97 protein-coding genes and 2 pseudogenes (2 of these 99 only partly in view) are annotated in these 112,172 nt (G+C 74.5%); 54 read left to right on the top strand and 45 right to left on the bottom strand.

All coding sequences use genetic code 11. The annotated features are described in order from the left end of the window. On the bottom strand, nucleotides 1-491 hold the 5' portion of the coding sequence (locus AC2RP6_RS04430) for a sigma-70 family RNA polymerase sigma factor (protein ID WP_486450223.1). 322 nt of this gene lie to the left of the window's left edge; the window shows 491 of its 813 coding nt (coding positions 1-491); it begins with the start codon at nucleotides 489-491; the stop codon falls past the left edge of the window. 224 nt (nucleotides 492-715) lie between these two features. On the opposite strand from AC2RP6_RS04430, the gene AC2RP6_RS04425 reads away from it, so the two are divergent. Beyond that, on the top strand, nucleotides 716-1,063 hold the full coding sequence (locus tag AC2RP6_RS04425) for a hypothetical protein (RefSeq protein ID WP_486444928.1): 348 nt from the start codon (nucleotides 716-718) through the stop codon (nucleotides 1,061-1,063). 177 nt (nucleotides 1,064-1,240) lie between these two features. On the opposite strand, the gene AC2RP6_RS04420 is transcribed toward AC2RP6_RS04425, so the two are convergent. Next, on the bottom strand, nucleotides 1,241-1,876 hold the full coding sequence (locus AC2RP6_RS04420) for a carbonic anhydrase (RefSeq protein ID WP_486444927.1): 636 nt from the start codon (nucleotides 1,874-1,876) through the stop codon (nucleotides 1,241-1,243). Between the two features lie 452 nt (nucleotides 1,877-2,328). On the opposite strand from AC2RP6_RS04420, the gene AC2RP6_RS04415 reads away from it, so the two are divergent. After that, nucleotides 2,329-2,805, top strand: coding sequence for a hemerythrin domain-containing protein (locus AC2RP6_RS04415; RefSeq protein ID WP_486444926.1), 477 nt, complete (start codon nucleotides 2,329-2,331; stop codon nucleotides 2,803-2,805). Nucleotides 2,806-3,015: 210 nt separating this feature from the next. Here the strand turns inward: AC2RP6_RS04415 and AC2RP6_RS04410 are convergent, their stop codons facing one another. Continuing rightward, complete coding sequence (locus AC2RP6_RS04410; RefSeq protein WP_486444925.1) at nucleotides 3,016-3,513, bottom strand: hypothetical protein; 498 nt, start codon at nucleotides 3,511-3,513, stop codon at nucleotides 3,016-3,018. Between the two features lie 229 nt (nucleotides 3,514-3,742). On the opposite strand from AC2RP6_RS04410, the gene AC2RP6_RS04405 reads away from it, so the two are divergent. From AC2RP6_RS04405 to AC2RP6_RS04390, 4 genes are all read left to right on the top strand, one after another. After that, nucleotides 3,743-4,735, top strand: coding sequence for a BtrH N-terminal domain-containing protein (locus tag AC2RP6_RS04405; protein WP_486444924.1), 993 nt, complete (start codon nucleotides 3,743-3,745; stop codon nucleotides 4,733-4,735). Between the two features lie 129 nt (nucleotides 4,736-4,864). Continuing rightward, nucleotides 4,865-5,701: a MerR family transcriptional regulator gene (locus tag AC2RP6_RS04400; RefSeq protein ID WP_486444923.1), complete on the top strand. Its 837-nt coding sequence runs from the start codon at nucleotides 4,865-4,867 to the stop codon at nucleotides 5,699-5,701. Nucleotides 5,702-5,824: 123 nt separating this feature from the next. Further along, nucleotides 5,825-6,625 (top strand): MEDS domain-containing protein, encoded by an 801-nt coding sequence (locus tag AC2RP6_RS04395; RefSeq protein ID WP_486444922.1) that lies wholly within the window; start codon nucleotides 5,825-5,827, stop codon nucleotides 6,623-6,625. After that, nucleotides 6,622-7,605 (top strand): anti-sigma factor RsbA family regulatory protein, encoded by a 984-nt coding sequence (locus AC2RP6_RS04390; protein ID WP_486444921.1) that lies wholly within the window; start codon nucleotides 6,622-6,624, stop codon nucleotides 7,603-7,605. The genes AC2RP6_RS04395 and AC2RP6_RS04390 overlap by 4 nt, the downstream gene beginning before the upstream one ends. Nucleotides 7,606-7,683: 78 nt before the next feature. Here AC2RP6_RS04390 and AC2RP6_RS04385 read toward each other — a convergent pair whose 3' ends face one another. Continuing rightward, nucleotides 7,684-8,178 carry a MarR family winged helix-turn-helix transcriptional regulator gene (locus AC2RP6_RS04385; protein WP_486444920.1) on the bottom strand — a complete coding sequence of 165 codons (495 nt, stop codon included), beginning with the start codon at nucleotides 8,176-8,178 and terminating at the stop codon, nucleotides 7,684-7,686. Between the two features lie 67 nt (nucleotides 8,179-8,245). On the opposite strand from AC2RP6_RS04385, the gene AC2RP6_RS04380 reads away from it, so the two are divergent. Continuing rightward, on the top strand, nucleotides 8,246-10,348 hold the full coding sequence (locus tag AC2RP6_RS04380; RefSeq protein WP_486444919.1) for an MMPL family transporter: 2,103 nt from the start codon (nucleotides 8,246-8,248) through the stop codon (nucleotides 10,346-10,348). 98 nt (nucleotides 10,349-10,446) lie between these two features. On the opposite strand, the gene AC2RP6_RS04375 is transcribed toward AC2RP6_RS04380, so the two are convergent. Both AC2RP6_RS04375 and AC2RP6_RS04370 read right to left on the bottom strand, forming a co-directional pair. Next, nucleotides 10,447-10,824, bottom strand: coding sequence for a VOC family protein (locus AC2RP6_RS04375; RefSeq protein WP_486444918.1), 378 nt, complete (start codon nucleotides 10,822-10,824; stop codon nucleotides 10,447-10,449). Between the two features lie 7 nt (nucleotides 10,825-10,831). Further along, nucleotides 10,832-12,745, bottom strand: coding sequence for an ABC transporter ATP-binding protein (locus AC2RP6_RS04370; protein WP_486444917.1), 1,914 nt, complete (start codon nucleotides 12,743-12,745; stop codon nucleotides 10,832-10,834). A gap of 203 nt (nucleotides 12,746-12,948) precedes the next feature. On the opposite strand from AC2RP6_RS04370, the gene AC2RP6_RS04365 reads away from it, so the two are divergent. Further along, complete coding sequence (locus AC2RP6_RS04365; RefSeq protein ID WP_486444916.1) at nucleotides 12,949-15,006, top strand: AMP-binding protein; 2,058 nt, start codon at nucleotides 12,949-12,951, stop codon at nucleotides 15,004-15,006. Nucleotides 15,007-15,097: 91 nt separating this feature from the next. On the opposite strand, the gene AC2RP6_RS04360 is transcribed toward AC2RP6_RS04365, so the two are convergent. Then, entirely contained in the window at nucleotides 15,098-16,879 is a 1,782-nt protein-coding gene (locus AC2RP6_RS04360) for a GNAT family N-acetyltransferase (RefSeq protein WP_486444915.1), read from the bottom strand. A gap of 93 nt (nucleotides 16,880-16,972) precedes the next feature. On the opposite strand from AC2RP6_RS04360, the gene AC2RP6_RS04355 reads away from it, so the two are divergent. Beyond that, a complete protein-coding gene (locus AC2RP6_RS04355; protein ID WP_030030303.1) occupies nucleotides 16,973-17,395 on the top strand; it encodes a DUF350 domain-containing protein in 423 nt (140 codons plus the stop codon). A 93-nt stretch (nucleotides 17,396-17,488) separates the two neighbouring features. Here AC2RP6_RS04355 and AC2RP6_RS04350 read toward each other — a convergent pair whose 3' ends face one another. The 4 genes from AC2RP6_RS04350 to AC2RP6_RS04335 all read right to left on the bottom strand — a co-directional run bounded on the left by AC2RP6_RS04350 (nucleotide 17,489) and on the right by AC2RP6_RS04335 (nucleotide 22,106). Beyond that, entirely contained in the window at nucleotides 17,489-18,745 is a 1,257-nt protein-coding gene (locus AC2RP6_RS04350; protein ID WP_486444914.1) for an acyltransferase family protein, read from the bottom strand. Continuing rightward, nucleotides 18,742-19,830, bottom strand: a complete 1,089-nt coding sequence (locus tag AC2RP6_RS04345) for an alpha/beta hydrolase (RefSeq protein ID WP_486444913.1) — start codon at nucleotides 19,828-19,830, stop codon at nucleotides 18,742-18,744. The genes AC2RP6_RS04350 and AC2RP6_RS04345 overlap by 4 nt, the downstream gene beginning before the upstream one ends. A 159-nt stretch (nucleotides 19,831-19,989) precedes the next feature. Further along, a complete protein-coding gene (locus AC2RP6_RS04340) occupies nucleotides 19,990-20,670 on the bottom strand; it encodes a response regulator (RefSeq protein WP_486444912.1) in 681 nt (226 codons plus the stop codon). Continuing rightward, the gene (locus AC2RP6_RS04335; protein ID WP_486444911.1) at nucleotides 20,667-22,106 is read right to left on the bottom strand and encodes a sensor histidine kinase; all 1,440 of its coding nucleotides are present in this window, start codon (nucleotides 22,104-22,106) and stop codon (nucleotides 20,667-20,669) included. The genes AC2RP6_RS04340 and AC2RP6_RS04335 overlap by 4 nt, the downstream gene beginning before the upstream one ends. 83 nt (nucleotides 22,107-22,189) lie before the next feature. Between AC2RP6_RS04335 and AC2RP6_RS04330 the strand changes: the two genes are divergently transcribed. Further along, nucleotides 22,190-23,137: an AEC family transporter gene (locus tag AC2RP6_RS04330; RefSeq protein WP_486444910.1), complete on the top strand. Its 948-nt coding sequence runs from the start codon at nucleotides 22,190-22,192 to the stop codon at nucleotides 23,135-23,137. Between the two features lie 79 nt (nucleotides 23,138-23,216). Beyond that, nucleotides 23,217-23,609, top strand: coding sequence for a hypothetical protein (locus tag AC2RP6_RS04325; protein ID WP_486444909.1), 393 nt, complete (start codon nucleotides 23,217-23,219; stop codon nucleotides 23,607-23,609). On the opposite strand, the gene AC2RP6_RS04320 is transcribed toward AC2RP6_RS04325, so the two are convergent. Together AC2RP6_RS04320 and AC2RP6_RS04315 are read right to left on the bottom strand one after the other, a co-directional pair. Next, the gene (locus AC2RP6_RS04320) at nucleotides 23,563-24,723 is read right to left on the bottom strand and encodes a S1 family serine peptidase (RefSeq protein ID WP_486444908.1); all 1,161 of its coding nucleotides are present in this window, start codon (nucleotides 24,721-24,723) and stop codon (nucleotides 23,563-23,565) included. The genes AC2RP6_RS04325 and AC2RP6_RS04320 overlap by 47 nt on opposite strands. A 12-nt stretch (nucleotides 24,724-24,735) precedes the next feature. After that, on the bottom strand, nucleotides 24,736-26,268 hold the full coding sequence (locus AC2RP6_RS04315; RefSeq protein ID WP_486444907.1) for an FAD-binding oxidoreductase: 1,533 nt from the start codon (nucleotides 26,266-26,268) through the stop codon (nucleotides 24,736-24,738). Nucleotides 26,269-26,450: 182 nt separating this feature from the next. Here AC2RP6_RS04315 and AC2RP6_RS04310 point away from each other — a divergent pair, with 182 nt between their 5' ends. Then, nucleotides 26,451-27,650 (top strand): cytochrome P450 family protein, encoded by a 1,200-nt coding sequence (locus tag AC2RP6_RS04310; RefSeq protein WP_486444906.1) that lies wholly within the window; start codon nucleotides 26,451-26,453, stop codon nucleotides 27,648-27,650. Nucleotides 27,651-27,873: 223 nt separating this feature from the next. After that, nucleotides 27,874-28,137 (top strand): hypothetical protein, encoded by a 264-nt coding sequence (locus AC2RP6_RS04305; RefSeq protein ID WP_486444905.1) that lies wholly within the window; start codon nucleotides 27,874-27,876, stop codon nucleotides 28,135-28,137. Between the two features lie 169 nt (nucleotides 28,138-28,306). Here the strand turns inward: AC2RP6_RS04305 and AC2RP6_RS04300 are convergent, their stop codons facing one another. The 3 genes from AC2RP6_RS04300 to AC2RP6_RS04290 form a co-directional block, all read right to left on the bottom strand. Continuing rightward, the gene (locus tag AC2RP6_RS04300) at nucleotides 28,307-28,696 is read right to left on the bottom strand and encodes a VOC family protein (protein WP_486444904.1); all 390 of its coding nucleotides are present in this window, start codon (nucleotides 28,694-28,696) and stop codon (nucleotides 28,307-28,309) included. A gap of 692 nt (nucleotides 28,697-29,388) precedes the next feature. Continuing rightward, on the bottom strand, nucleotides 29,389-30,042 hold the full coding sequence (locus AC2RP6_RS04295; protein WP_486444903.1) for a class I SAM-dependent methyltransferase: 654 nt from the start codon (nucleotides 30,040-30,042) through the stop codon (nucleotides 29,389-29,391). A gap of 33 nt (nucleotides 30,043-30,075) precedes the next feature. Further along, on the bottom strand, nucleotides 30,076-31,590 hold the full coding sequence (locus tag AC2RP6_RS04290; protein ID WP_486444902.1) for an IucA/IucC family protein: 1,515 nt from the start codon (nucleotides 31,588-31,590) through the stop codon (nucleotides 30,076-30,078). 107 nt (nucleotides 31,591-31,697) lie between these two features. Between AC2RP6_RS04290 and AC2RP6_RS04285 the strand changes: the two genes are divergently transcribed. The 4 genes from AC2RP6_RS04285 to AC2RP6_RS04270 all read left to right on the top strand — a co-directional run bounded on the left by AC2RP6_RS04285 (nucleotide 31,698) and on the right by AC2RP6_RS04270 (nucleotide 37,255). Beyond that, nucleotides 31,698-33,263 carry an IucA/IucC family protein gene (locus tag AC2RP6_RS04285; protein ID WP_486444901.1) on the top strand — a complete coding sequence of 522 codons (1,566 nt, stop codon included), beginning with the start codon at nucleotides 31,698-31,700 and terminating at the stop codon, nucleotides 33,261-33,263. A gap of 136 nt (nucleotides 33,264-33,399) precedes the next feature. Next, complete coding sequence (locus tag AC2RP6_RS04280; RefSeq protein WP_486444900.1) at nucleotides 33,400-34,182, top strand: GntR family transcriptional regulator; 783 nt, start codon at nucleotides 33,400-33,402, stop codon at nucleotides 34,180-34,182. Between the two features lie 218 nt (nucleotides 34,183-34,400). After that, nucleotides 34,401-35,462 carry a quaternary amine ABC transporter ATP-binding protein gene (locus tag AC2RP6_RS04275; protein WP_486450222.1) on the top strand — a complete coding sequence of 354 codons (1,062 nt, stop codon included), beginning with the start codon at nucleotides 34,401-34,403 and terminating at the stop codon, nucleotides 35,460-35,462. After that, on the top strand, nucleotides 35,462-37,255 hold the full coding sequence (locus AC2RP6_RS04270) for an ABC transporter permease/substrate binding protein (RefSeq protein WP_486444899.1): 1,794 nt from the start codon (nucleotides 35,462-35,464) through the stop codon (nucleotides 37,253-37,255). Before AC2RP6_RS04275 ends, AC2RP6_RS04270 begins: the two co-directional genes overlap by 1 nt. A gap of 107 nt (nucleotides 37,256-37,362) precedes the next feature. On the opposite strand, the gene AC2RP6_RS04265 is transcribed toward AC2RP6_RS04270, so the two are convergent. Further along, nucleotides 37,363-39,582, bottom strand: coding sequence for an MMPL family transporter (locus tag AC2RP6_RS04265; protein WP_486444898.1), 2,220 nt, complete (start codon nucleotides 39,580-39,582; stop codon nucleotides 37,363-37,365). Nucleotides 39,583-39,854: 272 nt separating this feature from the next. Here AC2RP6_RS04265 and AC2RP6_RS04260 point away from each other — a divergent pair, with 272 nt between their 5' ends. The 3 genes from AC2RP6_RS04260 to AC2RP6_RS04250 all read left to right on the top strand — a co-directional run bounded on the left by AC2RP6_RS04260 (nucleotide 39,855) and on the right by AC2RP6_RS04250 (nucleotide 42,081). After that, nucleotides 39,855-41,024 carry a sensor histidine kinase gene (locus tag AC2RP6_RS04260; RefSeq protein ID WP_486444897.1) on the top strand — a complete coding sequence of 390 codons (1,170 nt, stop codon included), beginning with the start codon at nucleotides 39,855-39,857 and terminating at the stop codon, nucleotides 41,022-41,024. Then, nucleotides 41,021-41,692: a response regulator gene (locus AC2RP6_RS04255; protein WP_486444896.1), complete on the top strand. Its 672-nt coding sequence runs from the start codon at nucleotides 41,021-41,023 to the stop codon at nucleotides 41,690-41,692. The genes AC2RP6_RS04260 and AC2RP6_RS04255 overlap by 4 nt, the downstream gene beginning before the upstream one ends. A 143-nt stretch (nucleotides 41,693-41,835) precedes the next feature. Further along, nucleotides 41,836-42,081, top strand: coding sequence for a hypothetical protein (locus tag AC2RP6_RS04250; protein WP_486444895.1), 246 nt, complete (start codon nucleotides 41,836-41,838; stop codon nucleotides 42,079-42,081). 29 nt (nucleotides 42,082-42,110) lie between these two features. On the opposite strand, the gene AC2RP6_RS04245 is transcribed toward AC2RP6_RS04250, so the two are convergent. Genes AC2RP6_RS04245 through helR form a run of 3 tightly spaced genes read right to left on the bottom strand, consistent with a single transcriptional unit; the run spans nucleotide 42,111 to nucleotide 46,199 of the window. Continuing rightward, entirely contained in the window at nucleotides 42,111-42,506 is a 396-nt protein-coding gene (locus AC2RP6_RS04245; RefSeq protein ID WP_486444894.1) for a CAP domain-containing protein, read from the bottom strand. After that, on the bottom strand, nucleotides 42,503-43,945 hold the full coding sequence (locus AC2RP6_RS04240; RefSeq protein WP_486444893.1) for an FAD-dependent oxidoreductase: 1,443 nt from the start codon (nucleotides 43,943-43,945) through the stop codon (nucleotides 42,503-42,505). The genes AC2RP6_RS04245 and AC2RP6_RS04240 overlap by 4 nt, the downstream gene beginning before the upstream one ends. Nucleotides 43,946-43,988: 43 nt before the next feature. Then, nucleotides 43,989-46,199 carry an RNA polymerase recycling motor ATPase HelR gene (helR, locus tag AC2RP6_RS04235; RefSeq protein WP_486444892.1) on the bottom strand — a complete coding sequence of 737 codons (2,211 nt, stop codon included), beginning with the start codon at nucleotides 46,197-46,199 and terminating at the stop codon, nucleotides 43,989-43,991. A 410-nt stretch (nucleotides 46,200-46,609) separates the two neighbouring features. Here helR and AC2RP6_RS04230 point away from each other — a divergent pair, with 410 nt between their 5' ends. Beyond that, complete coding sequence (locus AC2RP6_RS04230) at nucleotides 46,610-49,066, top strand: glycoside hydrolase family 31 protein (RefSeq protein ID WP_486444891.1); 2,457 nt, start codon at nucleotides 46,610-46,612, stop codon at nucleotides 49,064-49,066. Between the two features lie 280 nt (nucleotides 49,067-49,346). Continuing rightward, nucleotides 49,347-50,255 (top strand): LysR family transcriptional regulator, encoded by a 909-nt coding sequence (locus AC2RP6_RS04225; RefSeq protein WP_486444890.1) that lies wholly within the window; start codon nucleotides 49,347-49,349, stop codon nucleotides 50,253-50,255. On the opposite strand, the pseudogene AC2RP6_RS04220 reads toward AC2RP6_RS04225, so the two are convergent. Together AC2RP6_RS04220 and AC2RP6_RS04215 are read right to left on the bottom strand one after the other, a co-directional pair. Then, a pseudogene (locus AC2RP6_RS04220) lies at nucleotides 50,238-51,479 on the bottom strand (MFS transporter); the annotation flags it as partial. The gene AC2RP6_RS04225 and the pseudogene AC2RP6_RS04220 sit on opposite strands and share 18 nt — an antisense overlap. Before the next feature lie 38 nt (nucleotides 51,480-51,517). Then, a complete protein-coding gene (locus tag AC2RP6_RS04215) occupies nucleotides 51,518-52,120 on the bottom strand; it encodes a TetR/AcrR family transcriptional regulator (protein WP_486444889.1) in 603 nt (200 codons plus the stop codon). Nucleotides 52,121-52,253: 133 nt separating this feature from the next. Between AC2RP6_RS04215 and AC2RP6_RS04210 the strand changes: the two genes are divergently transcribed. From AC2RP6_RS04210 to AC2RP6_RS04200, 3 genes are all read left to right on the top strand, one after another. Next, nucleotides 52,254-52,499 (top strand): DUF6158 family protein, encoded by a 246-nt coding sequence (locus tag AC2RP6_RS04210; RefSeq protein ID WP_366679452.1) that lies wholly within the window; start codon nucleotides 52,254-52,256, stop codon nucleotides 52,497-52,499. Nucleotides 52,500-52,625: 126 nt separating this feature from the next. Further along, nucleotides 52,626-53,231, top strand: coding sequence for a TetR/AcrR family transcriptional regulator (locus AC2RP6_RS04205; protein WP_486444888.1), 606 nt, complete (start codon nucleotides 52,626-52,628; stop codon nucleotides 53,229-53,231). 37 nt (nucleotides 53,232-53,268) lie between these two features. After that, nucleotides 53,269-54,792: an MFS transporter gene (locus AC2RP6_RS04200; protein WP_486444887.1), complete on the top strand. Its 1,524-nt coding sequence runs from the start codon at nucleotides 53,269-53,271 to the stop codon at nucleotides 54,790-54,792. Here AC2RP6_RS04200 and AC2RP6_RS04195 read toward each other — a convergent pair. Then, the gene (locus AC2RP6_RS04195) at nucleotides 54,755-56,131 is read right to left on the bottom strand and encodes a helix-turn-helix domain-containing protein (RefSeq protein WP_486444886.1); all 1,377 of its coding nucleotides are present in this window, start codon (nucleotides 56,129-56,131) and stop codon (nucleotides 54,755-54,757) included. The genes AC2RP6_RS04200 and AC2RP6_RS04195 overlap by 38 nt on opposite strands. Nucleotides 56,132-56,373: 242 nt before the next feature. Between AC2RP6_RS04195 and AC2RP6_RS04190 the strand changes: the two genes are divergently transcribed. Next, on the top strand, nucleotides 56,374-57,714 hold the full coding sequence (locus AC2RP6_RS04190; protein WP_486450221.1) for a M64 family metallopeptidase: 1,341 nt from the start codon (nucleotides 56,374-56,376) through the stop codon (nucleotides 57,712-57,714). Here AC2RP6_RS04190 and AC2RP6_RS04185 read toward each other — a convergent pair. The 6 genes from AC2RP6_RS04185 to AC2RP6_RS04160 form a co-directional block, all read right to left on the bottom strand. Next, nucleotides 57,711-58,793 carry an IS630 family transposase gene (locus tag AC2RP6_RS04185; RefSeq protein ID WP_486444344.1) on the bottom strand — a complete coding sequence of 361 codons (1,083 nt, stop codon included), beginning with the start codon at nucleotides 58,791-58,793 and terminating at the stop codon, nucleotides 57,711-57,713. The genes AC2RP6_RS04190 and AC2RP6_RS04185 overlap by 4 nt on opposite strands. A 234-nt stretch (nucleotides 58,794-59,027) precedes the next feature. Continuing rightward, entirely contained in the window at nucleotides 59,028-59,606 is a 579-nt protein-coding gene (locus tag AC2RP6_RS04180) for a TIGR03086 family metal-binding protein (RefSeq protein WP_486444885.1), read from the bottom strand. A gap of 199 nt (nucleotides 59,607-59,805) precedes the next feature. Beyond that, complete coding sequence (locus AC2RP6_RS04175; RefSeq protein WP_486444884.1) at nucleotides 59,806-59,994, bottom strand: DUF6381 family protein; 189 nt, start codon at nucleotides 59,992-59,994, stop codon at nucleotides 59,806-59,808. 105 nt (nucleotides 59,995-60,099) lie between these two features. Next, complete coding sequence (locus AC2RP6_RS04170; RefSeq protein ID WP_486450220.1) at nucleotides 60,100-60,873, bottom strand: VOC family protein; 774 nt, start codon at nucleotides 60,871-60,873, stop codon at nucleotides 60,100-60,102. Between the two features lie 208 nt (nucleotides 60,874-61,081). Beyond that, on the bottom strand, nucleotides 61,082-61,459 hold the full coding sequence (locus tag AC2RP6_RS04165; RefSeq protein WP_486444883.1) for a hypothetical protein: 378 nt from the start codon (nucleotides 61,457-61,459) through the stop codon (nucleotides 61,082-61,084). A 57-nt stretch (nucleotides 61,460-61,516) separates the two neighbouring features. Further along, nucleotides 61,517-62,029, bottom strand: a complete 513-nt coding sequence (locus tag AC2RP6_RS04160; RefSeq protein ID WP_486444882.1) for a TspO/MBR family protein — start codon at nucleotides 62,027-62,029, stop codon at nucleotides 61,517-61,519. A gap of 310 nt (nucleotides 62,030-62,339) precedes the next feature. Here AC2RP6_RS04160 and AC2RP6_RS04155 point away from each other — a divergent pair, with 310 nt between their 5' ends. The 7 genes from AC2RP6_RS04155 to AC2RP6_RS04125 all read left to right on the top strand — a co-directional run bounded on the left by AC2RP6_RS04155 (nucleotide 62,340) and on the right by AC2RP6_RS04125 (nucleotide 70,967). Further along, on the top strand, nucleotides 62,340-63,680 hold the full coding sequence (locus AC2RP6_RS04155) for a hemolysin family protein (protein ID WP_486444881.1): 1,341 nt from the start codon (nucleotides 62,340-62,342) through the stop codon (nucleotides 63,678-63,680). Next, the gene (locus AC2RP6_RS04150) at nucleotides 63,677-64,690 is read left to right on the top strand and encodes a hemolysin family protein (protein WP_486444880.1); all 1,014 of its coding nucleotides are present in this window, start codon (nucleotides 63,677-63,679) and stop codon (nucleotides 64,688-64,690) included. The genes AC2RP6_RS04155 and AC2RP6_RS04150 overlap by 4 nt, the downstream gene beginning before the upstream one ends. A gap of 630 nt (nucleotides 64,691-65,320) precedes the next feature. Next, complete coding sequence (locus AC2RP6_RS04145) at nucleotides 65,321-66,481, top strand: alpha/beta hydrolase family protein (protein WP_486444879.1); 1,161 nt, start codon at nucleotides 65,321-65,323, stop codon at nucleotides 66,479-66,481. A gap of 102 nt (nucleotides 66,482-66,583) precedes the next feature. After that, on the top strand, nucleotides 66,584-67,117 hold the full coding sequence (locus AC2RP6_RS04140) for a GNAT family N-acetyltransferase (protein WP_486444878.1): 534 nt from the start codon (nucleotides 66,584-66,586) through the stop codon (nucleotides 67,115-67,117). Nucleotides 67,118-67,886: 769 nt separating this feature from the next. After that, nucleotides 67,887-68,522 carry a YncE family protein gene (locus AC2RP6_RS04135; protein WP_486444877.1) on the top strand — a complete coding sequence of 212 codons (636 nt, stop codon included), beginning with the start codon at nucleotides 67,887-67,889 and terminating at the stop codon, nucleotides 68,520-68,522. A gap of 246 nt (nucleotides 68,523-68,768) precedes the next feature. Beyond that, nucleotides 68,769-70,106, top strand: coding sequence for a fibronectin type III domain-containing protein (locus AC2RP6_RS04130; protein WP_486444876.1), 1,338 nt, complete (start codon nucleotides 68,769-68,771; stop codon nucleotides 70,104-70,106). A gap of 114 nt (nucleotides 70,107-70,220) precedes the next feature. Beyond that, nucleotides 70,221-70,967 (top strand): lytic polysaccharide monooxygenase auxiliary activity family 9 protein, encoded by a 747-nt coding sequence (locus AC2RP6_RS04125; protein ID WP_486444875.1) that lies wholly within the window; start codon nucleotides 70,221-70,223, stop codon nucleotides 70,965-70,967. 28 nt (nucleotides 70,968-70,995) lie between these two features. Here AC2RP6_RS04125 and AC2RP6_RS04120 read toward each other — a convergent pair whose 3' ends face one another. Then, nucleotides 70,996-71,274: a hypothetical protein gene (locus tag AC2RP6_RS04120; RefSeq protein ID WP_486444874.1), complete on the bottom strand. Its 279-nt coding sequence runs from the start codon at nucleotides 71,272-71,274 to the stop codon at nucleotides 70,996-70,998. Further along, nucleotides 71,271-72,005, bottom strand: a complete 735-nt coding sequence (locus AC2RP6_RS04115; RefSeq protein ID WP_486444873.1) for an HNH endonuclease family protein — start codon at nucleotides 72,003-72,005, stop codon at nucleotides 71,271-71,273. Before AC2RP6_RS04115 ends, AC2RP6_RS04120 begins: the two co-directional genes overlap by 4 nt. Nucleotides 72,006-72,207: 202 nt before the next feature. Here AC2RP6_RS04115 and AC2RP6_RS04110 point away from each other — a divergent pair, with 202 nt between their 5' ends. The 5 genes and pseudogenes from AC2RP6_RS04110 (at nucleotide 72,208) to AC2RP6_RS04090 (ending at nucleotide 85,338) form a co-directional block, all read left to right on the top strand. Continuing rightward, on the top strand, nucleotides 72,208-73,080 hold the full coding sequence (locus AC2RP6_RS04110) for a DUF4132 domain-containing protein (protein WP_486444872.1): 873 nt from the start codon (nucleotides 72,208-72,210) through the stop codon (nucleotides 73,078-73,080). Further along, entirely contained in the window at nucleotides 73,077-77,993 is a 4,917-nt protein-coding gene (locus AC2RP6_RS04105) for a DNA-binding protein (protein WP_486444871.1), read from the top strand. Before AC2RP6_RS04110 ends, AC2RP6_RS04105 begins: the two co-directional genes overlap by 4 nt. A gap of 106 nt (nucleotides 77,994-78,099) precedes the next feature. Continuing rightward, the gene (locus tag AC2RP6_RS04100; protein ID WP_486444870.1) at nucleotides 78,100-79,257 is read left to right on the top strand and encodes an ATP-binding protein; all 1,158 of its coding nucleotides are present in this window, start codon (nucleotides 78,100-78,102) and stop codon (nucleotides 79,255-79,257) included. A gap of 136 nt (nucleotides 79,258-79,393) precedes the next feature. After that, nucleotides 79,394-83,371: pseudogene (locus AC2RP6_RS04095) on the top strand (DUF5682 family protein); the annotation flags it as partial. Next, entirely contained in the window at nucleotides 83,368-85,338 is a 1,971-nt protein-coding gene (locus AC2RP6_RS04090; protein ID WP_486444869.1) for a hypothetical protein, read from the top strand. The pseudogene AC2RP6_RS04095 and the gene AC2RP6_RS04090, both read left to right, overlap by 4 nt. On the opposite strand, the gene AC2RP6_RS04085 is transcribed toward AC2RP6_RS04090, so the two are convergent. Further along, complete coding sequence (locus AC2RP6_RS04085; protein ID WP_486444868.1) at nucleotides 85,304-85,786, bottom strand: HAD domain-containing protein; 483 nt, start codon at nucleotides 85,784-85,786, stop codon at nucleotides 85,304-85,306. The genes AC2RP6_RS04090 and AC2RP6_RS04085 overlap by 35 nt on opposite strands. A gap of 548 nt (nucleotides 85,787-86,334) precedes the next feature. On the opposite strand from AC2RP6_RS04085, the gene AC2RP6_RS04080 reads away from it, so the two are divergent. Beyond that, a complete protein-coding gene (locus tag AC2RP6_RS04080) occupies nucleotides 86,335-86,592 on the top strand; it encodes a hypothetical protein (protein WP_486444867.1) in 258 nt (85 codons plus the stop codon). 372 nt (nucleotides 86,593-86,964) lie between these two features. Then, nucleotides 86,965-87,696 carry a hypothetical protein gene (locus AC2RP6_RS04075; RefSeq protein WP_486444866.1) on the top strand — a complete coding sequence of 244 codons (732 nt, stop codon included), beginning with the start codon at nucleotides 86,965-86,967 and terminating at the stop codon, nucleotides 87,694-87,696. Nucleotides 87,697-88,061: 365 nt separating this feature from the next. On the opposite strand, the gene AC2RP6_RS04070 is transcribed toward AC2RP6_RS04075, so the two are convergent. After that, entirely contained in the window at nucleotides 88,062-88,367 is a 306-nt protein-coding gene (locus AC2RP6_RS04070) for a carboxylesterase family protein (RefSeq protein WP_486444865.1), read from the bottom strand. Then, entirely contained in the window at nucleotides 88,292-88,873 is a 582-nt protein-coding gene (locus tag AC2RP6_RS04065; protein ID WP_486444864.1) for a carboxylesterase family protein, read from the bottom strand. The genes AC2RP6_RS04070 and AC2RP6_RS04065 overlap by 76 nt, the downstream gene beginning before the upstream one ends. Before the next feature lie 59 nt (nucleotides 88,874-88,932). On the opposite strand from AC2RP6_RS04065, the gene AC2RP6_RS04060 reads away from it, so the two are divergent. Next, entirely contained in the window at nucleotides 88,933-90,039 is a 1,107-nt protein-coding gene (locus tag AC2RP6_RS04060; protein WP_486444863.1) for a hypothetical protein, read from the top strand. Nucleotides 90,040-90,137: 98 nt separating this feature from the next. Here AC2RP6_RS04060 and AC2RP6_RS04055 read toward each other — a convergent pair whose 3' ends face one another. The 3 genes from AC2RP6_RS04055 to AC2RP6_RS04045 all read right to left on the bottom strand — a co-directional run bounded on the left by AC2RP6_RS04055 (nucleotide 90,138) and on the right by AC2RP6_RS04045 (nucleotide 92,868). Continuing rightward, on the bottom strand, nucleotides 90,138-91,163 hold the full coding sequence (locus tag AC2RP6_RS04055; RefSeq protein WP_486444862.1) for an NAD(P)/FAD-dependent oxidoreductase: 1,026 nt from the start codon (nucleotides 91,161-91,163) through the stop codon (nucleotides 90,138-90,140). Beyond that, entirely contained in the window at nucleotides 91,160-91,714 is a 555-nt protein-coding gene (locus tag AC2RP6_RS04050; protein WP_486450219.1) for an isoprenylcysteine carboxyl methyltransferase family protein, read from the bottom strand. The genes AC2RP6_RS04055 and AC2RP6_RS04050 overlap by 4 nt, the downstream gene beginning before the upstream one ends. Before the next feature lie 95 nt (nucleotides 91,715-91,809). Further along, nucleotides 91,810-92,868 (bottom strand): type III polyketide synthase, encoded by a 1,059-nt coding sequence (locus AC2RP6_RS04045; protein ID WP_486444861.1) that lies wholly within the window; start codon nucleotides 92,866-92,868, stop codon nucleotides 91,810-91,812. A 76-nt stretch (nucleotides 92,869-92,944) separates the two neighbouring features. Here AC2RP6_RS04045 and AC2RP6_RS04040 point away from each other — a divergent pair, with 76 nt between their 5' ends. Beyond that, nucleotides 92,945-93,817: a UbiA family prenyltransferase gene (locus tag AC2RP6_RS04040; RefSeq protein ID WP_486444860.1), complete on the top strand. Its 873-nt coding sequence runs from the start codon at nucleotides 92,945-92,947 to the stop codon at nucleotides 93,815-93,817. Nucleotides 93,818-93,891: 74 nt separating this feature from the next. On the opposite strand, the gene AC2RP6_RS04035 is transcribed toward AC2RP6_RS04040, so the two are convergent. Further along, complete coding sequence (locus tag AC2RP6_RS04035) at nucleotides 93,892-94,926, bottom strand: PHP domain-containing protein (protein WP_486444859.1); 1,035 nt, start codon at nucleotides 94,924-94,926, stop codon at nucleotides 93,892-93,894. A gap of 55 nt (nucleotides 94,927-94,981) precedes the next feature. Next, nucleotides 94,982-95,488, bottom strand: a complete 507-nt coding sequence (locus tag AC2RP6_RS04030) for a MarR family winged helix-turn-helix transcriptional regulator (protein ID WP_486444858.1) — start codon at nucleotides 95,486-95,488, stop codon at nucleotides 94,982-94,984. A 130-nt stretch (nucleotides 95,489-95,618) separates the two neighbouring features. Here AC2RP6_RS04030 and AC2RP6_RS04025 point away from each other — a divergent pair, with 130 nt between their 5' ends. Both AC2RP6_RS04025 and AC2RP6_RS04020 read left to right on the top strand, forming a co-directional pair. Further along, entirely contained in the window at nucleotides 95,619-96,029 is a 411-nt protein-coding gene (locus AC2RP6_RS04025; protein WP_486444857.1) for an organic hydroperoxide resistance protein, read from the top strand. Between the two features lie 102 nt (nucleotides 96,030-96,131). Then, nucleotides 96,132-97,766 carry an FAD-dependent monooxygenase gene (locus tag AC2RP6_RS04020; RefSeq protein WP_486444856.1) on the top strand — a complete coding sequence of 545 codons (1,635 nt, stop codon included), beginning with the start codon at nucleotides 96,132-96,134 and terminating at the stop codon, nucleotides 97,764-97,766. Between the two features lie 26 nt (nucleotides 97,767-97,792). Here AC2RP6_RS04020 and AC2RP6_RS04015 read toward each other — a convergent pair whose 3' ends face one another. Then, nucleotides 97,793-98,158: a DUF6204 family protein gene (locus tag AC2RP6_RS04015; protein WP_486444855.1), complete on the bottom strand. Its 366-nt coding sequence runs from the start codon at nucleotides 98,156-98,158 to the stop codon at nucleotides 97,793-97,795. Between the two features lie 103 nt (nucleotides 98,159-98,261). On the opposite strand from AC2RP6_RS04015, the gene AC2RP6_RS04010 reads away from it, so the two are divergent. From AC2RP6_RS04010 to AC2RP6_RS04000, 3 genes are all read left to right on the top strand, one after another. Beyond that, nucleotides 98,262-99,542, top strand: coding sequence for a VWA domain-containing protein (locus AC2RP6_RS04010; protein WP_486444854.1), 1,281 nt, complete (start codon nucleotides 98,262-98,264; stop codon nucleotides 99,540-99,542). Then, nucleotides 99,542-100,348, top strand: coding sequence for a hypothetical protein (locus tag AC2RP6_RS04005; protein ID WP_486444853.1), 807 nt, complete (start codon nucleotides 99,542-99,544; stop codon nucleotides 100,346-100,348). Before AC2RP6_RS04010 ends, AC2RP6_RS04005 begins: the two co-directional genes overlap by 1 nt. 383 nt (nucleotides 100,349-100,731) lie before the next feature. Then, entirely contained in the window at nucleotides 100,732-101,919 is a 1,188-nt protein-coding gene (locus tag AC2RP6_RS04000; RefSeq protein ID WP_486444852.1) for a S8 family peptidase, read from the top strand. Nucleotides 101,920-101,936: 17 nt separating this feature from the next. Here AC2RP6_RS04000 and AC2RP6_RS03995 read toward each other — a convergent pair whose 3' ends face one another. Next, nucleotides 101,937-104,459, bottom strand: coding sequence for a D-alanyl-D-alanine carboxypeptidase family protein (locus AC2RP6_RS03995; RefSeq protein WP_486444851.1), 2,523 nt, complete (start codon nucleotides 104,457-104,459; stop codon nucleotides 101,937-101,939). 233 nt (nucleotides 104,460-104,692) lie between these two features. On the opposite strand from AC2RP6_RS03995, the gene AC2RP6_RS03990 reads away from it, so the two are divergent. After that, nucleotides 104,693-105,352, top strand: a complete 660-nt coding sequence (locus tag AC2RP6_RS03990; protein ID WP_486444850.1) for a lysophospholipid acyltransferase family protein — start codon at nucleotides 104,693-104,695, stop codon at nucleotides 105,350-105,352. Nucleotides 105,353-105,359: 7 nt separating this feature from the next. Here the strand turns inward: AC2RP6_RS03990 and AC2RP6_RS03985 are convergent, their stop codons facing one another. Together AC2RP6_RS03985 and AC2RP6_RS03980 are read right to left on the bottom strand one after the other, a co-directional pair. After that, a complete protein-coding gene (locus AC2RP6_RS03985) occupies nucleotides 105,360-106,091 on the bottom strand; it encodes a hypothetical protein (RefSeq protein ID WP_486444849.1) in 732 nt (243 codons plus the stop codon). 112 nt (nucleotides 106,092-106,203) lie between these two features. Further along, nucleotides 106,204-106,635, bottom strand: coding sequence for a GNAT family N-acetyltransferase (locus tag AC2RP6_RS03980; RefSeq protein WP_486444848.1), 432 nt, complete (start codon nucleotides 106,633-106,635; stop codon nucleotides 106,204-106,206). A gap of 133 nt (nucleotides 106,636-106,768) precedes the next feature. Between AC2RP6_RS03980 and AC2RP6_RS03975 the strand changes: the two genes are divergently transcribed. Next, nucleotides 106,769-106,951: a hypothetical protein gene (locus AC2RP6_RS03975; protein WP_486444847.1), complete on the top strand. Its 183-nt coding sequence runs from the start codon at nucleotides 106,769-106,771 to the stop codon at nucleotides 106,949-106,951. On the opposite strand, the gene AC2RP6_RS03970 is transcribed toward AC2RP6_RS03975, so the two are convergent. Next, on the bottom strand, nucleotides 106,948-107,439 hold the full coding sequence (locus AC2RP6_RS03970; protein WP_486444846.1) for a DUF6924 domain-containing protein: 492 nt from the start codon (nucleotides 107,437-107,439) through the stop codon (nucleotides 106,948-106,950). The genes AC2RP6_RS03975 and AC2RP6_RS03970 overlap by 4 nt on opposite strands. Nucleotides 107,440-107,489: 50 nt before the next feature. Here AC2RP6_RS03970 and AC2RP6_RS03965 point away from each other — a divergent pair, with 50 nt between their 5' ends. Further along, nucleotides 107,490-108,038 carry an SMI1/KNR4 family protein gene (locus AC2RP6_RS03965; RefSeq protein WP_486444845.1) on the top strand — a complete coding sequence of 183 codons (549 nt, stop codon included), beginning with the start codon at nucleotides 107,490-107,492 and terminating at the stop codon, nucleotides 108,036-108,038. A 275-nt stretch (nucleotides 108,039-108,313) separates the two neighbouring features. Here the strand turns inward: AC2RP6_RS03965 and AC2RP6_RS03960 are convergent, their stop codons facing one another. After that, nucleotides 108,314-109,843: an AMP-binding protein gene (locus AC2RP6_RS03960; RefSeq protein ID WP_486444844.1), complete on the bottom strand. Its 1,530-nt coding sequence runs from the start codon at nucleotides 109,841-109,843 to the stop codon at nucleotides 108,314-108,316. A gap of 117 nt (nucleotides 109,844-109,960) precedes the next feature. On the opposite strand from AC2RP6_RS03960, the gene AC2RP6_RS03955 reads away from it, so the two are divergent. The 4 genes from AC2RP6_RS03955 to AC2RP6_RS03940 all read left to right on the top strand — a co-directional run. After that, a complete protein-coding gene (locus tag AC2RP6_RS03955) occupies nucleotides 109,961-110,698 on the top strand; it encodes a class I SAM-dependent methyltransferase (RefSeq protein ID WP_486444843.1) in 738 nt (245 codons plus the stop codon). Between the two features lie 138 nt (nucleotides 110,699-110,836). Then, nucleotides 110,837-111,247 carry a rodlin gene (locus AC2RP6_RS03950; protein WP_486444842.1) on the top strand — a complete coding sequence of 137 codons (411 nt, stop codon included), beginning with the start codon at nucleotides 110,837-110,839 and terminating at the stop codon, nucleotides 111,245-111,247. A gap of 318 nt (nucleotides 111,248-111,565) precedes the next feature. Then, nucleotides 111,566-111,868, top strand: coding sequence for a hypothetical protein (locus tag AC2RP6_RS03945; protein ID WP_486444841.1), 303 nt, complete (start codon nucleotides 111,566-111,568; stop codon nucleotides 111,866-111,868). Nucleotides 111,869-111,990: 122 nt separating this feature from the next. Continuing rightward, nucleotides 111,991-112,172, top strand: partial view of a serine hydrolase domain-containing protein gene (locus AC2RP6_RS03940; protein WP_486444840.1) — the start only. It continues 928 nt past the right edge of the window; the window shows 182 of its 1,110 coding nt (coding positions 1-182); it begins with the start codon at nucleotides 111,991-111,993; its stop codon lies off the right edge, out of view.

Genomic DNA, 112,172 nt, shown 5'->3' with positions numbered 1-112,172 from the left:
CGGGTGGCGGCGAGGAAGGCCTCCACCACGCGGCGCCGGAGGGCCAGGTCGGCCTCGGACACCAACGGGGCGCCCTTGACGCGGCGTCGGGCGCGGCTGGCGAGCTGACGGGTCGCCACCGAGGACTTCCCCAGCAGCGGGGCGATCTCGTCGAAGGACACGGCGAACAGGTCGTGCAGGACGAACGCGAGGCGTTCGGCGGGCGTCAGCGTGTCGAGCACCACCAGCAGGGCCAGCCCGACGGAGTCGGCCATCACGGCCTCCTGCTCGGGGTCGACGGCGTCCTCACGGCTGAGGGCGGGGTCGGTGGGCCGGGCGTCGATCGAGTCCTCGCGCCGGGCCGCGCGCGAGCGCAGCATGTTCAGGCACACCCGCGACACGACCGTGGTCAGCCACCCGCCGAGGTTCTCGACCTCGCTGACGTCGGAGCGGTCCAGGCGCAGCCACGCCTCCTGGACGGCGTCGTCGGCCTCGGCGAGCGAGCCCAGCATCCGGTAGGACACCGCTCTGAGGTGAGAGCGGTGCTCTTCGAACCGCTCCGTCAACTCCGCAGACACCGAACCCTCGTCCACCCGTACCACGTCCCCTCCTCGCAGCGGATCTTCAAAATAGATCACCGGGGAGCGCGCCGTGGCGTCGGGGATAATGTCCGCGGACGGCACAAGCAGTGGAGACGCCGGACCGCACGGTGGTCCGGCAGGAGAGGAACCCCCCGATGGACGTGCAGCACTTCGAGCGGATCACCGCTTTCATCGAGGCGCGGCTCACCCCGCTGTTCGACGAGGCGACGGGAAGCGAGCACGGCTTCTCGATGGACGACACCTCCCGCGCCCTGCGCGCCCTGCGCAACGCCGTCCTTGAAGCCTCCGCCGTCAAGGGCCTCATCGAGAAGCGGGAAGGCGCCGAGCCGGCCACGCGCCGCGTCATCGACCAGTCCGTCGAGCACCACTGGGACGTCCTGCGCGGCATCGCCCGCCAGTGGGAGGACCACGCCGACTTCCGCCACGAGTTCAAGCACCACGCCTGGGAACTCGACCACCACCACACCCCGGCCCGGACCTGACCCCGTTCGCCGCGACCGCCGGCCAGGCCCGGGCTCCAGCGCGAGATGCCTCCGGCAACCGCAGCCTGCGCGAGCTCGACCGGCAGGGGTGCGACCTCGTTGTCGCGTCCCTGCCGGCGGAGGAGGGGCTGGGGCGGGCGACCACCCGCCGCCTGCGCCGGGAGGCCCGGCCGGGACTCAGGACGCCGTGGGGACCGCCGGGTCGAGGCCGCGCGTGGCGACGAGCTGGGCGCTGCCGTCGGCCAGCCGGTAGGACAGCCCGACCACTGCGGTCCGGCCGGCGGCCACCGCCTCGCCCAGGACGCGGGAGCGCTCCAGCAGCAGGTCCACGGTGTGTTCGATGTGCTCGGCCAGTATTTCCTCGGCGCTCTCGCGGCCGGCGGCGCGGGCGGCCAGCACGCTCGGGGTGACCCGTTCGACGATGTCGCGGACGAAGCCGCCGGGCGTCTGTCCGTTCTCCAGGGCCGAGCAGGCCGCGGCCACGGCGCCGCAGGAGTCGTGGCCGAGGACGACGACCAGCGGCGCGTTCAGGACGCTCACCCCGAACTCGATGGAGCCGAGGACTTCGGTTCCGGTGACGTGCCCGGCGGTACGGACGACGAACAGGTCGCCCAGACCGCGGTCGAAGATGATCTCGGCGGCCAGCCGGGAGTCGGAGCAGCCGAACAGCACGGCGAAGGGCTGCTGGGACGGAGCGGTCTGGGTGCGCCGGGTGGCGTCCTGATTGGGGTGCTCGGGGCTTTCGGCGACGAAGCGCCGGTTACCGGCCATGAGCAGGTCGAAGGCCTCGCGGGGCGTCGGGTTGTCAGTCATGGTCGCAGCCTATGAGGCGACCGTCGTCGTCGCTCGACCGGATCCGCCGGAGAGCGCCGGGCACGCCGGGCAGGTGAGCCGCCGGCCGGTGGGCGGGCGCTCCGTGACCACCTCGCGCCTGCCTCCATGTGAGTGACGCCCCGCCCGTCGGCGGCGTGTGCAGGTCAAGCGATGAACACACCGTGCGACCGTGCTTGGGCATCTGCCGGCTTCCCCGGGAGTCGTCCCAGGTGCTCCGACGCACACAGCCGGCCGCCGACAGCCCGGACGGTCCGGTCGGCCGCGGCAGATCCGGGGCGACGGCGCAGTCGCGCCGCCACGGTGCTCCTGTCCGCGTGCAGCGGCCGTTCCTTCCGCTGCCCGGCGGCCCGCGACCACTGGTTCGACGATGGTCGGACCGACGACCACGACGGCTCCAGCAGCCGAGTCACCACCTGATCAGGGGCGCACACATGGACGCAATCGTTCTGCTACGCGAGGACCACAAGACGGTCGAGAAGCTCTTCAAGCGCTTCGAGAAGACCTCCGACGACGACACGGCCGAACGCCGCCGGATCGCCGACGAGGTGATCGAGGAGCTCACCGTGCACGCCTGGATCGAGGAGAAGGTCTTCTACCCCGCTGCCCGCGAGGCCGCGCCGGATACGACGGACCACGTCCTGGAGAGCATCGAGGAGCACCACGCGGTCGTGTGGATGCTGTCGGAGATCAAGAACATGGACCCGGGCGACGAGCGGTTCAAGGCGAAGATGAGCGTGCTCATGGAACAGGTCCGCCACCACGTCGAGGAAGAGGAACAGGACTGGTTCCCCGACGTCCGCAAGGCGATGGGCCGCAACAGGCTCACCGAACTGGGCGGTGAGATGGAGGCCGAGAAGCAGCGGGCACCACGCGATCCGCTCGCCGTTCCCAGTGCCGACTCCAAGTGACCCGCTCACGGCCCCGGCGAGCCGGTCGCCTCCGGTGCGGGCCGGTTCCGCAGCGGTGCGGGCCGGTTCCGGCAGCGCGCCAGGACGTGGCCGCCGCTGCGCGAGCCGCCTTCGCAGCAGTGCGCCGGCTCCGCCGCGCGTGCGTGCCGTGCTCCCCGGCCGGCGCGGCCCCGCGCAGCCCTGCCCGTGAGCGCACGACCATGCTCGTTCCTACGCGTCTTCCCTGGTGCGGGGAGAGGCGTGGGGGCAGAGCGCGGCGGAGGCTGTCGTGGGAATCCGCATCCGGCGCAGGAGATCACGGGTGGTGCGCCTGCGCAGCGTGCTGCGCCAGGCGAGCTGCGGGTGGCGCGAGCGCAGATGCGAGAGCGCGCGAGCGGCCAGACCGGCGCTGTGGAAACGCTCGTCAATGACGACGGCGGTGATGACGCCCCGGGCGCAGGAGGCGCAGAGCCGGTAATGGACCTGGCCGACCACCTGGCGCGTGTGGACGAGGAGAAGGCATTCCTCGCCCGGCCCGGAGGTGTCCGGGATGTGCGTGGACAGGAAGTCGATGCCCCGATAGGCGAGGATCCGTCGGCGCAGGCGGACAGCGAGCCGGCTGCGGCGCGAGTGTTTGCCGCCGGTACGGCCGGGCGGTGACGTTGGGGACGTGCGGGCCGGGTCGAACACACTGCCGTTCGTGGTGGGACGCGCATGTTGTCCGTTCATGACGTCTCGTGTGCCCAGGCGGCCCGCGGATACCGCACCTTCGCCCCGGCCACCGCCGCACGAGGCCGCCGACGCGTATCCGCAGTCCTCCACCGCCCCGCCCGCTGCCGGCCGCGCTGCCCCTCGCCGCCCGTCCCGTGACCCGGCCGGGGGTAGGTCTACCCTGTCCCAGGACACGCCACTGTCCGCAGCGCGGCCGCGCGCGGAATCCCCGTCCGGGAGAGCACGCATGACCACGCTGGAAGACGTCGATGCCCGCGGCATGCAGCACTGCGAGACGACGACCCTCGGGGTACTGCTGCGGCACCGAGGACTCGATCTGTCGGAGCCCATGCTGTTCGGCCTCGGATCCGGTCTTTCCTTCGTCTACTGGGACAGCAAGAACCTGCCCTTCCCCTTCCTCGGGGGACGGGTCAAGCCCTTCGACCTCACCAGGAACCTGGCCAGCCGGCTGGGCCTCGAACTCGTGGTCCGCGAGACCGCCTCGCCCCGCAAGGCCTGGGACGACGTGAGGTCCTCGCTCGAGGCCGGGCACCCCGTCGGACTCCAGCTCGACAGCTACCACCTGGACTACTTCAGCTCCAGGGTCCACTTCGGGGGCCACGTCGTCGCCCTGTACGGATACGACGACCGCTCCGCCTTCCTGGTGGACACCGTCCAGCAGGGCGGAGCGGTCACCACCGGCCTGCACAGTCTCGCTGAGGCCAGGGCCGCCCGAGGCCCGATGACGGCCAGGCACCGCTCGTTCGTCCTCACCGTTCCGCGCGACATGCCCGCCCCGCACCGACGGATCGTCCCCGCCGTCACCGCGTGCGCCCGCGCCTTCCTCGACCCACCCATCGCCAATCTCGGCCACCGGGGCATCGAGAAGGCGGGCAGAAGGGTGCCCCTGTGGCTGCAGCGCACCGACGACCCCCGACGAGACCTGCCGCAGGCCGCCCTGCTGATGGAGAAGGCCGGTACCGGGGGCGCGCTGTTCCGGAACTTCTACCGCGACTTCCTCGCCGAAAGCGCCGATCTGCTCGACAACCGCCATATCCGGGCCGGGCACGCGCTCTACGCCGAGGCAGCCGTCCTGTGGACGGAAGTCGCGGCCCTCATCGAGCAGGCCGGTGAGCCGGCCGGTGCGCAGTGCCTCGTCCAGGCGGGCTCGGCCCTGACCGAACTCGCCCGCGTGGAGCGCGAGGCCATGCACACGCTGGCCCGCGCGGACAGCGTCTGACAGGGCCCCGGGACGGCACCCCCGTGGCGGATGTGCCGTACGGGCGCGCCCGTGACGGAGAGGGTTGCACGTGCCGTAGCGGCATGTGGTCCAGTGGGCGGCGAGCACGACACCGAGAGGTTCCCCCGCATGCCCCTTCCTGCGATTCCCCGCCGGGTCAAGATCGGCGATGCCGCCGCCCTCGCCGGGACCACACCCCGCGCCATCCGCCACTACCACGCCATCGGGCTGCTCGCCGAACCGCAGCGCGGCAGCGACGACCGCCGCCGCTACGGATACGACGACATGGTCCGCCTGCTGTGGATCCGAAAGATGGCCGATGCCGGTATCTCCCTGGAGGACATCGGCGCCGCCTTCACGCGCCCCGGCATCGAGGAGCCCCTGGCCCGCCTGGAGGAGTCCCTCGCCTCCAGGGCCGCCGCGATCGAGGCCCAACGGGCCGCCGTGCGCCGTCTCCGAGAGGCGGGCAGCCCCCTGGGCCTGCTCTCACCGCTGGTCACCGGCCGGCTGCAGGATCTCCCGCCCGGAGCCCTGCGCTCCGCCGACCTCGACACCCTCCTGGTCACGGAGCGCATCTTCGGGCCCCTGGGCGCCGCCGTCCAGGCCAACCGGTTCATCGTCCTGGCCACCCATCCCGGGCTGCGGGCCGAGGAGGACCGGCTGGCCGAGGCCGAGGCGTCCCTGGACGACACCGTTTCCCCCGACGACCCCCGTGTCGAGGACCTGGCCGCCCGACGTCGTGATCACGAGACCGCCCTGGAAGCCGCCGGTGAACGGTCCGGCCTGGCGGAATCCCTCGACGCCCTCCTGGACCGGGAGGACGGGCCCGCGGACGAAGCGCGGGACGGGAGCGGGGAGGGGATGAGCGTGGCGGAGGCCGTCGGCAGGATGCCGTACGACCTCTCCCCGGCCCGCGTCCGGTACGAGGAACGCGTCCTGGAACTGCTGCACCCGGCCGCTGGGTGACCCCCGTATCCGGCCGAACGCCCCGCGGACGCCGTCGACCGGGTTCAGCCACAGCGGGATCGTGCCGCCGGGGCGCAGTAGTCTGATCAATGCATGCTGGCTGGACGGCGGGGAAGGGGCGCGGTGAGAGCGGCACGGGCTTTGGCGACGCTGGACGAGGTGGACGTCGGCGACCACGTCTGCTGGCTGGTCGACGCGGCTGCCCCCTTCCCCGGTACCGCGCGGGCGTACGTGGCCGACGGCGCCCTGTACGGGGACAAGATCGTGGTGGTCGGAGCGGCCGGCGGCGTGGCCGAGGGCACGTTCCGGGCCTCGGCCGCGGTGGTGCTCGATCTGCCGAGTCTGGGGGACACCGACTCGGTACTGGCGGCGGTGAAGCGTGAGGCCCGAACCGCGGCCCGCGAGGGCTACCGTTCGGTACGCGTACTCGCCGAAAGGGTTCCGGTCACGGAGCCCGGTGCGGCGCACGACCTCCTGTCGCAGGAGCTCAGGCTCGACGAGTTCGCCTCGGAATGCGGGGCGATGGTGGTGTGCGCGTTCAGGCCGTCCCAGTGGCAGGCGGATACGCTGGAGCACGTGGCGAGTGTGCACCCGCACGAGATGGGCACACGTGCAGAGCGTCCGGCCTTCCGAATGTTCAGCACGGGCGTCGACAGCTGGAGCGTGGACGGGGTGATCGATTCGCAGGGCGCCGCGGCGTTCAACGCCGCGCTGCGCGCGGCCGTGGGGTACACGCCGAGGATGAGGCTGTGCTTCGACCGCCTGGAGATGATCGACGCCGCCGGAATGGGGGCCCTGGTCGACGCGGCGAACCACCTTCCCGGACGGCACATCGTCGTGGAGGGTGCCAACGAGACCGTGCGGCTGTGCTGGGAACTCGCCGGATACGCCACCCCCGGAGTGCCGGTGGTGATGGCCGTATGAGCACCACCCGGCCGCCCGGCGCCCCGGCGGCGACAGCCCGGGCCGAGGCCCGCTTCCGCCACGAGCTGTACCCGTACCAGGGGCAGGACCAGTTCATGACCGGCATCCTCGGTTTCATCCGGGAGGCGCTGGAGGCGGACGAAGCGGTCGTCGTCGCCGTCCCCACGGCCCGGGCGTCTCTTCTGCGGGGCGAGCTGGGCGGCGAGCCCGCCGTCACGTTCGTCGACACCGCGACCGCCGGACCCAATCCGGGGCGGCTCGTGGACGCCTGGACCGCCTGGCTGGGGGAGAGCGGGGAGGGCGGCCGGCCGGTGCGGGGCGTCGGGGAGACCGCCTGGAGCCAGGCCCGCAACGCGGCCCACCTCTCGGAGCTGCGCCACCACGAGTGGCTGCTCAACCAGGCCTTCGCGCGGAGCTCCGCGTGGTCCATGCTGTGCCCCTACGACACCACCGACGCGGACCGGGCCGCGCTGCGCTCCGTCTCCCGCTGCCACCCGCTGATCCACGAGGACGGCCGGTACACGCCCAACGGGGAGTTCCTGGACGACGACCGCTACCCGTTCGACGCCCTGGCCGCCCCCTGCGATCCGTACCAGGAACTCGGCTACGCGCGCGGGGACCTGGCCGCGGTCCGCTCCAAGGTCGCCCAGTGCGCGGCCGACGCGGGCGTGTCCCCGGAGCAGCGGGCGAAGCTCGCGGTGGCCGTCACCGAGATCGCGACCAACAGCATCTGTCACGGCGGGGGCGGCGGAACGCTGCGTACGTGGGCCCAGGACTCGGTGTTCCTGTGCGAGTTCCGGGACGCCGGGTACATCGCCGACCCGATGGCCGGCCGCGTCCGGCCGTCGGCCCGACAGCTCGGCGGCCGTGGACTGTGGCTCGCGCACCAGCTCTGCGACCTGGTCGAGATCCGGTCCACCCCCGAACAGGGCACCACCGTACGCCTCCACATGGACGTCCAGGGGCAGCAGGCCCGCTGACGCGCAGCGGGCGCGCCCCGGCGACGCAGGCCGCGGCTCCGCGGGCGGCCGCGGCCGCCCCCGCTCCGCGGCGGCAGGTCAGGTGCGCACCCGAGCGAGTTGGCGGTTCATCTCGGCCATGAACCGCACCACGACGTGCAGTTCATCGGCGTTGAAGTGGGCACGGGCGGCTTCGGTGGAGCGGGCCAGCGGGCGGAAGTACTCGCGTGCTGCCTCCCTGCCCGCCTTGGTGTAGTGCAGGTGGACCACCCGGCGGTCGTCCACGGCGCGCTCCCGGCGTAGGTGCCCCGCCTTCTCCAGCCGGTCCAGGCACGCCGAAACCGCACCGGAGGTCAGGTTCATCCGTGCGCCCAGCCGCCCGGGGGTCATCGGCCCGGCCGCTTCGTCGCCCTCGGCGTCCAGGACGGCGATCAGGGCCTGTACGTCCGTCAGGTGCAGGCCCTGGGCCTGGGCGAACTCCTGTGCGATCCGGTTGAAGTCGGCGTTCATCGCGCGCAGCAGAACGGCGAAGGCCTGCAACCCGATCGGGTCCTCGGGAGGAAGTACGTGCGGGGAGTGGTCGGCGCTGCGCATGGCACCAGCATATGATCTCTCGACGATTGAGATACTTCATCATTGAGTGAATTGGAGTGAGGGATCCGTGACGCGTACACCCCGCTGGGCCCGATGGCTGGTGCCCGTACTGCTGCTGGTGGTCTGGCTCGGCATCGGCGGCACGCTGGGCCCCTACGCGGGAAAGCTCGGCGAGGTCGCCACCAACGACCAGGCGGCGTTCCTCCCGCAGAGCGCGGAGTCCACCCGGGTCCTCGAAGCCCGCCGAGCCTTCGAGCGCTCCGAGTCGGTCCCCGCGATCATCGTCTGGCAGGCGTCCGACGGTGGCGCGATCAGTGACGCGCAACAGCAGGAGGCGACCGCGGCCGTCGCGGCGCTGACCGGCCGGACGGGCATCACGGGACAGCCCTCACCCGCTCTGCGCTCCGCGGACGGCGCGGCCCTGCAGGCCGTCGTGCCGTTGGCCCCCGACCTCGGCGAGGAACTGCCCACCGTCCTGGACCAGGTCCGCACGGCGGTGGGAGTGCCGGAACTGGCCGCCCGGATCGCGGGTCCCGCAGCCACTCAGGCGGACCTCGCGGACGCTTTCGCCGGCATCGACGGGCTCCTGCTGGGCGTGGCGCTCGGCGCGGTCCTGCTGATCCTGCTCCTGGTCTACCGCAGCCTGCTGCTGCCCTTCGTGATCATCATCAGTGCCGTCTTCGCGCTCGGCCTCGCCTGCGCCGTCGTCTACGCCCTCGCCGACCGCGGTGTCGTGCGCGTCGACGGCCAGGTCCAGGGCATCCTGTCCATCCTGGTCATCGGAGCGGCGACGGACTACGCGCTGCTGCTGGCCGCCCGGTTCCGGGAGGAGCTCGCGGTCCGGGGCGACCGTACGGCCGCAGCCGCCGCCTCGGTGCGTCGCTCCGCCGGGGCGATCACGGCCAGCGCGGCCACGGTGGCCCTCGGTCTGCTCGCGCTCCTCGCCAGCGACCTGACCAACAACAGGGCCCTCGGCCCCGTCGGCGCGATCGGCATCCTCTGCTCGCTCCTGGCCACCCTGACCTTCCTGCCGGCCGTCCTGGCCCTCCTCGGCCGCGCCGCGTTCTGGCCCGCCACACCCAAACCCGCCGACGCCACGGCGGAAGGCCACCGCATCTGGCGCCGCGTCGCCGGCCTCATCGACCGGGCACCGCGCCGGGTATGGGTGGCGACGACCCTGCTCATGCTGGTCCTCGCGGCCTTCGCCCCCACCCTGTCCTCCCGGGGCGTTCCCCTCGACGAGATCTTCGTCAAGGACGCCCCCTCGGTCGCCGCCCAGGAAACGCTCGGCAAACACTTCCCCGGAGGCTCCGGCCAGCCCGCGGTGATCATCGCCGATGCCGCCAGGGCTCAGGAGGTGCAGGCGGCCGCCCGGAGCGTCGACGGCGTCGCCTCCGCCACGCCCGTCACCGCCTCCGGGCGCCCCGGCGGTGAGCCCCTGGTCGTCGACGGCCGGATCCGCATCGACGCCGTCCTCACCCCCGCCGCCGACAGCGACGCGGCGAAGACCGCCGTACGGGACCTGCGCGACCGCGTGCACGCCGTCCCAGGGGCCGACGCCCTGGTCGGCGGCTACACCGCCCAGAAGTACGACACCGAACAGACCGCCGCCCGGGACCGCACCCTCATCGTCCCCGTCGTCCTGGTCATCATCCTGCTCATCCTGGTCCTGCTCCTGCGCTCCGTCCTGATCCCCGTCCTGCTGGTGGCCACGGTCGCCCTGAACTTCCTGGCCACGCTGGGCGTCTCCGCGCTCGTCTTCCAGCACCTGCTCGGGTTCAGCGGCACGGACGCCTCCGTCCCCCTCTACGGCTTCGTGTTCCTGGTCGCCCTCGGCGTCGACTACAACATCTTCCTCATGTCCCGGGTCCGCGAGGAAAGCCTGACCCACGGCGTCCGCCAGGGCGTCCTGCGCGGTCTCACCACGACCGGCGGTGTCATCACCTCGGCCGGCGTCGTGCTCGCCGCCACCTTCGCCGCCCTCATGGTCATCCCGCTCGCCTTCCTCGTCCAGATCGCCTTCATCGTCGCCTTCGGCGTCCTCCTCGACACCCTCGTCGTGCGCTCCCTCCTCGTTCCCTCCCTCGTGATCGACATCGGCCCGCGCAGCTGGTGGCCGAGCTCCCTCTCCCGTCGGCCTCCCATCGCCGGGAGCACGGAGGAGGCCTGAACCGGCGGCGCGCGCCGAGCGGGCGGGCCGGCCGACCGGCAGGGGCGGCCCTGCCGATCGGCCGGCCGCGGCGAGCGCGGCGGCACGAGTGACCGGGATCAGTCCGCCGACGTGCGCGGCGTGGTCTGCTGGACGGCCCAGCCGTTGCCGTCCGGGTCGGAGAAGTGGACGAAGGAGCCCCACGGAAGGTCCTGGATCTCCGTCACCTCAACCCCCCGGCCGCGCAGGTCCTCGTAGGCCTCCTCGATGTCGGTGACCACGACCTGCATGTTGTCGAGGGAGCCCGGGGTCATCCGGGTGAGGCCCCTGCCGATCGCGATCGAGCAGGCCGATCCCGGCGGGGTCAGCTGTACGAAGCGGATGTCCTCGCTGACCGTGACGTCGTGGTCGGCGACGAAGCCGATCTTCTCGTAGAAGGCCTTGGCCCGGTCGACATCGGTGACGGGGACGGCGACGAGTTCCAGTTTGATGTCCATCACGGCATCATGCGCCCCGGACCGGTGCCGCGCCGTCGGTTTCCGTGCCGGCGGGCGTGTCCGCCGCCGCGAACTGCGTGCGGTACAGCTCCTCGTACCGGCCGCCCGCGGCCAGCAGCCCTGCGTGCGTGCCCCGTTCCACGACCCGGCCGTCCTCGACCACCAGGATCAGGTCGGCCGCCTGTACGGTCGACAGCCGGTGCGCGATGACCACGGCGGTCCGGCCCGCGAGGGCCTCGCCCAGGGCCTCCTGCACCGCCGCCTCCGAGGTGGAGTCCAGGTGCGCGGTGGCCTCGTCGAGGACCACCACCCGCTGCCGGGCCAGCAGCAGCCGGGCGATCGTCAGCCGCTGCCGCTCACCGCCCGACAGGCGGTAGCCGCGCTCCCCGACGACCGTGTCCAGCCCGTCCGGCAGCGAGGCGACCAGGCCGTCCAGCCGGGACCTGCGCAGGGCCTCCCAGATGTCCTCCTCGGTGGCGTCCGGCCGGGCCAGCAGCAGGTTGGCCCGTACCGACTCGTGGAAGAGGTGCCCGTCCTGGGTGACCATGCCGAGCGTCTCGCGGATCGAGTCGGCCGTCAGGTCCCGTACGTCGATGCCGCCGAGCCGGACCGCGCCCGCGTCGGCGTCGTACAGTCGCGGCAGCAGTTGCGCGATGGTCGACTTGCCGGCGCCGGACGAGCCCACCAGGGCGATCATCTGGCCCGGTTCGGCCCGGAAGGACACCTCGTGCAGCACCTGCGTACCGCCCCGCGGGTCGAGCACGGCGACCTCCTCCAGGGACGCGAGCGAGACCTTGTCGGCGGCCGGGTAGCCGAAGGACACCCGGTCGAACTCGACGGCCACCGGCCCCTCCGGCACCCGGCGGGCGTCCGGCTTCTGTGCGATGAGCGGCTCCAGGTCGAGGATCTCGAAGACCCGCTCGAAGCTCACCATCGCGCTCATCACCTCGACGCGGGCCCCGGCGAGAGCGGTCAGCGGGGCGTACAGCCGGGTCAGGAGCAGGGCGAGCGCGACGACGGAACCGGCGTCGAGGGTCCCGCGCAGGGCGTAGTGGCCGCCCAGCCCGTAGACGAGTGCGAGGGCCAGCGCCGAGACCAGGGTGAGGGCCGTGATGAACGCCGACTGGGCCATCGCCGTACGGATCCCGATGTCCCGGACCCGCGCCGCCCGGACGGCGAACTCCGCGGACTCGTCGGCGGGTCGGCCGAACAGCTTGACCAACGTCGCGCCGGGCGCCGAGAACCGCTCGGTCATCTGGGTGCCCATCGCGGCGTTCAGCGCCGACGCCTCCCGCTGCATCGCCGCCATCCGCGCGCCCATCCGGCGGGCCGGCAGCACGAACACCGGCAGCAGCACCAGCGCCAGCAGGGTGATCTGCCAGGAGATGCCCAGCATCACGGCGAGGGTCAGCAGCAGGGTCACGATGTTGGCGACCACCCCCGACAGGGTGTTGCTGAAGGCCCGTTGGGCACCGATGACGTCGTTGTTGAGGCGGCTGACGAGGGCCCCGGTACGGGTCCGGGTGAAGAAGGCGACCGGCATCCGCTGCACGTGGTCGAAGACCGCCGTCCGCAGATCCAGGATCAGTCCCTCGCCGAGGGTGGCGGAGAGCCGACGGGCCAGCAGCCCGAGCCCGGCCTCCGCCACCGCGATCAGGGCGATGAGGAGGGCGAGCCGGGTCACCGTGGACCCGTCCCGGCCCTCCACGATGGCGGTCACGACCCGGCTGGCGAGCACCGGCGTGGCCACCGCCAGCAGGGCGGTCACCACGCTCAGCAGGAGGAAGAGAACGAGCCCGCGGCGGTGCGGGCGGGCGAACGCGGCCACGCGGCGCAGACCGGCCCGGGAGAGGGGGCGGCGGTCCTGCTGGGCGTTGATCGCGCTGTGCAACGAGGTCCAAGCGGTGACTTCCATGTCCATGACCCGAACGCTAGGACCTCAACCAAAGTAGAGGTCAAGCGTTCGGCGCCGGACCCCCCGACCGGGGGACCGCCGGGACCGTCGGGGCCGAGGGGAACGTCGGGGCCGAGGGGGCATCGCAGAGGCCGCCCCGGCAACCTCGCCAGGGCGCAAGGGATTTGGAAGGCCCCTCCTCTGTCGGTGCCCGGTGGCATCATCGGTCCATGACGCAGGGATCCGAGTCCGTCCGCTTCACCAAGAACACCACAGACACCGTCCTGCACCACTTCGAACGCTGGGCGCGCGACACGCCCGAGGCTCCCGCCCTCATCGCGGGCACGAAGAACCGGCTCCCGTACGGGGTGCTCGACGCCCGCGCCAACCGGCTGGCGCACCACCTGCTCGCCCGCGGCCTGCCACCCGGCGCCCTCGTCGCCATCGGCACCACCCAGCCCGCCGAAATCGTCGTCGGCATCCTCGCCGTCCTCAAGGCCGGCGGGGTCTACGCCGTCCTCGACGCCGAGACGCCCCGCACGGGCCGCCGGCAGCTCGCCGCGCTCCAGCCCCTGGAGCCCTACGCGCTGCTCACCCACGCGCCCCACCGGGCCGCTCTCGACACGGCGTTGGGCCTGCGCGCGATCCGGACCGACGAGGCCGCCACCGAGATCGCCGACCGACCCGCCCACGCACCCGACCGCGTGGCCGGCGCCGACGGCTCGGGCGCGGCCGTCGGCGGCGCGGCCGTCCTCTTCACGGCGAGCGCCGAACCGCGCCCCGTGCGCGTCGGCCACGCCCTGCTGCTCGCCGCCCACGAGGGCTGGACCGAGCTGACCCGGCCGACCCCGCAGGACCGGCACGTCATCACCGCCCGGCCGGACGTCACCGCCTTCGCCGCCGGCTGGACCCGGGCCCTGTGCACGGGCGGGGCTCTCGTCCTGCCCCCGGGACCCTCCTGGCCGTCCGGCAACCCGCTGACGCTCCGCACGGCGGTCGACCTCCAGAAGGTCACCGTCGTCCACACGGACCCGGCCGGCATCGCGGCGCTGGTCGTCGACGGCCCCCGGCCCGCCGCGGCGGACCGCAGGACCGGCCCCCGGCCGTTGCGCTCCCTCCGGCTGGCCACCGTCACCGCAGACCGCCTCCACCTCGACGAAATGGACGCCCTGCACAGCCGGTTGCGCCCCGGCGTGCGCATCCTGAACGTCTACGGGCTCACCGAGACCGCCGGTGTCGGCACCTGCTTCGAACTCCCGCAGCTGCCGGCCCCCGTCGCCGAACCGGAACGCCACTCCCTGCTGGGCACCCCCTTCGCGGGATGCCAGGTCCACCTGCGCGGCGGGGAGGTGCACCTCGCCCCGCCCGGCGGCGGTGACGCGATACCCACCGGCGACCTCGGCGTGGAGCGCCCCGACGGCCTGCTGGAGTACGCCGGACGGATCCGGGACAGGATCCCCCTCCAAGGAGACTCCTTCGACCCGCACGCCGTCGAGGGGGCGATCCGCACCCACCCGGGCATCGGCGGGGCCGTCGTCGCCGGCGTCGAGAAGGACGGCGAGCGGCGGCTCGTCGCCTACGTCTGCCCGCCGCCCGGCGACCCGGCCTGGGACGCCTCCGCGCCGCTGCCCGACATCCACGGCCTGCGCAACCACCTGGCGGGCGTCGTCCTGAAGGAAGCGTCCCCCACCGTCCTCATCCGGCTCCGGGCCCTGCCGCGCAACCGGGCCGGCCAGGAGGACCGCTCGGCCCTGCCGCTGCCTCCGCAGCCCGTTTCCGAACGGCCCGCCGCGTACGGGAGCAAGTACAGCCGGGCATCGACCACCGTCGGGAACCCGGACGGCGGCCGCGCCGTCCTCGCCGGATGTGCGACGGTGGTCCTCGCCTTCTTCACCCTGGTGTTCACGCCCGTCGTGTGGCCCGGCTCCACCGACCTCTCCGCCGTGCCCTACCCGTGGGCGGCCCTGTTCTTCCTGCTCTACGTGGCGGAGAGCCTGGCCTTCGGCGCCGGCCTCGCCTTCCTGTTCACCGGGTATCGCCTGATCGAACGCCGGGAACGCGGCCGGCCCCCGGGCCGCATCAGGGCCGTCCACCTCGCGGCGAGCTACCTGCTGCTGGCCTGGTGGCCGCAGGACAACGCCTACCGGCTCGCGGCCAAACAGGACTGGCCCCTCCAGGCCCTCCTCGTCTACGCCTTCAACATCCCCCTGATGGTCGCGGGCCTGGTCCTCGCCCTCCACGTGGCCCGCACACCGGACTCGCCCTTCGACTTCGAGGACCGGGACTGAGCCCGGCGCCGGCCGACGCACGGCCGACCCGCGCCGGCGGACCGACGGGAAGGCCCGTGCCGCCGCGCCGCTCCCGGCGGGCGCGCCGCCGTCACGGCGCGGCCGGCTCCGGAGGGTCGAACATCGCGCCGACGGCCGCCGCCCCGGCGCGGACCAGCGACTCGGCCGCGTCCAGCGCCTCCGGGCTGCGCGCCGCCACCAGTACGCCCAGCCAGGGCGCCGGTTCGAAGGCGGCCGTCGGGATCGCGGGGACGAACACCGCCCCGAGCTCCGCGCAGCCCCGGGCCAGGTCCGCGCACAGCTCGTCCAGTTGCGGCTCCGGCAGCCGCGCCCCGAGCTCCACCCGGTCGGCGATGCGGACGAGGTGTCCCGCGCCCCGCAGCGCGTCGAGCCGGGCCGCCACCATGAAGGCGATCGACGGCCCGGTCAGCCGCAGGTTCGTCTCGGTCGGCGCGAGCCGTCCCTCGGGGTCCACCACGAAGTCCACGTCGAACCAGCCCCGGTAGCCGGACTCCGCCAGCCCCCGGCCCACCGCCGCACCGAAGGCGAGCAGCGGCTCCCGCGCCCACGGCGGCACGACGCCGGGGCCTACCGTGGCTCCGCGGTAGGCCCCCGCCGTCACGTCCATCCGGGCCGCGCCGACCTCGTGGACCCGGCCGGCCGGATCCACGAAGCCGTCGTACGTCAGGTCGCGGGTCGCGGCCGGATCCGCGGGCCCGTCGACGAACTCCTCCACCAGCAGCGGCCCGCGCGGCAGCCGTCGCAGGACCGCGCGGGCGCCGCCCGCGGCCCGGACCTGCCCGGCGGTGACCACGGTGGTGCCCGAACCTCCGACGCCGTGCTCCGATTTCAGAACGGTGCTCTCGCCGGCCCGTGCCCGTGCGGCCAGCAGCCGGGCCGCCGCCCACCGGCCGGAAGCCCGTACCTGTGCGGGGAGCACGATGCGGGGATGGCCGCCCCCCGCCAGGATCCGCGCGAACAGGCCGTGCGCCGCCGCCTTCGACTCGTGGCGCAGCTCCCCGGGCCGCCACGGCCGCCCCGCGAGCAGCCCGAACGAGCGGGTGAGCCCCCACGGTACGAGCGGCTCCCCGGCGCCGGTCAGCCGCGCGGCCAGCGCCGGCCGGGCCCGTACGGCGTCGGTCAGCCCGGGCCCCCGCTCCACCAGCCCGTCGAACACCTCGACGCCGGTCCAGCCCAGCTGCCGGCAGACCAGCTCGGTCCACCCGGCGGGCACCGCCCGGGGCAGGACCAGCGCCGACGGGTAGGGGCTGTAGAACGCGGCCAGGCAGGAGTAGTGGTGGGCGGCGGCCTGCTCACGGTCCAGGGAGGGGTCGCCGAACTGCGCGTTGAACTCGGCGACGTTGCCGACGTGCACGGCCCGCCCGCCGCCGGTCCAGGCCCGCGCCCAGTCGGCGAGGGGTGCCGGGGCGGCCTCGAACCGCACCAGGGACCCCGCGGCACCGGCGGCGGCCCCCGCCGGAGCCGCGACCGCGCCCATCGCCCGGTAGAAGCCCTCCGCATGCGGATCCGAGTCGATGACCAGCCGGCGCACACCCTGTTCCACGGCCCGGCGCAGCACGTCCCGGTACAGCAGCCGCCCCACTCCCTGCCCGATGGCGGAGGGTTCCACGAAGAGCAGCCCGAGCGTGGCCCGGGGGGCGTCGCCCTCCAGGGAGGCGAGCCCGAGGAGCGTCCCCTCGGGGTCCTCCGCCACCACGATCCGGCGGGCCGTCACCTCGTCCGGCAGGATCCGCAGTTCCGGGGCGCACGCCGCGAGGAAGCCCGCGTCGTACCCCCAGTGCGCCTTGGACCGCATCACCAGCCCGGTCAGGGCCTCCGCCTCGGCCGCCCGCGCGGCCCTGACCTTTACCATTCCCTGACCTCCCCATGGTCTGCGGGGAGGCCGTGCGATAGATTCGGCCTCCCCACGGCACATATTTTCCCACCACCGGAGACAGGCTTCTCAATGAGCGACATCATCAACGGACTTGGCCGCACCAGCGCCTACGGCGCCCTGGGCCTCGTCCTGCTGATCCTCGGCATCGTCCTCGTGGACGTGCTGACGCCCGGGAAGCTCCCGAAGCAGATCTGGGAGGAGCGCAACCGCAACGCGGCCCTCTTCCTCAGCTCCGCGCTCCTCGGCATCGGCGGCATCGTCTTCACCTCGATCTGGACCACCTACGACGACTTCGGCAAGGGCCTGGCGTCGACGGCGGCCTTCGGCCTCCTCGGCCTGGTCCTGATGGCGGTGGCCTTCCTCGTGCTCGACCTGGTGACCCCCGGCAAGCTCGGCGCCATCGTCGTCGACCGGGAACCCCACCCGGCGGTCTGGGTCTCCGCCGCCTGCAACCTCGCCGTCGCCGCGATCGTCGCCGCTTCGATCGCCTGACGCGGAGCCCCCGTACGTGGTCCAGAGCGCCGCTCCGTCACAGGAGCGGCGCTCTGCCCGTGCCCGGCCCCGCCACCCCCACCGGGTCGCCCGCTACGCCAGGCCCAGGGCGAACGCCCCGTAGCCCGCGGCCAGAAGTCCCGCCGCCGTGCGGCGGACCGCACGGCGCACCGCGCTCGCGCCGCCCCGGCCCTCGACCGGCGCGGCCTCGAACCGCCGCGCGTACCGGGCGATCACGACCAGCAGCGCCGCGAACACCGGCATCCACGCCAGCCGTGCCACGATCCAGCCCGGACTGTCCGGCGCGGCCGTCAGCCCGGCCAGCCCGTCCCCGCCCCCTCCCGCGAACGCAGCGGGCACGGCCGCGGCCAGCAGGGCCGTCTGGTGCCAGCACAGGATCGTCATCGCGCACAGGTTGACCACCACCACCGGCGCCCACAGGGCCGGCCGGACCAGCAGCCGCGCCAGCCGGTCCCGCAGCAGGATCGCCGCACCCGACTGGGCCGAGGCCAACGCGAGCACCAGCAGCGACGGCGGGTGCGAGTTCGTCCGGGCCGCACCCGGCACCCCCACCATCGACGCCGGATAGTGGAACACCGCCAGCAGCGCCGCGAACAGCAGCGCCCCGCCGACCAGGAGCAGCCAGGCTCCGCGCCGCCCGATCCGCCGCTCGCCCCAGTCCACGCCCAGCTGGTACGCGAACAGCCAGCCCGGCAGGACGTTCAGCAGCGACAGCCATGACGGTACGGACTCCGCGAGCGGCCCGTACCGCAGCAGGTCCACCACCGCGACCGCGGCGAGCAGCGGAGCCGCCGCCCAGCCGCCCAGCCGGTGCGCCGCCCGCACGCAGTACGGGGTCAGCGCGGTGAGTACCACGTACACCCCGACGAACCACAGTGGTTGGACCACCAGTTTCGCGCCGGTCCGCAGCGACGCCTCCGGCACCCCGGCCGCGTACAGGACGGGCGCCGCCAGCGCCCAGACCACCGTCACCCCGAGCACGGGCCGGCCCAGGCGTACGACGCGGCCCTTCAGCCAGGCGCCGGTCGATCCGGGGCGGCGCCGGTAGGAGAGCGCCGAGGCGTAGCCGCCCACGAGGAAGAAGACGCCCAGCATCTGCAGCACCCAGCTGACGGGGGCCAGGGCGCCGAAGGTCGACAGGGGACTGGCGTTGTGCAGGCCGCCGTCCGAGTCGAGCGTGAAGCCGCCGAGCAGCCAGTGGCCGGTCGGGACGGCCAGCAGCGCGAGGGCGCGCAACCCGTCGACCGCCCTGTCACGGTGGGCGGGGGTCTGCCGGTCGATCCGCCCGGCGGCCTTCCGCAGTGGCGCCAGGACCGTGGAGGCGCTCATGGGGCCTCTCCCTTCGCGATCGCGGCGAAGGCCGCGAGGGACTGTGTTCCCGGCGTGAAGTAGCCCGCGTGGCCCCGTACGTCGGAGGCGGGCACCCGGCGGGCGCCGAAGGCCGCCGAAGTGGGGTCGGCGCCGTGGCCGAGCCCGGCGAAGCTGACGTTCGGGACGTCCGCGATCCAGTCCGAGGGGCCCCGGGCCGCCCAGACGCGGGCGCCGGTGCGCAGGGCGCCGGCGGTGTCCGCGCGCATGCCGGGAGAACCGAGGGCCACGATGTCGGCGGCGTCGGTGTGCCGGGCCGCCAGCCCGCAGACCACCGAGCCGTAGCTGTGGCAGAACAGCACCGGGTCAGGTGCGCCCACCGCGTCGAGACCGGCGGTGAAACGGGCCAGCCGCGGTGCCCCGGCGGCGGCCAGCCGCCCGTCGGCCGCGTCGAGCCCCACGCCGACCGGGGTGGTGTACCCGGTCCACGCGATGACGGCCACCGAGGCGCCGCCCGCCGAAGCCGCGCCCGCCGAATCCGATGCCGCCGAACCCGCCGTCGCCGTGAGCAGCGCACGGGCCATGCCGGCCGGGCCGGTGTACGGCGCGCGCCGGGCGTCGTGCGAGGTGGCGTCGTTGTCGGACCCCGGCACGATCACCGATACGTGGGCGGCGTGCTCCAGGTCCCCGAAGACCTCGGCCACCTGACCCCGGCCGCGCGGGTCGAAAGCCAGGATCCGTCGGTCCGCGGCGGCCAGAGAGGCGTACCGCGCCTCACCGGTGGCCGCGACGGCGAGCCGGTTGGCTTCGTAGCGCAGGGGGAGGGGCGCCCCGTCGAGGTTGCCCACCACCGACGGGTGGTCGCGCACGAGGGCGGAGCGCTCGGCGTCGTCCAGCCCGGCGAAGAACCGGGCCACCTCCCGCGGTGTCGCCGTCGCCGGATCGGGCAGCGCCCCGCCGTACGCCGTGTCCGCCCGCCAGGCGGCGGCGCCCGGCGGCGGCCCGGTGACCGCCGACTGGCTCTCGCCCGAGGCCCATCCGGCGGTCCCCCCGACGACGGACACCGCCAGCACGGCGGTGACCAGCGTCCTTCCAAAGCGGCGCATGCCCCTTCTCCTCTCCTCGCGACGAGGAGGAAGGTAGGAAGGCGGCAGCACCGCGTACGTCGGACCGTGGAGCCAAGTCCGATGTCATACCCCGGTAGGGGGTGGAGGAGACGCGACCGCCGGACCGGGCCGTACGCGATGCCGGTCCGGGCGGTGGGCTCAGGCCGAGTCGCCCGGGCGCACCAGCCCCGCCTCGTAGGCGAAGATCACGGCCTGGGCGCGGTCGCGCAGGTCGAGCTTGGCCAGCACCCGCCCGATGTGCGTCTTGACCGTCTGCTCCGCCAGTACCAGATGGCCGGCGATCTCCTGGTTCGACAGCCCGCGCGCGATCAGCTCCAGTACCTCGGTCTCGCGCGGCGTCAGTCCGTTCAGCCGGAGCGCCGGGTCCTTGCGCGGCGTCGGCCGCTGCTGCACGAAGTCCGCGATCAGCCGCCGCGTCACCGACGGCGCCAGCAGCGCCTCGCCCGACGCGACGACCCGTACCGCCGCGATCAGATCGGCCGGCGGGGCGTCCTTGAGCAGGAAGCCGGAGGCCCCGGCGCGCAGCGCCTCGTACACGTAGTCGTCGATGTCGAAGGTGGTCAGCATCAGCACCCTCGGACGGTGCACCACCCCGGGTGGCGGGTCGAGGATCTCCCGCGCCGCCGTCAGGCCGTCCATCTCCGGCATCCGTACGTCCATCAGCACCACGTCGGGGTGCGTGGAGCGGGACACCTGCACGCCCCGGCGCCCGTCGGGCGCCTCGCCCACCACGTCGATGTCCGCCTGCGCCGAGAGCAGCGCGGCGAATCCCGCCCGCACCATGGCCTGGTCGTCGACGATGACCACGCGGATGGTCAACTGCGCTCCTCGTTCGTGTCGTTGCCGTTCTCGTCCGTGGCCTCGGTACCGGCACCGGCGCGCAACGGCAGGCGCGCGGCGACCCGGAAGCCCCCGTCGGGCAGCGGCCCGGTGTCCAGCGTCCCGCCGGTCAACCGTACGCGCTCCCGCATGCCCACGAGACCGTGCCCGGTGCCCGGTCCGTCCGGTTCGACCACCGCGTCCCGGGTCGCCGGCCCGTTGACGACGAGGACGAGGACCTCGTCCTCGTCGGCCGTCACCGACACCCGGGTGGGCGCGCCCGGCGCGTGCCGCACCACGTTGGCGAGGGCCTCCTGCACGATCCGGTACGCCGACAGGTCCACCGCGGGTGGCGCGGCCCGCGCCGCTCCGGCCGCGAGCGACAGCTCCACGGGCTGGCCCGCCCGTACGGTCGCCTCCACCAGCTGCTGGAGCCGGCCGATGCCCGGCTGCGGAGTCCGCTCGCCGTCGGCGCCGCCACCGGCGCCGGTGCCGTCCGTGCCACCCGCACCGTCCGGGGTCCGCAGCACGGTCAGCAGCCGCCGCATCTCGGCGAGGGACTCCCGCGCGCCGGCCGCGATCGCCGCGAACTCCTCCCGCACCGGCTCCGGCATGCCCGGCAGCCGGTAGGGCGCCGAGTCGGCCTGCACGGTGATCACCGACATGTGGTGGGCCACCACGTCGTGCAACTCACGGGCGATGCGGGCGCGTTCCTCCAGCAGGGTGCGCCGCGACCGCTCGGCCTCGCTGATGCTCTCCTGTTCGGCGATCCGCTGGCGCGCGTCGCCCAGACCGCGCAGCGCGCCCGTCAGGGCCAGCACGACTCCACCGAGGACGAAGAGCAGCGCGGCGGTGTTCATGGTGTCCGCGGGCTGGAAGAAGCCGAGCACCGCGCCGAGCGCACCGGTCACCAGCCACACCCCGACCAGGGTCCGTACGGTCTCGCGCAGCCCGAGGCAGGCCATCAGCACCAGGTAGCCGACGACCGCCATGGGAGTCCACGGCCAGGAGTGCCCGGCGACCTTGTCGGCCTGGGTCAGCAGGACCGCACCGAGGGTGTCCGCGAGCAGGACGAGGAGCCAGGCCGGCAGCGGCCGGGTCACCGCGAGGAGCAGGGGCACGGTCTGCGCCACCCCGAGCGCGCCCGCCCAACCGCCGTCCATGCCGTAGTCGCCGGTCAGCACGGCGATCGTCGTCGGCAGCAGCGAGACCACGAAGGTGGCGACCAGGACGTACGGGAGTGCCCGCTGCCAGGCCCGGGGAGCCTGCGCGAACAGTGGCTGGGCCGTCCCGGCCGGGGTGCGCAGGGCCGCGGCGAGCTGCGCCAGGGCGCCGGGATCCCCGCCCCCGGCCGGGCGGGCGGGGGCCCCGGCCGGGCGGGCGGGGGCCCCGGCCGGTGTCCGTCCTCCGGCCCGTCGGGGGGCTTTGTCGCTCATGATCGCACCAGCCTATGCTCCGGCGGGCCCGGACGGGCGCAGGGGTAGGCTGCACGGCAGTCGATCATGGGGGAGATGTTCGCATGGGCGGGGCGGCCGCGCTGGAGAAACTGGTTCCGGTGCTGCTGGCCTTCGGCGGCGGAGTCCTCCTCGCGCGCCGCAAGGTGGTGCCGGCCGAGGCCTCCAAGGTCTTCTCCGACTACGCCTTCCTGTTCGCGATGCCCTGCTACCTCTTCGGCAACATCTACTCCAGCGACCTCGCCGCCCTCTTCGACTGGCGGGCGATAGGCGGCTACGCGGCGGCCGCCGCGGTCGCCGTGGCGGTCGTGGCCGTGGCGGCGGTGGCCCGGGGCCGGCGGGAGCCCCGCGCCGTGGCACTGCGCGTGATGGCCGGCGTCCAGGTGAACACCGCCTACTTCGCCGTCCCCGTGTTCATCACCGTCTTCGGGACGGCCGCACCCGTCTTCCCGATCCTGCTCTTCCAGGTGTGCGTGCTGTCCCTGGTCGTCATCGCCCTGATGGAACTGGGCAGCGCGGGCCCCGCCGAGGGCGGCCCGGGGCGCCGGCTGTCGCGGGCCGTCGGTGCCTCGCTCGCCACCCCGCTGGTCCTCGCCTGCAACGCGGGCATCCTGCTCAACCTGCTGTCGGTGCGGGTCCCGGCCGTGGCCCTGGACGGAGCCGCCTTCGTCGGGAACAGCGCCTCGCCGGTCGCCCTGTTCGCCCTCGGTCTGCACCTCGGCGGCGTCGGCCTCCGGCTGCGGGGCACGACGCGCGAGGAGCTGGCCCTGATCGGCTTCAAATGCCTGGCGTTCCCGCTGCTGGCGTGGGCGGTGTGCGGGCCGCTGTTCGGGGTGCGGGGCGACTGGCTGGCGTACCTCGTCCTGACAGCGGCGATGCCGACCCCGCAGAACCTGTTCATCTTCGCCCAGCGCTACGACGTGGGCGTGGACCTCTCCGCCTCCGTCGTGATCAAGACCTCGCTCGTCTCCCTGGTCCTGCTGCCCCTCTGGCTCCACACCCTGGCCACCTGACCCCCCACCGCTCGTACGGGCGGTGGGGAGCGGTGGCGAGGCGGTCGTGCCCCGGGCGCCGGCGGCTCGTTGGGCCGGTATGGAACTGCCGAGCATCGCGGCGCCCGGCGTCGGCGAACGCGCCGACGCCGTGGCCGACGCCGCCTGCCACCTCTACGACACCGTCGCGCCCTGGGGGCCCGGGGCGCCCGGAGGGTGGAGCCGGACCGCGGCCGAGGACGCCGCCGAGGCGATCGAGACCACGGCGTACGCCCTCGCCTCCGCGGCCCCGGGCGCCGAGGTGGTGCTCGCACCCGTCCACGCGGCCCTGGCCGACCTGCGCCGCCGCCTCGGCCTCGCGCCCGCCGAGCTGCTGTCCGGCGACGGCCTCCCGGCGGTCCCGCGTACGGTCGGCAATCCGCGCCGGACCCGGTGGGTGCGGGCCCTTACGGCGCCTTCGCCCCGGCAACCGCCTTCTCGTACAACTTCCTGATGTCCGCGCCGAAGTAGGAGCTGTACGAGACGTCGGACCGGTCCCCGCCCGTCTTCCAGCCGCCGATCACACCGACCACGTCGCCGGTCCCGGTGCGGCCGTCGAGCCGCAGCAGGAAGGGGCCGCCGCTGGTGCCGCCCGGGTAGCCGGTGCAGGCGATGCGCAGGAAAGAGCCCGGGATGCGGGAGTCGGTGCTGGTGTACTTCGTCGTCCGGTTGACGCACGTGCGCGGCCGCGCGGCCGAGGACGGGTGCCCGATCAGCGTGGCCCGGGCGTGCGCGTAACCGGCGCCGGTGACCAGCCGGTTGCCGCCGACCACGTCCTGCACCCGCAGCCCCTTCACGCCGGGGCCCACCTGGGCGAACGCCACGTCGAGGGCGGCCGCGCGGTTGACGCCCTGGGTGCGGTAGCGCTGGTCGATCCAGATCTTGGAGCGGCCGGCGGCCGTCCGCAGCACCGGGAACATCCCGAACGGCCGGGGCTTGGCCCGGGTGTACTGCGGTACGAAGGCCACCTGCTGGGTGTCGGCGCCGAGCAGGCAGTGGGCGGCGCTGATGATCAGGTTGCGGCCGGGGGAGGCGACCACGCTCGCGGTGCAGAAGTACGAGCCGCTGCCCTTGACGAGGAACATCCGGCCGACGACCGGGAGGCCGCCGAAGTCCTGTCCGACGCCGGGGCCGGCGGCCGGGATCCGGGGCAGTGCCGGACGTACGGGCGCGGGCGCCGGCAGGATGCTCGGTGTCGGTGTCGGTGTCGGTGTCGGTGTCGGTGTCGGCGCGGGTACGGGCCCGGCCGGGGGCACGACGGGCGTCGCGGCCGACGGCGACGGCAGCGCCCCCGGGTCCGGCGCCGGCCACTCCACCGGCGGGTCCGGCGCGATCTCCACCGGGCCGGCGGGGGCCTGCGGTGCCGCACCCGGCTCCGGGGGACCCGGCGGCAGCGGACGGGCCGACGCCATCCGCTCCGGCGTCCAGAAGGACTCCGCGTCGTGCACGCCCCAGCGGCCCACCGCCGCCGGTGCGGCCGCGGCGCTCCCCGCCCCCGCCGCGGGCAACGGCCCCGCGGACACCAGCAGGGCGGCCGCCGCCGCGGCCACCGTCAACGTACGTCGCATGCCGGACACTCCCTAAACGGCCTGGGGGAAACGGAAGAGCCGGTCCGGGTCGTAGGTACGCCGGACCTCCTCCAGCCGGGCGAGGTTCGGGCCGTAGTAGGCCTCGCGCCAGCCGCTGAGCTTCGGGTCGATGTAGTTCTGGTACGCCCGGCCGCTCGCCCACGGGCGCAGGCCCTGCCACAGCCCGTCGAGCCAGGCCTCGTGCCGGGCCGCGTCGGCGGTCGGCGCGGTGTCGGGCCAGTGGACGAGGTACTGGGCGAGGAAGGCGCTGTCCCGGTGCGCGAAGGCGGTGTCGCCGGCCGGGACCCGGTTCACCGCGCCGCCGCAGACCCCGTCGAACTGCACCACGGCGAGGCCGCCGCGAGGGGCGCCGGCCGCGTACCGCCGGACGGCGTCCAGGACCGTGCCGATCGCCTCGTCCGGCAGGCCGGCGTCCGCCCAGAAGTCGGAGCGGGCGGCGTAGGAGTTCCTGCCGAGGCGCCCCCGCGGGTCCCGGCCGGGCAGCAGGCCCGGCAGCCGGCACTCCGCCGCGCTCAGGTCCAGGCAGCCCGACATGGCCCGCACGGTGTCCCCGTGGCTGCGGACGACGACCCAGCTGTCCCGTGGCGCCGCGCCGACCAGATCGGACAGCCGCGTCAACTGCCGCTCCAGCTCCTGGCGCCCGTCCAGGCACACCACGCGCACGGAGGGCACCGCGGCGGCCCCGGCTCCCGGCCCGGATCCGGTGCCGGCCTCGACGGTGAACTCCACCTGGCTCCAGAACGGGTCCGGCAGCGCGGCCAGCCAGCGCTGCCAGCCGCGCAGTACGGCCGCGGAACCGCCGTCGGGCCAGTGGAGTTCGGCGAAGGCGCAGTCGTCGACCGGGTGGGTACGGAAGGCGAACTCGGTCACCACGCCGAAGTTGCCGCCGCCCCCGCCGCGCAGGGCCCAGAAGAGGTCCGGATCCCGGTCCGCCGCGACCTCGCGGACGCTCCCGTCGGCGGTGACCACCCGCGCTCCGGCCAGCCGGTCAGAGGTGGTGCCGTACGCCCGCGAGGCCAGACCGAGCCCGCCGCCCAGCGTGAGCCCGGCGATGCCGACGGAGGGGCACAGTCCCGTCGGGACGGACCGGCCCCGCCCGGCGAGGATCGTGTGCACGTCGCCGAGCCGGGCGCCCGCGCCGATCCGTACGCCGTCCCCCTCCACCGTCACCGCGGCCATCGCTCCGGCGTCGACGACCAGGGCGCCGGTCCGGGTGGACCAGCCGGCGTAGCTGTGCCCGCCGCCGCGGGGCACCACCGGGACCGCCGCGCGGCGGGCGAAGTCCAGGCAGACGGCGACGTCCCCGGCGTGCGCGGGGTAGGCGACTGCGGCCGGTGCGACGGTGTCGTAGCGCGGCTGGAACAGCCGCCTGGCCTCCGGGTAGTCACGGTCCCCGGGAAGCACCAGCCGCCCGTCGATCCCGCGGGCCAGCGCGCCGTAGTCCGGACCCCCGGCCGCCGCGCCGACGGTGGCGAGGACGGCCGCGGCCGCACCGCCGAGGACCTGACGCCGATGGAGGCTCATACCTCCTTCCTGCCACCGTCCGTCCCGATCCCCGTGCAGGCGGGTCCCACGCGTACCGCGTTGACCCCCGAACGGCTCAGCGCCGAAACGGTTCGACTCCTGCTATCAACGGACCGGGCGGCATGGATCCCGTGCTCCCCGACCGCCCCTCGGACCCCGAACGGCCGCCGTACGCTGCCCCCATGAGCCTTGTGGACCTCACCGCGCACGCAGAAGAGTTCAACGCCGATCCGTACCCCTTCTACGAGACGCTGCGCGCCGCCGGCCCCGTCCACCGGCTGGTGCTCGGCGGCGAACGGGCCTGGCTGGTCGTCGGCCACCAGGAGGCCAGAGAGGCGCTCAGCCACCCGGCCCTGTCCAAGAACTGGCTGGGGTCGGAACTGTCCGAGGTCACGCGGGCGCCTGCCGTCGCCACCAACATGCTGGACGCCGATCCGCCGCACCACACCCGGCTGCGGCGCCTGGTGGCCCGGGAGTTCACCTCCCGCCGGGTCGAGTCGCTGCGGCCCCGCGTCCAGCAGATCACCGACGGGCTGCTGGACGCGATGGACGCCGTGCCCGAGCGCCGGGGCGACCTCATCGGGTCCTTCGCCGTGCCGCTGCCGATGACGCTGATCTGCGAACTGCTGGGCGTTCCCCACCTGGACCGGGCCCGCTTCCGCTACTGGTCGGGCGAGATCGTCGCCCCGCTCGACGGCGTCGGCGCGGACCCCCGGGTGCTGGACGAGATGACCGCGTACCTCGCCGAACTCGTCGCGGCCAAGGCCCTCGAACCGGGCGACGACCTGCTCAGCGCCCTGATCCGGACCCGGGAGGAGGACGGCGACCGGCTCTCCCCGGACGAACTGATCGGCATGGCCTTCCTGCTGCTGGTCGCGGGCCACGAGACCACCGTCCACCTCATCGGCAACGGGGTACGGGCGTTGCTCGCGCACCCGGAGCAGCTTGCCGCGCTGCGTGCCGACCCCGACGGGCTCATCGACGGCGCGGTGGAGGAGATGCTGCGCTACGACGGGCCGGTGCAGCACGCCACGTACCGCTTCGCCGACGCCGATCTGGAGCTGGGCGGGGAGCGGATCGCGACCGGCTCGTCCGTCATGGTCGCCCTGGCCGCGGCCGACCGGGATCCGGCCCGGTTCGGCGGGCCGGGGCCCGGCCCCGACGCGTTCGACATCCACCGCACCGGCCCGGGCCACCTGGCCTTCGGCCACGGCATCCACTACTGCCTCGGCGCGCCGCTCGCCCGTATGGAGGGGCGGATCGCGATCCGCTCACTGCTGGAACGTTTCCCCGGTCTGGCCGAGGACCCGGACGCGGGCCCGCCCGACTGGCTCCCGGGCACCCTGATGCGCGGCGTGACCCGCCTCCCGCTCCGCTGGTGATCACCCCTGCCCGACGAACCGGAGCCGCCCGCGACAGCACGCCGCCCCTTCGTCGGCCGCCCTTGCGGCGAGCCCTCCGCCGGGCACGGGAGATTGCCTCCGTCGGCGAGGATCGGCGAAAGCAAGGGGCTCGCCCCGCCGTGGCGCCGTTTCCCGCCTTCAGGACCGGGCGGGTTGCGCATCTCGGCCCGCAGCGCGCGGCGTGGTCATAGGCTCCGTGTTCATGAACATAAACGGAGATCCTGGGGCCCCCGAGGTCGAAGACGTGTACGAGATCGGACCACTGACGTACCCCCAGGGGTACGTCAGTGTGTGGAAGGAGCTGAACGGACAGAGGGGCGACGCGCTGATGCACGACCGTGCCATCGTCGCCGTGTACACGGGCACTCCCGAACAACGGGCGGAGAGCAGCCAGCTCTTCCGCGCCTGGGTGGATGCCAACGAGCTTCCGTCGGTGCTGTCCCACTGGGCCAACGTCCTGCGCTGAGGCCAACCCGTCCGTGCTGGGCACTGGCCCACGCGGCCCGGCCGCCGGGCGCCGGCCCGCGCTCGGTGGGAGAGGGCGGGCACGACGTGGTGGAGCGGATGGACCTGCGGCCCAGCCGCTCCACCCGGGCGGCGTCCGGTTTCTGACCTGCCGCCGCCGGACAGTGGGCTCAGGGGGACAGGGGGCTCAAGCGGCGGTGGAGGAGGCAGAATTCGTTGCCTTCCGGGTCGGCCAGGACGTGCCAGTTCTCCGTGCCGTCCTGGCCGATGTCGACGGGGCGGGCGCCGAGGGCGAGCAGGCGTTCCAGTTCGGCCGGCTGGTCGCGGTCGGTGGCGTTGACGTCGATGTGCAGCGGGAGCTTGCCGCTGCGCGGGGTGCTGCTGGGGCTGAGGACCAGCGTGGGCTGCGGGCCGCCGAAGCCGGCGTCCGGCGGGCCGATCTCGATGCTGCCGTCGTCCTCGCGGCCGAGTTCGACGTAGCCGAGGACCTCGCTCCAGAACACGGCGAGCCGTTCCGGCTCGGCACAGTCCAGGACCAGCTCACTGATGCGGCATGCCATGCGGGCCAGTCTATGCGCCGGCCCGCCTCGGACCGCCCCCGCCGCGGCGGGAGTTGCCGAGGGCCGAGGAGATCCATGGCGGACCCCGTCGACACGTTGGTCGCCCACGCGCACGACCCCCGGGCTCGACGTCACCGGGACCTCCACGACGTCGCCGCGCGGGCAGCCGCGAGGGGGTGTCCTGTCGATCGAGCCGGCTCAGGGAGCGAGCGGGGTCCGGTGTCGTGCTTCGCGAGTCGAGGAGGCAGGCGACGCGGAGTGCCGCCGACCCAGGACAACGCGGCGAGGGGCGGCGCCGGGGCACGCGGGCCCGTCATGATCGACAGGCCGCCCCCCAGGCCCCGAATGCGGGGCTCGTCGCGGCGGGACACGCGGGCCTCGTCCGCCTCGGCGCCCCGGTGGCGGCCGGCTTCCACCACTGCGTGGTGCTCCACGTCCCGCGGCGCATCCGCGTCACCCAGGCCGACCTCCACGAGTTCCACTTCCACCGGCTGTACCGGGAGGCGCAGATCATGTCGAGGGACGCCACGACCGCCGCCGTCGACAGCGTCGGCCGCCTCGGCACGGGAGTGCCGCCGCTCCCACAGGCCCCGCTGCCGGCCCGCGCACCGGACACCCCCGGCGCCCTGGTCACCCGCCTCGGCCTCGCCGCGGCCCTGTCCGCCGCCCGGCTCGATCGCCCCGCGCCACCGTCAGTCCTTGCGGGCCAGCACGAAGCCCTGCGGCCCGTCCTCCCGGGGAGCCGGTTCGCGGAGCAGCCGGGCCACCTCGGTCAGCCCGGCCCCGGCCAGCAGGGCGGCGACCCGGTCGGGCGGCATCCGGTAGACGTCCAGGTCGACGGGGTGCCCGTACGCGTGCTCCGGCCGGACCCGCCCCTCGCCCGCCCCGAAGGCGACCAGGGCGTGTCCGCCCGGGGCCAGCACGCGCGCGAACTCCGCGAACACCGCCGGCAGCTCCCCGGGCGGCGTGTGCAGGGTGGAGTACCAGGCGACGACCCCGCCCAGCACCCCGTCGGCCACGTCCAGCGCGGACATCGACCCCACCTCGAAGCGCAGCCCCGGATACGACCGGCGGGCCACCGCCACCATCGCGGGGGACAGGTCCACGCCGAAGGCCCGTACGCCCAGCCCGTCCAGGTGCGCCGTCACCCGGCCCGGACCGCAGCCCAGGTCGGCGACCGCGCGCCCGGCGCCTCCCCCGTCCCCGCCCACGCACTCGGCGAAGGCGGCCAGCATGGCCCGGTCCAGCGGCCTCCCGGCCAGTTCCGTGCCCACCAGCCGCGCGTAGTCGACGGCGACGGCATCGTAGAACGCCCGTACGGAGGCCAGGTGCGAGGAAGCTGTCATGCCCCTGAACAGTAGCCCGCCCGGCGCCCCGGATCATCCTCCGGTGAGCGGATTGGGCAGTTCCGCCCACTGGTCACCGGGCACCCCCGGGCTCAGCCGCATGAGGGTGAGCGCCTTCGTCGGCAGCCGGCCCGTCAGCAGCGCCGCGGTGTCGGCGGTGGCCGGCACGGCCACCGCCTCCGCGAGCGCCTCCGCGAAGGCCCCGGCCGAGCCCGCCGTCGCACCGAGGGCACCCGTCAGCAGGGAGCCGAAGAGCTTGCGGCGCAGGACGGCCACGTCGTCCGTGACCAGCCTGCCCGTGAGCTGCGGCACCGGCAGCCCGTGCGCCCGCAGCCGGGCCGGGCTGATCCGGATGTCGGCCAGGTCGCGGTAGACCAGCCGCAGGGGCTCGCCGTCGGGGGAGACGACGACGAGGAGGTTCTGCCCGTGCGCCTCCAGGGCCACCCCCAGCTCCAGCACCCGCAGGCACACCGACAGGGCGAGCCGGGCGAACCGCGCCCGCCAGGTCGCCGAACGGGCCGGCGGGTACCCGGCCAGGGCCGCCACCGGCAGCACCCGCTCACCGGCGGCCGTGTCCGCGTACGCCTCCGGCGGCTCGCGCAGCACGGCAGCGAGATCGGGGCTGTTCGCGGTCGCCGCCCCCAGGGTGCGGGTGATGTGCAACCGCCCGTCGAGCCGCTCCGCCAGGTCCTCGGCGAAGGCGGACACGGCCGCCCCCGTCTCGATGGAGTAGACCGAGATGTCCCGGACCGAGGACGTCAGCCGGGCGCTCAGCGCGGTTTTCACGTGCGGGCCGCCGTCCGCGGGCGCCAGCGTCCGCAGGGCCATCAGCGGATGCGCGGCGAACCCGGAGCGCACCCGCTCGTGCTTGAGGACGTGCGCCGCCTGCCACGGGTGCACCGGGACCAGGATCCGCCCGCCGTCCCGCAGCCACGCCGGCCAGTCCCCGGTGACCAGGCACTCCTCGGCTCGTACCGGAACCAGCCCGAGCTCGACCACGGGCCGGTGCTCGGGCGCGTACGCCAGCTGCTCGGCGACCGAGAAACCGGGCCGGGAACGGCAGTTGGGGTGGTAGGGATGGCCGTCGACCACCCGCTGCTCCCACTCCCAGGTCGTCCGCGCCGCAGCGTCCTCCCCGGCGGGCGGCTGCCCGGCGCGGGAGAGCGCGAGGGAGGCCGTACTCCCGTCCAGCTCGGCGGCGAAGTCCTCCCCGTGGGGGACACCGAGCGCCCTGACGAGCTGCCCGGCCCGGCGGTGGGGCCTGCCGTCGAGCAGCAGCTCGTTCACGTACGGCCGGGTGGAGTACGGGTCCGGCGGCGGACCCTCCAGCCGGTGGCCCCCCGTCAGCAGCAGCGTGAGCCCGTCCGGGCCCTCCTCCCGGCCCACGACCCACGGCAGGGGCTCGAAGGCCAGGGCCCGCCACAGCCGGGTGAGCACGGCCGCCCGGGCGCCGCTCAGCGCGGCTGCGTACGCGGGTCGCAGTGCGGGCCGTACGGTGGCCAGTTCGGTGGCGACGGCTTCTTCGGCCGCGGAGGAGGGAATGGGCATGCTGGGCTCCGCCTTCGGAATGTCGCTTCACGGGATGATCAAGTAATCATTGCGGATACCGACGATCATGGCCGGTGGTTCCGCTTCGCGGGCCACCGGCCCACCGGATGGACCGAATGGAACCAGTGGACCTCAACGCCGCCGCCGACGCCTACGCCGCCGCTCCGCTCCTGAACTGCCTGCTCCGGGAGGCCGCCGAGCCCGTGGATCCGGCCGGGCCCGGGCCCGACGGGGCGGCCGTGCACCGGCTGCGCGGCAGCGGGCGACTGCTCCGCGTGCGCGGCGGCCGCCGTCCCGTACGCCCCGAACTGCGCAAGGCCGACGGCTGGCACCCGCTCAGCCACACCGAACTGGTCAAACTCGTCTCCGACGAGCTCGGCCGGTTCACCGGTGTGACCAACGACGAACTGCCGGTCGAGATCGCCGACAGCCGCGACGCAGTCGTCGCGCTGCTCGCCGCCCGCGCCGCCGCCGAGCCCCCGGCGGACCCGTACGTGCTCTCCGAGCAGTCCCTGGTGACGGGCCACCCCCACCACCCCGCCCCCAAGGCGCGCGGCGGGGCGCCGGCCGGGAGCTGGCTGCCCTACGCGCCCGAGGCGCACGCCCGGTTCCCGCTGGTCTTCCTGGGGCTGCGCGAGGACAGCTGCGTCGAGGAGGGCGGACGGGCCGCCTCCGAGGCCGTCGACTCCCTCGCCGACCTGCTGGACGGTCCGGCCGCCCCCGCCGGCTACCGGCTGCTGCCCGCCCACCCCTGGCAGCTCGGCCTGGTCGACGACCGCCCCGCCGTGCGCGAGGCCTTCGCCGACGGGCGGCTGCTGCGGCTCGGCGAGAGCCGCCGCCCGGCCTGGCCCACCGCGTCCATCCGCACGCTCCACGTTCCGGATCCGGCGGCCGACCTCTTCGTGAAGTTCAGCCTCGACGTGCGGATCACCAACGACGTGCGCCGGCTGTGGCGGCACGACCTGCTGAAGCTGCGCCGCACCGACGCCGCCGTCGAGGCCGGTTTCGCGGCACTGCGCCGGACCGGCTCGAACGCGGCCTGGCTCGCCGACCGCGGCTACCGCACCGCCTCCTTCGCCTTCGAGGAACTCGCCGTCCTGGTCCGTGACGGCCTGCGCGGCCACACCGTGCCCGGGGCCACGCCCCTGCTGGCGGCCGCGCTCGCCGAGGGATTCCCGGGGAGCCCGCCGGCCGGCGCGGCCGACCCCGTCGCGTGGTGGCGGGCGTACCTGCGCCAGGTCGTGCCGCCGGTGCTCGAACTGTTCGCCCGGCACGGCGTCGTTCTGGAGGCCCACCTCCAGAACACCCTGGTCGCGGTCGACGCGTCGGGCCTGCCCGTGCAGGCCCTCTTCCGGGACGCGGAGGGCGTCAAGCTGCTGGCGGACCTGCCGCGCGCGGACGCCTGGCAGCGCCTGGTGTACTGCCTCGTGGTCAACAACCTGTCGGAGATCGCGGATGCGCTGGCCGATCGGTATCCGGACATCTCCCCGCTCCTCTGGCCCGCGGTACGGGAGGAGTTGCTCCGCTACGACTCCCTGCGCGGGCTCCCCGAGATCGCCGCGCTCCTCGCCGCGCCCGCGCTGCCCGCGAAGACCAACCTGCTGCTGCGCTGGACGCGGGCCGACGGAGCCGACGCCCGCTACCTCCCCCTGCCCAACCCGCTGCGCCCGTAGGCAGTGTCTCGCGACGGGGATCGGGAACCGGCCAAGGTGGGCGGCGTACCATGCCACCCCCTCACCCAAAGGTATAGACCACTGCTAGGTTGGTCGGGCACCGCGCAGTCCTTGACCACCCGTCAGAGGAGAAGCCATGCCCTCCCCCTCGCGGGGCGGCGGCCCGGCCGCCACGCCCAAGTACCAGCGGATCGCCGCAGCCCTGCGCAGCGATCTCGACCGCGCCGCGCACACCCCCGGCGGCAGGCTGCCCTCCGAGCGCAGCCTGGCCGCCCGGTACCAGGTCAACCGGCAGACCATCAGGGCCGCCCTCCAGTACCTGCGCGAGGACGGTCTCGTCGTGACCGGGCGCCGGGGCTCGCGCCCCGCCGTCTCGGCCGAGGTCCTCGCCGCCGCGGCCGGCCCGGTGTCCTTCGCGCCCGCGCCCCCCGCCCCGGCCCTCACCCGGAGCTGGGTGACGGTGGTCACCGTCCCGCCCTCGCTCGCCGTGCTCCTCGGCATGTCGGGCGGGGACCGCACCCTGGTCCACCACCACCGCGAACGGGGCCGGACCGGGGAGACGCTCCGGCACGCCGTCACCTACTTCAGCCCCGACGTCGTCGCGCGCAGCCCCGAGCTGGCCGCCTGCCGCGGCCGCGCCGGGTACGCCCGCGACCAGGACCTGGCCCCCCTGCGGGGCTGGCTGGAGCGGGCCGCGGCGGGCGGCCGCGTCGCCGAGACCATCACCATGACCCGCACCACCCCACCGTCCGACTCGCCCGCTTCCGCTCCGGTCTGCGGGCTGAGCGTGCGGCGCACCGTGCACACCCCCTCCGGCGTGCTCCTGGCCGTGACCGACCTGGCCTTCCCCACCTGGGACCACCTGACGATCCATCGTGACCGCCGTCACTCCGCCACCGCCGGCTTCCGCGTGGTCTGAGCCCTCCCTCCAACCGCCCTCGTACGCCCCGCACGTGAGGTGGATCACGTATGCGTTTGCCGCAGTGAATGTCGGGCATCGGCACAGCTGGAGCGGAGCCTCGCCCTCCGGTGCGGTGCGCCGGGGGGCGACGCGCATGCGGGCGGATCCCGTCCCGCTCCACGGCCGCGCCGGACCGATCCGCGCGAGCCGTTACCGGTACGACCCGTGAGGTGTATGTGTCCACGCTCCAGGCCGAGCACGTCTACAAAGTGTTCGGCAACCGGCCCGACGACGCCGTGCGCGCCCTCGAAGGCGGCGGCGACCGCAGCGAACTGCGCGCCGACGGAGCCACGGCCGCGGTCATCGACGTCTCCTTCGACGTCGAGCCCGGCCAGATCTTCGTCGTGATGGGCCTGTCGGGATCCGGCAAGTCCACGCTGCTGCGCATGCTGAACGGACTGCTCGAGCCGACCGCGGGACGCATCCTCTTCGACGGCCAGGACCTCACCGCGCTCAGCCCGCGCGAGCTGCGCCGCGTACGGTCCACGAAGATATCCATGGTCTTCCAGCACTTCGCACTCTTCCCGCACCGGAACGTTCTGGAGAACGCCGGCTACGGGCTGGAGGTGCAGGGCGTGCCCCGCGCCGACCGCGAGCGCCGGGCCGCGGAGGCCCTCGCTCTGTGCGGCCTCGAAGGCTGGGAGATGGCCTGGCCCGACGAGCTCTCCGGCGGCATGCAGCAGCGGGTCGGCCTCGCCCGGGCCCTGGCCACCGACGCCGATCTCCTGCTGATGGACGAGTCCTTCAGCGCGCTGGACCCGCTGATCCGCCGCGACATGCAGGACCAGCTCCTCGAACTCCAGCGCACCCTGAAGAAGACCATCGTCTTCATCACCCACGACCTCAACGAGGCCATGCGCCTCGGCGACGGCATCGCCGTCATGCGCGACGGCCGCGTCGTCCAGCAGGGCACCGCCGAGGACATCCTCACCCGCCCCGCCGACGACTACGTCGCCTCCTTCGTCCAGGACGTCGACCGCTCCCGCGTCCTGACCGCCGACGCGGTGATGACGACGACCCGCCCGCACCGCCCCGGCGCGGACTCCTGCGGCTGCCCCACCGTCACCGCCGACACCCCGCTCGCCGACCTGTGCGCCGTCAGCGCACGCGTCCCCCACCCGGTCACCGTCACCGGCACCGACGGCGCCGTCGTCGGCTCCGTACCCCAGGACCGCCTCGTCGCCTTCATCGGCGACGAGCAGCGCGCCCCGGTCCGCTGCGCGGAGGTGGCCGCCTGATGCCCCGCCTGCCCCTCGGCGCCTGGGTCGACAGCGGAGTCGACTTCCTCCAGAGCCACCTGTCCTGGCTGTTCGACGCCATCAGCGCCCTCGTCACCGGCCTCTACGACGGCCTCGTCGCCGTCCTCTCGGCGCCCGCCCCGCTGCTGTTCGCGGGCATCCTCGCCATCGCCGCCTGGTGGCTGCGCGGACTGCTCGCCGGGCTGCTGGCCTTCGCCGGTTTCGCACTCGTCGACTCCGTCGGCCTCTGGCCCGACGCCATGTCCACGCTGTCCCTGGTCCTGGTCGCCACGCTGGTCACCCTGGTCATCGCGATCCCCCTCGGCATCTGGGCGGCCCGCTCCGACCGGGTCAGCGCCGTGATGAAACCGGTCCTCGACTTCATGCAGACGATGCCGGCCATGGTCTACCTGATCCCCGGCATCATCTTCTTCGGGGTCGGCGTGGTGCCCGGCATCATCGCCACCATCGTCTTCTCGCTGCCGCCGGGCGTACGCATGACCGAACTCGGCATCCGCCAGGTCGACGCCGAACTGGTCGAGGCCGCCGAGGCGTTCGGCACCACCCCCCGCGACACCCTCGTCCGCGTCCAGCTGCCCCTGGCCCTTCCCACCCTCATGGCGGGCATCAACCAGGTCATCATGCTCGGCCTCTCCATGGTCGTCATCGCCGGCATGGTCGGCGGCGGCGGCCTCGGCGGCGCCGTCTACCGGGCCATCGGCAACGTCGACATCGGCCTCGGCTTCGAGGCCGGCCTCTCCATCGTCATCCTCGCCATGTACCTCGACCGGATGACCGGGGCCCTCGGCCGCCAGGTCTCCCCGCTGGGCCGGCGCACCCTGGCCCGGGCCCGGTCGGTCGCCACCGGCGCCGCCCGCCTGTGGAACCACCGCCCCCAGCCCGCCTACGCCGTCACCGGAGCCGTCGTACTGGCCCTGGTCGCGGGCGGACTGAACACCTTCGGCGGCTCCGGCCGCGAGGAGGGGGCGGAGGGCGCCGACAACATCGGCAAGGGCCGCACCGTCTCCATCGGCTACATCCCGTGGGACGAGGGCATCGCCTCCACCTACCTCTGGAAGGAACTCCTGGAACGGCGCGGCTTCAAGGTCGACAGCCGCCAGCTGAAGGCCGGCGCGCTCTACACCGGCCTGGCCGGCGGCGGCCTCGACTTCCAGACCGACGCCTGGCTGCCCGTCACCCACGCCCAGTACTGGGAGAAGTACGGCAACAAGCTGGAGGACCTCGGCTCCTGGTACGGCCCGACCTCCATCGAGCTCGCCGTACCCTCCTACATGAAGGACGTCCGCTCCCTCGCCGACCTCAAGGGCAAGTCCGGGCAGTTCAAGGGCCGCATCATCGGCATCGAGCCGAGCGCCGGCGCCATGGCCCTGCTGAAGGACAAGGTCATGAAGGAGTACGGGCTGGAGGGCGAGTACCAGGTCGTCGACGGCTCCACCCCCGGCATGCTCGCCGAGCTCAAGCGCGCCTACGACAAGAAGGAGCCGGTGGTCACCGTCCTGTGGTCGCCGCACTGGGCGTACTCCTCGTACGAGCTGACCAAGCTGGAGGACCCCAAGGGCGTCTGGGGCAAGGGGGACGGCATCCACACCCTCGCCCGCAAGGGCTTCGCCGCCGACGAGCCCGAAGTGGCCGCCTGGCTGCGCTCCTTCAAACTCACCGAGGAGCAGCTCACCGGCCTGGAGGCGAAGATCCAGCAGACCGGCAAGGGCAAGGAGCAGCAGGCCGTCCGCGCCTGGCTGAAGGACCACCCCGAGGTCGCCGCGCTGTCCTGACGCGCGGCACACGCAGGAAAGGCGCAGCGAAGCGCCGCAGGCGCCGGGCCCGCGGACCCCGTACGGGGACCCGCGCGCCCGGCGCCCGCGCGCGTACGCGGTCCCGCTCAGGGCACCAGCGCGCGTTGCGCAGCCTCCGCCCCGGTCCCGGTACCGGTACCCGCCGCGGGAAGGGGCGCCGCCGGCCGCGGCCGCACCGGCCACCACAGGGAGCGGCCGAGCAGCACCGCGCACGCCGGCACCAGCACGATCGACAGGACGAACGCCGAGAGCAGGATCCCGAGCCCGGTCGCGAAGCCGATCTGCTGCGTTGCCGCGACCGGGTTGACCGCGAGGCTGCCGAAGGAGGCGGCCAGCACCAGCCCGGCCGTCGCCACCGCGGGCGCCGTGTGCCGCACCGCCCGGGCCACCGAGTCCCGGGCCGACCCGGGCCGCTCCATCTCCTCCCGGATCCGGTCGGTCACCAGGATGTTGTAGTCGGTGCCCAGCGCGACCACGAACAGGAACAGCACCAGCGGCAGTGTGAAGGCCACTCCCGGCTGGTCCAGCCCGTGCTGGAAGACCAGCGTCGCGGCGCCCAGCGTGGCGGCGAACCCCAGCCCCACCGCCAGCATCAGGATCAGCGGGGCGAGCAGGCTGCGCAGCAGCAGGAACAGGATCAGCGCGATCAGCACCGCCGCGACCGGGAACACCAGGCGCAGGTCCTCGTCCACGGCCGCGGACACGTCGGCGAACACCGCCGCGGTACCGCCCACATGGGCCTCGGTGCCGTCCGGCCGGTGCGCGGACACCGCGTCGCGGACCGCGCCGGACGCCAGGTCGCGGGCCTCCTGGCCGTGCGGGTCGGCGTTCGGGAAGAGGTCGATGCGCGCGGCCAGCCGGTCCTCGCTCAGCACCGTGGGGGCGACCTGCCCCACCCCCTCCACCCGGGAGAGCGTCCCGGACAGGGCGTCGACCCGCCCGGTGGTCAGGGGTGCGCCGTCCGACGTGGTGACGTAGACGCTGATCGGATCCGACACGCCGGCCGGCATCGCCCGGGAGATCTCCGCGGCGGTGGCCGCGGCATCGGTCCGCTCGCCGCCCGCCCCGCCCGAGCCGTAGTCCATCCGCATGCCCGCCGTGCCCGCGGCGAGGGCGCCCAGCAGCACCACGGAACCGAGGGCCGCCACCAGGGGCCGCCTGACCAGCCAGCTGCCCAGCCGCCCGGCCGAACCGCCGCGGGGCTCGCGCCGGTGGGCCCGCGAGGGCCAGAACATCCGGCGTCCGGTGACGGCGAGCAGCGCCGGCATGAAGGTGAGGCTGCCGAACAGCATCACCAGCACGGACACGGCGATCGCCGGACCGAGCACCCGGAACTGCCCGAAGGAGGCCACCCCGAGCGTGGCGAACGCCGCCACGATTGTCAGCGCGGCCGAGGTCACCGCCGTACCCACGCGGCCCGAGACCTCGGCCGCCGCGGCCCGCCCCGACTGTCCGGGCAGCCGGCGCAACTGCTCGCGGAAGCGGAACAGCAGGAAGAGGAAGTAGTCGATGCCGATGCCGACCAGGACGACGCTGATCAGCTGCGGGGTGGACGGGTCGAGGGTGACGTCGGTCAGCATCGCGACGCCGACCACCGTGCCCGTCGCGGCACCGCCGATGACGGACACCACGATCAGCGGCAGCAGCGCGGCGAGCAGGCTGCGGAACACCAGCACGTGCAGCAGCACGATGACGCCGAGCATCACGAAGCCGATCACCCGCGCCCGGGTCTCCTCGGCGTCGACCCCGTCGACGGTGGAGGCGAGGCCGCCCGTATAGCCCGTCCGGAATCCGGCCTCGGTGAAACCGGCCCGGGCGTGCTCACGGAAGGCCCGGTAGGTGTCGTGCAGTCCGGGGTCCTGGGGGTTGCCCTGCAGTTCCACCGACAGCAGCCGGAAGCTGCGGTCGGGGGCCGTCATCGCCGGGGCGACCTTCGGGGTCTGCGAGTGGTCCTGGGCGAACGGCGTCTCCTCCTCCGGCTTCGGCATGGCCACCCGGTGGCGGCCCAGCTCCGCGGCCTCCTCGTCGATGCGCCGCTCGTCGGCCGCGCTGAGCGGCGCGCCGTCCGGCCGGGCCACCAGCACGGTCAGCGTATTGGCGTCCGGTTTCACCCCGAACCGTTCCTCGGCGACCTTCAGGGCCGCCGCGGAGTCGTAGGTGGACGGCAGGAAATCGCCGGTGTTGCTCTGGGTGGCGCGGAAGACGAGCGCCTGCCCCAGGATCGTCAGGGCGATGCCGAGCACGGCCCACAGGGCGATCACCTTCCACGGATTCCTCGTCGAGAACCCGGTCAGGGCGCGGATCACGTGACTCCTCAGGTCAGGGGGGCGGACCGGGGGTTCCCGGCCCGACTCCAGACCATCAGCCGGGAGCCGCGCGGACGTCGGCGTACGGGAGGAACCGCACCCCGGGAGCGGGGTCCGGCCCACGGCCCCGACCAGGACCCTGGTCCTGGTCGGCAACCGGTCCACAGGACGGCGGCAGCCCCCGGCCGGGCTGCCAGAATGGAACGAGAGGAACCGGCACGAACCGCCTCCGCACCCGCGGGGGGCAAGCCGGCGGGGGAGGACCGGCACGCATGCACAAAGGCGCCGACAGACTGCGCTGGACGCGCAACGACGCACTGGTGGCCATCGGGGCCGCCGCCGTGGACCTGCTGGGCTTCTCGGTCGGTACCCAGTCCGAAGGCCTGCCCCTCACCCTCCCGGCCGTCTGCGCACTCGTGGCGGCCGGGATGTGCCTGCTCGCCCGCCGCACCCGCCCGGTCCCCGTGCTCGCCGCGGTACTGCTCCTGGAGATCGTGCCCAACGTCGTCGTCCCGGACGTCTCGCCGCACTTCCCGCTCGGCCTGGCCGTCGCCCTCTACTCGGTGGTCCGGTTCAGCCGGCCCGCCGTCGCCGCGGCCGCCGTCGCCCTGACCGTGCCGCTGGCCTCGGCGGGCCAGGGCGGCAGGCTGATTCCCGCCGGCTGGTCCCTCGTCGCCAATGCCGCGGCCGCCGCCCTGGTCGCGGGCGCCGCCCTGGTCATCAACCGCTGGCAGCGGGAGGTCGCCGCCAACCACGCCCTCCAGGCCGAGCGCGCCGTCGCCGAGGAGCGCCGCCGCATCGCACGGGAACTCCACGACATCGTCGCCCACCACATCACCGCCATGCAGCTGATGGCCGGCGGCGCGCGCGCCAACCTGGCGCACGACACCGGGGCGGCCCGCGAGGCCCTCGTCACCCTGGAGGACTCGGGCCGCATCGCCCTGCGCGAGATGCGCCAACTCCTCGACGTCCTGCGGGCCGGTGAAGAAGCGGACGAGGTCCCGCCGGCACCCCAGCCGGGCGCCGCGGACCTGGAACGGATCGTCACCGAGTCCCGGCTGGCCGGAACGGAGACGGAGTTCACCGTCGACGGCCCCGTGCGCCCGCTGCCGCCCAGCGTCGGCCTCACCCTCTTCCGCATCGTGCAGGAGGCGCTCACCAACACCCGCAAGCACGCGGGGGAGGCCCGGGCCCGGGTACGGCTGACGTACCACCCCGACGAGGTCTGCGTCGAGGTGTGCGACGACGGGGCCGGTGCACCGCCGCCTGCCCCCCGGCCCGCCACGGGCAGCGGGTACGGTCTGATCGGAATGCACGAACGCGTGGCCCTCCAGGGCGGAACCCTGGAGGCGGCCGCACGCGACGGCGGCGGATTCCGGGTGGCGGCACGCCTCCCGGTCCCGGCGGGGCGGGGCGGCGAGGGAGGGGAACGACACCGATGATCCGCGTGCTCATAGCCGACGACCAGCCGCTGGTACGGCGGGGCCTCGCCCTGATCCTCGGCCCGGACCCGGAGATCGAGGTCGTGGGCGAGGCCGAGGACGGCGCCCGCGCGGTCGCCCTCGCCGGGGAACTGCGGCCCGACGTGGTCGTCATGGACATCCGGATGCCCGTCCTCGACGGCGTCCAGGCCACCGCGGAGCTGGCGCGGACCCTGCCGTGCGTCCGCGTCCTCGCGCTCAGCACCTTCGACATGGACGAGTACGTGGTCGCCGCCCTGCGCGCCGGAGCGTACGGCTTCCTCCCCAAGGACGTCTCCCCGGAGGAACTCGGCGCAGCGGTCCGCATCGTGCACTCCGGCGAGGCCGCCGTCGCACCCCGGCTGCTCACCCGGCTGCTCTCCGCCTACGTACGGACCCCCGCGCCCGCCCGTTCCGCCGCGGCGGCGGCGGTCCCGTCCGACATGACCCCGCGCGAGCGGGAGATCTGGCAGCTCCTGGCCTCCGGCCTGGACAACGCGGAGATCGCCGCGGACCTGGACATCAGCGTCTCCACCGTCAAGAACCACATCACGGGCATCTTCGGCAAGCTGGGCGTCCGGGACCGCGCCCAGGCGGTGATCGCGGCGTACGAATCGGGCCTGGTGGAGGCCGGCAGCGCGAGCGGTTGATCACAAAGTGCCCCCAAGAGGGCCGGAATCCCCCTGGTGACCGTACCTCTGACCAGCCCGAACACTGGATGATTAGCCCGTGCGGCGGGTGCCCCGTCCATGGCACAGTGCGATCAGCCCAACCGCACGAGCAGGGAGCCTCCATGCGCGATCCGCACGTCACGCCGCTCGCGGCCGCCCCCGCGTGCCCGCCGGAGCCGGGCCCGCTGCCCTGCTGTCCGGTGTGCGGCTGCGTGCCGGGACGCATCTCCTGGCGCCAGCGTCCGGGAGAGCCGGTCGTGCTGGTCTTCGACCCCTGCGGCGACCGCTGGAGCACCCCCGCCCCACCGGTCCTCGCGGTGAGCCCGCCCCGGGCACCGCGGACACACGGTCACGCCGACGCCGGCTGAGCCGGCGCCGGCGTACCGGTCCGATCCGGTCAGTTGGTGAACACCTGCACGACCCTGTCGCCGTTCACCGCGATGCCCGTCTTGGTGTACGAGCAGTTGAGGATGTTCGCCTTGTGGACCCCGGTGGAGTTCATCCACCGGTCGAAGTGCCCCTGCGCCGCATCCGTTCCCTGGGAGACGTTCTCGGCGGACGCGGTGTACGTCGCCCCGGCAGCCTTCAGCCGGTCCTGGACGCTGGAGCCGTCCGAACCCGTATGGCTCACGCCCACGTTGTCGTCGGCGAGCTTCTGGGCCGCGGCCTGCACCTTGGAGTCGATCGCGAGCGGCGTGTTGCAACCCGCCTTGGCGCGGGCGTCGTTCTCGAGCTGGAGCAACTCGTTGGGGTCGACCTGCAGCGGAACGCTCGCACGCGCGCCCGCGGTCACGGACGCGGGCTCGGCGGCGGCAGCCGCTCCGGCGCCGACGGCGCCCCCGAGGAACAGCAGCGAGGACGCACACACGGCGGTGCACCCGCGGCGCATACGGCCGGATCCGAAAGCCATGGGAATCTCCTTCTCGACGAGAAGCGGCAGACGCGGCGTACGCCGCCGCCGGTCACCCCCCATCCCTGCCGATTCTCCGCCGCACCCCACCCACGCGCATCTCCCGACGGCGAAACACCAGGTGAAGGCCCTGATGGATACGCTCTACAGCACCGCGAACGGCGCGGACCGTCAGCCCGCCCGCGATCCGGGCCGGGGCCGGCGACGGCCTCCGCGAGGAGGCGGCGGCCCGCCGGCGTGGTGAGCGCGGCGCGCAGGGCCGTGTCCCGGACGGCCCGCGCGGGAGCGGCGCGCACGGTCCAGGCGCGCGTGGCGAGATCGGTACGGGCCAGGACGCGCAGGGCGTCGGCGCGGCGGCCGCGGCGCCAGGCCGCGAGCCCGTCGGGCGCCGCTCCCGGCAGGGCCGAGGCCAGGGACACGGCGTCCCGGAGCCCGAGGTTGAGACCCTGCCCGCCGATCGGACTGCACACGTGGGCGGCGTCGCCGACCAACAGCACCCGCCGGCTCCGCCCGCGGCCGGCCATCCGCCGCTGGGTGCGGAAGGTGCTCGTCCAGCGGCACCCGCGGACGGTCGCTGTCCACCCCCGGGCCGCCGCCTCGGCGGCGAGCGCCTCGGGGTCCTCCGCGGCGTCCGGCACGGGCCCGTCCGGCCTGTGCAGCACCACCCTGGCCCAGCCGTCCAGGTGCATCGGCAGCACGACGAGCAGCCCGCGCGGGCCGCCGACCATGTGCACCCGCGCCGGGTCCAGCGAAGGCTCCTCGACCTGCAGGTCGGCGAGCTGCCAGGTGCCCCCGTAGGTCCCGCCGTGAAACGCCGTACCGGTCAGGGCGCGCAGGGTGCTCGACGCACCGTCGGCCCCCACCACCCAGCGGGCGCGCAGTGGTTCGAGGGCGTCGCACCGCACGGTGACGACGTCGGCGGCCTCCGCCACCGATCGGACGGCCGTCGACCGGTGCACGCGCACGCCCGCGCGCTCGGCCTCCGCAGCGAGCAGTCCCTCGGTGGCGCACTGCGGGACGGTCAGGACGTACGGGTACGGGGAACGCAGCCGTGCCAGGTCGAAGCCGCCGAGCCGGCGCCGCCCCGACCACATGTCGATCGCGTCCACGCGCCGCCCCAGCGGGTGCAGGGCCTCGGCCAGCCCGCTCGGGGCCAGTGCCTCCAAGGTCCGTGCGTGCAGGTCCGTCGCCCGCGACTCGGTGACCGGGCCGGGGCGGCGTTCCAGGACGACGACGCCCAGCCCCGTCCGGGCGAGCAGGAGCGCGGCGCTCAGCCCGACCGGCCCCGCCCCCACCACCGCGACGTCCACGTCAACCCCCATGTCGCGCACTCTAGTCGGACTGCGAGCACGCCGGCGGCGGGGGTCAGGAGCTCGTCAGGACCACGAGCTGCCGGGTCGCGCGGGTCATTGCGACGTAGCGGTCGACCGCTCCCTCGACGCCCTCGCCGAACCGGTCGGGGTCGACGAGGACGACCAGGTCGAACTCCAGCCCCTTCGCCAGCGCCGGCGTCAGCGACCGGACGCGGGACGTCGGCCGGAAGGAGGGGTCGCCGATGACGCAGGCGATGCCCTCCGGGTGTTCGGCCAGCCAGTCGTCCAGGACCGCGGCCAGCTCGGTGACGCGGCCGTGGACGACGGGGATGCCGCTGCTGCGGATGGACGTCGGCACGTTGGCGTCGGGGAGCGCGGCGCGGATGGCCGGCTCGGCCGTCGCCATGACCTCCTCCGGGGTGCGGTAGTTGATGCTCAGGGAGGCGACGTCGATCCGGTCGAGCCCGACGCGTTCGAGCCGTTCCCGCCAGGACTCGGTGAACCCCCGCCGGGCCTGGGCCCGGTCGCCGACGACGGTGAAGCTCCGCGACGGGCAGCGGGCCAGCAGCATCTGCCATTCCGCGTCGGTCAGCTCCTGCGCCTCGTCCACGATGACGTGGGCGAACGGGCCCGCCAGCAGATCCGGTTCGGCGGTGGGCAGTGTGCTCTCGTCGATCAGGGTGTCCTGGAGGTCCCGCCCGTGCAGCATCCCCATCGCGCCTTCGCTCTCGTCGATCACGACGTTCTGCAGCAGGCTCTCGATGGCGTCGGCCCGGCGGGCGCGTTCCGCGGCGACGGCGGCCTCGTTGCGGCGCTTGCGGACCGACGCCTCGGCGTCGCCGAGCCGCTGCCGGGCCGCGTCCAGGAGCGGCAGGTCGGACACCGTCCAGGCACCGGCGTCCGCCCGCTGCAGCGCGGCCACGTCGTCGGGGTCCAGCCAGGGCGCGCACCTGCGCAGGTAGGCGGGCACCGACCACAGGTCGGAGACGACGTCGGTCGCATCCAGCATCGGCCACGCCCGGTTGAGGGCGCGGATGAACTCCCGGTCCTGCAGCAGGGAGCGCCGCAGCAGCTCGGGCGGCACGTCGTGCCCCTCACCGCCGTCCTCGTGCTTGTCCATGAGGAGGGTGAGCAGTTCCTCCCGGATCTGTTCGCGGGCCTCGTTGTGCGGGGTGCCCGGTTCCACCGCCGCGAAGGCCGCCGCCCAGTCGTCGGCGCTCAGCCACACGTCGGACCAGTGGCTGGAGACGGTCATGCCCCGGGTGGGCGGTTCCTCGTAGATGCGCACGGCCGCGTCGACCGCCCTCACCAGGTCGGCGGAGGACTTGAGCAGGGCCGCGCGGGGGTCGCTCTCCTCCGCCGCCGCGGCCCCCTCGGCCACGAGGTCGCGCAGCGTGCAGGTCTGCACGCCCTCCTCGCCGAGGCTGGGCAGGACGTCGGCGACGTAGGCCAGGTAGGGCTGGTGCGGACCGACGAACAGCACGCCGCCGCGACGGTGGCCGAGACGCGGATCGGCGTAGAGGAGGTGCGCCGCGCGGTGCAGCGCGACCACGGTCTTGCCCGTACCCGGGCCGCCGTCGACGACGAGGGCACCGCGGGACCCGGCGCGGATGACGGCGTCCTGATCGGCCTGGATGGTGGAGAGCACGTCACGCATCCGGGCCGACCGGTTGCCGCCCAGGCTGGCGATGAACGCGGACTGGTCGTCGAGCGCCGCATGCCCCTCCAGCGTGTCGGCGCTGAACACCTCGTCCCAGTAGTCGCTGATCCGGCCGCGGGACCAGCGGTACCGGCGGCGGCTGGCCAGCCCCAGCGGGCGGGCGTGGGTGGCCGCGAAGAACGGCTCCGCGGCGGGGGAGCGCCAGTCGAGCAGCAGCCTGCGTCCCGTGCTGTCGGTGAGGCCGAGACGCCCCACGTACACCGGTTCGCCGCCGTCGGCGGGGACGATGCGCCCCAGGCACAGGTCCAGGCCGAAACGGCGCAGGGTGCGCAGGCGGGCGGTCAGCCGGTGGATCTCGGCGTCCCGGTCCATGGCCTCCCGGCCGATGCCGCCGGGAGCCCTGCGTGCGGCATCCAGGCGGTCGGTGAGTTCGGCGACGGACTGCGTGAGGCTTTCCGAGACGGCCGCGAAGTGCCGCTCGTCGCCGTCGATCAGGGCCGGGTCGGCCTTGGGGGAGAGGTGGTCGGGAAGGTCGAACGCGCTGCCGGCCCGCGGAGCGTCCGCGAGCGGCTCGACGTCGCCGCGTGATGCATGAACCGACAAAGACGAATGCACTTCGTGAATCTCCCGTTTCTGCAGTTTCTGGCTTCGGTCCGCGATTGTGACCCAGCACCAGGGCCTTGCGGCAAGCCCCCCGGTGCGCTATAAGTTCAGAGTGGCAAGGAGTGGGTTCACCTCCTTGCCTTTCTCGTCCTTTCTGGACGGCCCCGCGTGCCGGCTCCCGGCCGGCCCTGCCTTCCCCGTCGTTCGGCCTTCGCCCGTCCGTTCCTTCCGCCCCGCCGTGGCCCGGCGGGGGCTTCGGTGTGCCCGTCCCCGGCCTGATGAATGTTCAAAGATGCTTGTTCCAGTGCGATTTCGAGCAGCATTCTTCAAAGCGGGCCGCCCGGGCGGTATCTTGCCGGGAGCATGCCAAAGAGCTGTGTCCGTTCTCCGGACCGCACGAGGAGCTGCCCATGAGACTGCCGCGCATCCGCAGGAGCCGACGGATCCCCTTATCCGGCCGACCGCGCACACCGCGCCGACGAGCGGGGCGGCGCCTGCGCGCGCCCGCCACCGCCCTGCTCGCCGCCGTCCTCGCCGTCGCCGGTCTGGCCGCCGCCGGACCACTCGTCGCCCCGGCCACCGCGGCCCCGGCCGGCGCCACGGCCACCGCGGGCGACGTCACCCGCTTCACCCGCTCCGGGAACACCTTCACCATCTGGGCCTCCAGCGGTGCCAGGGCCCGGGTGGTCGTCGCCCGCGCCGACATCTTCCGCCTCTGGCTCTCGCCCGACGGCACCTTCACCGACGACCCCGCCGGCTCCGACCTCGCCGTCACCACCGACTTCGGGTCCGTCCCCGCACAGCACACCGACGCCGGCGCGTACCACCGGATCAGCACGGGCTCCCTCTCCATCCGGGTCTACAAGTCGCCGCTGCGGTTCGCCGTCCACCGCGCCGACGACACCACCCCCGTCTGGCAGGAGACCCGGCCCACCAGCTGGACCGGCGGCCGCACCACCCAGTACCTCGCCCGCGGCGCGGACGAGCAGTTCTACGGCACCGGCCTTCGCCTCGGCGAATGGGCGCTGCGCGACAAGACCGTCCCCATCGCCGTCGACAACCGGTGGCGCGAGAACGACAACGCCAGCCCCGCCCCCTTCTACATGTCCACCAACGGCTACGGCGTGATGCGCAACACCTGGGCCCCCGGCTCCTACGGTTTCCACGCCCCGACCACCCTCGCCCACGACGAGAAGCGCTTCGACGCCTGGTACTTCACCGGCGATTCCCCCAAGGCCGTCCTCGACGCCTACACCGACGTCAGCGGCAAACCGTTCCTGGCCCCGATGTGGGGCTTCGAACTCGGCAACGCCGACTGCTTCAACGCCTCCAACCCCGACTACCAGGGCGACCACGACCGTCCCCGCCACCGGACCACGCCCGACGTCGTCGGCTACGCGGCGGACGCCCGCGCCGCCGAAATGCCCTCGGGGTGGTTCCTCCCCAATGACGGCTACGGCTGCGGCTACACCGCACCCCTGAAACCGACCGTCGACGCCCTGCGGGCCAAGGGCTTCCAGACCGGTCTGTGGACCTCGACCGGACTCGGCTCCATCGCCGACGAAGTGGGCAGCGCCGGCACCCGCGCCGTGAAGACCGACGTGGCCTGGATCGGCGGCGGCTACGAACACGCCTTCGACGGCGTGCAACAGGCCGTCGACGGGATCGAGAAGAACTCCGACGCCCGCCGCTTCGTCTGGACCGTCGACGGCTGGGCCGGCACCCAGCGCAACGCCGTCGTCTGGACCGGGGACACCCACGGCACCTGGGACGACATGCGCTGGCACGTCCCCGCCATCACGGGCGCCGGCCTCTCCGGCCTCAACTACGCCGCCGGGGACATCGACGGGATCTTCGGCGGCAGCCCGCAGACGTACACCCGCGACCTCCAGTGGAAGGCCTTCACCCCGGCCTTCATGACCATGTCCGGATGGGGTGCCCCCAACCCCTCCACCGGCTACCAGGACAAGCAGCCCTGGCGCTTCGCCGAACCGTACCTGTCCATCAACCGCAGGTACCTCCAGCTGAAGATGCGGCTGATGCCCTACCTCTACACGATGAGCCGCGTCGCCCACGAGACGGGCGTCCCCAGCACCCGTGCCATGGTCCTGGAGTACCCCGACGACCCGGTGGCGCGCTCCAACGCCACCAGCGGCCAGTTCATGGCCGGCGACTCCCTGCTCGTCGCACCCGTCGTCTCCGACACCACCGTCCGGGACGGCATCCACCTGCCCGCCGGCACCTGGACGGACTACTGGACGGGCCGCACGTACCGGGGCCCCGGCCGGCTCGACGGATACCGGGCGCCCCTCGACACCCTCCCGCTGTTCGTCAAGGGCGGGGGCATCGTTCCGATGTGGCCGCAGATGAACCACACCGGGGAGAAGCCCGTCTCCACCCTCACCTACGACATCCACCCGCGCGGCGCGTCGACCTTCAGCCTCTACGAGGACGACGGCCGCACCCGCGCCCATGAGTCGGGCGCCTATGCCCGCCAGCGGGTCGACGTCACCGCCCCGGCCTCGGGCACCGGCACGGTCGCCGTCTCGGTGGGCGCCCCCACCGGCAGCTATGCCGGCAAACCGGCCTCCCGCGGCTACGAGTTCACCCTCCACGTGGCCGCCGCCCCCACCGCCGTCACGGTGGACGCGGCCGCCCTGCCGCGCCTGGCCTCCAAGGCCGCCTACGACTCCGCCGACTCCGGCTGGTTCCACGACCCGGCGGACCGCGCCGGGATCCTCTGGATCAAGACCGGTACGAAGGCGCGGGCGTTCACGGTCCGGGCCGCCGGCGTGACCCTCCCCGCGGCCGAACCGCTGCCTTCCGCGTCCGCCGACCCGCCCGGGCGGCCCCACCCGGCACGCTGACGACCGACGGACAGCCCCCGGCGGGTGTCCGCGTCCCCGAGCCGGCCCGGCGCCACCGCGGCCGGGCCGGCCCGCCCGGTCGTCCCGGCAACCGGCGGCACGGAGAACGGAGTTCGCTGCGGTGGGTCGGCACCCGTCCACACCTCGCGCCGGGGGTCCGGACCCCGTGGCGCAGGCGGGGACGGGTTGCCGCCCGGGCCCTGCACCGATCCTGATCCACCCCAACACCCAAGTCAATCCTCCTGTTTACTCCCCGCACCCAAGGAATATCTTGGGTCTCATGACCCTCGACGACCTCCGCGTGTTCGTGGCCGTCTGCCGTGCCGGCAGCCTCAGTGCCGTCGCACGTGATCTCGGCCGCACCCAGTCCGCCGTCAGCCAGCACGTCCGCCGCCTGGAGAAGCGGACCGGCACCAGCCTTCTGGAACGGCACGCCCGCGGCGTCGTCCCCACCGAGGCGGGCCGCATCCTCCTGGCGGCCGCCGCCGACGGCATCGCCGGCCTCGACGGCGCGCTGCGCCGCGTGGACGCCCTCGTACGGGGCGGCGGCGGCACCGTACGCGTCACCACCGGCGCGACGACCGTGCGGCACTTCATGTCCGAGGCCGTCGTCTCCTTCCGCCGGGACCACCCCGGGGTGAGCCTGGAGTTCCAGACCGAGAACTCCAGCCGCAGCTGCTTCGACGCCCTCGCCGCCGGCGACCTCGACCTCGCCTGGATCACCATCGGCGCCCCGGTCCGCGGCATCGAGCAGCGCCCCGTCATGGAACTGCCCTGGGTGCTCGCGGTCGGCGCCGACGACCCCCTCGCAGACCGGGACGGCCTCACCCCGGCCGACCTCACCGGCGTCCGCCACATCCGGCTCCCGGACAACTCCGCCTCCCGCGCCCACCTCGACGCCGCCCTCGCCGAGGCCGGTGTGCACGTCCGCTCCGACACCAGCGTCGCCGACTGGGACACCGCCCTGCTCCTCGCCGAACTAGGCCTGGGCCACGCCGTCGTGCCCGCGCTGCCCGGCTGGCAGGTCCCCGGATCCGACGGGCCGCTGCGCCTCGTGCCGATCCCCGCCCTGCCGCCGCTCGCCGTCGGCTGGGCCGTCCGCCGCTGGGCCGCCCTCGCCCCGCCGGCCCTCGTCTTCGCCGACGAGGTCGCCCGCAGCTGCCGGGCGCGCGCGGCCGGGCAGCAGTGACGCCACGACCAGCCCGACCGAGGCCAGCGCGGCCAGGGCCACCAGCGACGGGCCGTGCACCCCGGCGCTCGCGGCCACCGCGATGCCCAGGGCCGGACCGACGTTCATGGCCGTCTGCTTCAGACCGCCGACCACCCCGGCGTACCCCGCCGGGGCCTCGCCGACCACCGCCCCGGTGGCGGTGACCATGACGGTCGTGAAACCGGCCCCCAGCACCGCGAAGGCCGGCCCCGAGGCGGAGCCCAGTCCGGCGATCCCGGCGACGACCAGCGCCGTACCGGTCAGCGCGGTGCGCCGCGCCCCGAACCGGCGCAGTGCCATCCCCGCCACCGGAGCCCCCGCGACCATCACGGCCGTCAGCGGCAGTACCCGCAACCCCGTGTCGAGCGCGTCCAGCCCCTGCACGTCCTGGAGCCGGAACGTCGCCGTGAACAGCGCCCCGAACATGCCCGCGGACACCACCAGCAGCAGGGCCATCGAAGCCGTCACCGCTCTGGCCCGCGCCACGGCGGCCGGCACGAGCGGCCGCGCGGAACGCCGCTCACGCCGGACGAACCAGGCGCCGAGCCCGACGGCGCCCGCGAACCCGAGCAGGGTCGGCACGCCGCCCCACCCGTACTCCGGTACGCCGACCAGCGCGTGCACGAACACCGCGACGGCCGTCGCCAGCAGGGCCGCGCCGCCGAGCTCCAGCCGCCCCGCCTCCGCACGCGGCGGCGCGGGCGCCCGTACCGCGAGGGTCAGCGCGGCGATCACCACGGCGACGGGCACGTTGAGCACGAACACCGCCCGCCAGTCCCACTGGGCGACCAGCAGGCCGCCCAGCAGGGGGCCGGCTGCCGCCGCCACCCCGATCGCGCTGGTCCGCACCGCCACCGGCGTGGCCAGCCGGTCGGGCGGATACGCCAGCCTCAGCAGCGCCAGCGTCGCCGGCTGGAGCAGCGCGCCGAAGACGCCCTGCACGGCGCGCAGCGCGATCACCCAGCCCACGCCGGGCGCGAGCACGATGCCGGCCGAGGCGGCCGCGAAGCCGAGCACGCCGACGCACAGCAGCCGGGCGTGCCCGTACCGGTCGCCCAGCCGCCCGGCGACGACCAGGAACGCCGCCACCGCCAGCATGTAGGCCGTACTGGTCCACTGGACCTGCGTCACGCTCGCGCCGAGGTCGTGGCTCAGGCTCGGCTGCGCCACCGTCAGCACGGTGCCGTCGAGGGCGACGAGCATGGCGCCCGCCACGCTGACGAGCAGGGAGATCCGCTGCCTCACGCCGGCACACCACCGAGGTGCGCGTCGACGGCGGCATCCACCAGCCGTTCGACCCCGGCGGCCCGGTCCTCGCCGAGCACCAGCGGCAGGCTGCCCCAGCGCCACAGCTGCGCCACGCCGTGCAGGTTGGCCCACAGAGCGGCGGCGGTGACGGACGGCTCGATGGCCCCGCACCGGCCGACGAGCGCGACGAGCAGGGCGAACAGCGGCAGCGTGGATTCCCTCAGCCGGGGTTCGTCCGACGGGTCCTGCCCCTCGCTGTCCAGCAGGTCGTGCCGGAACATCAGCTCGAACATCCCGGGGTGCTCCAGGGCGTAGCCGACGTACGCGCAGCCGATCGCCCGCACCCGCTCCCGCGGGGCCGACCCCTTCGCTCCGGCCGCCACCTGCGCGAACCGCTCGCCGAGATCGGCGAAGCCACGGCGGGCGATCGCCGACAGCAGGGAGTGGTGCGTGGGGAAGTACCGGCGCGGCGCACCGTGCGAGACGCCCGCCCCCCGGGCGATCTCCCGCAGACCGAGGGCGCCGGTTCCGCCGTTCATGACGAGCTGCGCGCCGACGTCGATCAGCCGTTCCCGAAGGGGTCTCTCCTGGTCCATGGAGGTCTGTCTACCAGCAGGAGTAGACAGTGTCTACTCGCTCGGGCCGGGGCCGCGGCGGCTGACGAGGCCGAGTGGAGCGGTGCGGAGGATGATGGAGTGGGCGGAGGCCCGAGGAGGAGGTGCACGTGCCATGACGGAGCACGAAGGCGGCCCGTCGGCGCAGGACCTGGAGGAAGGCCGGCTGCTCAAGGAGCTGGAGGCCATCCACCGCACGCGCCACGAGACCCTCTTGCACGGGTCCGACGATGCCCTGGTCACCCATACGAAGAGGATGAACGAGCTGGAGCACGAGTACGTGCGCCGCCACCCGCAGCGCGCCCAGACCGCCTCCCGCACCCGTTCGGGCGCCCGCGCCCGAACCAACGGCGAGCACTGACCCCACCCGCGACCCCACCCGCGACACCATCCACGTACGCCCACCGCCTCCGACGGTGGGCGTACGTGGGCTTCCTTTGCCTCGAATGAGACAATCTTGTATCGTTCGAGGCGAAGGAGGCTCATCATGGTGCAGGAAGAAGAACTGCTCGACGGCGCCGCCCGCGTCCTCGCGGGAGACCACAGCGCCTCGATGGTGCAGATCGCCGCCGGAATCGGCACGAGCCGCGCGACGCTGAGCCGCCGCTACGCGACCCGCGAAGCGCTGCTCAAAGCCGTCGCCGTCCGGGCGATCGAGGTGGTCGACGGCTGCCTGGCCCCGCTCGACCTCGCACGGAACGCCGACCCCGCCGCCTTCGACACCGCCCTGGAGGAACTGGTCGTCGCGCTCCTGCCCGCCGCCCACCTCTACGGCTTCACCTCACGCGACGCCACCGTGCTCGCCGACCCCGCGTTCCGGGCCGGCGTGGACCGGCAGGACCAGCGGGCCCTCGCCTTCCTCGCCCTCGGCCAGCGACTGGGGCGGCTGCGCGCCGACCTCCCGCCGTACTGGATCTGGTACTCCCTCTGGGGACTCCTCGACGCCGCCGCCGAAGGCGTACGGGACGGGCACCTCGCCCGCCGGCAGATCGGCCACCTGGTCCTGACCTCCCTCCTCCACGGGACGCGGCCCCCCGGGCGGCCCCCCGAGCGGCCCTCCGGGCCGCCCCCCGCCGACGCCCCCGCACCCTGATCCGCCCTCACCGCGCACAGACCCCGAACGGAAACCCATGCACACCCCCACGCCGGACCCTCGCAGGTGGATCGTCCTGGCGATCCTCTCCGGCAGCCTCCTGCTCATCTCCATGGACACCACGATCCTCAACGTGGCCTTCCCCTCGCTCGTCGGCGACCTGCAACCCGGTGCCGTACAGCAGCTGTGGATCATCGACGTCTACGCGCTGGCCCTGTCCGGCCTGCTGGTCACCGCGGGCGCGCTCGGTGACCGGTGGGGCCGCAAGCGGCTGCTCATGGCGGGCTTCGGCATCTTCTCGGCCGCCTCGCTGATGGCCGTGTTCGCCACCGAGGCCTGGCACCTGATCGCCGCCCGCGCCCTGCTCGGCATCGGCGGCGCGGCCATCATGCCGGCCACCGTCTCGATCCTGCGCACCGTCTTCACCGACGCCAAGGAGCGCGCCTTCGCACTCGCCGTCTGGGCGGCCGTCTTCGGTGGAGGCATGGCCCTGGGGCCGGTCGTCGGCGGCTTCCTGGTCGAGGACCACGGCTGGCACTCCGCCTTCCTCCTCAACCTGCCCGTCGCCGCCGTCATCGTGGCGGCCGGCCTGCGCTACCTGCCCGAATCCCGCTCCCCGCGCAGCGACGGCCGGTGGGACTGGTGGGGCGTCGCCCAGTCCGTCGTCGGCATGCTCGCCCTCGCGGGTGGCATCAAGCAGCTCGGCAAGAGCGGTGTCGCCGACCCGCTTCCCTGGAGCCTGCTCCTCGTCGCGGCCGTCGCGCTCACCGTCTTCGTCCGCCGCCAGACGAGGCTGGACAACCCCCTGCTCCAGGTACGGCTGTTCGCCAAGCCCGCCTTCAGCGTCGCCGCCACCGCGATCTTCCTCCCCATGGTCGGCATGGGGGCGATCCTCTTCCTGGTCACGCAGTGGTTCCAGTACGGCGAGGGCTACACCCCGCTGGAGGCCGGACTACGCCTGCTGCCGGCCCCACTGGCCCTGGTCGCCGCCTCGATGGTCGCCCCGTCGCTGATGCAGCGCTTCGCGATCCGCCACGTGCTGGGCGCCGGACTCGTCGTCCTGGCCGCGGGCATGGCACTGCCGTGGACCCTCCAGCAGTTCACCGACCTCGGCTACCCCGCCTTCGCGGCCGCCCTCGCGGTGATGGGCCTGGGCGCCGGCACCGCGACCACCGTGGCCTCGGTGACGCTGGTGTCCGCCGCGCCCGCCGCCGAGGTCTCCAGCGCCGCCGCCATCGAGGAGACCTGCTACGAGCTGGGCTCCGCCATGGGCGTCGCCGTCCTCGGCTCCACCGCGGCCGCGCTCTACCGGGGCAACCTGCCCGACCTGGAACTGGACGGCCCCACCGCGGCCGCCGCACGGGACTCCGTCGGAGAGGCCGCGCACCTGGCCGAACGGCTGGGCGGCGCCGTGGGCCAGGCACTGCTCGACACCGCCTCGCACGCCTACACCCTCGCCATCACCCCGACGTTCCTCCTGGCCGGCGGCCTCGCCGTCGCCGCGGCGGCCACCAGCTGGGCGCTCATTCCGCGCGATCTCCGGCCCACCGAGAACCACTGACCCGGGCGGGCCGGAACGCGGCCGCGGGCGCCGGGCCCAGCGTGGTGGTGCCCGGCGCCGCCCGGTGCCCCAGGCCCGTGCGGTACGCGTCCATCGCCGCCTCGACCCGCCCCGTACGCCGCAGCAGGTCCCCCAGCAGCCGGCACAGATCGGCGAGGTCGCCCGTCGCCCCGCTGCGCTCCAGCAGCGCCAGCGCCTGGACGTAGTGCTCCTCGGCCGACTCCGTCTCACCGCGCTCCTCGGCCATCAGGCCGAGGAGCCGGTGCGCGCCGCCCGCGTGCACGGCGCCGTGGCTGTTGCCCAGCTCCAGCAGCGCGGCGAGCAGCGCCGCGGCCTCCTCCTGCCGGCCCAGCCGGCGCAGTACGTCCGCCAGCTCCACCTCCACCTGGGCGGTGTAGAGGCCGGCCCGCCGGGCCGACAGCATGTCCCGGGCCGTACGCAGCTCCCGTTCCGCGGTGCCGAGTTCGCCGTTCTGGGCCAGCACGTAGCCGCGCATCCAGTGGCAGTGCGCCAGATCGGTGCTCAGCTGCAGCTGCCCGTAGATCGCCTGCGCCTTCGCCAGGGAGGCGTCGGCCTCGGCCATCCGCCCCTCGGCCAGGAAGGTCCGCGCCACCTGCCGGTGCATGCCCGCCACCAGCGCCGGATCGCCGACCCGCGGCGCCAGGGCGAGCGCGAGCTCCGCCGAGTGCGCGGCGCGCGCGTGGGCGCCCATGTCCATGTACGGCCCGATCACCGCGGCGTGCAGCATGACCAGCGCATCGGGGTCGGCCAGCCCGCTCGCCTCCAGCTCGTCGATGGCGGACTCCAGCAGGTAGCAGGCGTAGCGCAGCTCGCCGGCGAGCAGGTGCGCCACGGCCCGGCCGCGGACGGGGCGGGCCCGACGCGGTAGCGGCTCGTCGGCCATGAGGCGTTCCGCCTCCTCGAAGTGGTCGATGGCGGCGGGCAGTTCACCGGCCTCCAGGGCGCACTCCCCGAGACCGAGGCGGGCCTGCGCCTGCTCGGGGACGAGCCCCAGCTCCTCGGCGTCGGCGAGCAGCCCGCGATAGCGCACGGCGGCCTCCTCGGCCGCGCCGGTGGCGAGCGTGCGCTGCGCGTCGGTGAGGGCGAGGCGCAGCTCGGTGGCCAGATGGGGCGGCCGGCCGGTGGCCAGCTCCTCGTACGACGTGCCCAGGCGGGCCGCGAGGAAGCGCAGCGCGGTCTCGGAGGGGCGCACCTTGCCCGACTCCAGGGTGGAGACGTAGGCAGAGGTGTAGGAGGGCTGCGCCAACTGCTTCTGGGTCAGGCCGCGTTCCACACGCATGCGGTGGACCCTGCGGCCGATCTGGCCCGGTTCGTCCATGGAATCCCCCCTGGTTGCTCGAACTCCCCAGTATTCAACCGGAGTCCGCCATTGCGCACCTCCCGTGCGCCGCCTAGTTTAAGCAGCCGATTCAGTGCGTTTACTCATTCGCTTAACTTCCTTTCCCGGGGGAGGACTTCATGGATCCGGTCAGTGGCACGGTCAGAGGCACGGTCAGAGGTGCGTTCAGGGGTGCGGCCGGCGGCCGGGCCCGGCGTCCGGCACTGCGTGCGGTGCTCGCCATGGTCTGCGCGACCGCAGCACTGGTGGCCGCCGGCCCGGCGGACGCGGCAGCTGGTGGGGCGGGCGCGGCGGATGCGGTGCAGACCGCGGCGGGTCCGGCCGGGAGCCGGGTGAAGGTGGAGGTCCCCGGCCCCGAGGTGGGCGGGGACGCCGGATCCGGACACCGCCTGGTGCCGTCGGCCGGCAGCCCCGCGAAGAGCGCGGGCCGGCTCACCGAGGCCGAGCGTTCGGCGGACGGCGAGGTCACCAAGCTGATCGACAACGGCTCGACCGCCGACCGGCTCGACGTCGTGATCATCGGCGACGGCTACACCGCCGCCGAACTGCCCCGGTTCCGCGCGGACGCCGAGCAGAAGTGGGCCGAGGTGGCGGCGGTCGAGCCGTACACCACCTACCGCGGCCTCTTCAACGTCTGGACGGTCGACGCCGTCTCCCGCACATCGGGCGTCTCCGGAGACCCGGACCCGGCCACCGTCCGCGACACCGCCCTCGGCTCCTTCTTCTGGTGCGACGGCATCGAGCGGCTGCTCTGCATCGACCAGCCCAAGGTCGACGCCTACGTGGCGAAGGCGCCCGCCGCGGACCTGGTCGTCGTCCTGGCCAACAGCGCCAAGTACGGGGGCGCCGGCTACAACGAGCCCAGCGCCACCCTCGGCTACGAGGGCATATCGACCGCCTCGGCCGGCCATCCGAAGTCCGGCCAGGTCGCCATCCACGAGACCGGCCACTCGCTGGGCAAGCTCGCCGACGAGTACTTCTACCCCGGCGTGCCGGACTACGAGGAGTACACGGGGCCCGAACCCGGCGAATCCAACAGCTCAGCCCTGCCGGCCGACCGGATGGCCGCGCAGCGGGCCAAGTGGTACCGCTGGCTCGGCGAGGAGTCACCGGACGGCGGCACGGTCGGGGCGTACGAGGGCGGCAACTACTACGTGACGGGGCTGTACCGGCCGACCGACAACTCCCTCATGCGGGTCCTGGGCAAGCCCTTCAACCTGCCCGGCGTCGAGGCGATGATCGCGGGCTTCCACCAGCACGCGAAGATCGCCACCGCGATCACTCCCACGGACCGGACCCTGCGGATGCGCCACACCGCGAAGGTCGCCGTACCGGAACTCGCCGGAGCGGACGGCCGGCAGCTCGTGGTCCGCTGGTACCTGGACGGGAAGGAACTCAGGCGGTTCGAGGGGCGCACCCAGGTGTCCGTGGCCGAGCTGCGGCTCTTCGACCTCCGCACCCACCGCCTGTCGGTGACGGCGGAGGACCGCACGCCGTCGGTCCGCGACCCGAAGACCGCCCGCACGCTCCGCTCCACGGTGGAGTGGAAGGTCCGCCTCTAGTGTTCTGAGTCCGGAATTCTGTTCAGATAGCTGGCGAGGCGTTCAAGGATCTCGTCCGCAGTCTTGGTCCAGACGTAAGGCTTCGGGTCGCTGTTCCACGTGGCGATCCAGTCGCGGATGTCCTTCTCGAGGGCCTGGACGGACTTGTGGACGCCTCGCCGTATCTGCTTGTTGGTGAGCTCGGCGAACCACCGCTCCACCAGGTTCAGCCAGGACGATCCGGTGGGTGTGAAGTGCAGGTGGAAGCGGGGGTGTGCCAGCAGCCACTTCTTGATGTCCGGGGTCTTGTGGGTGGCGTAGTTGTCCAGCACGAGATGGACCTCCAGGCCAGCCGGGACTTCCTTGTCGAGCTTGACCAGGAACTTCTTGAACTCCTCGGCTCGGTGGCGGCGGTGCAGGGATCCGATGACCTTGCCGGTGGCGACCTCGAGTGCGGCGAAGAGGGTGGTGGTGCCGTGCCGGACGTAGTCGGCCGTCCGCCGCTCGGGCACCGCCGGCATCATGGGCAGCACCGGCTGTGACCGGTCCAGGGCCTGGATCTGCGACTTCTCGTCGACGCAGAACACCAGGGCCCGCTCCGGCGGATCCAGGTACAGGCCGACGACATCGTGGACCTTGTCGACGAAGTACGGATCCGTGGACAGCTTGAACGTCTCGGACAGGTGCGGCTGCAGGCCGAACGCCCGCCAGATGCGCGACACCGTCGACTGCGACAGACCGGTCTCCCTGGCCATCGACCGCGTGGACCAGTGCGTCGCACCCTTCGGCGTCGACTCCAGCGTCTTGGTGACGAGAGCGGCGACCTGCTCGTCCGTCACCGTCCTGGGCCCGCCCGAACGCGGCATGTCTCCAAGGCCCGCGATCCGGTACTCCACGAAACGGGCCCGCCAGCGGCCTACCGCCTGAGGCGTGGAACCCACCCGGGCCGCAACATCCTTGTTCGTCGCGCCTTCGGCGCAGGCCAGGATGATTCGGCAACGCAAGGCCCACGCCTGAGGCGTCGAACGGCGCCGCACCCAGCCCTCGAGCGCGGCCCGCTCCTCATCGGTCAGTACCAACTCGGCCTTCGGCCGCCCCATCGCCATACCGAAAGCCTACATCTAAACAGAATTCAAGACTCAGAACACTAGGTCCTGTCGTCAAAGTGGCGCCGGTCAGGCCCGCGGTGTCCGGTGCCGTGCATCGCAAGGCGGAGGGGCGCCCGAGTACTGGACGTACGTGGGCGCCCCGACAACGCGGCGAGGTGCGGTGCCGGGCGCCGCGGGCCAGGTGCAACTTTGACGACAGGGCCTAGAGTGCTGCCCCGGCGCCGGTCAGCGTGACCAGTCAGGGTCCCGGCCGGTGAAGGCGAGGAGCTTCTCCGCCCGGCCCGCCCCCTCCGCGACGACCAGGGCCGGTGCGTACTTGCCGAAGGAGTCGCGGACGAAGTCGACGATCCTCGCCGCGATGTCCTCCAGGCCCTCTGCCATCTCCTCGGTCAGCGGCAGGTCCTGACCGGTGGCCCGGGCGATGTCCCAGGCGTGGATCCCGGCGTCGAGCGCGGCCGCGGTGGCACCGACGTCCGGGGGCATCGGTCCCATGGGAGTGGGCACGCTCTCCTCGTCCCTCCGCGACTCCCACGCCGCCGCGGCCGCCTGCAGCACCTCGGCCAGTTCGGCGACCGGGTCGTCGCCCGTCGCGTCCGCCGGCTCGAACGGGTCGGTCGCGGGCGCGACGCCCGTGATCTGCATGACCAGCGCCTGCTGGTCCAGCCGCGCGTGGTTCAGTATCTGACGCACCGTCCACTCCGAGCACGGCGTCGGATCCCCCCACGCCCCGTCGGGCACGCCGCGCACGGCGGCGAGCAGGTAGCCGTGCGCGTCAGCGAGCAGTTTGAAACCGTCGACAGCCATCCGTCGCCCTCCCGGGGTCCCGCATCGGACCGTCACCATAGAACGCCCCCGCCCCACCCGTCCGCCCTTTCCGCGTGCGCGGCGCACGACGCACGACGCACACGGCACGCGGCAGGCAGCCGAACCGGCCGGTGGCCCGCGGCGACGGGGGTCGCGGCGGGCCACCGGCCGGCAAGGGGTGGCGCGGGGGCGAGGGGGGTTACATCGGGTCCATGCCCCGGTCGTCCATGCGGCTCTCCTGCTCGCTCTGCTCCTGCAGCCGGCGGGCCTTCTCCTGCAGCCGGCGGCGCTCCTCCGGATCGGTGGACCGCTCGGCGGCCTCGTTGAGCTCCTTGGCCTTGGTGCGCATCTGCTGGACCCGGCCGCGGGACTCGCCTGCAACGCTCATGATCACTCCTTGCACTGATGGGGAAGAGCGGGCGGATTCAGCGAACCAGCACCGCCGGGGACCCGCATCTCGAACCGTCACCCACGGTGATCCTGCCGCGGCCGCTCAGTACAGGACGGGGCGGGCGAGATCCTCGTCGGAATCCGCCCCCAGCTCGGTCGTGAGGGTGAAGAGCGCCCCGTCCGGGTCGCGGAGCGTCACCCACCGCTCCGCGGCGTTCGAGGAGATGACCGAGACCATGCGCCCGCCGCGCATGACGGCCGCGTCGATCGCGGGCCGCAGCCTGGGCACGCGGAAGTGCACGTGCCAGCGCGGCCGGGTGTGCGGGGTGTAGGAGGCGAGCTCGACGGGACCGCTGTTCAGGCGGGCGACCGGCTCGCCGTTCTGCCGCAGGACGACCTGGTCCTCCTCGTAGGAGACCGCGCAGCAGCCCGGGCGGTCGGTGGCCCACTCCAGTACCGCGCCGTAGAACATCGCCGCGTCGAAGGCGTTGCGGGTCCGCAGTTCCAGCCAGGCCGGGAGGGGGCCCTTGCCTGCCCGCCAGTCCGCGGCGACATCGCCTTCCCAGATCCCGAAGACGGCGCCGTCAGGGTCGGCGACGAGCGCCGCGCGGCCGCCGGACTCGAAGGAGACCGGGCCGACGGCGATGGTGCCCGTCCGCTCACGGATGCGGTCCACCGCCACGTCGGCGTCGTCGACGGCGAAGTACGGGGTCCACGCCGCCGCCACCGCCAGGTCAGCGGCCAGCGCCCCGATGCCCGCGACCGGGACCCGGTCCAGGAACGCCACCGAGAAGGCATCCCCGAGGCGGGCCGGCCGGAACCGCCACCCGGCCACCGCACGGTAGAAGTCCTGGGCCGCCCCGAGGTCGCGCGTCATCAGGCTCACCCAGCACGGCGCCCCGAAGACCTCCCGTGTCGAAATCTCCACCGCACGCTCCGTCCCTGAGGCCCCCGCCGTTCCATTCTGGTCCCATTCGTGACGATCTTCGCGGCCGGCGACCGCCCGCGCACCCCGAGAATCACCCTCCGTGTCGGTCCGGTGTCGGGTCCGTGCGCGGCATTGGGTGGGCCGCGGTGCCGCTGCATCAGCCGGGTGGCGTCAGCCGATGCGGGGCTGTCCCATCGGCGGAGCCTTCCCGACGGACGCTCTGCACGGCGAGAACGGGGTTCATGGGCTCGACGAGTTCTTGGACGGCGACCGTCACCAGGTGGTCCGGGGCGTTGGCGTGCAGCAGGGCGCGCACGTACTCGAGGGCTTGCCCCGGAGACAGCACCGGCAGTCCTGCGGGGTCGCGGGTGCGGGCGTATTCCTCGGACTGCCAGTACACCTTCCAGACCAGCTCGTGCTCCGTGACGCCCAGCACCGTTGTGCCGAGCTGGGTCACGCCCTGGGCCGCCCACGGCTGGTTGCGGCGCGCCAGCTCTTCCTCAACGATGCGCACTGCGATCTCTCGTTCGATCACGCGTGCAGCATCTCCCATGGATCCGGCGCCGGCCAGCAGGCCGGGGCGGTGCGGGGCTCAGGGGTTGAGGTACCAGATGGACGCGTTGAGGGCGCTCGCGAAGGCGACCCACAGGAAGTAGGGGACGAGGAGGAGCGCCGCAGGTCGGCTGAGCCGCAGGAAGAGGACGACGGTCGTCCCGACTGCGGCCAGCAGAAGCAGGATGTCCAACAGCGCGAGGCCGTACTGGCGGGCTGCGAAGAACAGGGGGGTCCAGGCGAGGTTGAGCGCGAGCTGGACGGACCACCAGACGAGTGCCGTTCGGACGCGGACGCGGTCCTGGTCGGAGCGGCGCCAGACCAGCCAGGCGGCGATGCCGATCGTGGCGTAGAGGACGGTCCAGACGGGCCCGAAGAGCCAGGCGGGAGGAGCCCACGCGGGCCGGTCCAGGGCCTCGTAGACCGTGCCCGCATCGGCGGAGGCCAAGGCGCCGAGCGCTGCGACCCCGTAACTCGCGGCGAGGAAGAGCAGAAGGGCCCAGAGGTTCCTCGCCCCGTGCCGGCGCACCGGGGGCGTCACTGAAGTTGCCACAACCTGCTCCTGGTGGACTCGGATCCATGGACCATGCCTGGTGTCTGCCCTCTCCTTCGTCTCTCAGACGGCCGCCGGATGCATCCGGCGGCCGCCCGGCCCGGTCCCGGGCCGCGCGGCGGCGCACCCCCTGCTTTACTTGCCCTTTACCATCGGTTCCCGGATACTGTCCGTGACCACACCTGGCCCCGGACCGCGCAGGTCCGCCGAAGAACGAATGGAGCGCACGACCCGCAATGGGTGAACCTCCCAGTCCATGCCGTGCCACGACCCGCCCGCAGCACATCGAGCCGGGAACGGGGGTGGCACGGTGACCGAAGTCCTCCTGCTGTTCCTCGCACTCGCCCTCACCCTCGCGTGCGCGGTGTTCGTCGCCGCCGAGTTCTCCCTCACCACCGTCGAGCGCAGCGAACTCGAACGCGCCACCGCGGCCGGTGAGCGGGGCGCGGGAAGCGCCCTCAAGGCCGCCAAGCGGCTCACCTTCCAGCTGTCCGGCGCACAGCTGGGCATCACCGTCACCTCCCTGGTGATCGGCATGCTCGCCGAGCCGTCGGTCTCCGCGCTGCTGCGCGGCCCGCTGGAGGCCGCCGGCCTGCCCGCCGGTGCCGTGTCGACCGTCGCGACCCTGCTGGGCGTCGTCCTGTCGACCGTCGTGCTGATGGTGGTCGGTGAGCTGGTCCCGAAGAACTGGGCGATCTCCCGTCCGCTGGCCGTGGCCAAGGTGGTGGCCGGACCTCAGCGCGCCTTCACCGCCGCCTTCGCCCCGCTGATCCGCCACCTGAACAACACCGCGAACCGTCTCGTGCGCCGTTTCGGTCTGGAGCCCGCCGAGGAACTGGCCTCCGCCCGGACACCGGAGGAACTGGTGGCCCTGGCCCGGCACTCCGCCCGCGAGGGCGCGATCGAGGCGGACTCGGCCGAGCTGTTCGTACGCACCCTGCACCTGGCCGAGCTGACCGCGGAGAACGTGATGGTCCCGCGCATCGACGTCCAGGCCCTGGAGCTGCACGCCACCGCTGCCGACGCGGCGAACCTCACGCTCGCGACCGGACTGTCCCGCTTCCCCGTCTACCGCGACAGCCTGGACGAGGTCGTGGGCACGGTCCACATCCGCGACGTCCTCGACCTCGACGAGGACCACCGGGCCAGGACGCGGGTGTCCGAGCTGATGACCACCGCCCTGCTCGTCCCGCACTCCCTGCCCGTCGACACCCTGTTGTCGCGCCTGCGCAAGGCCCGCACCATGGCCGTGGTCATCGACGAGTACGGCGGCACCGCCGGCGTGGTGACGGTCGAGGACATCGTCGAGGAGGTCGTGGGCCCGGTCCGCGACGAGCACGACCCGGTCGAGGTCCCCGACCTGATCGAAGCCCCCGACCAGGACGGGCGCGAGGTCTGGGAGGCGGACGGCGGCATCCGCCTCGACGAACTCGACGCCATCGGCTTCGCCGTCCCCGAAGGCCCCTACGAGACCCTGGCCGGCCTGATCGCCACCCGCCTGGAGCGCATCCCCGTCGCCGGTGACACCGTCACCGTGGACGGCTGGGAACTGACCGTCCTCGACATAGACCACCACCGCGCCGACCGGGTCACCGTCACCGCACCGGCACCGGCCGACGCCCGCACCGCCTCCGGGGAGGAGGACCGATGACCGCCATCCAGCTGCTGGTCGGCGCCTTCACCCTGATCACCAACGCCTTCTTCGTCGGCGCCGAATTCGCCCTGATCTCCGTCCGGCGCAGCCAGATCGAACCGGCCGCCCTCAAGGGAAGCCGGCGGGCGAGAACCACCCTGTGGGCGCTGGAACACCTCTCCGCGATGATGGCCACCGCCCAGCTCGGTATCACCGTCTCCTCCCTCGTCCTCGGCGCGGTCGCCGAGCCGGCCATCGCCCACCTGCTGGAGCCGCCCTTCGCGGCCGTGGGCGTACCCGAGGCCCTGATCCACCCCATCGCGTTCGTCATCGCCCTCACCGCGGCGACCTACCTGCACATGCTGATCGGCGAGATGGTCCCCAAGAACATCGCCCTCGCCGCCCCGGCCCCGACGGCCCTGCTGCTGGGACCGCCCCTGGTCGCCCTCACCCGCGCCCTGCGGCCGTTCGTCTTCGGCATCAACGCCTTCGCCAACACCCTGCTGCGGGTACTGAAGGTGGAGCCGAAGGACGAGGTCGGCGCCGTCTTCACCGACGACGAACTCGCCCGGCTGGTCAAGGACTCCAGCGCCGCCGGGCTCCTCGCCCCCGAGGACGGCGAACGACTGCGGGACGCACTGGCCCTCGGCAAACGGCCCGTGGGGGAGATCATGATCCCGCGGGAGGAATTCGTCACCGTCGCCCACGGCATCACCCCCCGCGGTCTGGAACGCACCGCGGCCGACCACGGCTTCTCCCGCCTGGTCGTCACCGGCGCGCACGGCGACATCATGGGCTTCCTGCACATCAAGGACGCCCTGGGTGCCGCCGACCGCACGGCCCCGTTCCCCCGTGCCTCCCTGCACACCGTCACCCGGATCGGCCAGGACACGCCGCTGGACGACACGATGGACGCCATGCGCGACGCCGGAACCCACCTCGCGGCCGTCACCGACGACACCGGGGCCGTCAGGGGATTCGTGACCATGGAGGACGTCCTCGAAGAACTCGTCGGCGAAGCCGCCTGACCGGAGGCGCCGACGGCAGCCGGACGGGGCCCGCCGGGTCCGGGGAGACGGAGGACCTGCGCGGCACGCGTTGAAAGGAGCCCGCGTCCGGCGCGAACGAGTGGCATCAGCGCCTCTACGACCGCGCCGGGCGCGGAGGCCTCATTCCCTGAACTGGACGGCTCAGCAACGCGAGGTGTCCCTTGCGGCGGCGGTACCACCTGGCGCTCACCGACACCTGCGGCACACCGTCCGTGACGCCTGGGAACTCCCTACCCTCCCCGGTCCGCTACCGGGCGCCGTCGCGCGGGCCGCGTTCCCTCCCGACGCCGGGGGCCCGCCACATGCCGGCGCGTCCGTCAGTCGTACGGCCCGGTGCCGGTCTTCAGCGTGATACGACGCTCGGTCCCGTCGTCCGGCAGCGCGGCACGTTCGTCACCGAACGGTTCGCCGCCCGGCAGAGGCCGGCGAGGCCGGTGCGTGTGCGGACTTCGCGTTCTGGGACGACGGCGCCTTACATGGCGTCTCCGCGGGCAAGGCGCAGGGGGATACTTCGGAGTGACACGTGGCGCCGAGCCCTCCCCGAGGGGTACGCCCGGATCAGCCGGCAAGGTGACGACCGGCCCCCGCCGCGCTGCATAGCGTCGTGCCATGACTCGACGCCGAACCGCCGCAGCCGCCGTTTTACTCGCCCTGCTCCTGCCGCTCCCGCTCGCCGCCGCCGGCACCGCCGCCGCGGCGGACACCCCGGCCACGGCCGAGCGCAGCCGCACCGCGGTCGAACTCCCGCGCCCCACCGGCCGCTTCGCCGTCGGCCGGGAAGACCTGCACCTGGTCGACCGCAGCCGGACCGATCCCTGGGCCGGCTCCGGACCGCGCGAACTCATGGTCACTCTGCGCTACCCGGCCCGGCGCGACACCGGCAGCCCCGCGCGCTACCTGACCCGCGAAGAGGCCCGGCTGCTCCTCGTCGACCGCGGGCTGGACCAGGCCGTGCCCGTCGGGACCCTGGCCGGCACCGGGAGCGCCTCCCGGACCGGCGCCCGTCCCGTCGCCGGCCGCCACCCGCTGGTCGTCCTCTCCCCGGGCTTCACCGTCCACCGCGCCACCCTCACGGCGCTCGCCGAGGACCTCGCCTCCCGCGGCTACGTCGTCGCCGCGGTCGACCACGCCTACGAAAGCGTGGGTACCGCCTTCCCCGGCGGACGCGTGTTCACCTGCCTGGCCTGCGACAAGGCCCAGGAGACCGGAATGCGCGCGGTCAGCGACAACCGCGCCCGCGACGTGTCCTTCCTGCTGGACCGCCTCACCGGACCCCGTCCCGCCTGGCGCCACGCCGGTCTGATCGACCCGGGCCGCATCGCGATGGCCGGCCACTCCATCGGTGGCGCCTCCGCGATCGCCGCGATGCAGTCCGACCCCAGGATCCGGGCCGGGGTGAACATGGACGGCGGCAACGCCACGCCCGTACCCGCTACCGGACTCGGCGGCCGCCCGTTCCTGCTCCTCGGCGCCCAGGAGCGGGGCCCCGGCGGCAACGCGAGCTGGGACCGCGACTGGCCGCTGCTCGACGGCTGGAAGCGCTGGATCACCTTCGACGGCTCCGGCCACTTCACCTTCAGCGACTTCCCCGCCATCGGCGAGCAGTTGGGCCTGGACGACCCGGAGGCCCCGCTGCCCGGCGCCCGCTCCGTGGAACTGACCCGCCGCTACGTCGGCGCCTTCCTCGACCGGCACCTGCGCGGGGAGCCCCGGCCCGTCCTGGACGGCCCCTCCGCCGACGCCCCGGAAGTCCGCTTCCACACCCCGTAGGCCGACTCCCCGCACCTCCCCACGCCCGCGGGTGCACGGCACCCGACCGGCGCACCGGCGGCCGATTACCGCTGGTCCGGTGAGTTTCGGCAGGATGGGGGCATGACCGAGATCCGCACCCCCCGACTCCTCCTCCGCCTCTGGACCGACGACGACCTCGTCCCCCTCTCCGAGATCCACGCCGACCCCGACGTGATGCGCTGGGTCGGCGACGGCTCGACCCTCGGACTCGACGAGACCGCCGGGGCGATCGAGCGCTGGGAGGAGGAGTGGGACGAGGAGGGCTTCGGCCTCTTCGCCGTCGAACTCCTCGGCTCCGGCGAGCTCATCGGGGCCGTCGGCCTCTCGGTCCTGGAGGACCTGCCGGGCGCGCGGGCCGACGTACAGATCAGCTGGCTGCTCGGCCGGCCGTTCTGGGGTCAGGGCTATGCCTCCGAAGCGGCCCACGCCACCTTGGAGTTCGCCCTCCAGGACCGCGGCCTGGACCGCGTCGTCGCGGTCCACCGGCTCGGCGACACCGCTTCCGAGAGCGTGGCCCGCAAGCTGGACATGGTGAGCGAACGCGAGATCACCGACCCCCGGTACGGGCACGCCGTGCAGGTCCACGGCATCGACCTCTCCGAGTACGAGGCCTGACCGGACCCGCAGCGCGCCCGGGCGGCCCGCATCAGCCGATCGGACGACCCGGGGGTCGTCCGGACCGCTCCCGCGCTCCCGCCACCGGGCGGACCGGCAGCGGGCCGCGACGCCGCGAGCATGGACCGGGGGAGCGGGAGGGCGTACCGGGCCCTCCCCGTCCCGGAGCCGAGAGGGACACCATGAACGCGCACGCCGCCCGCCGCGGCTTCGAGGGCACGGCCCGCACGCTGCGGCCGGCCGGGGGACGGCACGGGGAGGACCGGTGAACCGCAGGCCACCGCGCCCCCGTGGCCGCGCCGCACTCGTGGCGGTCGCCGCCGTGGCCCTCCTCACGGGTTGCACGCAGGGTGCGACGCCGTCCCCGCCGGGCCCGGTCCCGTCCCCGCCCGGCCCGGCCCCTCCGCCGCCGAGCCGCTGCCGGCCGGCACGCCGACCCCGCGGGGCCTCCTGCTGACGGCCGACTCCGGCGGTGACACCGTCACCTTCGTCGACCCGGAACGCGGCGCCGTCGCCTCCGTCACCGTGGGCCGGCCCCGTACGGCCTCGCCGTCGGCGCGGACGGCCGCGCGTGGGTGGCCACCGCCGAGGGCGTCGCCGTCGTCGACACCCGTACCCGCGTACGCCTGGCCCGCGTCCCGTACCGCACCGCCACCGGTCCGGTCACCGACGGCGAGTACCGGGGCGGCGGCATGGGCATCGCGCTGTCGCCGGCGCCCGCGCGTACGTCGGCGTCAACGTCCCCGGAACCAAGGGCGTGCTGGAGGTCATGGACACGGCGACCCGCGAAGTCACCGCCGTCGTACCGGTGGGCAGGCGGCCCTTCGACGTGGACGTGTCGCGCGACGGCGCCGAGGTCTACGTCACCGGGCACGACTCCTTCGACGTCACCGTGGTGGCGGCCGGACCGCTGAGCACCCGCCGCATCGAGGTGGCCCCGTACGGCACCGGGGGCGGCCTCGGCTCCTGGCTGAAGCCGCACTACGCGGCCGTGCGCCCGTCCGACGGGAAGCTGCTGCTGCCCTTCGAGGGCGAACGGCTCGCGGTGGTCGACCCGCGCACCGGAGGCACCACCGTCGAGCCGATGACCGCCGACACCCACCAGCACGGGGCCGCGCTCACCGCCGACGGCCGGCTCCTGGTGGTCGGCACGGGAGCCGTCCGGCCGGGCGACGGGAGAGGGCCGTCGCTGACGGTCCGCTCCCCGGACGGCACCGAGCGGGTCCACCCGCTGGAGGGCCCGCACGAGGACGTCGCCGTCTCCCGGGACGGCCGGACCGCGTACGTCACCGGGGGCCACACCCGGGACGGCCACTGGAACGGCATCACGGTCGTCGACCTCGACACGGGCACCACCCGCCGTCTGCCCGCGGGCACCCGCCCCCTGGGCATCGCCGTGCTCTGACCCCGCCAGGCCGGCAGGGTCCCCGTCCCGCCGACGGAGAGTGACCCCGGTTGTCCGCAGCGTCGTAGGACACGGGAAAGGGATCAAGGGCGTCCTATCCGGACCTTAAGGGACGGATAACAGTGGGCCCGCAGCCCCTCGGAGGCCCGTTCGGCCGGCGAACGACCCTTAGTGTCACGGGTGTTGACCAAGGCACTTCCGATGCCGCCGCCGCGCCGGCGGATCGGCTCTACCCAGAGGTTTCTGATGTCCCGAAAGCGCATTGCCCTGGCCTGTGCGGCCGTGGTCGTCGGGGTCGGCTCCGTCGTCGTCCCCGTGGCCGCCAACGCGGGAGAGGAGGAGAACGGCCTCGGTGCCGCCTGCCGCGTCGCGGACGGGGCCACCGTGTGGTGGGCGACCGGCGAGGTCACCCTGGCCAACAAGGGGGACCGGCCCGTACGGGACTGGACCGCCGAGTTCGACGTGTCGCAGGGGCAGGTCACCCTCGACAACCCCTGGGCCTACGAAATCCGCCAGACCGGCAAGCACGTCACCGTCAGGCCGGTCGCCGACCGCGCCGACGTGGCCGCCCGGGGCGACCGGGCCGTCAAGGTCGGGATCAACCCCGCCGGCAAGGGCGTCCCCCGGATCACCGGATGCAAGGTGAACGGCGGCGCGGGCAACGGCAGCGACACCGGCACCAACACGGCCGTCCCGGCCGACGGCGGATCCTTCGTCAAGGACCACACCGCCGTCCACCTGATGTGGAAGCCTCCCGCCGGTGGGGCCGAGGTCGTGCGCTACGAGGTGTTCCAGGACGGCAAGCAGGTCAAGAGCGTCAAGGACACGATGACGGACGTCGAGCGGCTGGCCCCCGCCACCCGGTACGCGTTCAAGGTCCGCGCGGTCCGCGCCGACGGCCGCACCACCGGCTTCAGCAAGGACATCGTGCTCACCACGCTCGCCGCGCCCGGCCAGGACAAGGCGAAGCCCGTCATCCCGGCCGACCTGGAGGCGACCGCCTCCGGCCCGTACCAGGCCGCCCTGCGCTGGCGCGCGGCGACCGACGACGTCGCCGTCACCGGCTACCGGATCTACCGCAACGGCACGAAGGTCCAGGAAGCGGACGCCAAGGCCACCACGGCCACCGTCTCCGGCCTGACCGCGAGCACCGCCCACCGCTTCAAGGTCACCGCCGTCGACGCCTCCGGCAAGGAGTCCGACCCGACCCGCGAGGCACAGGTGACGACCCCCGCGGCCCCCGACGGCAACGGCGGCGCCGCCGCCCCGGGCGACTTCGCCGTCACCACCGCCACCAAGCAGGACGGCGCGGTCACCCAGCACTACCTGAACCTCACCTGGTCCGTCCCGCAGGGCGTCGGCCAGATCACCACCTACCAGGTCCACCTGAACGGCAGGGCCGCCCAGACCTTCATGTGGGGCACCGGCGACCCGGTGCTGCCCGTGCCGACGACGAGGGGCTCGCGCGAGGTGCTCGTCGGCGCCCACCCCGGCTCGACGTACACCGTGAAGATCCGGGCGCGGCTCGGCGACGGCACGTGGGGCACGTTCTCCCGCGAGTTGACCGTGAAGACGGCCGGCTGACCGCGAAGACGGCCGACCGTCCCTGCAGACGGCCGGCCGACCGACAAGACGGCCGGCTGACCGCCGCCCGTCGCCCCCGCGCACGACCGACCCCACGACCCGGAGCGTCCCCTCATGACCACCACCCGCCCCGCCCCCGCGACCACCTCCGAGCCGGCCCGGCGCCCGGCCCGCCGCACCGCCTTCCTGCGCGTCACCGCGCTGGTGGCCCTGCCCCTCGCCGTGACCACCCTCGGCTCCCCGCCCGCCTCCGCGCACGGTTCCACCGCCGACCCGGTGAGCCGCAGCGTGGCCTGCACCAAGAACCCGAAGGCCAGCGAGGCCTGCCGCCTGGCCCTCGCCCAGAGCCCCGGCATCCCCGGCGACTGGAAGTCGGTCGTCCAGGGCCGCGCCATCGACCACAGCACCCCGACCTCCTCCCCGCAGCACCGCGCCCGGATCCCCGACGGCAAGCTGTGCAGCGCGGGCAACGCACAGTTCTCGGGCCTGGACCTGGCCCGCGACGACTTCCCCTCGACGACCCTGCCCGGCGGCGCCGAGTACGACATCCGCTACGACATCAGCGCGCTGCACAACCCGTACCGCATGGAGATGTACGTCACCAAGGACGGCTACGACCCGAAGAAGCCGCTCAAGTGGACCGACCTGGAGGACACCCCCTTCCTCAGCGCCGACAACACCGCGGCCACGGCGGCGCCCTCGGGCTTCCTCGGCGCGAAGGCGTTCGCCTTCAAGACGGTGCTCCCCGAGAAGAAGGGCAAGCACCTGATCTACACGATCTGGCACGGGCTGAAGCGGCCCGACGGCTCCTTCCAGAGCGAGGAGGCCTTCTACTCCTGCTCGGACGTCACCTTCAAGTAGACGGGCGCCGGCAGACCCCGCCGGACCCTCAGGCGGGGCCGCCGGGCGCCACGGCCCCGCCGCCCGCACGGACCGCGGCCACCGCCGCGGCGTGCAGGGCGGCCGGGGCCCCCCGGTGGGGACGGGGGCTGCCCGTGAGGGTGTACCACTCGTCGGCGTCCTCGTACTGGACGTCGAAGCGGACCAGCCCGCCGCCGGTCACGGTGGTGCGCACGGTCAGCGGGCCGGTGATGACGCCGACCTCGTCGGTCATCGCGCCGCCCGGCCCGGCGAGCACCTCGTCCTGCCACCGCTCCGCCCCGCTCATGAGGCGCAGGTGTCCAGCATCCTGGTCAGCATCTTCTTCTCCGGTTCGGTGACGGTCAGCTCGTACGTCGCTTTTACGGTGGTCCAGGCCCGTCCGTACTGGCACCAGCTCGAACGGTCCGGCGGCTGCCACAGGTCGGGGCTCTGGTCGCCCTTGGACCGGTTGGAGGCCGCGGTGACCGCCAGCAGCTGCGGACGGGTCAGGTCGTTGGCGAAGGCCTTGCGGCGGGCGGCGTCCCAGCCGGACGCCCCGGAGCGCCAGCCCTCGGCGAGGGGCACGACGTGGTCGATGTCCAGCTTGCCCGCGTCGGTGACGGTCACGCCGTCGTACAGGCTCTTCCACGTTCCGGACACCGCCCGGCACTCGCCGTCCCGCTTCACCCCGGTGCCGTCGCGCTCCAGGACGGTCTCGCGGGTGTCGCACTTGTCGCCCTGCTCCGCCCAGTGCGTGAACCTGGCCCGGCTGTAGCCGGCCATCGTGCCCGCCGGAGCCACCTTGAGCGCGGCCAGCTGGGTACGCGCCACGGCGGTGGTGACCATGCCCGGCAGCACGTCCCCGCCGACCGGCCCACCACCCCCGGGGCCCCCGGCCGGCGGCGCGGCCCGGGAGTCCGACGGCTTCGGGTCCCCGCCGCCCGGCGCGTCCGTACCGGCGGGGCCCGAGCACCCGGCCCCGCCCGCCAGCAACAGGGCGGCCAGCAGCGCACCCGGTACACGTATCTGACGTCCCATAACCCCACCCCGAGCCCGAACCGCTCCGCCACTGTCCGGGGGAGCCTACCCAGAACCGGACATTCAACTTATGGAGCCCCCTCCGGCGGGCGTTGTCAGTGGCTCTCGCTAGTCTCCCGACATACCGCAGCTCAGGGGGGTTTGGTCCCCCCTGTCAGGGCTGCGCGCAACAGGTACGGGACAGGCGGAGGGGCACAGTCTGATGGCATGGCTGGCGGCGGGCGAGGGGTACGAGATCGCCCTGGTGGAAGGACGGGTGGCGGCGAGGTCCGTCACCGGCCGGGCGGCGGGACGGCAGTTGAAGACCCTGCCGAAGGCGCTGAAGGACCATCCCGAGGTGGACCGGCTGCGCCGGCTCGCCGAATGGCTCGACCGGCACGCGGCGGCCTGCGTCGCCCAGGTCGACGGCTGGATGGTGTCCTCGCTGCCCGTCCCGACCGAACTGCTGGCCCGGGTCTGGCCCGACGAGGCCTGGCAGAACGCCCTGCGCGACCTCGCCGTCGTCGGCGACGACCCCGACGAGGTCGGCTTCCTGCGGGACGCCACCGCCGACGGCGAGCTGAAGGTGGTCAACCTCGACGGTGAGACCGTACGGCTCTCCCCGCGCACCGTGACCCTGCCCCACCCGGTGCTGCTGCCCGACCTGGACGACGTACGGGAGTTCGCGGCCGAGCTGGGCATCGTGCAGCAGGTCGAGCAGATCCACCGCGCCACCTGGCGCAAGCCCGACGAGGTCTCCGCCACCGCCCACGAGGTCCGTGACTACGCGGGCGGCGTCTTCCCCACCCGCTTCGGCCTCGCCGCCCGCGCGACCGCCCTCGGCTACCGGGTCTCCGGCGGCTACGCCACCTGCAAGGTCCGCGACGCCGGAGCCGGCACCGGCACCGAGGCGGCGGTGTGGATCGGCGAGCCCTACTACGACGACGAGACCACCACCGGCGCACTGAGCTGGCACGACGAGAACGGCCGGGCGGTGACGCTGGCCAAGGTCGGACCGGTGGCCTGGTCCGAGGGAATGCGAATGGCCGCGGCACTGTACGCCGGGCGCAAGATCGAGGAGGGCGGGGACGCATGAGCAGGAACCTGAGGAACACCGGGACGAGCGAGACCGCGCTGCTGCTGCAGGCCGGCGCCGTCCTCCCCAACGGCACCACCGGCGCCGGAGCCGACGCCGTCGACCTGACCGCCCGCACCTACCGCCACCCCGGGCTCGACGACGACCGCGTCGTCGTCCGGCTCGCCGCCGCCGAACTCGGCGCGGCCGAGGACCTCGCCGCCGGCTTCCTGGGCCTCGTGCGCGACGAGGGCGAACCGCCCGTCGTCGGCCTGAGCCGGCGCCAGGCACTCGGCTTCCCCGAATGGGTCCTCGTGCACCACCCCGAGGACGGCCACCACGCCCTCGCCGTCGTCCCCGAACTCGACCGGATCGCCCGCCAGGCCAAGACCAAGCCCAAGGCCGCGCTCGACGCCTGCCTCGAACTGGCCGACCGCCTCGCCGCCTCCGTGCCGCACTTCCTGCCCCTCTTCCACGAGCAGGCCGCGCGCCTCTTCCTCGCCGTCGAGAACACCACCTACGCCGCCCAGCTGTTCGGCCGCGCCCGCACCGCCGAGGCCCAGCACGGCCTGCCCGTCGACGAGGACCGCCTCGACTCCGTCTTCCTCGAATTCGCGCTGGCCGGTGCCCTGCCGGTGAAGGTCCTCGCCGGATACGGCAAGGCCCTGGCCCTCCGCGTCAGCCCCGCCGAAGCCTACGAGCGCTTCCGCCGCCTGTGCGTACGCCGTACCGCCGGCGGGCTGCCGCCCTCCGCGCAGGCCGCCGTGGAACTGCGCCGCCTCGCCCGCACCGCAGGCCTCACCGGCACCGAACCCGAGCAGGAGTACCTCGCCGAACTGCTGCCCCTGCCCGCCACCCTGCGCGCCGCGCTCGGCTGGTGGAAGGCCCACCGCGGCGCCCTCGTGGCGCTCGCCCGCCGCGTCCCCGCCGTACGCGGCACGCTCCTCGGACTGACCCCGCCCGGCGGCGACACCGACCTCACCGACCTGTGGCTGGACGTCCTGGAGGAGTCCGGCGCCACCGCCGGACTGGCCGACGGGAACCTTCCCGAGGAGGAGCGCTGCGCCGACGGCACCGCCGGCTGGCTCGAACGCTTCCACTCCGCCCGCCACTCCGGCTGGGGCCGCCGCCCCACCAACCCCGTCCTCCTCGACATCGTCGAGCGCTGCGCCGCCCAGCTGCGCACCGAACTCGACCGGCCCGGGAAGGAGGCCGGCCTGAAGGTCGGCGTCCAGGACGCCGACCTCCTCGACCTGCTGCTCACCCTCGAAGTCCCCGTCGTCACACCCGTGGACCACGAGACGCACCACCGGCACGACACGCTGAACCTGTCCGACTGGGCCGACCGCGAAGAGCGCCGTGACCTGGCCGCGGTCGCCGCGGACACCCGCTTCCAGCCCGCCTTCCGCCGCGCGCTGAGCGCGATCGGCAGCGGCGGAGCCGAGATCGTGCGCCGTGTCGCCGCCTCGCCCGGCGCCCGCCCGCTGCTGACCGAGTGGATGGTCGAGGTCGCCCGCGCCTCCGTCGCCGCCGGCCTGCCCGGAGTCCCCGCCGCCATCGAGCGGCTGACCTGGCTGCCCGTCGAGGCACTGGCCCTCGCCCCCGAGGAGGTCGCCGCCGCGGCCGCCGCCGACCTCGGGGAAACCCTCGCCCGCACCCTGCGCGGCGGCCTCTTCGAGGAACTGGCGTGGCCCTCCTGGGAGACCGCCGTCGCCGAACTGACCCCCGGCAAGGACCGGGGCGGCCTGACCATCGTCGAGGCCTGGCCGTACCTCGTCGTCGCCAACGCGTCCCAGGTCCGCGTCATCGACGCCGACTCCACCGTCCTCACCCACGACCTGCGCGTGCCCGCAGGCTCCCACCGCCGGATGGGTTTCCACTACGTCGACGGCGAACTGCTCGTCTTCTGGGCCGACTGGAGCGCCAACCGCGTCGAGGGCTACTGGCACACCGCGCCCGGCACGGTCTTCACCCTCGACACCGACCGCAACTACTGGTCCCTGCGCAGCGACCACCTCTCCCTGCAGCTGCCGGGCGGCGGGCGCACCACGGGCGGCGGTGTCCTGCACCGCGGCGACACCCGGCTGCCCGAGGAGCGGCCGGTCCTGTCCGACGGCACCTCGTACTGGGCGTGGCGGCAGCGCGACCACGACAACGACAGCGGCTGGCTCGAATACGACCCGGCGAGCGGCGCCTACGGACGTTCCTCGGTGCCCGCGTTCTTCACCGACACCATGAGGGCCTACAGCGGCAGGGCGTCCTCGGGCCACTCCAGCCGGCTGCTGCCCACCCCCACCGTGGAAGGCTCCGTGCTCGGCGCACCCGTCGACGGCCTGCTCGGCTGGCACGCCGTACGCCTCACCGGCGACGGCTGGGCCGGCGTCGACAACGGCGGACGCACCGTCACCGTCCCCGAGGGCGGCGACAAGCCCGTCGCGGCCCTCACCTTCCCGGGCGACGACCGCCCGCGCGCCCTCTCGCACAGCTGGCGCCAGCTGTCCGTCACCGACCCCGACGGCGTCGTCACCGCCGAGACCCGCAGCGACCGGCACGACACCCCCTTCAGCACCGGCAGCGTCGACCTTCCGCCGCTCTCCCACTGGTACGCACTGCGCCCGCGCGACCCGCGCGGCTCGATGGCGCTGCGCACGGCCGACCGCGAGACCGTCGGGGCCCTCCTGAAGGCGGCGGCCGCCGCACCCAAGGTGACCGAGCTGCCCGACGTGGTGAGCGCGGCACTGCCGCACGTCACCGACCCCCTGCTGATCGGCGGCATCGTCGAGGTCCTGAGGTTCGCCCTCACCCAGCAGAAGGCACTGGACGCCATCTCGGCCCGGCTCGACGCGGACGCCGCTCCCGTCGACGAACGCGAACAGGGCCCCTCCGACCAGCTGCTCGGCGAAGCCCTCCACGGGCTGCTCGACTCGGCCCACTACCGCTACGGCGGCGAGGACGACGGCTCCTTCCACCTGCTGCGCCTCCTCGGTGACGCCCGCAGCGCCACGGACGCCACCGCCGTGCCCGGACAGCTCCACTACGACACCCCCGCCGTGTCGCACTACACCTTCACCTGGGCACCGCTGCTGGACCAGCCCGCGGCCGCCGCCTACCGGGCGGCCGCCGCGACGACCACCGGGGAACACCGGGCGGCCCTCCTCACCGTGCTCGGCGAGGCCGACGCCCTCGGCATCGCCTCGGTGCGGGGCTCGGCCGACCGCTGGCGCCGGGTCGTGGTCCACCTCGACCACGCCCACCTCACCGGCCCCGACGGCCTCGACCGCAACCGCTACCACCGCAGCGTGCTGCCGCTGGGCGGGGGAGCCGTCCTCGCCGTCACCGCGTCGGGCGACTCCGTGCCCGACGGCCAGGAGTTCGCCGCCCTCCTCCACGACCCGACCGGCGGCTTCACCGTCCCCGGCCCCTACACCCTGCGCCGCGAGGCACCCCTCGGCGACCCCGACCGGGACCCCGGCTGGCTGACGGCCTTCCTGCGCGCGGCCGCCGAGCACGGTCCGGTGCCCTTCCGCCCGGAGGGCGCGGAGGAGTTCTCCCGGCTCACCGGGGTCTCCGGCGCACTCGCCCGCCTGGTGGTCGCGGGGCTCCCGCACATCGACGGCTACGACCGCAACTTCCTTCCCGCGGAGGTCCGTACCGCCCTCGGCGTCAAGGCGACCGACGCCGCCCACGCCAGGGACGAGCTCAGGGGCCTCACCGCGGAGTTCCGGCGCGCCCTGGTCGCGGCCCTGCTGCCCGCCGAACCGGCCCGCCTGTGGAGCGACGGACCGGACGTGGCCGCCGCCGCGGAGCTGTGGAACCGGCGCGTGGGCCGGCGCACCCCCGTACCGGACTGGCTGGCCACGGAGGCCGCGCGCGCCGTCCGCGGCGGATGGTCCGCGCACCGCGTGCTCGCCGCGGTGCTCGACCCGGCCACCTCGCCCGAACTCTCCGTCGACGTACCGTGGATCGTCAAGGGCGACCACGTCGAGCCCGCCGTGGCCGTCGCCGACCCGTTCACCGCGCAGGTCCTCACCACCACCCTCGCCATGAGCAGCTGGCTGGCCCACCGGCTGCCGGCCGGCGATCCGGTGCGGGCGGCCCTGCCGCCCGCGCTGACCGCCGTGCGGCAGCGGCTCGCCGCGCCCGAACTGCTCCTGGAGATCGCCCACTACACCAGCCTTCCGGACTTCAGGAAGGTCGCCGGCACACCGACCGAGACCGGCGAGGGCTACGAGCGCTACGGCGCGGTCGTCATGGCCACAGCCGACGACCAGCCCAAGCCCGCTGTGCGCCCGGCACTGCTCGACTCCACCGGCTCCGACCCCTACCTGCCGGCGCTGCGCGGCGACGACCAGCAGCCCCTCGCGGCGGAGAACGCCCTGCGGGCCGCCCACGACCCGCGCTTCGCCGCACTGCTCGCCGACCCGGGCGCGCCCGCGGCCGGCACGGTCGACGCGGACGGCACGTGGTGGCCGCAGGACCCGAGCCGATCGGTTCCCGAGCTGGTGGAGGAGGTCAGCGCCGAGTACGGGCTGGGCGCCGACGCGGCCGCCCTGTACCTGGCCCTGCTCGCCATGCCCGACCCCACCGACCGCAACACCGCCCGGTGGACGGGCTGGAAGCCGGCCCGGCTCAAGGCCGCCCGCGCCGAACTGGCCGCCACCGACCTGGTGGTGTCGGCCGACCGCAGCCGGGCCGGACGCACCCTGTTCCTGCCCGGCGGGTGGGCCGACATGGCTTCCCCGGCCCTGCCGGTCGAGCAGTGGAAGCTGCCGATGTACGGCCTCGCCGGCGGCGGCCGGCCGCTGCTGGGCGTCCTGGCACCGGCCGAACCGGCCGCGGACCTCTACCGCCGCGCCTGGCAGCGCATCCGGGAGGGCGACGTCCCGCGCTTCCAGGAACTGCAGGTGAAGCGCACCCGCGCCCGCCGCCGCTGAGCCGTCCGGCACCCCGACGCGGGGCCGGCGCGGCCCACCTGACACGGTGGGCCGCGCCGGCCCCGCCCACCACCCCTTCACACCCGTGCCCCAGAGGAACCATCCGATGACAGTCACCGCATCAACCGCCCCCGCCGCCCGGCAGGTCATGCCCGCCGAGGAGCGCTACGCCGACGAGCTCGCCTTCCTCGCCGCCCACGACACCGGCCCCCGGCCGCCCGGCTGGGCGCTGACCCCGCGCGCCGTCGTCACCTTCGTCTGCGGCAGCGACGGTACCGAGCTGGTCCTGCCCAAGCGCCGCGCCGGCCTCCCGGCCAAGCTCGCCGTCGCCCCCAAGTTCGTCGGCGAACGCGCCCTGGTCGAGCGGTGCGTCGTCACCCTCGCGGGGGAGCGCGGACTGCTCCTCACCGGCGAGCCCGGCACCGCCAAGTCGATGCTGTCCGAACTGCTGGCCACCGCCGTCTGCGGCACGAGCTCCCTCACCGTGCAGGGCACCGCGGGGACGACCGAGGACGCCTTCCGCTACGGCTGGAACTACGCCCTCCTCCTCGCGCAGGGCCCCACCCCGCAGGCGCTCGTGGACTCCCCGGTGCTCTCGGCCATGCGCACCGGGCGCGTGGTCCGCGTGGAGGAGATCACCCGCTGCCTGCCCGAGGTGCAGGACGCGCTCGTCTCGATCCTGTCGGACCGGCGGGTCAGCGTGCCCGAACTGACCGCCACCGAGGACGCGGTGGTCTCCGCGGCTCCCGGCTTCACCGTCATCGCCACCGCCAACCTGCGCGACCGCGGCGTCTCCGAGATGTCCGCCGCCCTCAAGCGGCGCTTCAACTTCGAGACGGTCGCCCCGATCGCCGACGCGGACGCGGAGGCCACGCTGATCCGCCGCCAGGCCGTCGCCGCCGTCCAGCGGGCCGGCGCCGCCTTCGGCGTCGACGACGCCGTGCTCGACGCGCTCGTCACCGTCTTCCGCGACCTGCGCTCGGGGCGTTCCGCCGAGGGCTGGGACGTGGAACGCCCGGGGACGGTCATGTCCACCGCCGAGGCGGTGCAGGTGGCCGCGTCGCTGGGAGTCGCCGCGGCCTACCTGCCGGACGGGGACGTGCTGGACCTCCTCCCGGGTCACCTGCTGGGCGTCGTGCGCAAGGACGACCCCGCCGACCACGCACGGCTGCTCGGGTACTGGGACGGCCCGGTCCGGCGCCGCGCCGAGGACGGCTCGGCGATGTGGCGCCGCCTCTGGGACCTGCGCGGGAGCCTGCGTTGACGCACACCGACCCGCGAGCCGCGCTCGACGCGCTCGCCGCGGCCCGCGAGCCCTACCTGATCGGGGTACGGCACCACAGCCCCGCGCTGGCCGCGGTGGTGCCGGACCTGCTGGACGCCTCCGGCGCGGACGTCGTCTGCGTCGAGCTTCCCGGTGGACTTCCAGCCGTGGCTGGAGCACCTGTCCGACCCGGAGACCGTCGCCCCGGTCGCCCTGGCCGGCACCGGCGAGGACGGCCGCCTGGCGTTCTACCCGTTCGCGGACTTCTCCCCGGAGCTGGCGGCCATCCGCTGGGCCCGCCGGTCGGGCGCGACGGTCCTGTGCTGCGACCTCCCCCTCACGGCCCCCGCCTGGACCCCCCGCCCATCCGCCCCGCACCCGCACCCGTCCCCGTCCACGGACGCACCCGACGCAGGCGATGCACCCGACGCACCCGACGCGCCCGACGCCTCTGCCGCCGGGCCGGGGGCGGAGACGAAGGCGGCGGGTGAACCACGGCACGGGGGCGGCTTCGCCGGTGCCCTCACCGCCGCCGGCACGGGCCGCGACGGCGACGACATGTGGGACCGGGCCGTCGAGGTCCTCGCACCGGGCTGCTCCCCGGAGGCCGTACGCCGCGCCGCGCTCGGCGTCGGCTGGGCGCTGCGCGAGGACGGACCCGTGCCCGACCGGGACCTCGCCCGTGAGGCCCACATGCGGGCCGTCATCGCCGACGCCGCCGCCGACGGCCGGCGCGTGGCCGCCGTCATCGGCTCCTTCCACGCCCCGGCGCTCGTCACACCGCCGACGCACCGGGCGCCCGCGCAGGGCGGCGCCGACGGCAAGGCCCGCCTCGCGGCCCCGCCCGAGGGGCATGCCGGTGGGGAGCCCGGGTCCGCCGAGGGAGCGGGCAGCGTGCCCGGCCCGGACCAGGTGGCAGGTCCCGCCGTGCCGAAGGGCGCCGGAACGGCGGCCGCGGCCGTACCCGGCCGGGGCACCGGGGCGGGCGCGGGCAGGGCCGCCTCCGGGTCGGCCATGCCAACGGAGGCCGCGGGCGGTCCCGTTCCGGCCGCCGCGCCGGGCCGGGCGCCCCGGCAACGGCGCCGCTTCCGGCCCGGACCCGGCAGCGGACCCCGCGGCCGGTCCCGTTCCGGCCGCCGCGCCGGGTCCGGGCACCCGCCCGGACCGGGCCGCCGGACGGGGACCGGCGGGCGCCCGGCCCGGCAACGGCGCCGCTTCCGGCCCGGACCCGGCAGCGGACCCCGCAGCCGGTCCCGTTCCGGCCGCCGCGCCGGGTCCGGGCACCCGCCCGGACCGGGCCGCCGGACGGGGACCGGCGGGGGCGGACGGCACGGCCGTCACCTCCTTCGTGCCGTACTCCTTCGATCTGCTCGACTCCCGCTCCGGGTACCCCGCCGGTATCCGCGACCCGCGCTGGCAGCAAGCCGTCCTCGAGGCCGGTGGCGACCCCGGCCGCCTCCGGGAGGCGGCGTCCGTCGCCGTCACCGGACTCTGCCGTGAGCTGCGCCGGACCGGCCACACCGCCGGTACCGGTGAAGCCGCCGAGACGCTGCGGCTCGCCTGCGACCTCGCCGTCCTGCGCGGGCTCCCCGCGCCCGGCCGCGGAGAGCTGCTGGAGGCGGTGGCCACCGTGCTCGGCCAGGGTGAACCCCTCGGCCGGGGCCGGGCCCTGGCCCGGGCCCTCGAAGCGGTGCTCGTCGGCACCACCCGCGGGCGGATCACCCCGCACGCCCCCCGCTCCGGCCTCGGCCCCTCCGTCGAAGCCGAACTCGCCGAACTGCGTCTGCCGTGCCCCGAGGACCCCGCCCCGCGCGAGATCCGCCTCGACCCGCTCCGCTCCGCCCTCGACGGACGGCGCGAGGTTCTCCTGCAGCGCCTCCTCGTCTGCGGCGCCTCCTACGGGGAGCCCCTCACCGTCGCCGCCACCGGCGACGGCACCGCCCTCGGCACCAAGTGGCGGCTGTCCTGGACGCCTTCCGTCCCGGCCCGGCTCGACCTCACCGGCGTCCGGGGCGTCACCGCCGCCCAGGCCGCCGCCGGCACGCTCGCCGAAACCGCCCGCCGGGCCGCCGCCGACGGCGGCCCGACCCCGGCGCAGATCCTCGCCGGGCTCGCCGCCGCCGCACGGTGCGACCTGCCCGAACTGGTCGACGTACGCCTGCGGGAGGCGGCCACCGCCCTGCCGCGGACGGCGACCCTGCCCGAACTGCTCGACGCCCTCGACCTCCTGGAGGCACTGCACCGCGGCCACCTGCCCGGCACCTCCGCCGCGTCCCGCGCCGCCTGCGCCGCGCTGACCGACGACCTCCTCGAAGCCGCCGTACGCTCCCTGCCCGGCCTGGCCGGCAGCGACGACCCGGCCGACGCCGGCGCCCTCGTGGCCCTCGCCGACCGGGCCGCCGCCCAGCACCTGGGTCTGCGCACCGACGACGCGCTCGCCGCCCTGGCCGCCACCGCTTCCCCGCTGATGCAGGGCGCGGCCCTGGCCGTACGGGTCCTCCTCGACCTCGACCCGGCCGACGCACTCGGCGACCGCGCCGCCGGATGGATCGACAGCGCCGGCACCGCCGACAGCCGACGCGCACTGACCCGCAGGCTCGCCGGACTCCTCACCGCCGCCGGGCCGTTGCTGCAGTCCTCCCCGGCCGCCCTCACCCCGCTCCTCGACCGCGTCGACACCCTCCCCGACCAGGACTTCCTCGACCGCCTCCCCGCCCTGCGCGGCGGCTTCGACGCCCTCGCGCCGACCGCCCGCGACCGGCTGCTGGACACCGTCACCGAGCGCCTCGGCGACCGCGTCGACCTCGCGCTGGACGCCCCGCCCGCGCTCCTGGCGCTCTGGGCCGCCGCCGACGCCGCCGGCCTCGCCGCGCTCAAGGCGCTCCCGCTGCCCCCGCGGCAGGAACCGGCCCCGGACCCGGCCGACCCGGGGCCGACCCCGCACCTCCGCGACGAGCCGCCCGCCCCCACCGCCCGCCCGGAGGCGCACCGGCTCGCCCCCGCCGACCGCTGGCGCCTGCTCCTCGGCCGCGAACGCGACCGGCTCCCCGCCGGAGCCCGCCGCTACGCCCACGCCCTGGACGAGCTGTACGGCTCCGGGCACGGCGAAGGCGCCGCAGACCTCGGCACGGGCCAGGGACCGGGCCGCAGCGGCGGCCAGGAGGCATCCTTCCCCACCGCACGCGAATGGTCGCAGGAACTCGAAGCGCTGTTCGGCGCCGACGTACGGGAGGAAGTGCTGGCCGGTGCCGCCGAAGCGGGCCGCACCGACGTCCTCGCCCAGCTCGACCCGGAGGCCGTACGGCCCTCCGTGGAACTGCTGAGCTCCGTCCTTTCCCTCGCCGGAGGACTCCCGGAGGCCCAACTCGCCCGGCTGCGCCCGCTGGTGAAGCGACTCGTCGACGAACTCGCCAAGGAGCTCGCCACCCGCGTGCGCCCGGCCCTGTCCGGCCTCACCACACCGCGCCCCACCCGCCGGCCGGGCGGCGCGCTCGACCTGGCCCGCACCCTGCGCGCCAACCTCGCGCACGCCCGCCGCAGGCCCGACGGCACGGTGGTCGTCGTACCGGAACGGCCCGTGTTCAGCACCCGCGCGAGCCGCGAGGCCGACTGGCGGCTGGTCCTCGTCGTCGACGTGTCCGGCTCCATGGAGGCCTCCGTCATCTGGTCGGCCCTGACCGCGGCGGTACTGGGCGGCGTGCCCACCCTCTCCACCCACTTCCTCGCCTTCTCCACGCAGGTCGTGGACCTCACCGACCGGGTCGACGACCCGCTCTCGCTGCTGCTGGAGGTCCGCGTCGGCGGCGGGACGCACATCGCCGCCGGCCTGGCGCACGCCCGCTCCCTGATCACCGTTCCCAGCCGCACCCTCGTCGTCGTGGTCAGCGACTTCGAGGAAGGCGGCCCGATCGGCGGACTGCTCGGCGAGGTCCGCGCCCTGGCCGCCTCCGGCGCCCACCTGCTGGGCTGCGCCGCGCTCGACGACACCGGCACGCCCCGGTACTCGGTCCCGGTCGCGCGGCAACTCGTCGCAGCCGGCATGCCCGTGGCCGCCCTCAGTCCTCTCGCCCTCGCCCGCTGGGTGGGCGACCGCCTCCGTGGAGAGTCCCGTTGAGCACCGAACTGCCGCCCGTCGCACCCGAGGTGCTCGCCGAAGCGGTCGAGAGCCTCACCGCGCGGCTGCGCAAGAAGCTGGACGCCGCCACCGCGGGCTGCGCGGACGCCGCCACCCGCGAGGACGACGGAAGCATCACCTTCCGGTTCGGTGAGGACGCCCTCGTCACCCTGCGTCCGGGTCCGACCGGGACGGTCGCCGAAGCGGGACAGGCCACTTGTACCTGCCTGCTGGCGCCGCGGTGCCTGCACCGGGCCGCCGCCCTGGGCGCCGCCCCGCTCGCGGACGCGGCGCCGCCGGAGCCGGCGCCCGAGTCGGGCGGGGCCGCCACCGCCGGAACGGAGCGGGAACCAGGGGCCGTACCCGCGGGGGCCGGCGCCGGAGCGGACGCCGATGCCGGATCGGGTCAGTCCGGTCCGTCCACCGCGTCCGGTGGGTCCGCCGCTTCCGGTGGGTCCGCCGCGTCCGGTGGATCCGCAGAGCGCACCGAGCCCGTCCCGGTCCTCACCGCGGCCCAGATCGGGGCCGCGGCCGCGCTCTGGCACGCCGCCGCCGAGGCCCTGGCGGCCGGCGTCACCGCCGGGGGAGCCGTCGTCCAGGCCGAGCTGCTGCGCGCCGCGCACACCGCCCGCCTCGCCGGTCTGCCCCGCGCGGAAGCGGCCGCCCTGCGTGTCGTACGGGGTCTGCGCGCGGCCCGCGAGCGCCGCACCGCACACCGCCTGGGCGACCTCACCGGATCCTTCCGTGAACTCCTGCACACCGCCGGGGTGCTGGCGTCCGGTACGGCCGACCCCGCACTGACCGGCACCTCCCGGCGCGCCTACACGCCGGGCGGCAGCCTCCAGGTGCGGGGCCTGTGCCGGGAACCGGTGCTCTCGGCCACCGGCTACGGCGGAGTCGTCACCCACCTGCTCGCCCCGGACGGCTCCCGCTACACCATCTCCGACGTCCGCCCGGGCGGCCCGGCCCGAGCCCGCGGGGCCGGGCGGGCCCCCGTCGCCCTCGGCGGCGCCACCCTCGACCACGCCGGCCTCGCCCGGGGCGGCCTGCGCATCGTCGGCGCCACGGTCTCCGCGGAGGGCCGCCTCGGGGCCGGACGCGGGGTCAAGGCCACCCCGCTGCCCGGTGCCGCGTGGAGCGACGGGCCCGCGGCCCCGCTGTTCGCCCGCCCCGCGGCCGAGGCCGTCGCCGCGCTGCTGGCGGCCCCCGCCGAGACCGCCGACGCGGACACCGCCCTGATCGGCTGCGACGTCACGGTCGTCGGGGCGGTCGGCGACCAGCTCCTCGTCCGCGAAGCCGGCCCGCACGCACCCCTGTTGAGGCTGCTGCCGGCGCACCCGCACCCTGAGCTGCCGCACACCGAGAACCTGCGGCGCATCGCCTCGTACCCCGGACTCCGGCTGCGCGTCCTGGGCCGCCCCGACCTCGACCGCGCCGCCACCCTGCGGCCCGTGGCCGTGGGCCTGGTGCCCGGCGAGTCGTACACGCTGCGGCTGCCCGAGGAATGGCTGGGCCGGGCCGATCTCGGCTACGACCGCCTCCAGGGCGAGCACTTCCCGCCACCGGCCGCCGCCGGAGCCGCCGCCGCGGCCGCCCCCGCACCGGACGCCGACGCCCCGGACCCGCTCGCGGACGCGCCGCTGTGGCGGGTACGCCGCCTCCTGGAGACCGGCGTCGCCGGGGGCCGCCGCGCCGTCGCCGAAGCGGCCCGCGGCACGGCGCCCCTGACCGCGTACGGTCCGCTGCGCCGGGCCGGACTCACCGCCGCGGCGGACCTGGCCACCGCCCTCGCGGCCGAGGCCGACCGGCGTCCGCGTGACGCCTTCGGCCGGCTCGCCGACCCCTCGCCCGACGGCTACGCCTGGGCCTGGCTGGCCGCGGCCACCCACCTGGCGGCGGCGGAACGCTCCCTCGTCGCCGCGTCGTGGACGGCTACACCGAGCGGAGCCACGCCCGCAGGACCGTGACGTCCGCGGCGGTCAGGCCGACGCCCGGATCGACGCGGTGCAACAGGGCCGGGCCGGGGTGGTGGCGGGCCACCCAGGCCCGGTCGGCGCCGGTGATCTCGTCGTCGACCCACACGAACGCCCGCCCGTCCGCGTGGTCGACGAGGGCGGGGGTCTTCCAGTGGACACCCCCGCGCCCGTCCTCGTCCGAGGGCTCCGGCCAGGCCACCACGGGCAGCTCCGGCAGCCCGAGCCGGGGCGCGACGCACTCGTTGGCCTCCGCCATCCACGTCGTGGCCCAGCACAGTTCGCAGGGCAGTCCCGCCAACAGCGGCCCGAGCGCCGCGTCGACCCGGGCGAGCAGGGGATGGGGGCCACCGTCCGCAGGCGGGTACGGGCCCGCCCCGAAGGGGATGAGCGGTCCGTCGACATCGAGGTAGAGAAGGGGAAGGGGCGCCATGCGGTTCATGACCCGCACGGTAGCCCCGCCCGCTGCGCCACCGTGCGGCTGCGGCGGTACCCACGCCATGCGGAGGTCAGGGCGGGCACTTCTGGGCCAGCCCTGACGGCGAGGTGCAGACCGCCGTTGTCGGTAGTGAATTCGACCTGGTCATGGGCTTGTTCACCCTCTCAGGCCACGGACCGCACCCCGGAATGGACCATCTGATCAGCGAAAACCCGCACGGGCCGGCAAATCGACTCGGTCCACCAGTTGGCCGTGACGGCAGCCGCTCCGGCCTCGTCGTCGCACAGACCCTGATCGAGTCGGGCCAAGGACCGGCGCCCGCCATCGCTCCCATGAGGTCCGCCTCGCCCCCCTGGCAAGGGACCCCTGCTGACCGTGGCGATGCCTGGCGGAACCGAATGGGCGAGGGCTACAAAAACCGCTGCTGACGGCCATCACAGCACGGCGTAGGCTGCTCGGACCGTCGCAGCCGGATCAACGGGGGCTTCATGGAACACAGCTCTGAGCGAGAGAGAAGCGAAGGCTCGGCTCCCTATCGGTACGCCCACAACATGCAGGAGGAACGCCGCGTTCTGCGCGAAGCGCTGCGTTCGGATCTCCCCGCTGCCCATATGGGCTTGGGCGTGACCGTCATCGCCCTCGTTGTCGTGGCCGGCTTCTCCGGTTCTCGATGGACCCTGACCGTCGCTGGTGCTTTCATCGCCTGGTTCGGCCTTGCGCTGACATTGATCCACATCGGCGGCGGCCGCGGCTGGGCCGCCGTCCGGCGGGCCTACATCGCAACGTTCGGCTGGGGCAACTGGATCTGAGTGTCTCTCTGCTTCGTGTGCCTCTGGCATGAACCCGCCGTGTCCGGCATCTCCGGCGTGGGGCGCCAGCAGGCCCAAGATCGTCACCAGCTCACCGAGGTCGTCGTCCGGCCAGAGGTTTGCACGGCCGCACCAGCCCCAGCAGGGCTCACCACTCAGCCTCGCCCTCAAGGCCGATCACCGCCGCCCGCGACAACCGGCTGGACGTGCTCGCCGCGGTGTCGGTGGCCACCTCGTCCTCGGCTGAGCCGCCCGCGGGCCGCCGTGGTTCGGGCAGCTCCGACGGGATGCCGAGCCGCAGGCGGGCCGGGTCGGCACCGGAGGGAACCGTGGGCGGCGCAACGGCCTCTTGCTCCCCGAAGGGGGATGCTCATGACGAAGACGACGGTGTCCGTGACCGGACGGGTGGTGGTTGCGGGGCTCCTGTGCGCCGTCCTCGCCGGGTGCGGGACCACCCGGGCCGGGCAGGCCGCCCCGCCCGCCGGGGCACCCACGCCCGCGGCGGCCGACTGCGGTGCGGACCGGACCACGGACGAGGACCCGGGAGCCCCCGCGGGTCCGCCCACCGATGAGGAGACCGGGGCGTACGCCGGGCCGCCCACCGATGAGGAGACCGGGGCCTACGCGGGTCCGCCCACCGATGAGGAGACGGGGGCCTACGCGGGTCCGCCCACCGATGAGGAGACCGGGGCCTACGCGGGTCCGCCCACCGACGAGGAGACCGGGGCGTACGCCGGGCCGCCCACGGACCAGGACAGCGGCGCACCCGCCGGGCCGCCCACCGACGGCGACACGGGCAACGGCGGCGGCCCCTGCGGCCCGGCCGACTGGTTCGACATGACCCGCGACTTCACGGCGTACCACCAGGCGCACCGTACCGACCAGGACGCCGGGGTCTCGGTCACGCAGACCCGCGTCCGCAAGGTCCGGTCGGTCGGCGAGGCCCGGATCACCTTCGCCACCCCGCAGGTCGGCAAGGGGGCCGCGGAGGACGCCCGCCGCATCGCCGCCGTGTTCGGCTCGTGGCGCCGCGAGGTGTACGGCGACCACGGCACCCTGACCCTGCGCACCGCCGACCGCGAGGTCGTCACCGAGCAGTGGTGACCCCGGCCACCGCACGTCCCAGGCGCGCAGTCCGCGCCCAGCGGGGCGATCGTGAACAGGTAGGGCAGTTCGAAGCCGCGGGCCACGCCGTACGGCAGCCCGGCACCGGCGGCAACCCCGTGGAGTTCGCCGCGCCACGGTCGCTGAACCGGTAGCCGTACGTCGGTTGTACGCCGACAGCGGGTACGCGGCCGCAACGGCCCGGGCCGTCTCCTGGCCGGACGACCGCTCCGTCCGGGCCCGGTAGGCGAAGAGCCGCACCGCGTCCCGGGTGGTGCCCTGCACCGCCGGCACCCGGTGGAACCGGTCGGCCCGCAACGCCGGCAGCGTGCCGGCCCTGTAGGACACCGATGAGAATCGGTGCATCAGGTCGGCGGTCGCGAGGGAACGGGCGTCCAGCGCGCGCACGCAGTCCAGTACGCCCGAGGGCCGGCCGCAGCCGAGCCGGGCCGCCGCGCGGGCACGAGGGGCTCGTACGTGCCGAGGGCCGGCAGCAGCGCGAACGGTGGTGTCGTGGTCGAGCGGGAGCCGCTCCGCACGATCGCCCGGTGGAACAGCCCCGCGGAGGGGGGCGAGGTGAGGTGCGCACAGACGCTCAGGGCGCGCGCCGACTCGCCGAGGACGGTGACGTTGCGCGGGTCCCCGCCGAACCGTCCCGCGGTCGTACGCACCCAGCGCAGCGCCGCCCGCTGGTCCGCGAGGGCGGAGCCGGGGAAGACGCCCCAGCCGGTAATTGACCGTGACGACCACCACGACGTCCCGGACGGCGAGGCGCTCGGGCCGGTGCGCGCCCCGCCGGCCGCGCACCGGCCGTCGGGACCGTCACGATGAGGTACAGGCAGTCCGCCGAGCCGGCCGGCTCGTCGCCCCCGAGCGGGGGCAGCTGCACACAGCGCGCACCGGGCGCCCCCGCGTCCCCGACGCCCGTCCCCCGGCGGGCCGGTTCCGGCAGCCGCCGGCGGCACGCGCCGGCCGTGGGAGCCGCGAAGGGGTTGCCCTCGAACGTGCTGTGCGCGCCGTGCGTCCGGGCCCGCACCGGACCGCGGTCGCCGTCCACGACGGGCCCTTCTACGTCGGGCACGACCCCCGCCGTTCCCACCGGGACCCCCGTTTGCCCGCCCCGAATGGCGCAGTCGGCGGAAATGCCACTCAATGTAACAAAGCGTGCGCATCCCATGACGCACGATGACCGGCGCGCGATTACGTAGACCCGCGCGTCGGCGAACGGAGCTTTCCATGAATGACCCCATCACTCTCGCGGCGACGCAACCCGAAGACCGCCGCGGGACCCCCGACGCGACCGCCCCGGCCACCCCGGACGCCCCGGCCACCACCGGGGTTCCGGGCATCCCCGAGACCCCCGAGCCCCCTGAGCCCCCCGACGCCCCGGACGCGCTGGACGCGCTCGACGCATCCGACGACTCGGACCTGCAGACCACGCAGCGCATGCGGACCCTCCTGGAGACGGCCGCCACCTGCCGTCCGGTCGAGGAGGTCACCGCGCTGGTGGGCCTCCTCAAGGAGGACGGCCCGCTGCCCGACGCCGGACACGACGCGCTGCGCACGGCCGCCGTGACCCGCCCGGTGCAGGACGTGGAACGGATGGTCACCCTGCTGGGTGAGGCCCCGCACGAGGTTGGCGAAGCGGACATCACGCTGCGCGCCGCCGCCGTGGGACGCTCCATCGAGGACGTCGCCCTGCTGGTGAACATCCTCGGCAAGGACGCGCCCGGTGGGCCGGAGCAGCAGCACCGTGCCGGCCCCGTCCCCGCCGGGACAGGAGCCGGGGCAGGAGCCCGGACAGGAGCCGGGGCCGCCGCGTCGGCCGCGCCCGCCGCGGCGCCGTCCCCGGGCCGGCGCGAGGAGCCGTACGGCGTCGCGTACCCGACCCTGTACGACGCCCCCCACCAGGTGCGGTCCCGACGCCCCGCTCCCGCGCCCGCGGCGCAACCGGCCCGTACCCCGGCGCTCGGGCACGTGCTGCGCTGGCCGGTGTCGGTCGCCCTGCTGGTCAGCGGCGCCCTCCACCTGCCGCAGGACCTGATGGCCCTGCCGTCCGCGGGTCCGCTCGGCCTGCTGCCCCTCCTGGTCACCGTCGTGTGCCTGGTCGTCGGGGCCCTGGTCGCGCTGCGCGACACCCCGGCGGTGTGGCGGGCCGGCGCGGCCGTGGCCCTGGGCGTGGTCGCCCTGCACGTGGTCGGCGGTTCGTTCGCCTTCGACCCGCTGGCCGGCACCGTGGGCGGTTCGCAGGCCTGGGCCGGAGCCGCCGTCATGCTGAGCGCGGCGGCCGGCGCGGTCCTCGCGGGCATGGCGCTGAGGAACCGTCAGGGCGGTTCGGCCTGACCGGTGGCCACCACCGCCGCAGCGGCACCCCGCGCCACCGTGCGCGCGGGGTGCCGCCCCCTTTCGCGCCGTACGCCGCTGCTGCCGCAGCCTCAGCCTCAGGCGAGCAGGTTGACCGCGCCCGTGAACACGCGGGGCAGCCGGGCGGCCAGCGGCACGATCCGGGGAGCGAGCCGCGGTCGCCGACGGGCCCACAGCAGCGACTCGGTGAGCGCACGGTAGCTGCGTGACAGGTCCCGCCACGCCTGCTCGTAGGCCTGCGGGCGGCCCGCCCGTACGCACCGCACCAGCTCGCCCGCGGCCGCCAGGGCCAGCGTGAGCCCCTCGCCGGTCAGGGCGTCCACGTACCCCGCGGCGTCGCCGACGAACAGCACCCGCCCCGAGACGCGGACGCGTGCCCCCTGGCGCAGCGGGCCGGCGCCGCGCACGGGCGTGTCGGCGCGGTCGGCGAGCCGGGCCGCCAGCCGGGGGAAACGGGCGAGCTGCTCGTCGAAGGGCGCCTGGTCGGTGGTGAGGACCGCCACGCCGATCCGGTCCGGAGCGAGCGGGGTGACGTAGGCCTCGGACCGCGCCGACCAGTGCACTTCGACGAGGTCGCTCCAGGGCTGGAGCGCGTAGTGGCGGCGCAGCCCGTAGCGCGCCGGCCGACGGGGGGTGGCCGGCGCCGTCAGGCCGAGGCCACGCCGGACGGGGGAGTGCAGGCCGTCCGCCGCGACGAGGTAGCGGGCGGTGAGCCCGGCCGCGGTGACGTGGTCGACTCCCTGACGCACCTGGTCGACGCGCTGCGGCAGGACCCTTACGCCGAGCCGCGCGGCCCGTTCGGCGAGCGCCGCCTGGAGGTCCGTACGGCGGGCCCCGAGGCCCGGCCCGGACCGGAAGAGCCCTTCCGCCTGCAGGCCGCTCGCGTCGTCGACGTAGCGGATGCCGCGGAAGGGCTGCCCGGCCACCGGCACGCTCAGTTCTTCGAGGCGGCGCACCGCCCCGGGCATCAGGCCCTCCCCGCAGGCCTTGTCGATGGGGGTGGGCCGCGGTTCCACCACCACGACCTCCAGCCCGGCGAGGGCGCCGTGGATGGCGGTCGCCAGTCCGGCGGGACCGCCGCCCGCGATCAGCAGGTCGATCATGACGGTGCGCCCGCCGACGGGACGGAGGCGGGGGCGCGCAGGCGTCCGCCGTCCGTCAGGGCCGCGTCCTCGCAGCCGATCCGCACGCGCAGCAGCGCGAGGTTGAGCACGGTGAAGCCGAGGGCGGTTCCCCAGGCGGAGTGCACCAGGGGCAGCGCGGCCCCTTCGGCGACCACCGCCACGTAGTTGGGGTGGCGCAGCACCCGGTACGGGCCCCGTTCCACCAGCGGCAGTCCGGGCACGACGAGAACGCGGGTGTTCCAGCGCGGACCGAGGGCGGCGATGCACCACCAGCGCAGTCCCTGGGCGGCGACGACGACGGCGAGGGCCGACCAGCCGAGCAGGGGGACGAACGGCCGCCCGGCCGCCCATGGTTCGACGAGGCAGCCCACCAGCAGTGCGGTGTGCAGGACGACCATGGCCGGGTAATGGCCGCGGCCGTACTCGCGGCCGCCGCGCGCCAGGCTCCAGGCGGTGTGGCGGCGGGCGGTGACCAGCTCGGCGAGGCGCTCGGCGGCGACGAGGCAGATGAGCAGCAGGTACAGGCTCAGGGAGGACAAGGAGAACAAGGAGGACAAGGAGGTCGGGGAGGACAGGGAGGTCAGGGGGGAGAGGGAGGCCAGGGAGGCCGAGGAGTTCATCGCGGTCACCAGCGCAGGAGGACGAGTTCGGAGGCGAAGCCGGGGCCGAAGCCGAGCATCAGCCCGACGGATCCGGGGGGCGGTCCGGCAGCGCGGACGCCTTCGAGGATGTGCAGGACCGAGGCGGAGGAGAGGTTGCCCACGGCGGCCAGCGAGCGCCGGCTCGCCGCGAACGCCTCCTCGGGCAGCGCCAGCGCGTCCGACAGCGCGTCGAGGATCTTCGGGCCGCCGGGATGGCAGATCCAGGCGTCGACGTCCGCGGGTTTGAGGTCGTGGGCGGCGAGGAAGCTCTCCACCTCCTCGGCCACGTGCAGCCGCGCCAGGTCCGGGAGTTCACGGCCGAGCACCATGCGCATGCCCCAGTGGCCGATGTCCCAGCCGAGGAGGTGCTCGGTGCCCGGGTAGAGACGGCTGCGGGTGGCGATCACCTCGGGGCCCGTGCCCGTCGCGTGCAGGGGATGGTCGCGGCCCACGGCCACCAGGGCGGCCGCGCCGTCGCCGAAGAGGGCTCCCGCCACCAGGTTGGCCATGGAGGCATCGGTGGACTGGAGGGTGAGCGAACACAGCTCGGTGGACAGCAGGACGGCGGCGTCACCGGGCCGCCCGGCGAGCAGGTCGTGGAGGTGGCCCACCCCGGCGGCTCCGGCGGCGCACCCGAGGCCGAAGAGCGGCAACCGCCGTACGTCGGGACGCAGTCCGGCGCGGGCGGCGAGCCGGGCCTCCAGCGACGGCGTCGCGAGACCGGTCACGGTGGTCGACATGACCACGTCCACCTCGGGGGCCGTCAGGCCGGCGTCGGCGAGGGCGAGGGCGAGCACCCGGGGACCGAGTGCGAGGGCCGTCTCCAGGAACAGGGCGTTCGTCGTACCGAAGTCGTTCGCGGGGCCGTAACGCTCCAGGGGGAGCGCGAGATGGCGGTTCTCCACGCGCACCGAGGCGTGGACCCGGCGCAGCAGGGCGGTGTCGGAGCCGGGCGGCAGGAAACCGGCGAGCGCATCCGTGATCTCGGCCTGCGGATGGCGATGGGGCGGGAACACGCTGCGCACTGCCAGAACACGTGTCATTCGATCACCATAGGAAACAACTGACACTTCGTTATGAATGACCTGATTCGGGCGCGCCGCCGCGTAGCGTGTCGCCGTGCCCGTGCGAACCACCCAGATCACCGAGAGCGGCGGCCGAGGGACGGCCGCCCGCACCGGACGCGGCCCGGCGGGCCTGCCGGCGGCCTGCCACCCGCTGCCGGCCGTGGCCGTGAGCCTCTTCGCGGCCGTCCTGGCGGTCGCGGCGGGGCACGGCCCGTCGGGAGTGGTTCTCACCGCGGGGGCGGTGGCCGCCGGCCAGCTGTCGGTGGGCTGGTGCAACGACCGGACCGACCTGCGGCGCGACCTGGCCGCCGGCCGCCGGGACAAGCCCCTGGTCGCCGGTACGACGTCACCCGCCGCGGTGGCCCGTGCCGCGGCGGTGGCGCTCCTGGTCTGCGCGGCCCTGTCACTGGCGGCCGGTGCCCTCGCCGGCGCCGTGCACCTGACCGGCGTGGCGGCCGCCTGGGCGTACAACCTGCGGCTGAAGGGCACGGTCGTCTCCTGGGCCCCGTACGCCCTGGCCTTCGGGCTGCTGCCCGCCTTCGTCACTCTCGGGCTGCCCGGTGCGCCCTGGCCGCCGCCGTGGCTGATGGCGGCCGCGGCCCTGCTCGGCGCGGGCGCCCACTTCGCGAACGTCCTGCCCGACATCGACGACGACCTGGCCACCGGCGTGGTGGGGCTGCCCCACCGGCTCGGAGCCCGGCGCTCGGCGGCCCTGGCCGGTCTGCTCGTCCTGGGTTCGGCCGCCGCCCTCGTGGCGGGGCCCCCGGGGCGGGTGTCCGCGTACGGCTGGGCGCTGCTGGCCGTGACGGCCGCGGCCCTGCTGCTCGCGTCCCGCCGCCCCGCGGGGCGGCTCCCGTTCCGCACGGTGATGGCGGTGGCCGGAGCCGATGTGGTCCTGCTGGTGGCCGAACTCCGCCCCTGGTGAGTGTCGGCACAGGAGCGGCGGCCGACCGCCGGCCGACGGGACTTTGACGACACCCCCCCCGGGCCGGAGGTGTCCTATGGTGCCCGCCGGGTGCGGGTCCAGTTCAGGAGGTCGTCGGCCTGCCAGGTGTTGATCACGCGCTCCGGCGGGACGCCGCATTCCACGGCCCGTTCGCAGCCGAGGGCCTGCCAGTCGAGCTGACCCGGGGCGTGCGCGTCCGTGTCGATCGCGAAGAAGGTCCCGGCGGCCACGGCCAGCCGCAGCAGCCGCCGCGGCGGGTCCAGCCGTTCGGGACGGCTGTTGATCTCCACGGCGGTACCGGCCTCCGCGCAGGCCGCGAACACCTCCTCGGCGTCGAACTGCGACTCCGGCCGGCCGCGACCGGTGACCAGTCGGCCCGTGCAGTGGCCCAGGACGTCCATGAGCGGATTGCGGACGGCCGCCACCATCCGCCGGGTCATGGCGGGCGCGTCCATGCGCAGCTTCGAGTGGACCGAGCCGACGACGAGATCGAGCCGTTCCAGCAGCTCCGGCTCCTGGTCGAGCGCGCCGTCGTCCAGGATGTCGCACTCGATCCCGGTCAGCAGCCGGAAGGGCGCCCAGGAGGCGTTGAGCCCGGCCACCACGTCGAGCTGCTCGCGCAGCCGGTCCGGGGACAGGCCCCGGGCGACCGTCAGGCGCGGCGAGTGGTCGGTCAGCACCGCCCACTCGTGGCCCAGGCCGGCCGCCGCCCGGCCCATCGCGTCGATGGGGCTGCCGCCGTCCGACCAGTCGGAGTGCACGTGGCAGTCCCCGCGCAGCGCCGCCCGCAGGGCGGCGGCCGCGGGTGAGGCCGGGGGTCCGTCCGGGAGCGCCGCGGCCTCGTCCTCCAGGGCCTGCAGGTAGGAGGGCACCGCACCCGCGAGTGCCTCCCGCACGACCTTGGCGGTCTTGGGGCCGAGGCCCTTGACGGCCTCCAGGGAGCCGGCGGCGGCCCGCTGGGCCACCTCCGCCCCGTCCATGCGCGCGACGGCGGCGGACGCGTTCCGAAAGGCCCGCACCCGGTAGGTGGGGGCCAGCGAGCGCTCCAGCAGGAACGCGATCCGGTCCAGGGCCGCAACCGGGTCCATCGGCCACCTCCTGCCGCACGGGTCGGGTGGCCCCAGTGTCCGTCGCGGACGGCCGCTACGCCTCCGGTGCCTCCCGTGCCTCCCGTGCCTCCTCCTGCGGCACGGCGGCGTCCAGCGCGGCGGTCAGGCGGCTCAGGCGGGCCTGGAGGTCGACGACCTCGGCGAGGTCGAAACCGGTGGCGGCCGCGATCCGCCGCGGCACCTCGACCGCGCGGGCGCGCAGCGCGGCGCCCTCCTCGGTCAGCGCGGCGCGCACGGAGCGCTCGTCCTGGATGCTGCGCTCACGGCGCACCAGTCCGGCCGCCTCCAGGCGCTTGAGCAGGGGCGACAGAGTGCCCGAGTCCAGCCGCAGGTGCCGGCCGATCTCCTTGACCGGCATCTCGCCGTGCTCCCACAGCACCAGCATCACCAGGTACTGCGGGTAGGTGAGCCCGAGGTCCTTGAGGACCACGCGGTAGAGGCCGCCGAAGGCACGGCTCGCGGCGTTCAGGGCGAAGCAGATCTGGCCGTCGAGGCGCAGGAAGTCCTGGTCGGCGGGGGTCGCGGTGGGCTGCTCGGTCATGACGGCCAGTGTACCCGGGTAGAAGTTGGAGGGCATTGAATTGTGCACAACTGAATTGCGTGCTCTACTGGTGGAGCGCGGCCGGGAACACCGGCCGCCGCCACGGTTCATTTCTGCGAGAGGAACTCTCATGGACGCGCTCTACACCGCTGTCGCCACCGCCAACGGCCGCGAGGGCCGCACCGTCAGCTCCGACGGCCAGCTCGACCTCGCCCTGGCCATGCCCCCGGCGCTGGGCGGCAACGGGCAGGGCACCAACCCCGAGCAGCTCTTCGCCGCCGGCTACGCCGCCTGCTTCGCCAGCGCGCTCGGCCTGGTCGGCCGCCAGGCCAAGGCCGACACCAGCGAGGTCTCGGTCACCGCGGAGGTCTCCATCGGCAAGGACGGCGCGGGCTTCGGCCTCGGTGTCGTCCTGCGCGTCGAGCTCCCGGACTCCCTGGCCGGCGAGACGGGCGCCCTCCTCGTCAAGCAGGCCCACGAGGTCTGCCCCTACTCCCGCGCCACCCGCGGCAACATCGAGGTCGAGCTCGTCGTCGAGTAGGCACCACCCGCCCGAAGACCGCACGGAGATGCCGTGGGCCCGGCGGACGGCCACCATGGAGTCAGACCGACTCCGACGGGGGCCGCACGCCGGGAGACGCCAGTGGGGCACAACGCAACGACGGACGTACTGGTCGTGGGCGCCGGCCCCATCGGGCTGACCGCGGCCGCGGAGCTCCGCCGGCGCGGCGTGTCCTGCCGCATCGTCGACCGGCTCCCGGCCCCGCTGCCGTTCGCGAAGGCCGTGGGCATCCAGCCGCGCACCCTGGAGATCTGGGACCGCATGGGAACGGTCCGCGCCGTCCTGGACGCCGCCGTCCCCATGCGCGGCCAGATCACCTACGTCAACGGCGCCGAACAGCCCCGCCTCGACCTCGTCCTGCCGCCCGACGTGCCCTACCGCTTCGCGGCGCTGCCGCAGTACGAGACCGAGCGCATCCTCGACGAACACCTGGGCCGCTGGGGCACCACCGTCGAACGCGGCACCGAACTGGTGTCGTTCCGCCAGGACCCGGGCGGCGTCACCAGCCGGCTCCACACCCCCTCGGGCGCCGAGGAGGAACTGCGCACCCGGTACCTCGTGGGCTGCGACGGCGCCCACAGCATCGTCCGCAAGGGACTCGGGCTCAGCTTCGAGGGCGGCGCCTTCCCCGAGGAGTACATGCTCGCCGACGTCGAAGCCGACTGGGACCTGCCGTACGGGTACTCCCTGCGCGCCATGCACCTGGACGGCTCCGGCGCCGTCGACGACGTCCTCGTATGCATCCCGCTGCCGGGCCGCGGACGCTACCGGATGTCCATGAAGGTGCCCCCCGAACTGTCCACCGCCCACCAGGCCGCCGCCGACGGCGTCGTCCACGGCCTCCAGGGCGGCCGCGCCCCGCAACTCGCCGACATCCAGACCGTCCTGGACCGGCTCTCGCCGACCCCCACCACCGCCTCGAACATCCGCTGGTCGTCGGTCTTCCGCATCAGCCACCGGATCGTCGACCGGTACGGCCACGGCCGGGTCTTCATCGCCGGCGACGCCGCGCACATCCACCCGCCGACCGGCGCCCAGGGCATGAACACCGGCATCCAGGACGCCTGGAACCTGGCGTGGAAGCTCGCCCTGGCCGTCGAGGGCGCCGCCCACCCGGACCTCCTGCCCAGCTACGACGCCGAACGCCGGCCGGTCGGCGAGGAGGTCGTCGGCCGTACGGTGCGCCACGCCTCCGCCCAGGGCGTCCAGTCCGACCCCGAGGACGCCGACACCCTGATGCTGCGCGAGGCCCAACTGCTCGTCGGCTACCGCGGAAGCCCCGTCGTCGACCCGCCCGGTGACGGCCCCAGACCCCGCCCCGGCGACCGGGCCCCCGACTGCGGCGGCCTCACCTCACCGATCACCGCCGTCCCGCTGCGCCTCGCCGACCTCCTGCGCGGGCGCGACCACGTCCTGCTGCTCTACGGCACGGGCCTCGACGAACTCGCCCGGACCGCCCGGGAATCCTCCGGCGGCCGCATCGGGACGTGCGTCGTCCTGCCGGCCCACACCCCGCCCGACGCACCGGCGGGCCCCGCCGTCCTGCCGGCCTACCACGACACCGGCGGAGAGTTCGCCCGTCTCTACGCGGCCGACGGGCCGACCGCCTTCCTCGTCCGCCCGGACGGGCACCTCGGCGCCCGGCTCTCCCCGCCCACCCCGCAACGGCTCGCCGCGCACCTCGCGACCGTCTTCGCCGCGGACGCCGGGCGCTGACCGCCCGGCTCCGGGCCACCTCCCCGTCAGGCCCGCGCCCCGCCGCGCGCCGCCTCCCGGCGCTGCCGCTTGCCCAGCGGAGCCCGGGACAGGTCCTGGGCCTGCGACCGCAACTGCTTGAAGCCGTAACCGCGGTCCGTCAGCCAGGCCTCCGCGGCCAGCTCCGCGCGGGCCGTCGCGTCGAGGATGTCCTCCTCCGCCTCGCCCGCATCCAGGAAACGGAACGTGAAGAAGGGACGGGCCGCGAGGTCGTACGTCAAGTGCCCCTCGGCGGTGAACTCCGCACGCAGCATGTCGTGCTCGGGCGCGGCCGCGAGCAGCTCGGCCCGCTGGCCGTCGGTCAGACCGTCGAACGCGCCACGGACGGTGATACGGAAGGTACGGGTACTCATCCCGGCAGCGTAGGCGCCGGGACGAGCACCCGCATCCGGATATGTGTGGCCGATGTCCGCACCGATTTTTGGATTGCCGGACGATCCTCAATACGATCCGGCGATGATCACTAGAAAACGGCTTGCGGCCAGGGCGTGCGGCCTGCTCGCCGCACTGGCCGTCGGCCTCTTCCCGGCGAGCGCCACCGCCGCCGACGGACCGACGGCGAAGGAACCCCCCAAGGTCGACCTCGTCCTGGACGTCAGCGGCTCCATGCGGGCCAACGACATCGACGGCCAGTCCCGGATGGCCGCGGCGAAGCAGGCTTTCAACGAGGTCATCGACGCCGTACCGGCCGAAGTCCAGCTCGGCATACGGACCCTGGGCGCCGACTACCCCGGTGACGACCGGGCGACCGGCTGCAAGGACACCAAGCAGCTCTACAAGGTGGGCCCCCTCGACCGGACCGAGGCCAAGACCGCCGTCGCGACCCTCGCCCCGACCGGCTGGACCCCCATCGGTCCGGCCCTCCTCGGCGCGGCCCAGGACCTGGACGGCGGCAACGCCACCAAGCGGATCGTGCTCATCACGGACGGCGAGGACACCTGCGCCCCGCTCGACCCGTGCGAGGTGGCCCGCGACATCGCGGCCAAGGGCATCCACCTGGTCATCGACACCCTCGGGCTGGTCCCCGACGCCAAGACCCGGGCCCAGCTGACCTGCATCGCCGAGGCCACCGGCGGAACGTACACCTCCGTGCAGCACAAGGCCGAACTCTCCGGCCGGGTCCGCCAGCTCGTCGACCGGGCCGCCGACCCGGTCGTCAACCCCGTGGCGACCGAGGGCGCCAAGCAGTGCGAGGGCGCCCCGCAGCTCAAGGCCGGCCTCTACAGCGACCGCGAGACCTTCGGCGAACACCGCTGGTACCGGGTCGACGTCCTTCCCGGCCAGGAGCTGCGCGCCTCGGTGAGCATCGGCGCCGACCGGGCCGTCAACAACGACTACGGCGTCCTGCTGCGCGCCACGACCGTGCACGGGCGGGAGATCGTACGCGGCTCGGAGGCGGGCGACGGCCGCACCGACGCCCTGTCCACCGGCCTGCGCTACCCCAAGGCCGAGATCGACGACGACTCGGACTCGGACGCCAAGCCGGCGGCGGAGACGGTCTGCCTCCAGGTCAGCAACTCCTTCTCCGCCCCCGCGTCCGTCAAGACCACCCCCGGCATGCCCGTCGAGCTGACCATCGACCTGGTGGACGGCCCCGACACCGCCTCCGACGCCGCGGCCTTCGGCCTCGGGCGCGGCTGGTGGACGCTGGCCGTGCTGGTGCTCGCCGGACTGCTGGCCGGCCTGGTGTGGGGATGGATCTCGCGCTGGCGCATCTCCGTCTGGAGGACCAACTGATGCGTACCGTACGCACACTGACCGCGGGCCTGCTCGCGGCGGCCGCCGCCCTCACGGTGGCCGGTACGGCCGCGGGCACGGCCTTCGCGGACACCCCGTCGCCGAGCGCCACCACCGCCAAGGGCGGGACCGCAGCCGAGTCCGCCCCGACCGAGGCGGGGACGAGCTTCCGTACCGCCACGCCGTTCCGGCCCGGCCAGAAGGCCACGGCCGGTGCCTCCAGCGGTGACTACCTGTACTGGGTGCTCCCGGTCGACGCCCAGCAGCGCGTCACCGTCAAGGCGTCCGTCACCCTGCCCGGGTCCGCCGCCCGGCACGGCGCCTCGACCTGGCAGCTCGACGTGTACGACGGCCTGCGCCGCCGCCAGGCCTGCACGTACGGCACGCAGAGCCGGGCCGCGGCCAAGGAGGCCGCCTCGGTCGAACTGTCCTGCACGCTGCGCACGGTCCGCGCCGGCGCGGAGCCGTGGGCCAACGATCCGCTGCCCGGCAGCTACTACGTCCGGCTGACGGTCGTGGACCTGCCCGAGGACGACCTGGGCCTGCCGGTGAGCGCGGCCGTCGAGGCCGACGTCCGGGAGGAGGGCGGCGCCTACGCGGTCGACGGGGCCCTCGCCACGCCGCTGGTCGCCGGCACGGTGACCGGCTCACTGCGCGAGCCGGAGGACGGCTGGTCCGGCGGCTGGTGGTCGGACCGCTGGCTGTGGACCGCGGCCGGCGGGGTGCTCGGTGCCCTCGCGGGCATCTTCGGGTACTCCCTGACGCGCGGCGCGGGCCGCCCGTCCCGGGTGCCGCCCGGCGCCTGATCCGGGCACCCGGCCCGGGGCCCGGCCCGGCTCCGGGCGGGCCCCGCCCGGTGTCCCCGCCCGGGCGTGGACCGGCGGCCGAGGCCGAGAGCCGGGGGAGGGCTCCGGGCGGTTCCCGGGGGAGTGCTGCCGGCGGGTGCCATCGGCGGGTTGCGAGTCGCCCCGGGGCAGCGCTGCGGGCCCCCGGCAGGGCTGCGGGTGGGCCGCCGACAGGGCTGAGGGTGGGCCCCGGGACGGGTTGCGGCCGGGCGCCGCTGGGCCATGCGGGGACGCGCCCCTCAAGCCTCCCCGGGCCCCGTCCGAAGGAGAGGGAGGCCGCGCCCGAGCACCGGCGAGGACGCGGCCGTCTCCTGACGACCGCCGACCTCCCGGGGAGTACCTCCATGCGCCTGCTCGCACGTCTGACCGCCGCGGCCCTGATCGCGGCGGCCCCCGCACTCGCCGGCGCCGCGGCCGCGGACGGACCGGAACCCGTGCGGGCTCCGCTCCTGGTGTCCACCGCCGCCGTCCCCGGAAAGTTCATCGTCAGCCTCGACGAGGGCGTGGACGCGGCCGGCCTCGCGGAACGCCTGGGCCTGGAGCCCACCTTCGTGTACGGCTCGGCCATGAACGGCTTCGCGGTCCCCCTGACGGCGCGACAGCTCGACGAGGTCCGCAAGGCCCCGGGCGTCCGTTCGGTGGAGGCGGACGCGGAGGTCTCCGCACCGCCGACCCCGGCCGGCCCCGCCGCCCTCTCCGCCGCCGTACCCGCCCCGACCTGGGGCCTGGACCGCATCGACCAGCGGACCCTGCCGCTCGACGGCGATTTCACCACGGCCGGGGACGGCGCCGGGGTGACCGCGTACATCCTCGACACCGGGATCGACTACGACCACGCGGAGTTCGAGGGCCGGGCCGAGCCCGGATTCGACGCCGTCGGGGACGGCGGCGACGGCCGGGACTGCGAGGGCCACGGCACGCACGTCGCGGGCACCGTCGGCGGCCGGACGTACGGCATCGCACCCGCCGCCCGCCTGGTCAGCGTCCGCGTGCTCGGCTGCGACGGGCGGGGCGAATACTCGGCGGTCGTCGCCGGACTGGACTGGGTGGCCGAGAACGCCCGGCAGCCGGCCGTCCTGAACGTCTCCCTGGGCGGAAGCCGCTCCGACGCCGTGAACAGGGCCGCGACCGCCGTCGCCGAGTCGGGCACCCTCCCGGTCGTCGCCGCGGGCAACTCGGCCGCCGACGCCTGCACGGTCTCCCCGGCATCGGCCGACGCGGTGCTGACGGTGGCCGCGAGCAACCAGGCCGACGAGCAGTCCGCCTTCTCCAACCACGGCGAGTGCGTCGAGATCCACGCCCCCGGTGAACAGATCGACTCGGCGCTGCTCGGCGGGGGCAACGTCGCCCTGGACGGAACGTCCATGGCCGCCACGCACGTCGCCGGAACGGCCGCCCTCTACAAGGCGGCCCACCCGGCGGCGACGCCCGAGGAGGTCGCCGGCCGGCTCGTCGAGCAGTCCACCAAGGACCTCCTCACCGGAACCGGAACCGGAACCCCCAACCGATTGCTGTTCACGGACGGCCTCTGACGGGCGCCGCCCACGCCTCAGCCGAGACGGGTGAGCCTGGTGCCGACCGAGGGCTCCGCCAGGGCTCGCTGGACCGCGACCGGAACGCTTCTGGCGCCCTCGCCCTCGCCGGCCGTGAGGACGCCGACCTCCGTGCCCGCCTTGGCGGTGTGCGGCAGCGGCCCGTCGCCGGCCGTCAGCGACAGCTTGAACCGCTGACCGGGCACGCTGACCACCTCCAGGTCCTTGACGGCCACGAGCGGGACGCGCCCGCCGAGCCCGTCGTCCACGTGCCCGACGACGTCGCCCTTGCGGACGAGCACGGTGGAGGCGAGCGCCGCACGCATCGACTCGATGATCTTCTTGCTGTTCGTCTTCACGAGGGCCAGGCTGTTGAGGGCGTCCTGGTCGGGCGCGGGCGCGCGCTGCTCCATCAAGGCCCCCAGCATCAACTGGTCCTTGTCGCCGACCCGCTTGTAGGCCGCCCACACGAACGTTCCACCGGCGGGTGTGCTGGAACCGGTCTTGATGCCGCGGATGCTCAGCGACGACTCCGTGAGCAGGTGGTTGTTGTTGACGAGCTTCTCGCCCAGGCCCTTGATGCTGGCCTCGGGCAGGGCGACGATCGCGCGGAAGGCATCGTCCTTCATCACCGCCTCGGCGAGCTTGATCTGGTCGGCGGCGGTGCTGACGGTGCCCGCGTCCAGACCGCTGGGGTCGGTGTAGACGGTGTCCTTCATGCCGAGTTCCCGGGCGGCGGCGTTCATCTTCTCGACGAAGGCGGCCTCGGAGTCGGTGCCCGTGTCCCAGCGCGCCAGCAGGCGGGCGACGTTGTTGCCCGAGGGGATCATGAGCATCTTCAGCATGTCCTGCTGGCTGAACTTCGAGCCGGCGGTCAGGCCCGTGATCCGGGACTCGTGCTCGGAATTGCCGTCCGCCACGGTCTTCGCGTCGACCGTGATGTCCGGGCCGGGCTCGGTTTTGCGCAGCGGATGGCCCTTGAGGACCACGTAGGCCGTCATGATCTTGGCGACGCTGGCCGTCGGGACGGGCTTCTGCTCGCCGAAGGTGCCGATGTCGCCGGAGCCGACGACGCGCACGGCGCCCTGTCCCGCGCCGGGCCAGGGCAGGGAGAACTGACCGTCCACGGTGTGCTCGGCCTCGGCGGCGACCAGCCGGGGGTCGGGGAGCGGCCGCAGCATCTGACCGCCGATGCAGGCGCCGGCGAGCAGCAGCAGGATCGGCGTCCACACCTTGACGCGGCGCAGCGCGGTCCGCCGGGGGGTTTCCGGCGGGGCGGGGGTGTTGGTCAGCTCGGCCAGCAGGTCCAGCGGGGGCAGCGGCGTCGGAACGGGCGCCTGCGACTGGGGCTGCGACTGGGGCTGCGACTGGGGCTGCGGCCGGGGGCGGGACGCGGCGGGGGGCGGGACGTCGACGTCCTTGAGCGCGACGAACCTGCTCGTCCGCTCGGAGTCGGTGTCCGCGGCCGCGCCGTCCTCGGCCTCGGCCTTCGCCTTGGCCCACCCGGGCACGCGCGGCCCACCGGTGTCCTTGTCCTTCTCACCTCCGCCGTCGGCACGCCCCTTACCGCGCCCGGCCTCCTCCTCGGACTCTGCCTCCGGCTCACCGGCACCGCGCGCGGGCACCTTGAGCATCCGCGTGGCGTCGTCCGCCGCGGGGGTTTCGCCGTCCGCCGTCGTCCGAGCCTCCGAGGCCGCCGTGCGGGCGTCGGTGGCGCGCGGGGGCATTTTCAGCATGCGCGTGGCGCTGTCCGCCTGCGGGGCCTCGTCGTCCGCGTCGATGTCGTCGGGCCCGTCGGCGTCGGCCGGCTTCGACTTCGGGGCGGCCGTGTCCGCGTCGTCGGAGGTGTCGCTGGCGCGCGGGGGCGCCTTGAGTACGCGCGTGGCGTCGTCGTCCTTCGGGGGCGCGGGGTCCGCGTCGGCGTCGGCCGGCTTCGTCTTCGGGGTTGCCGTGTCCGTGGCGTCGGTGGCGCGCGCGGGCATTTTCAGCATGCGCGTGGCGCTGTCCCCCTGCGGGGCCTCGTCGTCCGCGTCGATGTCGTCGGGCCCGTCGGCGTCGGCCGGCTTCGACTTCGGGGCGGCCGTGTCCGCGTCGTCGGAGGTGTCGCTGGCGCGCGGGGGCGCCTTGAGTACGCGCGTGGCGTCGTCGCCCGCCGGGGGTTCGTCGTCCGCGTTCGTGTCTTCCGGGCGGTCGGCCCCCGCGGCTGGCTCGTCTCCGGAGGCGGTGCTGTCGGGGGCGTCGGCCGTGTCCTTGCTGGTCGGGCCTTCAGGAGCGTCCTCCTCCGGGTCCGTAGCGCCGGGCTCGGCCTCGGGCTCGGGTTCCTCGGCAGGAGGTGCCGCGGCGTCATCGGGGGACTCCGGCGACGCCGAACCGCCGTCCGCGGGCTCGGACTGCGCCGCCGCCCGGTCCCCCGGCGCCGCATCCGCACCCGCACCGGCCTCCGGGTCCGTGGACGTCTCGTCAGGGCCCGCCCCCGCGACGGTGGTTCCCTCGATCTTCGGGTCGTCCGAGGAACCGCCCGCCACCGTTACCGCCTTCATCCCAGCCCCGCCTTGCCGCTCACACTGTGCAGATACCGTTCGGCGGCGCCCGAAGAGGGCCCCGCCGCACTGCTAGATGCCGCCCGTGCACCCCGCGTTCCCAGACGCCGATCTTGTGACCGTTCGGTCATATTCGGTGAGTACGGCTACTCATGACCGCGCCCCCGCCCCCGCCGACGATGGACCGCGACACCACAGCAACACCACCGCACCACCACCGAACGGGACCGTCCATGCTCAGCCGAATCGCCTCCGCCCTGGTCCCCGCCTTCGGGCGGCTGACCGTCACCGCCGACCCCGGTGCCGGGTCCGCCTCCGGTTCGATCCTCGTGGCCAACCACACCTCGCTCGCCGACCCCGCCGTCGTCGTGGCGGCACTGCGCCGGCACGGCATCGAACCCGTCATCCTGGCCACCGCCGGCCTGTGGCGCGTACCGCTCCTCGGGCCGGCGCTGCGCCGCGAGGGGCACATCGCCGTCCACCGCGGTACGACCCGGGCCGCGGACTCCCTGGACGCCGCCGCGGTGGCCCTCGCCTCGGGCCGCAGCGTGCTGCTCTACGGCGAAGGCGGCCTTCCCGCGCGCCGCGACGCGGGGGAGTCCGCGCCGGGTCCCTTCCGCAGCGGCCTGGCCCGCCTCGCCGCCGCTACCGGCGCCCCCGTGGTGCCCGTGGGACAGGCCGGCTCCCGCCGCCTCTGCTCCGGCAGCAGCGCCAAGCAGCTCGCGGGGGTCTTCACGGCGCCGCTGCGCCGGCCCTGCCTCCACGTCCACATCGGATCGCCGCTGCGGCTCCCCACCCCGGTGCCCGAGGCGACGGACCGGGCCCGGGAGGCCGTCACCGCGGCCTGGCGCACCGCGGCGTCCGCCGTCGGGGAGACCTGCGCGGACGCATGACGGGGCCTCAGCCGGTGCGGTGCCCGAGCAGGACATGGGCCGCGGCCTCCCGGTCCGCGTCAGTGTCGACGAAGGACACGACCAGCGGGCTGCTGCCCGTCGGACCGCCGGCCGTCGCGCGCAGCCGGTAGCGCTCCACACGGACCTCCCCGCGGGCGAGCGGCCCGCCACCCGTGAACAGTGAGAGGGGCTTGGCATCGTTCGCGACGCGCAGCCCGGCCGCCCGCCACGTCCCGGACGCCGGTTCGAACCGCTCCAGCAGCAGGCCCGGCCCGCTGCCCGGCGCGTCCGCCGGTCCGCCGACCAGGGCCTCCATCTGGAAGGCGACGAGCAGATGCCGGTACGCGGCGGAGTTCCCGTTCCGCAGGGTCACGGTGAACTCCTGGGCCGCGCCGCCGCGTACGAGGGCGAGCCGGCCGCCGCGCGTGTCGACCGAGACGGTCAGCCGGGTCGGAGCCGGAGGTGGCGTCGACGCGTGCCGGGACGGCGTCGGCGTCGGCTGTGGCCACGACACCGGCGGGGACGCCGACGGAGTTCCGGCCCCCGCGGTCGCAGCCGGGCCCGTGGCCGACACCGGAGGGAAGGCCGATGGCGCCACCGACGCCGCCGGGACCGGGGACTCCCTTCGCTGCTGCGGCCCGCAGGCGGCGGAGCCGACGAGCAGGACGAGGGCCGCGGCCGCGGCGCACAGGCCGCCGCCGGGCACGCCGCCGGGCACGCGGACTCTGGGTATGGGCACGGTTCCCCCGGGGTCGACGACGCGAGGAACCTAACAAGCCGGTGCCGGGCCGACGAGCCCGATCGGGCCTCGGGGCGGCGTCGGTTCGGTCACGGAGGACCGGACCGCCCGCTCAGCCGAGGGGCTTCTCGAAGCTGAAGGCGGTCACGGCCATCCGCTCGCGGAAGTAGAAGCGGTGGGCGTCGGTCCGCTGGGTGCCGGAATCCAGCGTGAGGGCGGTGCACCGGGCGTCCCGGGCGTGCTGCTCCAGATGTGCGAGCAGCGCCCGGCCCACACCGCCGGAACGGGCGGTGGCGGACGTGACGAGGTCGTCGACGTACAGCTTGCGGATCATGGACGTGGTGGCCACGACCCGCCAGCCCGCCGCACCCACGCACACCCCGTCCGCGTCGTAGGCCGCGGTGAAGCGCAGGCCCTGGCCCCTCCCCTCCTCGACGACCGAGAGGAAGAGCTCCTCGGTGAGGTGGGGACGCAGCTCGAGCAGGACGGGGAGCAGATCGGTGGTGAGCCGGGCGTCGCCGGGCTCAAGGTCGATGATCTTCATGGCGGCAGGGTACGGGGCCTCCGCTCCTGGACCGGCCCCCTGGTTCGCCGCACGCGTCCACCCCGGCGGGACGCGCCGTCCGCATGCCGGACAGCGGCCACGGGTGTCGGACCCCGGCCCTACTCTTGATCACGTGAGCCCGACGCCTGACGACCACCCGGCCCCCGAACGCTCCCTCGCCGAGATCAACGCCGACATCCGCTGTCTCTTCGCACGCGCAGAGGGCCGCCTCTCCGACGCGGAACGGATCCGCCACGCCGGGCTCCTCCAGGAATGGGCCGCCGCGATGCGCGCCTCGGTGGTCCCGGCCGCCTAGGCGGTGTCCCGCCAGGCCCGGTAGACCCCGTCGGGGTCCGCGAGCGCCTGTTCGGCGTACTCCTCGAAGTCCAGGTTCCCCAGGGTGAGGTTCGCGTGGGCGCAGTGCACCCCGGCCGGAACGGTCCGGAACTCCACGGGTGCGGGGGAGTCGAGGAGTTCCTGGTAGTACTCGGGATCCAGATCCTCCTCCTCGGGCCTGACATCGAGGGCGAGCAACGCCCGCTGCGCGGACCGCATCGTGACCCGGTCGGCGACGAAGACCACACTCAGCTCCTCGTCGCGGCCGACCGCGGCGAGCACTTCCTCGGACGCGGCACCGGCCCAGACGGGGTCGTCGACGACGTGGACGTCGGACTCGTGCTCCCCGTCGTCGCCCCACGGCTGATGCAGGGCCGCCAGCACCTCCCGCCAGGCGGCCTCGTCCTCGTAGTCGGTCCTGATGACCAGTGCGCTGAACTCTCCACGTCCGACCACCTCGGGCAACATGTCGGTCCCTCCCTCCGCAACGGCTGCACGCCGGATGCCATCATGATGCCGTGACGACAACACCTGATCCGCGCCCCGACGGCGCCACCCTCGACGGGCTGCGGGACGCGTTCCCGGCCGAGTGGCGCGAGCCGGCGCTCGGTTACCCGGCGGTCGAGGCGTGGGAGGCGGCGAACGGGGTGACGCTGCCGGAGCCGTACCGGTCGTTCGTCGCCGAGGTCGGCAACGGGGTCCGCCCGGGCCCGTACGGCGTCGGGATGCAGCCGCTGGGGCAGTTGCCCGCCTGCTGGCCCGCGGGGGAGCCGCGGCGACCGGGCGCGGCGTTCCCGTTGCAGGAGGAGTGGATCTGGGAGGAGGACGAGTCCGCCGACGACGGTGCGGACGCCCGGATCGGCACGGTGTTCACCCACGGCTCGATCGTGCTCCGCGCCCAGGACGACCGGGCGTTCTGGCTCCTGGTGACCACCGGACCGCAGCGCGGCCGGGTGTGGCTCGTCACGGACGTCGGCGCCTCCCCCACCCCCGACGGCGAACCGGCGGACTTCGCCGAGTGGGTGAGGCGCGGACGAACCGGCGAGGACGTGTGGGCCGGCGCCTGAGCAGGCGCCGCAGCCAGTGATGCCGGCGTCACGGGCGTCCCGGGTCAGGGCGGCGTGCGGTGCGAAGGAGTCGAAGCCGTGGAACGCGCCCGGCAACGTCTCGGCCGTGCCGACGTCGGGTACGCCGCGCCGGGGGCGGCCCGGGAGAGTGGCCCCGCCTCGGGCGGCGAGGCGTGCGGGCGCGCCGCCGCCCGGTGGTTCGGCGCCGACCCCCTTCAGGTCGTGTCGTCAAAGTCCCGTCCGGCCGCCGGCCCCGCCCTCCGCGCGGGCCGACGCTACTCTGACGACCCTTCCTGGGGCGCCTGCGCCGCCCGGGAGCGCAGGAGGCGCTTGTCCGGTTTGCCGCGCGGGGTCAGGGGGACGTCCTGGACCCAGAACACCGCCGTGGGTCGATGGGCGCGGGCCAGCCGCCGTTCCACCAGGTCGCACGCCTCGTCGGCCGCGCCCGGCTCCGGCGCCCGGCCCCCGGCCGGGACGAGGAAGGCGCACACCTCCTCCCCGGTGCGGTCGCTGTGCCGGCCCACCACCACCGCCTGCGCCACGGCGGGATGCCCGGTGAGCGCCGCCTCGACCGGGAGGCAGTACACGTTGTCCCCGTCGACCATCACCACGTCCGCGGCCCGGTCGTCGAGGTGGAGGTAGCCGTCCCCGTCCAGGTGCCCCAGGTCTCCGGTCCGCAGCCAGCCGTCCCGCAGCACCTGCGCCGTCAGTTCGGGACCGCCCCAGTAGCCGGACATCACGGCCTGCGACCGCACCCACACCTCCCCCGTGCGCCCGGCCGCCACCACCCCGCCCCGCTCGTCGCGGACCTCGGCCTCCACACCCTCGACGGGCCGGCCGACCGAAGCCAGCAGTTCCGGCCGCCGCCCCACCGCCGCGTCGTGGTCGGCGGGTGTCAGCCGGCAGATCACCCCCGCCTCGTTCGATCCGTAGCCCTGCCGCCACCGGCCGCCCCAGCGCGTCACCGCCTCCCGCAGTCGTTCCGGATGGACCGGGGAGTCCCCGTACGAGACGAGCTCCAGCCCCGGCACCCCGTGCGCGGTCACCGGATCGTCCAGCAGCCGGTACACCATCGACGTCGTCAGGTACGTCGACACCGGCCCCAGGCGCAGGCAGGCCGCCGCGAACTCCCGCGTGCCGAAAGGCTCCAGGATCTCCACGCGTCCCCCGGCCCGGAACTGCTCCAGGCACCGGCCCCCGGACCGCTGCGCGAGCGAGGTGACCGACAGGTAGTCCGTCTTCGCCCAGCCCGCCGGCCGTGCGGAGTTCCGCGCGGCCATCGCACCGAAGGTCGAGGCCACCCCCTTGGGTCGCCCCGTCGTCCCGCCGGTGTACGTCACCCGTGCCACGTCGTCGTCCCGCGCCGCCACGGACACCGGTTCGGCCGCCGCCCGCCCGCGGGCGTCGCCGACGGCCGCGTCCAGGCCCAGCAGGCGCACCCCCGTGGCGGGCACCGGCACGTCGTGCACCACGAGGTCCGGCCGGCAGTCCCGCAGGATGAACTCCAGCCCGACCAGGGCGGGTCCGGCGAGGACCTGCGTCAGCCGGGCACCCAGCAGGTGCGCGGCGATCCGTACCAGCAGCACCTCCGGCCGGTTCGTGCCCGCCACACAGGCCAGTCCCGAGCCGCGCCCGATCCCCGCGTCGGCCAGCACGCCGGCGAGCCGCCAGGACGCGTCGAGCACCTCCTGGAACTCCAGCACGACCGGCCCGGTGCCGGGGGCGTCGCCGCTGCCCAGCGCGGGCCGCCACGCATGGCGTTCGAACGCCTCGACCAGCTCCAAGACATACCGCGCGGCCACCATCCGCGATCCGCCTCTCCCCGTACCGTGCGCGATGGTACGGGGAGAGGCGGACCCGCCCGCCCCACCACACCGGCGGCCCACTCCACGAGAGGCCGGGCCACCGGCATCATGGGCGGCATGACGACCGAATCCCGTGCTCGTTCATTCAGCTCCGCGGCCGCGCGCTACGCCGCGAACCGCCCCTCGTATCCGCCCGAGCTCTTCGGCGTGCTGGAGCAACTGGCCGGGTTCCCCCTGGCCGGCGCCCGCGTCGCCGATGTAGGGGCGGGTACGGGAATCGCCACCTCCCTGCTGGAGGCCCGCGGCGCCCGCGTCGTCGGGGTGGAGCCGGGCGAGGGCATGGCCGCCGAGTTCCGGCGCCGCAACCCCCGCACACCGCTGGTCCGCGCGGACGGCAACCGGCTGCCGCTGACCTCCGGATGCCTGGACCTGCTCACGTACGCGCAGTCCTGGCACTGGACCGATCCGGACCGTGCGGTCCCCGAGGCGCTGCGCGTGCTGCGGCCGGGCGGGGCACTGGCGATCTGGCACAACGACCCGGACGTCACGGTCGCATGGATCGCGCAGCAGCAGGCACGGATCGAGGCCCGCTTCGGGCCCGGCTGGTACATCAACGAACGTGCCCGGCCGCAGGACGGGCTGCGGTTCACCGGCCGTCACCTGTCGTGGTCGCGCCGGGTCCCCGTCGACACGCACCTGGCCAAGCTGTCCACCCACTCCCTGTTCCTCGTCGGCGAGCCCGGCACCGACGCCTTCCTGAGCGACGAACGCGCCCTCCTCATGGGCCGCTTCCCCGACGGCTGGGTGGAGGAGCACTACGTGGTCGAGGTGAACGTGGCCGTCCGCGAGGGGTAGGCCAGCGGCGAGCGGGGGCGGCCGGAGGGGCACCACGCAGGGGCGATGGGCCGATCGGGTGAAGCACCGGAACCAGCGGCCGCCCCGCCCGTTGATCAAGGCGCTCACCCCCATGCACTCGTGTCATAAGGACCCCTGATGCTCAAGAAGATTATGGCCACCGCCGCCGCCACCGCCTCCATCGTCGGCGCGGGCGCCGCCGTTGCCGCCCCGGCCATGGCCATCGGCAACGACAACGGGATCAACACCGTCAACGGCAACGGTGCCCAGCAGATCTACGGCAACCAGAAGACCGAGGGCGACCTCAGCCCGCAGCTCGGCCTGGTCCAGGGCACCCTGAACAAGCCGTGCATCGGCCTGCCGGCGAAGGTCAACGCCCAGTCGATCCTCGCCCTGATCAACGTCGGCGTCCAGGACATCAACGTCCTGTCGAACCCGCAGAACCAGCAGTGCACCGAGAACTCCACCCAGGCCAAGGGCGACGAGCCGCTCTCCCACATCCTGGACAACATCCCGGTCCTCTCCGGCAACCTCTCGGCCGGCAGCTGACGCAGTCCCCTTGTGCGAGCCGGGGCCTCCGACGCCTGCGCGAGTGCCCACGGGGCCCCGGCTTGTTCCACCCGGATCCGCCGATCCGACCTCCGAACGGCGCGCGCCGGCCCGACGGCCGGCGACGTGGGCACCGAACCGCACACCGCAGAGCCTCCCGCCCGACCGGGCCGGAGGCTCTGTCGCGTGCGGCGTACCGCGTACCGCGCCTCGCGTGCCGGGCTCCGCTGTCCGCCGGGTCGCCCGCACGGTGATCGGGGTGCGGCGCCGCGACGTGGGAAACCGGCTGCGCGCTGTCGCGTCCGGTAGCTTCGGTCCATGACCACTGAGCCGCAGAGCTTCGAGATCCTGGTGGTGCCCGAGCACATCGAGAACCTCCGTGGTGCCTCCCCGGCGGACCGCGCGCTGCGGTCGGCCGTGGTCGAGGCGACCGGCGAGCAGGGGGCTTCCGGGTACCCGCGCTACCGGGGGCAGGGCATGGAGGCCGACATCGACCCGGAGACCCGCAGCATCGAGGGTCTGCTCGTGGACGGCGCGGAGCTGGACTACGGGCTGATCGCCATGATCGCCCCCGAGGACAGGGGCCGGGAAAGCCGGAAGGAGTCGCGCACGGACGGGTGAACCCGGGCGTTTCGGTCGAATTGATGTTGGCCGGGAGCGGGCCAGCGCCGGCCGGGTGCGGCGCCGTAGCGTCCTTTCCACAGGGAAGAACGTGACTGGCGCGCATCGAGGGAGACCGACGGATGACCAAGCCCGTTCCCCAGCAGACGAGTTCACGCCCCGCCGTCCAGGAGGTACTGGACCGTGCGGTGAGCGGGGCCGGCCTCCCCGGCATGGTCGCCGAGGTCCAGGACCGCCGGGGCCGGTGGTTCGGTGCGGCGGGGGTGGCCGACACCGCCACCGGCCGTGAGCGGATCCCCGAGGA

The sequence above is a fragment of the Streptomyces sp. WAC03905 genome, assembly GCF_057371075.1.
The sequence above is the reverse complement of the archived record's forward strand: the minus strand, read 5'-3'. Positions and strand labels throughout refer to the sequence as shown.

Bases quoted from the DNA above. Each gene is read 5' to 3' on its own strand.
- AC2RP6_RS04425 (WP_486444928.1), top strand. From the start codon at position 716: ATGGACGTGCAGCACTTCGAGCGGATCACCGCTTTCATCGAGGCGCGG.
- AC2RP6_RS04420 (WP_486444927.1), bottom strand. From the start codon at position 1,876: ATGACTGACAACCCGACGCCCCGCGAGGCCTTCGACCTGCTCATGGCC.
- AC2RP6_RS04415 (WP_486444926.1), top strand. From the start codon at position 2,329: ATGGACGCAATCGTTCTGCTACGCGAGGACCACAAGACGGTCGAGAAG.
- AC2RP6_RS04410 (WP_486444925.1), bottom strand. From the start codon at position 3,513: ATGAACGGACAACATGCGCGTCCCACCACGAACGGCAGTGTGTTCGAC.
- AC2RP6_RS04405 (WP_486444924.1), top strand. From the start codon at position 3,743: ATGACCACGCTGGAAGACGTCGATGCCCGCGGCATGCAGCACTGCGAG.
- AC2RP6_RS04400 (WP_486444923.1), top strand. From the start codon at position 4,865: ATGCCCCTTCCTGCGATTCCCCGCCGGGTCAAGATCGGCGATGCCGCC.
- AC2RP6_RS04390 (WP_486444921.1), top strand. From the start codon at position 6,622: ATGAGCACCACCCGGCCGCCCGGCGCCCCGGCGGCGACAGCCCGGGCC.
- AC2RP6_RS04385 (WP_486444920.1), bottom strand. From the start codon at position 8,178: ATGCGCAGCGCCGACCACTCCCCGCACGTACTTCCTCCCGAGGACCCG.
- AC2RP6_RS04375 (WP_486444918.1), bottom strand. From the start codon at position 10,824: ATGGACATCAAACTGGAACTCGTCGCCGTCCCCGTCACCGATGTCGAC.
- AC2RP6_RS04370 (WP_486444917.1), bottom strand. From the start codon at position 12,745: ATGGACATGGAAGTCACCGCTTGGACCTCGTTGCACAGCGCGATCAAC.
- AC2RP6_RS04365 (WP_486444916.1), top strand. From the start codon at position 12,949: ATGACGCAGGGATCCGAGTCCGTCCGCTTCACCAAGAACACCACAGAC.
- AC2RP6_RS04360 (WP_486444915.1), bottom strand. From the start codon at position 16,879: ATGGTAAAGGTCAGGGCCGCGCGGGCGGCCGAGGCGGAGGCCCTGACC.
- AC2RP6_RS04355 (WP_030030303.1), top strand. From the start codon at position 16,973: ATGAGCGACATCATCAACGGACTTGGCCGCACCAGCGCCTACGGCGCC.
- AC2RP6_RS04350 (WP_486444914.1), bottom strand. From the start codon at position 18,745: ATGAGCGCCTCCACGGTCCTGGCGCCACTGCGGAAGGCCGCCGGGCGG.
- AC2RP6_RS04345 (WP_486444913.1), bottom strand. From the start codon at position 19,830: ATGCGCCGCTTTGGAAGGACGCTGGTCACCGCCGTGCTGGCGGTGTCC.
- AC2RP6_RS04335 (WP_486444911.1), bottom strand. From the start codon at position 22,106: ATGAGCGACAAAGCCCCCCGACGGGCCGGAGGACGGACACCGGCCGGG.
- AC2RP6_RS04330 (WP_486444910.1), top strand. From the start codon at position 22,190: ATGGGCGGGGCGGCCGCGCTGGAGAAACTGGTTCCGGTGCTGCTGGCC.
- AC2RP6_RS04325 (WP_486444909.1), top strand. From the start codon at position 23,217: ATGGAACTGCCGAGCATCGCGGCGCCCGGCGTCGGCGAACGCGCCGAC.
- AC2RP6_RS04320 (WP_486444908.1), bottom strand. From the start codon at position 24,723: ATGCGACGTACGTTGACGGTGGCCGCGGCGGCGGCCGCCCTGCTGGTG.
- AC2RP6_RS04315 (WP_486444907.1), bottom strand. From the start codon at position 26,268: ATGAGCCTCCATCGGCGTCAGGTCCTCGGCGGTGCGGCCGCGGCCGTC.
- AC2RP6_RS04310 (WP_486444906.1), top strand. From the start codon at position 26,451: ATGAGCCTTGTGGACCTCACCGCGCACGCAGAAGAGTTCAACGCCGAT.
- AC2RP6_RS04305 (WP_486444905.1), top strand. From the start codon at position 27,874: ATGAACATAAACGGAGATCCTGGGGCCCCCGAGGTCGAAGACGTGTAC.
- AC2RP6_RS04300 (WP_486444904.1), bottom strand. From the start codon at position 28,696: ATGGCATGCCGCATCAGTGAGCTGGTCCTGGACTGTGCCGAGCCGGAA.
- AC2RP6_RS04295 (WP_486444903.1), bottom strand. From the start codon at position 30,042: ATGACAGCTTCCTCGCACCTGGCCTCCGTACGGGCGTTCTACGATGCC.
- AC2RP6_RS04290 (WP_486444902.1), bottom strand. From the start codon at position 31,590: ATGCCCATTCCCTCCTCCGCGGCCGAAGAAGCCGTCGCCACCGAACTG.
- AC2RP6_RS04285 (WP_486444901.1), top strand. From the start codon at position 31,698: ATGGACCGAATGGAACCAGTGGACCTCAACGCCGCCGCCGACGCCTAC.
- AC2RP6_RS04280 (WP_486444900.1), top strand. From the start codon at position 33,400: ATGCCCTCCCCCTCGCGGGGCGGCGGCCCGGCCGCCACGCCCAAGTAC.
- AC2RP6_RS04270 (WP_486444899.1), top strand. From the start codon at position 35,462: ATGCCCCGCCTGCCCCTCGGCGCCTGGGTCGACAGCGGAGTCGACTTC.
- AC2RP6_RS04260 (WP_486444897.1), top strand. From the start codon at position 39,855: ATGCACAAAGGCGCCGACAGACTGCGCTGGACGCGCAACGACGCACTG.
- AC2RP6_RS04255 (WP_486444896.1), top strand. From the start codon at position 41,021: ATGATCCGCGTGCTCATAGCCGACGACCAGCCGCTGGTACGGCGGGGC.
- AC2RP6_RS04250 (WP_486444895.1), top strand. From the start codon at position 41,836: ATGCGCGATCCGCACGTCACGCCGCTCGCGGCCGCCCCCGCGTGCCCG.
- AC2RP6_RS04240 (WP_486444893.1), bottom strand. From the start codon at position 43,945: ATGGGGGTTGACGTGGACGTCGCGGTGGTGGGGGCGGGGCCGGTCGGG.
- AC2RP6_RS04230 (WP_486444891.1), top strand. From the start codon at position 46,610: ATGAGACTGCCGCGCATCCGCAGGAGCCGACGGATCCCCTTATCCGGC.
- AC2RP6_RS04225 (WP_486444890.1), top strand. From the start codon at position 49,347: ATGACCCTCGACGACCTCCGCGTGTTCGTGGCCGTCTGCCGTGCCGGC.
- AC2RP6_RS04215 (WP_486444889.1), bottom strand. From the start codon at position 52,120: ATGGACCAGGAGAGACCCCTTCGGGAACGGCTGATCGACGTCGGCGCG.
- AC2RP6_RS04210 (WP_366679452.1), top strand. From the start codon at position 52,254: ATGACGGAGCACGAAGGCGGCCCGTCGGCGCAGGACCTGGAGGAAGGC.
- AC2RP6_RS04205 (WP_486444888.1), top strand. From the start codon at position 52,626: ATGGTGCAGGAAGAAGAACTGCTCGACGGCGCCGCCCGCGTCCTCGCG.
- AC2RP6_RS04200 (WP_486444887.1), top strand. From the start codon at position 53,269: ATGCACACCCCCACGCCGGACCCTCGCAGGTGGATCGTCCTGGCGATC.
- AC2RP6_RS04195 (WP_486444886.1), bottom strand. From the start codon at position 56,131: ATGGACGAACCGGGCCAGATCGGCCGCAGGGTCCACCGCATGCGTGTG.
- AC2RP6_RS04190 (WP_486450221.1), top strand. From the start codon at position 56,374: ATGGTCTGCGCGACCGCAGCACTGGTGGCCGCCGGCCCGGCGGACGCG.
- AC2RP6_RS04185 (WP_486444344.1), bottom strand. From the start codon at position 58,793: ATGGGGCGGCCGAAGGCCGAGTTGGTACTGACCGATGAGGAGCGGGCC.
- AC2RP6_RS04180 (WP_486444885.1), bottom strand. From the start codon at position 59,606: ATGGCTGTCGACGGTTTCAAACTGCTCGCTGACGCGCACGGCTACCTG.
- AC2RP6_RS04175 (WP_486444884.1), bottom strand. From the start codon at position 59,994: ATGAGCGTTGCAGGCGAGTCCCGCGGCCGGGTCCAGCAGATGCGCACC.
- AC2RP6_RS04170 (WP_486450220.1), bottom strand. From the start codon at position 60,873: ATGACGCGCGACCTCGGGGCGGCCCAGGACTTCTACCGTGCGGTGGCC.
- AC2RP6_RS04150 (WP_486444880.1), top strand. From the start codon at position 63,677: ATGACCGCCATCCAGCTGCTGGTCGGCGCCTTCACCCTGATCACCAAC.
- AC2RP6_RS04145 (WP_486444879.1), top strand. From the start codon at position 65,321: ATGACTCGACGCCGAACCGCCGCAGCCGCCGTTTTACTCGCCCTGCTC.
- AC2RP6_RS04140 (WP_486444878.1), top strand. From the start codon at position 66,584: ATGACCGAGATCCGCACCCCCCGACTCCTCCTCCGCCTCTGGACCGAC.
- AC2RP6_RS04135 (WP_486444877.1), top strand. From the start codon at position 67,887: ATGGACACGGCGACCCGCGAAGTCACCGCCGTCGTACCGGTGGGCAGG.
- AC2RP6_RS04130 (WP_486444876.1), top strand. From the start codon at position 68,769: ATGTCCCGAAAGCGCATTGCCCTGGCCTGTGCGGCCGTGGTCGTCGGG.
- AC2RP6_RS04125 (WP_486444875.1), top strand. From the start codon at position 70,221: ATGACCACCACCCGCCCCGCCCCCGCGACCACCTCCGAGCCGGCCCGG.
- AC2RP6_RS04120 (WP_486444874.1), bottom strand. From the start codon at position 71,274: ATGAGCGGGGCGGAGCGGTGGCAGGACGAGGTGCTCGCCGGGCCGGGC.
- AC2RP6_RS04115 (WP_486444873.1), bottom strand. From the start codon at position 72,005: ATGGGACGTCAGATACGTGTACCGGGTGCGCTGCTGGCCGCCCTGTTG.
- AC2RP6_RS04110 (WP_486444872.1), top strand. From the start codon at position 72,208: ATGGCATGGCTGGCGGCGGGCGAGGGGTACGAGATCGCCCTGGTGGAA.
- AC2RP6_RS04105 (WP_486444871.1), top strand. From the start codon at position 73,077: ATGAGCAGGAACCTGAGGAACACCGGGACGAGCGAGACCGCGCTGCTG.
- AC2RP6_RS04100 (WP_486444870.1), top strand. From the start codon at position 78,100: ATGACAGTCACCGCATCAACCGCCCCCGCCGCCCGGCAGGTCATGCCC.
- AC2RP6_RS04085 (WP_486444868.1), bottom strand. From the start codon at position 85,786: ATGAACCGCATGGCGCCCCTTCCCCTTCTCTACCTCGATGTCGACGGA.
- AC2RP6_RS04080 (WP_486444867.1), top strand. From the start codon at position 86,335: ATGCAGGAGGAACGCCGCGTTCTGCGCGAAGCGCTGCGTTCGGATCTC.
- AC2RP6_RS04075 (WP_486444866.1), top strand. From the start codon at position 86,965: ATGACGAAGACGACGGTGTCCGTGACCGGACGGGTGGTGGTTGCGGGG.
- AC2RP6_RS04065 (WP_486444864.1), bottom strand. From the start codon at position 88,873: ATGGGATGCGCACGCTTTGTTACATTGAGTGGCATTTCCGCCGACTGC.
- AC2RP6_RS04060 (WP_486444863.1), top strand. From the start codon at position 88,933: ATGAATGACCCCATCACTCTCGCGGCGACGCAACCCGAAGACCGCCGC.
- AC2RP6_RS04055 (WP_486444862.1), bottom strand. From the start codon at position 91,163: ATGATCGACCTGCTGATCGCGGGCGGCGGTCCCGCCGGACTGGCGACC.
- AC2RP6_RS04045 (WP_486444861.1), bottom strand. From the start codon at position 92,868: ATGACACGTGTTCTGGCAGTGCGCAGCGTGTTCCCGCCCCATCGCCAT.
- AC2RP6_RS04035 (WP_486444859.1), bottom strand. From the start codon at position 94,926: ATGGACCCGGTTGCGGCCCTGGACCGGATCGCGTTCCTGCTGGAGCGC.
- AC2RP6_RS04030 (WP_486444858.1), bottom strand. From the start codon at position 95,488: ATGACCGAGCAGCCCACCGCGACCCCCGCCGACCAGGACTTCCTGCGC.
- AC2RP6_RS04025 (WP_486444857.1), top strand. From the start codon at position 95,619: ATGGACGCGCTCTACACCGCTGTCGCCACCGCCAACGGCCGCGAGGGC.
- AC2RP6_RS04015 (WP_486444855.1), bottom strand. From the start codon at position 98,158: ATGAGTACCCGTACCTTCCGTATCACCGTCCGTGGCGCGTTCGACGGT.
- AC2RP6_RS04010 (WP_486444854.1), top strand. From the start codon at position 98,262: ATGATCACTAGAAAACGGCTTGCGGCCAGGGCGTGCGGCCTGCTCGCC.
- AC2RP6_RS04005 (WP_486444853.1), top strand. From the start codon at position 99,542: ATGCGTACCGTACGCACACTGACCGCGGGCCTGCTCGCGGCGGCCGCC.
- AC2RP6_RS04000 (WP_486444852.1), top strand. From the start codon at position 100,732: ATGCGCCTGCTCGCACGTCTGACCGCCGCGGCCCTGATCGCGGCGGCC.
- AC2RP6_RS03995 (WP_486444851.1), bottom strand. From the start codon at position 104,459: ATGAAGGCGGTAACGGTGGCGGGCGGTTCCTCGGACGACCCGAAGATC.
- AC2RP6_RS03990 (WP_486444850.1), top strand. From the start codon at position 104,693: ATGCTCAGCCGAATCGCCTCCGCCCTGGTCCCCGCCTTCGGGCGGCTG.
- AC2RP6_RS03980 (WP_486444848.1), bottom strand. From the start codon at position 106,635: ATGAAGATCATCGACCTTGAGCCCGGCGACGCCCGGCTCACCACCGAT.
- AC2RP6_RS03970 (WP_486444846.1), bottom strand. From the start codon at position 107,439: ATGTTGCCCGAGGTGGTCGGACGTGGAGAGTTCAGCGCACTGGTCATC.
- AC2RP6_RS03960 (WP_486444844.1), bottom strand. From the start codon at position 109,843: ATGGTGGCCGCGCGGTATGTCTTGGAGCTGGTCGAGGCGTTCGAACGC.
- AC2RP6_RS03955 (WP_486444843.1), top strand. From the start codon at position 109,961: ATGACGACCGAATCCCGTGCTCGTTCATTCAGCTCCGCGGCCGCGCGC.
- AC2RP6_RS03950 (WP_486444842.1), top strand. From the start codon at position 110,837: ATGCTCAAGAAGATTATGGCCACCGCCGCCGCCACCGCCTCCATCGTC.
- AC2RP6_RS03945 (WP_486444841.1), top strand. From the start codon at position 111,566: ATGACCACTGAGCCGCAGAGCTTCGAGATCCTGGTGGTGCCCGAGCAC.